We start from the raw sequence: 111,836 nt of genomic DNA on the forward strand, positions 1-111,836 counted from the left end.
GCCGCCAGCAGCGTTTGCCAATGGCGGCTGCGCGGCGCCGGCCAGTTGGCGACGTACAGCGCCAGATCGTAATCCTGCTGATAGCGCGCCCAGACCGGGAAACGCAGGTCGTAGCAGATCTGCGGCAGGATGCGCCAGCCGCGCCACTCGAAGATTTCACGCCGGTTGCCGGCCTGGTAGTGCAGGTGTTCGCCGGCCATGCGGAACAGATGGCGTTTATCATAGGCATGCACCTGGCCGCTCGGCTCCACCAGCAGGAAGCGGTTGACCGCGCCCTCGTCAGTTTTCAGCGCCACGCTGCCGCCGATTAACGCATGGCTTTTCACCGCCCAACCGTGCAGCCAGTCGATCACCTGCTGTTCGGGCAGGGCGCTCTCGCCGGCATCCATGGCGAAACCGGTGGTGAACATTTCCGGCAAGACGATGAGATCACGCCCGGCGATCGGCGCCAGCAACGCGTCGAAGGCGGCCAGGTTAGCGAGGCCGTCGCGCCAGACCAGCGGTTGCTGCAACAGGGTAATTTTTAAAGTCGACATAACCGCTCCGCAGCTGCATCCAGCGTGGCGTCCTGTTTCGCGAAGCACAGCCGGATCAATTTATGAGGGAAAGGATCGGCACAGAAGACCGACAGCGGAATGGCCGCCACGCCCACGTGCTCGGTTAACCAATGGCAGAACGCTACATCGTCCAGATCGGAGATGGCGCTGTAGTCCGCCAGCAAGAAGTATGTACCGGCGCAGGGTAAAATTTCCAGTCGGCTGCTCGCCAGCGCCTGCACAAAGCGATCTCGCTTGGCGCGATAGAACGCCGGCAGCTGTCGCCAGTGCTCCGGCTCGGCGCGCAGGCTATCCGCCAGCGCCAGCTGCGCCGGAGTATTGACCGAAAAGGTCAGGTATTGATGCACCTTGCGCACCTCAGCGCTCAGCGCGGCGGGCGCCACGCAGTAACCCACTTTCCAGCCGGTCATGTGGAAGGTTTTTCCGAAAGAGGAGACCGCGATCGCCCGTTGGCGCAGCTGCGGGTGGGCCAACACGCTGGCGTGGCCGCCTTTGGCGAAGCAGATGTGTTCGTAAACCTCGTCGCTGAGCACGTAGATTTCGCGTTCGGCGATGGCGTGCCACAGCTGTTGCATGTCTTCCGCCTGCCAGGCGGTGGCGGACGGGTTGTGCGGCGTGTTGACGATCACCAGGCGGGTGCGCGGCGACAGCGCGGCGGCGAACCGTTGCCAATCCACGGCAAACGCGGGCGGCTGCAGGGCGAGGCGTTTGAGTACGCCGCCCGCCAGCGTCACCGCCGGCGCGTAGCTGTCGTAGCTCGGATCGAAACAGACCACCTCATCGCCGGGGCGCACCAGCGCGGTGATGGCGGCGAACAGCGCTTCGGTGGCGCCGGCGGTGACGGTCACTTCGCCGCCGGCGTCCGGCTGCCAGCCATACAGCTCGGCGGTTTTGTCGGCGATGGCTTCGCGCAGCGCCGCCACGCCGGTCATCGGCGCATATTGGTTGGCGCCCTGGGCGACGTGCCAGGCCAGGCGTTCTTTCAGGTAGTCCGGCCCGTCGAAATCAGGGAAGCCCTGCGACAGGTTGATCGCCTGATGCTGCTGCGCCAGCGCGCTCATTTGGGTGAAGATGGTGGTGCCCAGGGCAGGCAGTTTACTTTCGGGAATCAATGCGGAAGTGCTCATAGCAGGTGAATACTCCAGGCGCTTATATTGCCGTCAATATAACACGATGCTAGTATTTGGCAATCAAGACGCTTAGATGGCTAAATGCGAAAAAGTGCTTAGCCCGCCACGCGGCAGGCAACGTTTCATCTGCCGGCCGCCTTACCGAACGGGAAACGATAACAATGACGGAGAATCCGCAACTTACCGCATTACTGGCGGCCTGCCACTGGATTGGCGACAAAGGCTGGTGTCCGGCGACCGGCGGCAACATGTCGCTGCGCCTCGACGAACGCCAGTGCCTGGTCACCGAATCCGGCAAAGACAAAGGCAGCCTGAGCGCCGCCGATTTTCTGCAGGTGGATATCGCCGACAATCATGTGCCGAGCGGCCGTACGCCGTCGGCGGAAACCGGGCTGCATACGCTGCTCTATCGCTTGTACCCGCACCTTGGCGCGGTGTTGCATACCCATTCCGTCAACGCCACCGTGTTGTCGCGGGTGGAACGCGGCGATGCGTTGGTGCTGCAGGGGTACGAAATGCAAAAGTCGCTCGCCGGTCAGCGCAGCCACCTGGACAGCGTGGCGATCCCCATTTTCGATAACGATCAGGACATTCCCCGGCTGGCGTCGCGCGTCGCGGCCTATGCCGAGGTCACGCCGCTGCAGTACGGTTTTCTGGTGCGCGGCCACGGTCTCTATTGCTGGGGAAGTCAGGTGGCGGAAGCCCGCCGCCATCTCGAAGGGCTGGAATTCCTGTTCCAGTGTGAACTGCAACGTCGCTTGCTGGAGGCGAAATGATCCGCGCTATCGTGACCGATATTGAAGGCACCACCAGCGATATTCGCTTCGTGCACCAGGTATTGTTTCCCTATGCCCGCGAACGGCTGGCGGATTTTGTACGCCGTCACGCCACGGAGAGCGAAGTCGCCGCGCCGCTGGCGGCGCTGCGCGCTGAAATTGACCAGCCGCAGGCGGATCTCGACGCGCTGATCGCCGCGCTGTACCGCTTTATGGATGAAGACCGCAAATCCACCGCGCTCAAGGCGCTGCAGGGCATCATCTGGCGCAGCGGCTATCGCGAAGGGGATTTCCGCGGGCATCTGTACCCGGAGGTTGCGGGGCAGTTGGCCGCCTGGCAGCGTCAGGGGCTGAAGCTTTACGTCTATTCCTCCGGTTCGGTGGAAGCGCAGAAGCTGCTGTTCGGCCACAGCAGCGCCGGCGATCTGCAGCCGCTGTTCAGCGGCTATTTCGACACGCACGTCGGCGCCAAGCGTGAAACCGCGTCGTACCGCAACATTGCGCAGGCTATCGGCATCGCGCCCGACGAACTGTTGTTCCTGTCCGATATCCACCAGGAACTGGACGCCGCGCAGGCCGCCGGCTGGCATACCTGCCAGCTGATCCGCGATGAGGCGGATGCACAGAGCCGGCATCCGCAGGTCAGCCGTTTTGATCATATCGATTTAGGGGAGTTTGTCTCATGAGTGGATTGACCATTTTCAGTGATACAGCGCCGCAGCAGCCGCTGTGGCAGAGCCGCGACGCGCAGGAAATCCAGCGGCAGCTGGCGCAGATCGGCGTGCGCTTTGAGCGTTGGCAGGCGGATCGCGAACTGGGCGACAATCCGCAGCCGCAGGCGGTGATCGCCGCCTACCAGCATGAGATCGACCGGCTGGTGGCGGAAAAGGGCTACCAGAGCTGGGACGTGATCAGCATGCGGCCGGACCACGAACAGCGTCAGGCGCTGCGCGAAAAATTCCTGTCCGAACACACGCACGGTGAGGATGAAGTGCGCTTTTTCGTTGAAGGGGCGGGGCTGTTTTGCCTGCATCTGGACGGCAAGATCTTCCAGATCCTGTGCGAAAAGAACGATCTGATCTCAGTGCCGGCCAACACCCGTCACTGGTTCGATATGGGCTCGGCGCCGCACTTTACCGCGATCCGGGTATTTGACAACCCGGAGGGCTGGGTGGCGCATTTCACCGGCGACACGATCGCCGATGCCTATCCGCGTCTGGACTGATCGTCAACCGGCGGGCGTTAACCCAGTGTCCGCCGGAAAATCCCCGCTTCAACCTGCTGCGGCGTGATCACGCCGCTGTCGAACACCCACCCGCTGATGAGTTTTGCCGGCGTGACGTCGAACGCCGGATTGTAGACCGGCGCCTTGGCCGGCGCCCACTGGCAGGTGCCGAAGCTGCCTGAAACGCCGGTGACTTCGGCCGCCGCGCGTTGCTCGATCGGGATGGCGGCGCCGTCCGGACAGTGCGGATCGTGGGTGGTGTGCGGGGCGGCCACGTAGAACGGGATGCCGTGATAGTGCGCCAGCACCGCCAGGCTGTAGGTGCCAATCTTGTTGGCGACGTCGCCGTTGGCGGCGATGCGATCCGCGCCGACCCATACCGCATCGACCTGGCCTTGCGCCATCAGGCTGGCGGCCATTGAATCGCAGATCAGACGATAGGGAATGCCCAGCTCGCCCAGTTCCCAGGCGGTCAGGCGGCCGCCCTGCAGCAGCGGCCGGGTTTCATCGACCCATACTTGTTGCACCTTGCCCTGCTGGTGGGCGCGCAGCAGCACCCCGATAGCGGTGCCGACGCCGGCGGTGGCCAATCCGCCGGTATTGCAGTGGGTCAGCAGGCGGCTGCCGGGCTTGACCAGCCCTGCGCCGCGATCGGCGATGCGATCGCACAGCAGGCGATCCTCCTCCACCAACCGCAGCGCTTCGTCCACCATCGCCGGCGCCCAGTCAGGTTCCGCCAGCGCCAACTTCATGCGATCCAGATTGTTCATCAGGTTAACCGCCGTCGGGCGGGCGGCGCGCAGCGTGTGCAGCGCCTGCTCCAGCTCGGCGCGCGGCAGACCGCGTTCCGCGAGCAGCGCCAACAGCAGGCTGGCGGACAGCCCGATCAGCGGAGCGCCGCGCACCCGCAGGCTGTGAATGTGCCCGACCAACTCTTCCACGCTGTCGCAAGCGCGCCACCGCTTTTCCTGCGGCAGGGCTTGCTGATCGAGGATCCAAAGGCGGTTATCTCGCAGGGTCAAACTGGTGGTGTTAAGCGCTTGCATCGGCGGTTAATTCCTTGTTGCGTGGTTATTGCATCTGAAACGCTATTCTGCCAACATGACTTCCAGATGTATAGACGTCCAAATGCTTTTACGTCTAAATAATCAGAGTTGCTGGGTCAGTGAGAGAGAACAGAGGGGTTGGGGAATGTCGCTTTATCGTACGTTTACGGCTGCCGATGCCGTTGAATATGCCCGCCAATACGGGCAGGTGGCCGAACCGCAGGCGCTGGTGAGCGCCGACGAGATCGGTGACGGCAACCTGAACCTGGTGTTCAAGATCCGCGATCGTGAAGGTGTGAGCCGGGTGATCGTCAAACAGGCGCTGCCCTACGTGCGCTGCGTGGGCGAATCCTGGCCGCTGACGTTGGATCGGGTGCGCATCGAAGCGGAAACGCTGCTGGTCCACGGCGGTTTCTGCCCGCGGCATACGGTAAAAGTCTTGCATCACGATCCCGAGTTGGCGGTGATGGTGCAGGAAGATCTCTCCGATCATCGCATCTGGCGCAGTGAACTGGTGCAGGGGAACTATCATCCGCTGGCGGCCGGGCAACTGGCGGAATACCTGGCGCAGACGCTGTTTCACACCTCCGATTTTTATCAGTCGGCGCAGCAGAAAAAGGCGGAAGTCAGCCGTTTCACCAACCCCGAACTGTGTCAGATCACCGAAGATCTGTTCTTTACCGATCCCTATATCGACCATGAGCGCAATCAGTTCGAGGCGGCGCTGTTGCCGCAGGTGCAGGCGCTGCGCGAGGATGCGCCGCTGAAGTTGGCGGTCGCCGGCCTGAAACATCGCTTCCTCAGCAAGGCGGAGGCGCTGTTGCACGGGGATATCCACAGCGGTTCGATCTTCGTGGCGGAAGGGCGATTGAAAGCGATCGACGCCGAATTCGGTTTCTACGGCCCGATCGGTTTCGATGTCGGCACTGCGTTAGGCAACCTGCTGCTCAACTATTGCGGCCAGCCGGGGCTGTTCGGGCCGCGCGACGCCGCCGCCGGGCGCGAGCAGCGGCTGCAGGATGTGCGCGAGCTGTGGCTGATCTTTGCCGATCGCTTTCTGGCGCTGTGCCATCAGCAAAGCCGCGATGCGGCGCTGGCGACGCCGGGTTACGCCGAGCAGTTCCTGCAGCAGGTCTGGATTGATGCGGTAGGGTACTGCGGCACCGAGCTGATTCGGCGCACTATCGGCCTGGCGCACGTCGCCGATCTGGACAGCATCGCCGACGCCGACATGCGCCTCGACTGTCAGCGTCACGCCCTGGGATTGGGGCGCACGCTGATCGTCAATGCGCCGCAGATCGAGCATATCGACGCGCTGTTGGCGCGCATTCGTCAGCAGGGCTGAAAAGGCGGGTGCTCGTGGATCCTGCCTGACACCATCAGCCAACGGGCGGGGCGAACCCCGCCGTTGGGTTGCCTTACCGTCCGGATTCGTAAGCCAAAGTGGCCGCAACCTCCGAGTCTCCCAACCTGATGCGCAGTTCGCACAGCGAACCGCGGGTTAGCCAGATGAACGCGAGCAGCGTCATACAGACGATCACCAGTTTAAGTACGACCCGTTTTTGCTGCATTTTTGACCTCCCTATCCTTGCCTTGCGGCGGGTAAGAGGCTAACCTGATGTTGCTAGGCATCAGAGTGGCCTCGGGTTGATAATATCGACTCGGGGCCTTTCTCTTTCTCTCCTTTGCCAAGGCTCCGGACAGAAAGATCCAGAGCACCCGCCGCGCGGTCTACCCGAACTTCCTTCCTGTGAAATCCGCCGTTGCGCCAACCTGCGGCGTGGTGCGCAGTTTGTCCTGAAAGCAAAAGAAAAAAGGGGCGATGATGATCGCCCCTTGGATGCGTGGAGTGGGAATTGGCGTTAAGCCGCTTCGGTCTGCTGCTGGCGCTTAGACTGCGCCGCCGGCTTTTCCGGCTTGGCGGCCGCCAGCGCATCCGGCGCAAAGTCGTCCACGTTGATGGAGCGCAGGCGGCTCTCTTCGGCTTTCACCAGGATCTTCGCTTCGTCGGCGCTGATCTTGCCTTCTTCCAGCGCGCGCTCCGCCAAACGATCCAGACGGGTGAACGGCAGGTTTTTGCCGGCCGCCTTGCACAGACGTTCGTGAATCGGCTCGGCGGCCATCACGTCGGCCAGCGCCGCTTCCAGCAGGCCGATTGGGTTATGCTCGCTCGGCGTCAGGTACTGGCCGCGCCCCAGACGGCTGCGGGTGGCGGAAGGCACCTGCAGGATCTTGGCCAACTGATGATCCAGGCGATCGGACGGCGCAGTATGCACGCGGCCGAACGGGAAGACCACGAAGCGCAGCGCGCCGGCGATAAAGCGGTTCGGGAAGTTGCGCAGCAGATCATCCAGCGCCTGTTCGGCTTTATGCAGGCTGTCTTGCACGCCCCAATGCACCAGCGGCAGATCTTCTTTCTGACGGCCTTCGTCGTCAAAGCGTTTCAGCACGGCGGAAGCCAAATACATCTGGCTGAGGATATCCCCCAGGCGAGCGGAGATGCGCTCACGGCGCTTCAGGCTGCCGCCCAGCACGCCCATGGAAACGTCCGACAGCAGCGCCAGGTTGGCGCTCAGGCGGTTCAGCTGCTGATAGTAACGACGGGTCGCGTCCTTGGTTGGCGTGGCGCTGGTGCGGCCGTTGGTCAGGCCCAGCCAGAAGCTGCGTACCTTGTTGCTGCCGACGTGACCCAGGTGGCCGAACAGCGATTTATCGAAGGCGTTCAGATCGTTGTTCTGCGCCGCCGCCATTTCATCCAGCACATAAGGATGGCAGCGGATCGCGCCCTGACCGAAGATCATCATGGTGCGGGTCAGGATGTTCGCGCCTTCCACCGTGATGGCGATCGGTGCCCCCTGATAAGCGCGAGCCAGGAAGTTGGATTCGCCCAGCATGATGCCTTTACCGCCGGCGATATCCATGGCGTCAACGATCGACTGCTGGCCGCGGTGCGTGCAGTGGTATTTGACGATGGCCGACAGCACGGCCGGCTTCTCGCCCTGCACCAGCGCATAGGTGATCAGCGAAGCGGCGGCGTCCATCACATAGGTGTTGCCGGCGATGCGCGCCAACGGTTCCTCGATCCCTTCCATCTTGCCGATGGAGATCTTGAACTGACGGCGAATGTGCGCGTAGGCGCCGGTCGCCAGGGCGATGGATTTCAGGCTGCCGGTAGAGTTGGACGGCAGGGTGATGCCGCGACCGACCGACAGGCACTCAACCAGCATGCGCCAGCCCTGGCCGGCCATTTTCGGCCCGCCGATGATGTAATCGATCGGCACGAACACGTCGGTGCCGCGGGTCGGGCCGTTCTGGAACGGCACGTTCAGCGGAAAGTGACGGTTGCCGATTTCCACGCCCGGGGTGCTGGTCGGGATCAGCGCACAGGTGATGCCCGGTGATTCGTTGTCGCTCAGCAGGCGGTTCGGGTCATGCAGTTTGAACGCCAGGCCCAGTACGGTGGCGACCGGCGCCAACGTGATGTAGCGCTTGTTCCAGGTCAGGCGCATGCCCAGCACCTGCTTGCCTTGCCATTCGCCCATGCACACGGTGCCGACGTCCGGGATCGCGCCGGCATCGGAACCCGCTTCCGGGCTGGTCAGCGCGAAGCATGGGATTTCGTCGCCGCGCGCCAGGCCCGGCAGATAGTGGTTTTTCTGTTCTTCGGTGCCGTAGTGCTGCAGCAGTTCGCCCGGGCCGAGGGAGTTCGGCACGCCGACGGTGATCGCCAGGATGCCGGAAACGCCGGCCAGTTTTTGCAGCACCATCGCCTGAGCGTAAGGGGAGAATTCCAGACCGCCGTACTCTTTCTTGATGATCATCGCGAAGAAACGGTGTTCTTTCAGGTACGCCCAGAGTTCTGGCGGCAGATCGGCCAGTTCGTGGGTGATCTGGAAGTCGTTGGCCATGCGGCAGGCTTCTTCCACCGGGCCGTCGATAAACGCCTGCTCTTCTTCCGTCAGGCGCGGTTTCGGGTAGCTGTGCAGCTTGTTCCAGTCCGGCGCACCGCGGAACAGATCGCCTTCCCACCAAGTGGTGCCGGCGTCGATCGCTTCCTTCTCGGTGGTGGACATCGGCGGCATCACCTTGCGGAAGGCGCGCAGCGCCGGCGCGGAGAGCAGGGAACGGCGCACAGAGGAAAGGTTCAGCGGCAGCAGCACGATCGCCAGCGGCAGCAACAGCCAGAAGCTCCACAGGCCGATAGCGCCCATGACGGCGGTGTACGCCACCAGGATCAGGCTGCTGAGGGTAAGGTTCACTCGGTGGTAGAACACCACGCCGAGGAGAGCCAGGAAAACGACGATACTAAGAACTATCATAAGAAGCTCCGAAGTAGTAAGAGGTCTGACCTGTTGTGTGTATGTAATAGGTTTTAGTACAAGGCAGAATTTTTATCAATGCGTTTACAGTTTAATTACAACTCAGGTCACAAACTGACAGCACCAATCATCAAAAACCTCTCCGCTTCCTTAACCGGCGCGCTGTTTGGCCGAGAATGCTTCTCGCTGTTTCCGCGATCCGGTACACTGCGGAGCGGAAGATTTGACGATAACAAGAGGTTCCTCATGTACCACGACCTTATTCGCAGTGAACTGAACGAAGCGGCTGATACCCTGGCGAAATTTATCAATGACGACGCCAACATCGACGCCATCCAACGCGCGGCGGTGCTGCTGGCGGATTCCTTCAAAGCCGGCGGTAAAGTGATTTCCTGCGGCAACGGCGGTTCCCATTGCGACGCGATGCATTTCGCCGAAGAGCTGACCGGCCGCTACCGCGAAAACCGCCCGGGCTACCCGGCGATTGCCATCTCGGACGTGAGCCACCTGTCCTGCGTCAGCAACGACTTCGGCTATGAGTATGTGTTCTCGCGCTATGTGGAAGCGGTGGGCCGCGAAGGCGACGTGCTGCTGGGCATTTCCACCTCCGGCAACTCCGGCAACATCATCAAGGCTATCGATGCGGCGCGTGCCAAGGGGATGAAAGTGATCACCCTGACCGGCAAGGACGGCGGCAAGATGGCGGGTTCCGCCGATGTGGAAATTCGCGTGCCGCACTTCGGCTACGCCGACCGCATTCAGGAAATCCACATCAAAGCGATTCACATCTTGATTCAGCTGATCGAAAAAGAGATGGTTAAGGCTTAATAGCCTTCGGGGAGCTGCGGCTCCCCATGAATAAGACGGCGGGCGCCGCATGTATGCCGTGCCCGCACAGTCTGTGTCAGTGTGGTTAAGGAGTGCTGGCGATGTGTGAACTGCTCGGGATGAGCGCAAACGTACCGACCGATATCTGCTTCAGCTTTACCGGCCTGGTACAGCGCGGCGGCCGCACCGGGCCGCATAAGGATGGCTGGGGCATTACCTTCTATGAAGGGAACGGCTGCCGCACATTCAAGGATCCGCAGCCGAGCTTCAACTCGCCGATCGCCCGCCTGGTGCAGGACTACCCGATCAAGTCTTGCGCGGTGGTGTCCCATATTCGCCAGGCCAACCGCGGCGAAGTGGCGTTGGAAAACACCCATCCGTTCACCCGCGAACTGTGGGGCCGCAACTGGACCTACGCGCACAACGGCCAATTGAAAGGCTATCGTCAGTTGGATACCGGCACGTTCCGCCCGGTCGGCCAGACTGACAGCGAATATGCCTTCTGCTGGCTGCTGCACCAGCTGGCGCTGAAATATCCGCGCACCCCGAGCCAGTGGCCGGCGGTGTTCCGCTATATCGGCCTGTTGGCGAGCCAGCTGCGCAAGAAAGGGGTATTTAACATGCTGTTGTCGGACGGGCGCTTCGTGATGGCCTATTGCTCCACCAACCTGTATTGGATCACGCGCCGCGCGCCGTTCGGCAAGGCGACGCTACTGGATCAGGACGTGGAGATCGATTTTCAGCAGCAGACCACACCGAACGATGTGGTCACGGTGATCGCCACCCAACCGCTGACCGCCAACGAAACCTGGCACAAGATTGAGCCAGGCGAGTTCGCGTTATTTCACTTCGGTGAGCGGCTTGTTCTGAGCGAAGGGGTTGGTGTTGGGCGTCGGGCTGGCTGACGCGTACTGCGTCATCATGCCGCCGCTGCTCATCAGCGGTTGACCCAAGACGTACTGGCCATTGACCACGCCCATTGTCGGCGGTTGGCGGTTCTTCGCGAAGTAATCATAGCCCGGCTTCAGCTGGCGCCAGAAGGCGATATAGCTGGATGACGCATGGCGTTTCAGGTTCTGTTCGGTCATGCGGAACGGGTAGATGCTGATGTCGACGCGGCTTTGGCCATAGGCGAAGGCGGCTTCGACGTAGCGATAGATCTCATCCATATAGGTGTTGGTCATCGCGTAACAGCCGATCGATTTACATTCGCCGTGGATCATCAGATAAGCGCCGGAATAGCCCTGCGACTTATCGTAATCGTTAGGGAAACCGATATTGATCGCCCGATAATACTTGCTGTCGGGTTTCAGATGGCGCGCGTCAACGCTATAAAAGCCTTCAGGACTTTTAAAGTCGCCTTCACGACGTTTAGGACCCAGCCCGCCGGAGAAATTACAGATCGGGAACGTGTTGACCAGGCGGAATTCATTGCCCATTCTGGCATACAATTCCAGCTTGCGTTCCTCTTTGAAGATCTGAATATAGACCGGCGAACCCAATAATTGCTGTTTAACTACCGGCGCTTCGGGTACCTGCTCGCTGGCGCTGCAGGCCGTGATCATCGGCATAGAAACAAGCATCGCAAACAACAGCGCGATTTTGCTCATTATAATTCCTGCTTATATTTATCTGCCGGCGTAATCAACCTGGCCAGCATGCCACTGATTATTGTTTTTACTGCTGCAAAACACCGCCAGATTACCAGCGCGTTTATTTTTAGCAATACGTGATATGTATAAAAAAACGACAAAGCTCGATAAAAGTGAAATGACCGGCAGATTTTAACGATAAGTAGTGAAAAACAGGCGAAATTTAATTGCGTTTGCTTGACCCAAGTCACGACGGAACGCAGAACAATGTTGCGAACAATGTTAATATTCTCTCTTCAATTTAACGCGCGGTGGCGATTGAAGCGGCGGGGGTTATGGCATATAACCCGGCCGTTTCGGTGGTTATTTGGCTACAGGCCGTTAACACATCGATTGTCACGCAAATAACGGAGAGGGGGGAATCAAGGGAATGCGCGTTACCCCATATATTCACTGCGAGAAAGTTCATGTTGGGCGTGCCGTCGTGTGCACTGCCCGGCAATCCTGGCATCGTCCGCACCCGCCTCTGGGGCCGGGCAGACGTGTAAACCAAACTACATCGTATAAATCCTATGATTAAGATCAGAAAAGGGTTAGATCTGCCGATAGCCGGGGTTCCGGTTCAGGCGATCCAAGATGGCCCGAACATTCAGCATGTCGCCCTGCTTGGGGAAGAGTATGTCGGAATGCGCCCCTCCATGCTGGTGCAGGAAGGCGATACCGTTAAGAAAGGCCAGGCGTTGTTCGAAGACAAGAAAAACCCCGGGGTTTTCTTCACGGCACCCGCCAGCGGCCGCATCGCCGCGATTAACCGCGGCGAGCGGCGCGTCTTGCAATCGGTGGTGATTGCGCTGGAAAACGGCGGCGACGATCAGCTCGAGTTCGCGCACTACCCGCTGGGTGAACTGAGCCAGCTACCGCGCGAACAGGTCGAAAGCGAACTGATCGCCAGCGGCCTGTGGACCGCGCTGCGCACCCGCCCGTTCAGCAAGACGCCGGCTCCCGGCAGCGAACCGCGCGCCATTTTCGTCACCGCGATGGACACCCAACCGTTGGCCGCCGATCCGCAGGTGATCATCGCCGAGCAGCAGGCGGCGTTCAACGCCGGGCTGGTGGTGCTGGCGCGCCTGACGGCGGGCAAGGTGCACGTGTGCCATGCCGCCGGCGCTTCGGTTGGCCAGCAGAGCGGCCCGCAGATCGCCTACAGCGAATTTGCCGGCCCGCATCCCGCCGGGCTGGCGGGCACCCACATTCACTTCCTTGAACCGGTCAGCCTGAAGAAAACCGTTTGGCACATCGGTTACCAGGATGTCATCGCCATCGGCACGCTGTTCACCACCGGCAAGCTCGATACCCGCCGTGTGGTGGCGCTGGCCGGGCCGCAGGTGGCGCAGCCGGCGCTGCTGCGCACCCGTCTGGGGGCCAGCCTCGATGAGCTGACCGCCGGCCGCCTGAAAGGCGGCGAGAATCGGGTGATCTCCGGTTCGGTGCTGAACGGCATGCACGCCGCCGGGCCGAACGCCTGGCTCGGCCGCTTCCACTCGCAGGTGTCGGTGTTGGAGGAAGGGCGCGACAAAGAGCTGTTCGGTTGGATCGTGCCCTCACCGAACAAATTCTCCATTACCCGCACCACGCTGGGCCACTTCCTGAAGAACAAACTGTTCGCTTTCTCAACCACCACTAACGGCGGCGAGCGCGCCATGGTGCCGATCGGCAACTATGAGCGGGTGATGCCGCTGGATATTTTGCCGACGCTGCTGCTGCGCGATTTGCTGGCGGGCGACAGCGACAGCGCGCAAGCGCTGGGCTGCCTGGAACTGGATGAGGAAGATCTGGCGCTGTGCACCTTCGTTTGCCCCGGCAAGTATGAGTACGCGCCGGTGCTGCGCGAGGTGCTGACCAAGATTGAGCAGGAAGGATAACCGATGGGCCTGAAGAATTATTTCGAGAAGATAGAGCATCACTTCACGCCGGGCGGCAAACTGGAAAAGTGGTACCCGCTGTATGAAGCGACCACCACGGTGTTTTACACCCCCGGCACGGTGACGCGCGGCGCTTCGCACGTGCGCGACGCCATCGATTTGAAACGCATGATGATCCTGGTGTGGCTGGCGGTGTTCCCGGCGATGTTCTGGGGCATGTACAACGTCGGCCAGCAGGCAATCCCGGCGCTGCACCATCTGTACAGCGGCGACGCGCTGCAACAGGTGCTGGCGGGCGACTGGCATTATCGCCTGGCGCAGTGGCTCGGCGCCTCGCTGGCGGCCGACGCCGGCTGGGTCAGCAAGATGGTGCTGGGCGCCTGTTACTTCCTGCCGATCTACGCCGTGGTATTCGTCGTCGGCGGCTTCTGGGAAGTGCTGTTCGCCATTATCCGCAAGCATGAGGTCAACGAAGGCTTCTTCGTCACGTCCATCCTGTTCGCGCTGATCGTGCCGCCGACCCTGCCGCTGTGGCAGGCCGCGCTGGGCATCACCTTCGGCGTGGTGGTGGCCAAAGAGATCTTCGGCGGCACCGGGCGCAACTTCCTCAACCCGGCGCTGGCCGGCCGCGCCTTCCTGTTCTTCGCCTATCCGGCGCAGATCTCCGGCGATTTGGTGTGGACCTCCGCGGACGGTTTCTCCGGCGCGACGCCGCTGGCGCAGTGGAGCGCGGGCGGGGCGCACAGCCTGAGCAACGTGGCCACCGGCCAGTCCATCAGCTGGCTGGACGCTTTCCTCGGCAACATTCCCGGCTCGATCGGTGAGGTGTCCACGCTGATGATCCTGATCGGCGGGGCGATTATCCTGTTCGGCCGCGTGGCCTCCTGGCGCATCGTCGCCGGCGTAATGCTCGGCATGGTGGCTTCCGCCCTGTTGTTCAACGCCATCGGTTCGGACACCAACCCGATGTTCGCCATGCCGTGGTACTGGCATCTGGTGCTGGGCGGCTTCGCCTTCGGCATGATCTTTATGGCGACCGACCCGGTTTCCGCCTCCTTCACCAATAAGGGGAAATGGTGGTACGGCATTCTGATTGGCGTGATGTGCGTGCTGATTAGGGTAGTCAACCCCGCCTATCCGGAAGGCATGATGCTGGCGATCCTGTTCGCCAACCTGTTCGCGCCGCTGTTCGATTATCTGGTGGTGCAGGCCAACATCAAGCGGAGAAAAGCCCGTGGCGAATGAAGCGAAAAACGACGGCATCGGTAAAACGCTGCTGGTAGTGCTGCTGCTGTGTCTGGTGTGTTCAGTGGTGGTGGCGGGCTCCGCCGTCGGCCTGAAGTCCAAACAGCAGGAGCAAAAGCTGCTCGACAAGCAGCGCAATATTCTCGACGTAGCCGGCCTGTTGCAGCCGAAAATGGAGAGCGAGCAGGTCAAGCGCCTGTACAGCGAGCGCATCGAACCGCGCCTGGTGGATCTGAACAGCGGCGAGTTTGTCGCCGGCAAGGCGGCGGCGTTCGATCTGGGCGCCGCGCTGCGCGACGACGCCAAAAGCGTGGCGCTGGCGGCGGGCGACGATCCGGCCGGCATCAAGCGCCGCAGCAACCAGGCGGAAATCTACCTGGTGCGCGATGAAAGCGGCCAGGTGAACAAGATTGTGCTGCCGGTATACGGCACCGGTCTGTGGTCGATGATGTACGCCTTCGTGGCGCTGGATAATGACGGCAACACGGTCAAGGGCATCACCTACTACGACCAGGGGGAAACCCCGGGGCTGGGCGGGGAGGTCGAGAACCCGTCCTGGCGCCAGCAGTGGGTCGGCAAGCAGCTGTTCGACGACAATGGCCAGCCGGCGATCCGCGTGGTGAAAGGCGGCGCGCGTCAGGGGGATGTGCATGGTGTGGACGGCCTGTCCGGCGCCACGCTGACCTCCAACGGCGTACAGCATACGTTTGATTTCTGGTTGGGCGAGCACGGCTTCGGCCCGTTCCTGAAAAAAGTTCGTGAAGGAGCGCTGAAAAATGGCTGATTCCAAAGAGATAAAGCGGGTCCTGCTGGGGCCGCTGTTCGACAATAACCCGATCGCCCTGCAGGTGCTGGGCGTCTGTTCGGCGCTGGCGGTGACCACCAAGCTGGAGACGGCGGTGGTGATGACCATTGCGGTGACGCTGGTGACCGCGTTCTCCAGCTTCTTCATCTCGCTGATCCGTCATCATATTCCCAACAGCGTGCGCATCATCGTGCAGATGGCGATCATCGCCTCGCTGGTGATCGTGGTCGATCAGCTGCTGCGCGCTTATGCGTTCGAGATCTCCAAACAGCTGTCGGTGTTCGTCGGCCTGATCATCACCAACTGTATCGTGATGGGGCGCGCCGAGGCCTACGCCATGAAGTCGCCGCCGATCGAGAGCTTTATGGACGGCATCGGCAACGGGCTGGGCTACGGGGTGATCCTGGTGCTGGTCGGTTTCCTGCGCGAGCTGATCGGCTCCGGCAAGCTGTTCGGCGTGCCGGTGCTGGAAACGGTGCAGAACGGCGGCTGGTATCAGCCGAACGGCCTGTTCCTGCTGGCGCCGAGCGCGTTCTTCATCATCGGCCTGCTGATCTGGGTGCTGCGCACCCTGAAGCCGGCGCAGATCGAAAAGGAGTAAAGGCCGATGGAACACTATATCAGCCTGTTTGTGCGCGCGGTGTTCGTTGAGAACATGGCGCTGGCGTTCTTCCTCGGGATGTGTACCTTCCTGGCGGTGTCGAAGAAGGTCTCGACCGCCTTTGGCCTGGGCATCGCGGTGACCATCGTGCTCGGCATTTCGGTGCCGGTGAACAACCTGGTCTACAACCTGATCCTGCGCGACGGCGCGCTGGTGGAAGGCGTCGATCTGAGCTTCCTCAACTTCATCACCTTCATCGGCGTGATTGCGGCGCTGGTGCAGATTCTGGAGATGATCCTCGATCGTTTCTTCCCGTCGCTGTATAACGCGCTCGGCATCTTCCTGCCGCTCATCACCGTGAACTGCGCCATCTTCGGCGGCGTGTCCTTCATGGTGCAGCGCGACTACAACTTCGCCGAATCGGTGGTGTACGGCTTTGGTTCCGGCACCGGCTGGATGCTGGCGATCGTCGCCATGGCGGGGATCCGCGAAAAACTCAAGTATGCCAACGTGCCGGCAGGGCTGCGCGGCCTGGGCATTACCTTTATCACCACCGGACTGATGGCGCTGGGCTTCATGTCCTTCTCCGGTGTTCAGTTGTAAAGGCGGGAAGAATTTATGGAAATTATTTTAGGCGTAGCAATGTTCACCGCCATCGTGATGGTGCTGGTGTTGCTGATCCTGTTCGCCAAGTCGAAGCTGGTGAATACCGGCGACATCGCGGTGGAAATCAACGGCGATCTGGATAAGAGCTTCCATGCGCCGGCGGGCGACAAGCTGCTCAACGTGCTCTCCAGCCAGGGGATCTTCGTCTCCTCGGCCTGTGGCGGCGGCGGTTCCTGCGGCCAGTGCCGGGTGGTGATCAAAGAGGGCGGCGGCGATATCCTGCCGACCGAGCTCTCGCACATCAACAAGCGCGAAGCGAAAGAGGGTTGCCGCCTGGCGTGCCAGGTGAACGTGAAGCAGAACCTGAAGATCGAACTGCCGGAAGAGATCTTCGGCGTGAAGAAATGGGAGTGCGAGGTTATCTCCAACGATAACAAAGCGACCTTTATCAAAGAGCTGAAGCTGAAGATCCCCGATGGCGAAGACGTGCCGTTCCGCGCGGGCGGCTTCATCCAGATCGAAGCGCCGGCGCACGACATCAGCTACGCCGACTTCGACGTGCCGCAGGAGTATCGCGGCGACTGGGACAAGTTCAACCTGTTCCGCTACCGCTCGACGGTGAACGACACCACGGTGCGCGCCTACTCGATGGCCAACTACCCGGAAGAAAAGGGCATCATCATGCTCAACGTGCGTATCGCCACGCCGCCGCCGAACAATCCGGACGTGCCGCCGGGCATCATGTCTTCCTATATCTGGTCGCTGAAGCCGGGCGACAAGGTGACCATCTCCGGGCCGTTCGGCGAGTTCTTCGCCAAGGACACCGACGCCGAAATGATCTTCATCGGCGGCGGCGCAGGCATGGCGCCGATGCGCTCGCACATCTTCGATCAGCTCAAGCGTCTGAACTCGAAGCGCAAGATCACTTTCTGGTACGGCGCGCGTTCGCTGCGCGAGATGTTCTATGAAGACGATTTCAACCAGCTGCAGGCGGAGAACGAAAACTTCACCTGGCACGTGGCGCTGTCGGATCCGCAGCCGGAAGATAACTGGACCGGCTACACCGGCTTTATCCATAATGTTCTGCTGGAGAACTACCTGAAGAACCACCCGGCGCCGGAAGACTGCGAGTTTTACATGTGCGGGCCGCCGATGATGAACGCCGCGGTGATCAAGATGCTCAAAGATCTGGGCGTCGAAGACGAAAACATCATGCTGGATGACTTTGGTGGCTAAATTGCGCGCATTGGCGACGAAGAACTGGCTGGCGGGCGTGGCGCTGAGCGCCACCCTGCTGCTGACCGGCTGCGGGCCGGAACAGGTGGATCTGACGGGTAAAACCATGGGCACCTCGTATTCGATCCGTTACGTGGCCGGCGACAATACGCCGTCGGCGCGCGAGATGCAGGCGGAGATCGACAAACGACTGGAACAGGTGAACGATCAGATGTCCACCTACCGGCCGGATTCCGAGCTCAGCCGCTTCAACGCCAGCCGCGACATTGACCGGCCGTTCCCGGTTTCGCCGGCCACCGCCGAAGTGGTGCGCGAAGCGCTGCGCATCAATCGCGTCACCGATGGCGCGCTGGACGTGACCGTCGGGCCGCTGGTCAACCTGTGGGGCTTCGGCCCGGAAGGGCGGCCGGATAAGGTGCCGAGCGAGGCGGAGCTGGAGCATCGTCGCGCCTGGACCGGCGCCGACAAACTGGCGGTGCAGGGCAGCGCGCTGGTGAAAAGCATCCCCGAGCTGTACGTCGATCTGTCGTCGATCGCCAAAGGGTATGGCGTGGACGTGGTGGCGGAGTATCTGCAATCGCAACACGTGAAAGACTACATGGTGGATATCGGCGGCGAGGTGCGCACGCGCGGACATAACGGCGAGCAAAAGCCGTGGCGCATCGCCATCGAGCGCCCGACCACCGGCGCGCAGCAGCAGGCGCAGCTGGTGATCCAACCGGGGGAGATGTCGATCGCCACCTCGGGTGACTATCGCAACTACTTCGAGCAGGACGGGGTGCGCTATTCGCACACCATCGATCCGATCACCGGGCGCCCGATCCATCATCGGCTGATGTCGATCACCGTGCTGAGCCCGACCTGCATGACCGCCGACGGCCTGTCCACCGGCCTGAACGTGATGGGGCCGGAGCGCGGCATGGCGCTGGCCAACCTGCTCGGCATTCCGGTGTTCATGATCGTGAAAACCGCCGACGGGTTTGAGGAGCGTTATTCAGACGCGTTCAAGCCCTATCTGAAAAAGCGTTCGTGAGGTTGCTATGTTGACGGTATTCGCCGCTACCTTCGTGTTGTTTCTGCTGATCGTCGGCGGCATGTCGCTGGGCTATGTGTTCAAGCGCAAAAGCCTGCAGGGCAGCTGCGGCGGCATCACCGCGCTGGGCATGGAGAAAGTCTGCGACTGCCCGGAGCCGTGCGATGCGCGCAAAAAACGCGAAGCCAAAGCGGCGCAGCGGCGCGAGCAGTTGGACAAGCACCGCATTCTGTAGCGAAGCGAAAACCCGGCCTTGGCCGGGTTTTTTATTTGATAGGAAAAATGTACATCCTCTATTTTGTTCTTATCAAGCTTTAGGTCTTAAGGTTGATACAGCTCTCATTTTAAAAACATCCGGATTTTTCTGTTGTTTATCAGTTGGTTAGCTTGTTTACTTGATTGGTTAAAATGTCGTCTCATTAGGTTTCTTTTGGATTTAGGGAGTTCTAGGATGGGACAACAACAAGAAGGGATAAAACGGGGGTTAACGGTGGGTGAAATTAATTTGGCCCGTTCCGTGTTTGGCAGGTCAGTTTTCTATGAAAAAGTGTTTGTTCACTGCGATAGCTATCTGCCGTTTGGGCTGCAAGCCAACAGAACGGCGATGGCACCCAACGGAGAAGTCTGGTTTAGACAAGCCTTATATAAGGCTGATTTTTCCACGGCCGCTGCAGGTTTCCAGCATGTATTTATCCACGAAATGAGCCATGTCTGGCAGCACCAAAAAGGCATGTGGGTGAGAACCCGAGGGTTATTGAGTTGGGCTGCTGAATACAAATATCGACTCGATGGTAAACAGCTGTTGCATAACTACTCCATGGAACAGCAGGCTTCAATCATCGCTGATTATTGGTTCCTGAAGAAGTATGGTTACACTATCTGGCTGGGTGCGATTAACAATGGCGTGAATTTTCAGGGCGTAACGGATAAAACGATCGCCAGAAAATACGAATATGCGCTTTCTCAGTTTCTTAAGCAGAGGTAACAGGATGAACCGCATTATTTTGGCTGGAACGCTAACTTTGTTGCTCGTCGGCTGCATGCACATGAACGATCCGAGGCCAAAAAACTACGCGGCCAACGTCACTGTCGTTGATAACCACGTTTGTGTGCGGGTTCAACCTGAAGGGGACGAACGCTTGGCCGGCGTCATTATCGAAGAAATCGGCAACGCCAATGCTATCTTCGGCAAGCACTTCGCGGATAACGAGATGCCTGCGGTCACCGCGGCTACGTGCATTCCCGACGATAACTATAAATTCGAAGGCGGGAAGTCTTACGGGATATCGGTGACGCTGTTGTCGCGGGATAAACGAAGTAAAGGTCTTGAGCCTGCCGCCCGGCTATTCGGTGCTGGGTTTAGTGTTCGCTATGAAAATAGCACCATCCAGGTGGTTCCTGCTCGCTAACGGATATTGAAAGCCATACGGGCATAAGGCGGGATGACGAACCGCCTTATGCCGTAACCGGTGATTTATTTCGCCTTGCGGAAACTTTTCGCCTCGGCCGGCGAGTTGACCATCACGCCGTCGGTGCCCAGTGCCAGCGCCTGCTGATACGCCTGCGGCGTGTTGACGCCGAACAGAATGATGTGCGCCGGGCCCTGCGAGCGGAAACAATCCATCGACTCTTTATCCCAGGTCAGAAACGCCTTCGACCGCCCTTCGCCGAGGGTGTACTTCTCCACCACTTCCACCTCGCGCTTCAGCTCCAGCCCGTACCAGCGCGGCTGCCGGTTGTCCGGTTTGACATCGCACTGGTGCGCCATGGTGACGTTGGCCAGCAGCGTGCGGGTTTCGTCGCGGCTTTCGAAGCGCGGGATGGCCGGCGGCAGCGCCTGCAGGTATTTGGCGTCGGTAGAGTAGACGCGGGTGCGATTCAGGCTGTCGGTGCTTTCCAGCGTCGCCAGCAGCGCCTGGCCAAACTGCGCCGGATCGGCGTCCGGGGATTTGATGTCCAGATAAAAGGTGACGTGCGGAAACGCTTTAAGCACGTCGTCGAGCCGCGGAATGCCGATGCCCTGGCCGCGGAACGGATGCGCATCGCCTTTGGCGAACGCCCAGCCGGCATCGGTCTCGGCCAACTGCGCGGCAGTATAGGCAGAGACCGGGCCCTGCCGGTTGGTCAGCGCCTTCAGATCTGAGGGGCGATACAGCACGATGACGCCGTCTTTGGATGCTTGCAGGGTGATCCAAACGGCGTCGGCGCCGTTTTTCAGCGCGGTTTCGATGGCGATGCGGGTGTTCTCCGGCGCATCGGCGGTGCCGCCGCGGTGGGCGACGATCGCCGGCGCGTGACCGGCAGCGCTGGCCGCCAGCGCGCTCAGCGACAGCGCGGAAGCCAGCAGCCAATGAGAAAATCTGATCATGTAGAGTACCTTGTCGTTATCGTTGTGGTGAGCCGCACGGGATGGCGGAAATCATACTATTGAAAAATTAAGCTTTTTTAACAACGCGGAAATATCTGGCGGAAACGGCGCTTTCATCGAAGCCTGCGGCCTTGAGCTTTCGGTATCTGACTGTATACTTATACAGTGTTACTGGAGGATGCGATGCGTAAAATCATTCATGTCGATATGGACTGCTTCTTCGCGGCGGTGGAAATGCGCGACGATCCCAGCCTGCGCGATATCCCGCTGGCGATTGGCGGCAGCGCCGATCGGCGCGGGGTGATCAGCACCGCCAACTACCCGGCGCGGCGCTACGGCGTGCATAGCGCCATGTCCACGGCGATGGCGCTCAAGCTGTGCCCGCATCTCACCCTGCTGCCGGGGCGCATGGCGGCCTACAAAGAGGCTTCGCAACACATCCGTGAAATCTTCGCCCGCTACACCCCGTTGATCGAGCCGCTGTCGCTCGATGAAGCCTATCTCGACGTGACCGACAGCCCGCAATGCAACGGTTCGGCGACGCTGATCGCCCAGGAGATCCGTCAGGCGATCGCCGACGAGCTGAACCTCACCGCGTCGGCCGGCATCGCGCCAATCAAGTTTCTCGCTAAAATCGCCTCCGAGATGAACAAGCCGAACGGGCAATACGTGATCACGCCGGCGCAGGTACCGGCGTTTTTGCAGCAGCTGCCGCTTAGCAAGATCCCCGGTGTCGGCAAGGTGACCGCCAAGCGGCTGGAAGAGGTGGGGCTCATCACCTGCGCCGACGTGCAGCAATACGATTTGGCGCAGTTGCTCAAGCGTTTCGGCAAGTTCGGCCGGGTGCTGTGGGAGCGGTGTCAGGGCATCGATCGGCGCGAAATCTCGGCGGAGCGGCTGCGTAAATCGGTGGGCGTGGAGCGCACGTTGGCGGAAGACATTCACGACTGGGAAGACTGCGAAACGCTGATTATCGACAAACTCTACCCCGAGCTGGAGATGCGGCTGCGCAAGGTGAAGCCGGATCTGCACATCGCCCGGCAAGGCGTGAAGCTGAAGTTTCAGGATTTTCAGCAAACCACTCAGGAACACGTGTTCCCGGTGCTGAACCGGCAGGATTTGCTGGCGGTGGCGCGGCAGGCGTGGCGCGAGCGGCGAGAAGGGCGCGGCGTGCGGCTGGTGGGGCTGCATGTGACGCTGCTCGATCCGCAGCTGGAGCGGCAGCTGGCGCTGCCTTGGGAATAAAAAAAGCCGGCAAGTCGCCGGCTTTTTGCGTTAAGCGCGCAGATTACGCGCGCTCAGGGATCGCTTTCAGCAACGAGGTCAGCAGCTTCCAGTACAGACCGACGCTTTCGATATGCACCTGCTCATCCGGCGAGTGCGGGCCGGTGATGGTTGGCCCGATCGATACCATGTCCATGTTTGGATACGGCTTTTTGAACAGACCGCATTCCAGGCCGGCGTGGATCACCATGATGTTCGGCGTCTTGTTGAACAGATCCTGATACAGCTCGCGCACCAGGTGCATCACCGGTGAGTCGGCGTCCGGCTGCCAGCCCGGGTAGCCGCCCTTCGGCGCCACTTTGGCGCCGGCCAGCTGGCCCAGCGCGGTCAGCATCTCGACCACGTAGTCTTTGCCGCTGTCGATCAGGGAGCGGATCAGGCAGATGATTTCCGCTTCGTTTTCGCTGGTGGTGACCACCCCGACGTTCAGCGAGGTTTCCACCACGCCTTTCACCGCGTCGCTCATGCGGATCACGCCGTTCGGCGTGCCGTTCAGCAGAGCCAGGAAGCGTTGCTGGCTGTCGGCGCTCAGCGCCTGCGAAGCGCTGGTGGCCGGCTCCAGCAGCACGGTGATGTTCTTCTCTTTGGCAGAGAGTTCGTTCTGCAGCACGGCCAGGAACTCCTGGCTCAGCGCTTTCAGCGCGTCGGCTTTGTCCGCCGGCACCGCTACCACCGCGGAGGCTTCACGCGGGATGGCGTTGCGCAGGGTGCCGCCGTTCAGGTCCAGCACGCGCAGGTTCAGCGCCGCCGCATGGGCGAACAGGAAGCGCGCCAGCAGTTTGTTGGCGTTGCCCAGCCCGACGTGGATCTCGGCGCCGGAATGGCCGCCTTTCAGGCCCTTGAGGGTCAGCTTCAGGGTTTGGTAACCGGCCGGCACCGCTTCGCGCTGCAGCGGCAGGGTGGTGATGAAGTCGATGCCGCCGGCGCAACCCATGTAGATTTCGCCTTCTTCTTCGGAATCGGTATTGATCAGGATGTCCGCCTGCAGCCAGTCCGGCTGCAGCCCGAAGGCGCCGTCCATGCCGGCTTCTTCGGTCATGGTCAGCAGCACTTCCAGCGGGCCGTGCTCAACGCTGTCGTCGGCCAGCACCGCCAGGGCGGAGGCCATGCCGATGCCGTTGTCGGCGCCCAGCGTGGTGCCGCGCGCTTTCACCCACTCGCCGGCGATATAAGGCTGGATCGGATCCTTGGCGAAGTCGTGCACGGTGTCGTTATTCTTTTGCGGCACCATGTCCAGGTGCGCCTGCAGCGCGACCGGCTTGCGGTTTTCCATGCCTTTGGTGGCCGGCTTGCGCAGCAGGATATTGCCGACCCGATCGCGCTCGGCGTGCAGATTCTTTTCTTTGGCCCAGGTGAGGATGTGCTGCGCCAGCGCTTCTTCATGATAAGAAGGGTGCGGGATAGAACAGATCTTGGCGAAAATATCCCACAGCGGCTGTGGCGAAAGCTGAGACAATTCAGACACTATAAGTCTCCTGTGACGGCAGGCTCCGACAGGACGGGCGTGCCGCGCGGTTAAGGTGAGCGGGTATCTGTGCGTCGTGGCACGATCGTCAGAGAATATCACTTTATTTCCGGCGGTGCGCCCCCCGTATTGTGCGGTTTAAGCGCTTGATCACACGGCTTCGCGGCGGGAACGCTCGCTTTTTCAGCATCAATCACCGAAAAGCCGTCCGGCGGAAATCGCGAGGTTTTCCTCGGTACAGCTGGAATTCAACGCGGCCAGTCTCTATAATCTCGCGCAACCTTTTTTCCCCTGAACTATAAAGTAAGCCGCTTCACCAACCGGCTGGGACACGATTCTATGAGCGAAAAATACGTTGTTACCTGGGATATGCTGCAAATACATGCACGCAAGCTGGCGCACCGCCTGCTGCCTGCCGACAAATGGACCGGCATCATTGCCGTCAGCCGCGGCGGCCTGGTGCCGGCGGGCCTGCTGGCGCGCGAGCTGGGCATCCGCTATGTGGATACCGTCTGCATTTCCAGCTATGACCATGACAACCAGCGCGAAATGAAAGTGCTCAAGCGCGCCGAAGGCGACGGTGAAGGCTTCATCGTGGTGGACGATCTGGTGGATACCGGCGGCACCGCAAAAGCGATTCGCGACATGTACCCGAAAGCGCATTTCGTCACCATCTTCGCCAAGCCGGCGGGCCGTCCGCTGGTGGACGACTACGTGATCGACATCCCACAGGACACCTGGATTGAGCAGCCGTGGGACATGGGCGTCAGCTTCGTTCCCCCTATCGGCGGTCGCTAAGCCCAGCCAGTTCCAAGTCAACGCCCGGTTATGCCGGGCGTTTGTTTAATGATAAACGTGATGGCGTTGTCAGGCTTACCGAAGGCAAGATATAAAAAATAAGGAAAATCAATTTATTGATTTTCGGCCGTTGACCACAAAGGAGGAAAAACCACGCTTTTTCCTCCTTTGTCAGCCGCCTGACGCCCGGTTATGCCGGGCGTTTGCGTTATCTTGGTTTATCCCGCCAGAGTTAGGTACACTACCTCCAGTTAAGTAGGCCTGTTGCGGCCTATCGCCAGATTTACGGAGGCTGTTGTTACCATGGCACAGGCCAACCTTTCTGAAATTCTTTTCAAGCCCAAATTCAAACACCCTGAAACCTCGACGCTGGTGCTGCGCGCGCGCAACAAAGTGAGCGCCGCCATGCATTCCGCGTTGGAAGGCGACACCACCGGCAGCTGGTACCGCATGCTGAATCCGCTGCTGTGGGCCTGGCGCGGCGTCAGCCCGATCGAAATCCACGAAGTGCTGGCGCGCATCGCCGCCTCGGACGCCGAGCGCAGCAATCCGCAGCGGCTGGATACCGTGGTGGGCTACCGCAACGGCAACTGGATCTACGAATGGATCCATCAGGGCATGCAGTGGCAACAGCGGGCGACGGAGCAGCAGGATCCGCTGCTCGGCGGCGAATACTGGCTGAAGGCCGCGAGCCTGTACAGCATCGCCGGCTACCCGCACCTGAAGGGCGACGAACTGGCCGAACAGGCGGAGATGCTGGCTAACCGTGCGTACGAAGAGGCGGCGCTGCTGCTGCCGTATCAGCTGAAAGAGCTGGAGTTTCGCATCGAAGGCGGCGGCAGCGTCACCGGTTTCCTGCACATGCCCGAGAAGGGCGAAGCGCCGTTCCCGACGGTGCTGATGTGCGGCAGTCTCGATACGCTGCAGACTGACTATCATCGCCTGTTCCGCGACTACCTGGCGCCGCACGGCATCGCCATGCTGACGCTCGACATGCCGTCGATAGGTTCCTCCTGCAAATGGAAGCTGACGCAGGACTCCAGCTACCTGCACCAACAAGTGTTGATCCAGCTGGCCTCGGTGCCGTGGGTGGATCATCAGCGGGTGAGCGCCTTCGGCTTCCGCTTCGGCGCCAACGTGGCGGTGCGGCTGGCCTATCTGGAGCCGCAGCGGCTGCGCGGCGTGGCCTGCCTGGGGCCGGTGGTGCATCGCCTGCTGTGCGACAGCAGCACCCAGTTGAACGTGCCGGACATGTATATGGACGTGCTGGCCAGCCGCATGGGCATGGCCAATGCCTCCGACAACGTGCTGAAGGTGGAGCTGAACAGCTACTCGCTGAAAATGCAGGGGTTGCTGGGGCGCCGTTGCCCGACGCCGATGATCTCCGGCTACTGGGAGCGCGATACGCTCAGCCCGAAAGAAGAGTCGCAGCTGATCGTCACCTCCTCGGTGAGCGGCAAGCTGGTCGCCATCCCGCGCACCCCGGTTTACGACAGCTTCCACCGGGCGTTGCTGCAGATGTCCGGTTGGCTGAGGGACAAAATGCGTTAATTAGTTGCTAAATTTTAACAGTTTGTTAAAAAGAGTGGTCTACATTGAGGAGGTTAGAGAATGACGTTACCGAGTGGTCACCCTAAAAGCCGACTAATGAAACGTTTTGCCAGCTTGGGGCCGTACCTGCGTGAAGGGCAATGTGAAAACGACCGTTTTTTCTTTGATTGTTTGGCCGTCTGCGTCAATGTAAAGCCCGCTCCGGAGAAGCGTGAGTTCTGGGGCTGGTGGATGGAGCTGCAGGCGGAAGAGGCGCGCTTCACCTATTCGTACCAATTCGGCCTGTTCGACAAGGAAGGCGACTGGACGGCGCAAAACATTAAGGATGATGAAGTGAACGCCAAGCTGGAAGACACCCTGCGCGACTTCCATCGCCGCCTCGGCGAGCTGCTGGCGACCATGGAGCTGGGGCTGGAACCCGCCGACGATTTCAAAGAAAAACTGATCAAACTCTCCGCCTGACCCCGTTTGACCACGTATTGTGCTGATTTCGCGTTGTGCCTGTTGGCATAACGCGTCTCTCCTGTTACAAAGACCTTTGCACTCTTATTCTCATCATACCCTATAGCTTTCGAGTTGCGGCTAGGCGGCAAGCGCAGGAATCCCCAGGAGCTTACTGAGGTAAGTGACTGGGGTGAGTGCGTGCAGCCAACAACGCTGCAGCTTGAAAGATGACGGGTATATTACACGGCAGAAATACTATGAACGGCAGCCAGACATTGGTTGTGAAATTGGGCACCAGCGTGTTGACCGGCGGATCGCTGCGTCTGAACCGCGCCCACATCGTCGAATTGGTGCGCCAGTGCGCGCAGCAACACGCCGCGGGCCACCGCATCGTCATCGTCACCTCCGGCGCCATCGCCGCCGGGCGCGAACACCTGGGCTACCCCGAGCTGCCCGCCACCATCGCCTCCAAGCAGCTGCTGGCGGCGGTGGGGCAGAGCCGGCTGATCCAGCTGTGGGAACAGCTGTTCTCCATTTACGGCATCCACGTCGGGCAGATGCTGCTGACGCGCGCCGATCTGGAAGACCGCGAGCGCTTCCTCAACGCGCGCGACACCATGACGGCGCTGCTGGACAACCGCATCGTGCCGGTAATCAATGAGAACGACGCCGTCGCCACCGCCGAAATCAAGGTGGGCGACAACGATAACCTGTCGGCGCTGGCGGCCATTCTGGCCGGGGCCGACAAACTGCTGCTGCTGACCGATCAGCAGGGCCTCTACACCGCGGATCCGCGCAACAACCCGCAGGCCGAACTGATCCGTGAAGTGCACGGCATCGACGACGCGCTGCGCGCCATCGCCGGCGACAGCGTCTCCGGTCTGGGCACCGGCGGCATGGGCACCAAGCTGCAGGCGGCCGACGTGGCCTGCCGTGCCGGCATCGACGTGGTGATCGCCGCCGGCAGCAAGCCGGGCGTGGTGGCGGACGTGATCGAAGGCAAACCGGTGGGCACCCGTTTCCACGCGCTGGAAACCCCGCTGGAAAATCGCAAGCGCTGGATCTTCGGCGCGCCGCCGGCCGGTGAGATCACCGTCGATGACGGTGCGGTGGAAGCGATGATGGCGCGCGGCAGCTCGCTGCTGCCGAAAGGCATCCGCGAAGTGAAGGGCGACTTCTCGCGCGGCGAAGTGATCCGCATCCGCAACCTGGCGGGGCGCGATCTGGCGCACGGCGTCAGCCGCTATAACAGCGATGCGATGCGCATGATCGCCGGGCACCACTCGCAGGAAATCAGCGAGATCCTCGGTTACGAATACGGTCCGGTGGCAGTGCACCGCGACGATATGATTGTCAGTTAAGGAGTGAGCATGCTGGAGCAGATGGGGAAGGCCGCCAAGCAGGCCTCCTGGCAGCTGGCGGTGCTGAGCACGGCGAAGAAGAATCAGGTGCTGTCGGTGATGGCCGACATGCTGGAAGCCAACAGCGAAGCGATCCTGCTGGCGAACGAACAAGACATGGCGCAGGCGCGCGCCACCGGCATGAGCGAAGCGTTGCTCGATCGCCTGTTGCTGACCCCGGCGCGGCTGGCGGCGATCGCCAACGACGTGCGCCAGGTATGCCGCCTGAACGATCCGGTCGGCCACGTGCTGGACGGCAACCTGCTGGACAGCGGGCTGAAGCTGGAGCGCCGCCGGGTGCCGCTCGGCGTGATCGGCGTGATTTACGAGGCGCGGCCGAACGTCACCATCGACGTCGCCAGCCTGTGCCTGAAAACCGGCAACGCAGTGATCCTGCGCGGCGGTAAAGAGACGCACAACACCAACCAGGCAACGGTGAAAGTGATCCAGCAGGCGCTGGAACAGTGCGGCCTGCCGGCGGCGGCGGTGCAGGCGATCGACAGCCCGGATCGCGCGCTGGTGAACGAACTGCTGCGCCTGGATCGCTATGTCGACATGCTGATCCCGCGCGGCGGCGCCGGCCTGCACAAGCTGTGCCGCGAGCAATCGACCATTCCGGTGATCACCGGCGGCATCGGCGTGTGCCATACCTACGTGGATGCCAATGTCGATTTCGACAAGGCGCTGACGGTGATTGAAAACGCCAAGATCCAGCGCCCGAGCGCCTGTAACTCGCTGGAGACGCTGCTGGTGAACCGCAGCATCGCCGCTGAGTTCCTGCCGGCGCTGAGCGCCAAAATGGCGGCGGCGGGCGTGACGCTGCACGCGGCGGAAAACGCGCTGCCGCTGCTGCAGGGCGGCCCGGCGACGGTGGTGCCGGTGAATACGGAGGATTACGACGACGAATGGCTGTCGCTGGATCTGAACGTGCTGCTGGTGGACGATATCGATCAGGCCATCGATCACATCCGCACCCACGGCACTAACCATTCCGACGCGATCCTCACCCGTTCGCTCAGCAGCGCCGAGCACTTCGTGCGCGCGGTGGACTCCTCGGCGGTGTACGTTAACGCCAGCACTCGCTTCACCGACGGCGGCCAGTTCGGCCTGGGCGCAGAAGTGGCGGTGAGCACCCAGAAACTGCACGCCCGCGGTCCGATGGGCCTGGACGCGCTGACCACCTACAAGTGGATCGGCTACGGCGACGATCTGGTGCGCAGCTAAGGCCGCATTGCGGTCATAAAGAGGTCAGGGCGCAGCATGCTGCGCCCTGATTGTTTTTGGAAAAGGGAGATTGCACGACAGTCTGGTTGCTTGCAAAACAACCAAACGCCCCGGCGGCTATTGACTCATTTCGTGCACGGGTCTACCTTGTTCAACGCACTTCCGGCTTGCCCTGCAGGCCCGGCTCGATGCCGATATAGCTCAGTTGGTAGAGCAGCGCATTCGTAATGCGAAGGTCGTAGGTTCGACTCCTATTATCGGCACCATCCTCTCTTCCTGTAAAGTCCGTATTTATCCATAAACACTCTGTTTTAAAAAGACATTATGATTTTTTTATCCGTATTAGTCCGTAATGTTCCAGTGGAATCCGGTCTCTAATGTGTATAGGATTGCGTATATGTTCCTGTTCTGTCTTGGATTCCTATACACATGCCTTTAAACGATATGCAGATTATGGTGAGGATATTCCTTCCTTAAATAATTAGTGCTCATTGCCGATTTTAGTTAAACCAACACGCTTGCAAGGCATTGATTGCGTGTGAAATTAATCGCGGTAGTGATTTTTATATCTATTAGAGGCCACATAAACAGAGTGTTTTGTAAATCTCGAAAATATAAGGCGGTCTGATGCTATACTGTGTGATTTAGCTGATAATTCATTTATAAACAGAAAGCTCTCCTTCAGGCCGAGTCTTAAACCTACGATGCATCCATAGATATTGTTCGGGGGCTCGGCAGATTTCCTTTTCGATAATTTTATTTATGTAGTTTGCTGCTATAATCTCATCACCTTTGGGATAATCTAAAAGCGGAGAGCTGATAAACATACGATAGCCCTTTTTATTACTAAGTCGGATCATGCTCAAAGTAATCAAGTCCGCTCTTGCGAGTTTCGATAGAACAAAAGTTCCGTTCGTAGTGGCTGCATTTTTAACGCAGAAGAAAGGCGCAAAAACACTACCCTCGGGCCCATAATCCTGATCAGGTGCAAACCAAACAGCCTCGCCGGCTTTCAGTGCCCGGACAAACCCAAGTAGATTGCGTCGATTAATCATTGCTTTGTTTGAGCGCATTCGACCTTTAGTTTGTATCCATTCCATAAGCAGATTATTGTGTGGACGGTAAGTAGCCATCATTGGATGGCATACCCCCATAACTCTTCCGCATAATTCAAGGGACATGAAGTGAACGCCTAAAACCATTACGCCTCGGGTAGCTTTCGTTAGATTTTCAATACCTTCAACCTCAAACCATTTCCTCACCCTGGCATCACTCCAAAACCAAGCCATACCAGTTTCCATCAACCCTAACCCCAAGGAAACAAAATTTTTTCTGACCAGCTGATCCCGTGCTTTTGTTGTCATTTCCGGGAAGCAGAGCTCTATATTTTTGTCGGCAATGCGCCCGCGCCTTTTAAGAAAAGGTCTAGATGACCTCCCCAGAGTAGAACCTAATAAATGCAGTGCCGGATAGGGAAGTTGGACGATAATCCAGAGCAAACCTAGCCCAAACCAGGTAATCCAGTAACGGGGATGGAGTAAAGCCTTTGTAAAATGTTGTGACATGTTTTTCCTTAACTCGACCCGAAAATTAAATATATAGTTTGTAATGTATAAATAAAACTATGTCTTTAGCATTACATACTACTTAGACAATGGTGTTGTGTTTAGATTCAAAATATAAATTAGTCGGCGCATAGTGGTTGCAATCATCCTTGTCATTATTCTTCTGGATGTTTCATTAGCCTGATTTCGTTTTTTACAACTCGAAATGCATTAATCACATTCATAAACTCAGCAGGGAGTCATTGGCTTTAACTATCCATATAGTATACGGTTTCTCTTTATTCTTGAGCTATGAGAGCAGAACCAAGCAACAAAGTAATATTTTGTGATATAATACCCTTCCATGAGAAATTTATAATGAAATCAGAAGACACCCTTGACTGGTACCCTGCACAGTTACCCCCAGTGAAAATTATCCTTGGTGAGGCGGTGCTGGCCGTGGGAAAACAAGGCAGGCCGATTAACACCCGAACGTTGCTTGAATACCTCCAGGTAATGCAACTCAAACAGAAAAGACGAGATGATAAAGTCGTAATGCAAACCGCAATCGAAGTTCTCAGGGACAATCAGCGCATTAACGGCAGGCTTTAATGTGCCTTTTAAGGCAGTATCAGTTTTGAATAATTTCAACCGTATGATTTTTCCCATCATCCCGCAAAGGAATGTTGTCGCCAGGCAGTACGATGCTATCCAGTGTGACACGATACTCTCCCTCTCCGCGTGAAACCATAATCTGATACTGGCTTTCACCATATTGATATGACATCGAAAAAGAGGACCACTCATCTGGCAATCTGGCATGGACAGTAAAGGTAGCACCGGAGCGTTTTATACCCAGTAATTCCTCGGTAAGTAAACGGTAGGCCCAGCCTGCGGAACCGGTATACCAGCTCCATCCCGCTCGTCCGGTATGGGGAGCGACACTATAGACATCAGCACTCATGACATAAGGCTCAGCCTTATAAATCCCGACCGAGCCTGCATTAAGGGTATGATTTATCGGGTTGATCATTGACCAGAGTTGCCAGGCGCGTTCTGCATTTCCCATCCGTGCAAATGCCATAACGGCCCAGATGGCGCCATGTGTATACTGCCCCCCATTTTCCCGCACGCCGGGCAGATAACCCTGGATGTAACCCGGGTTAGGTCCATGACCATCGAATGGTGGTGTTAACAGCCTTATCAACCCGCCATCGTTATCTACCAGGTGCTTATCCAGCGCCTGCATGGCCTGTTCACATCGTCCCGCGCTGGCGGCCCCGGACAATACAGACCAGCTCTGCGCAATCGCATCTATCCGGCAGTCCTGCGAGGCTTTCGATCCCAGGGGAGTACCATCGTCAAAATAACCGCGCCGGTACCATTCGCCATCCCAGGCGTGAGTTTCGAGATTGTTTTGCAGGTGCAAGGCCTGCGAACGACACATCGAGGCGACACTGTCATCCTGCTTGCGCTCTGCCAGTGCGGTAAACCGCTGCAAAATGTCATACAGGAAGAAACCCAGCCAGACGCTTTCACCACTGCCTTCGATACCAACCCGGTTCATCCCGTCATTCCAGTCACCTGCCCCCATCAGCGGCAGGCCATGCTCACCGAACCTCAGTCCATGTTGAATCGCTTTGACGCAGTGTAACCACAATGTCTCTTCGGTGCCGCTGACGACCGGCGTGTCATAGATAGACTCTTCACCGGGCTGGAGCAGGCGACCTTCCAGATACGGTATGCGCATCTCCAGCACATCCATATCCCCCGTCGTTTCCACATAGTGGCAAACGGCAAGCGGAAGCCACAGGTAGTCATCAGAACAGCGGGTACGAACCCCGCTGCCGTGTGGAGGGTGCCACCAGTGTTGCACATCTCCTTCGATAAATTGCCGTGATGCGCACAGCATTATCTGTTCGCGCATTCGGTTCGGATCGGCATGACTCAGTGCCAGCGTATCCTGCAACTGATCGCGAAAACCAAATGCACCGCCGGACTGGTAGTAACCACTGCGAGCCATAAGGCGACAGGCTACGGTCTGGTATAACAGCCAGCCGTTGACCAGCAAATTCACAGATGTATCAGGCGTATTAACCACGATTTTATCGAGCACATGGTGCCAGTAGTGGTGAACGCGGTTCAGCTCCAGGCGGGCCGCATCCTCATTGAGATAGTGGGTAAGCATCTCCTGAGCCTGGGCATGATTATCTGCCGCGCCAAGGACAAAAATAAACGTTCTCTGGTCCCCGTCAATAAATGTAGCCGCTGACTGGACGGCTCCACAGGGATCGAGGCCGGCGCCGGTTTTACCCGAGAGTCTGCGCAGTTTCATGGTGGATGGGCTGCGCAACGAACCGTTACGGCCAATAAACTCCCGGCGATCTCCCATCAACGAACAATAATTACCGCTGACGGCAAAAAATGCAGTGCGCTCGCCACCGTTGTCACCGTAAAAGTTATTTGCCATCACACCGCAACCGCCAGGGATACTGGCAGCATGTGTCACGATATGAGGGGCGGAGCGGATTCGTGACTCTCCGAGCGTCCACTCCACGTAGCCCGTGACGGACAGTTTACGAGTGCGTCCCGAATTGTTACTGAGCGTCAGGATTGCAAGTTTAACCGGGGCCTCTTCGGCAACAAATACCGTCAGCTCACTGTCTATACCACTCTCCCGATGGGCAAATACGCTGTAGCCAAAACCATGGCGTGTCAGATAATCCCCTTGTCCGCGCGTAGGTAAAATCGTCGGTGACCAGCACTCACCACTCTCTTCATCACGCAGGTAATACGCCTCACCGCTACGATCGCTCACAGGATCGTTCTCCCACGGCGTTAACCTGAATTCATGGGCATTCTCATACCAGCTATAGGCCTGCCCCGCATCCGAAATCACACTGCCAAAACGGGCATTCGCCAGTACATTTGCCCAAGGGGCGGGCGTTGACTCATTTTCCCGGAGCACAATCTGATATTCCCGGCCGTCATGAGAAAATCCGCCGTACCCATTGAAATGGCGCAACTGGCTGGTATCGGGGGCCCAATCGGTATGTTGGTTACTCTCCGAAACAATATGCGGAATCAACGGTCTGGCCGGAGGTTTTGGGGTGTGAATACGCTGGTTAAGCTGTTCATTAATTCCACCCGCACGGTCATCGAGGTAAAGACAAGCCACGCTCATCAGCAGCAGCTTATCCTCAGTGGTGAGGTGCTCGCCATTACGCACAAAAAGGCCGCCCGTTTTATCCAGCAGACTGGCTTCTGACCCGGCATAAATTAAATCCATAATCTGATTTTGCAATCCCTGCTGGTATCCCCCTGGGCTGTTATTCAAGATCACCAAGTCCACCTCCAGCCCTTTCAGCCGCCAGTATCGGTGTGCCTGAATCAGGGTGGTGACGGAGGCGACGCCTTCCTCGCTGGAAATGCTGAGCAGCACTATCGGCAGATCACCTGAGATTGCCCAGCCCCACAGGCCGGACTGACCACGCCGATTATGGCTGATGGTTTGGCCCTCGGCACGCAACTCCTGACTGGGATAAAGTACTGCGCTGGCAAGACGATTAAACAAGGTGGCATCATCTTCACTGGCGTTCATCTGACGTAATACCACCAGACTATGCGACCACGCCAGTTCAAACACGCGGTCAGCGATAGGATAGTCGCGATATTTTTCGAGCAATGCCAGGCTTTGCTGGCGGCTTTCACTAATGCCATAAACGATATCAATCGTAACCGGTTGCCCAGGCTGCAGGATGATGGCGTGACGTATCGCCAGTATAGGATCCAACACTGAGCCCGATGTGTTGCTGAGCGCTCCGCCTTGCTCGATGGCCCGAGCATCGGCTGGGCTTCTGCCTCGTCCAAGGAACTCTGCCCTGTCTGTTTCAAACGAGACGCTCTTATGGTGACCGCCATGCACCACCATCATGTGAAACAGGCAAGGGCTCGACTCATCCGGCGAGCGCGGGCGCCGGTGGCAGAGGATAGCATCACGTTCAGGATCAAGCTCGGTCTGGATAAACAAATTGCTGAACGCTGGATGTGCCAGATCGCTGGCATCAGACGCCAGTACCACTTCGGCGTAGGTTGTCAGTTCCAGGGAGCGCGGCTGGCGGCCCCGGTGCACCAGGGTGATCCGTCGTAGTTCAATATCATCCTCCGGGGAGACAACAACCTGGGTTTTGACGCTGAGCGTCCCGAAGGTGCGCCTGAATTCCGCCCCCGCATCGGTAAATATCACTTCTTCGTCGAGCCCGATAGCGTTGCCTGTCGGTTGCCAGGTATTGCTCCATATCTCACCCGTCTGCATATCGCGGATATAGCAGAACGTTCCCCAGTTATCCCGGGTGGTATCACTTCGCCAGCGCGTTAGGGCAATATTATTCCAGCGACTGTAGCCTCCCCCGCCAGCCGTCAACATCAGATGATAATGGCTGTTGGACAACAGCTGAATTTCCGGAACCGGGGTGTCCACCCCGTTGAAAATACGAGGTTCATAGCGAACGGGTTTGACCCTTCCTTCATGAGATTCAAAATGACGACGCGGGCTGTAGAGATCGACCGCATCCGGCACGCGCTCCTGTAACAACAAACTCGCTGACTGGAAGAGCGTGCTGGACATAAATCGCTCAGTCATGGGGGCGTCAAGCAGCACGTGGGCGAGCGCCTGAAATGCCATGCCTTGATGATGTGCCATCCAGGACTGCACTACCGCATACAGTTGACCGGTTGCAAGGCGTGAAGGGGTATAATCCAGCGCTTCATAGAAGCCATACTCACCCTGTGCGCCATTTTTTTGCAATCGGAACAGGTTTTCACACGCTTTTTGCGGTGAGACCATCAGCGCCAGCAGGGTGGCGTAAGGGGCAACCACCATATCATCGGAAAGTCCCCGACGCAGACCGAGCCCTGGCACGCCAAATGCCTGATACTGATAGTTTTGCTGAACATCAAAAGCATGATAGCCAGACTCTGATACTCCCCAAGGCACCCCACGCTCTTTACCCCAGTGTATCTGGCGCATCACCGCCGACTGGCTCATCTCATCAAGCAGACTGCCTGGCCACGTGGGCATCACCAGATTAGGCATCAGGTATTCAAACATCGAACCGCTCCATGACATCAGGGCTGTTTCATTGTCTATGGTGGTGAACAACCTCCCCAGCGCGTACCAGCTTTTGAGTGGCAACTGATTCGCCGCAATGGCGAGGAAACTGGTCAGTCGGATTTCAGATGGGAAAAGATCGTAATGGCTTTTGTCTGACGTATTCGTGTCACATTTGTAACCGACACTGAGCAGACTGGTTGCCTCACTGTACAGAAAGGCGAAATCCATCCGAGCATGGTCATTCAGCCGTTGTTCAAGCTCGGCGATAATTTTCAGCCGCATTTGAGCTTGCGCCGTCACGGACGCCGGAGGCGTTCCTTCTCCGGTAAATGTCGCACGGGCCAACCAGTTCAGCGTCGGCAGCGTCTGTTTGTTCCAGGACGCTGGCAACCAGTCGAGTAGTAGCGACCATTCATGACCAAGCTGCACCAGCTGATTTTCCAGATGTTTTGTCCAGCGTACCTGAAGGTGGGAGTCTTGATGACATTGCGTTGTAAGGTGGTTGCACTGAGTGCGCATTTTTTTCAGTTCGCTGAAAAGCGCTGGCGGAGACAGTGACACCGCACTTTGGCAGTGTTTGCGCAGTAGCCGCAAAGCGGTAGGCGCGCTTGAGCCCCAATGTTTCTCCAGAATCTCCAGCGTATCGTTCAGCCCGGCCAGCATCTGTTCGATGTTTAAAACAGGCTGATGGCGCATGGCAGATAGCCCTTCACGCAATGTCAGTAAATGACCCGCCATATTGCCACTGTCGACACTTGAAACGTAGCGTGGGCTGAGCGGTGCCAGCGTACGGGTGTCGTACCAGTTATAGAGATGTCCCCGGTAGTGTTCCATTTTGTCCAGCGTATCAAGCGTTAGCGAGACGCGCTGCAATACCTCCCCGCCGGAAAGATAACCAAAGTCCCAGGCCGTCAGATTGGCCAGCAGGGAAAGGCCAATATTGGTAGGAGAGGTACGGTGAGCCACTGTCGGTTGCGGTATTTCCTGATAGTTGTCAGGCGGAAGCCAGTTCTCTTGCGCCGTGGCAAAGGTCTCAAAAAATGCCCAGATTTCACGGCTTGTCTGGCGTAGCAGCCGTTTTTGCTCTCGGTTCGGCGAAAAGGCCTTACGAACGGGTTGGCGGCTCAACCCTTTCATCAGCAGGGGAGCCAGGCACCATAACACACTGACCGGCAAAGCGATCGCCAGCAGCTGCGGCGCAATATGTACGGTCAGAATGGTGAGTGCCACTCCGCCAGCGACGTTCAGCCACATAGCTTGGTAGAAACGGCCAACCGAAGTTCTGGCCTGATTGTCGTCCGGACGATGGCTGACCCACTGGCTGAGATTGCGCTGGCTAACGCCCAGACGCCATAGCGTCACGATAATCGCATACAATGAATATCCGGCTTCGTGCGGCAGTATCGCAAAATTAAGCCCGATGCCTGACAGACGCTTCAGCGCCCCTGAAGCTACCAGCAACAAATGCGGTTTCAGGTGGCGGCGAAGGGGCTTATGCAGCAGATCATAGAGGATGCTCAGCATCGCAGGTAACAGCCATATCAGCGCCAGCACGCCAAGCCAATAAACCGGATTAGGCACCCAAAGCAGTGTCAAGAACAGCAATACCAGTAAAGAGGGGGCGACGAGACTGCGGCGCAAATTATCAAACAGTTTCCAGTAAGAGAGTGCGGATAGAGGATTCTTATCCCGGCTTCCATCCGCTTTTCTGACGCGCAGTTTCAACCAGTTCAGCAGTTGCCAGTCACCCCGGATCCAGCGTGAGCGGCGTGCCACATCCGAAAGGTAATTATTGGGGTACTGTTCGTAGAGTAAAACTTCACTCAGCAGCCCCGAACGCGCGTAGCACCCTTCCAGTAAATCATGGCTGAGAACCAGATTTTCAGGACAAACGTTGGCCGTGGCTTGAACAAAGGTATCGACATCATAAATCCCCTTGCCCACGAACGATCCTTCCCCAAAGAGATCCTGGTAGATATCGGAAGACATCATGGAATAGGGGTTATTGCCAGGTGCGCTGCTGCGCATGGCCGCGTATCGCCCCTGGCCATTATGCGGCATCGCCTCCGCCAGTCCGGGCTGTAGAATGCCGAATCCTTTGACCACCCTCTGGCGTACCGGATCATACTCTGGCTTATTCAGCGGATGCGCCATCGTCGCGACCAGCTTGTGTACCGTATCGCGCGGCAGCACCGTGTCGCTGTCCAGCGTAATGACATATTTTATATAGCCCGGTAAAAGATGAGCAGGCATGTCTGCAACGCTGACAAATTGTGCCGCAGGATGGCGTAGCCAGTCGTTTAACAACGCCAGTTTGCCCCGCTTGCGTTCATAACCCATCCAGGTCCGCTGAGAAGGGTTCCATTCAGGCTGCCGGTGCAGCAGATAAAAACGAGGGTGTCGGGATGGATAGCGGCGGTTAAGCGCCTGCATATCGGTGATCGCCTGTCTGAGGAGGGCTTTGTCTGCAGGCGCTTGTTTATTTTCTGCATCGGCAAAATCGGTGAGCAGAGCGAAACAGATGTTTTCGTTTTGATTCCCCAGCCAACATACTTCGAGACTGGTGAGGAGTTTGCTGAAGCTTTCGTGACTTGTCAGCATGCAAGGGATGACGATCATGGCTGCACTATCTACGGGAATACCGGCTGAAAAGTCCATCCTCGGTAATGGGCGGGGGATTCGAAAACGAGTGGTGGCATCGCTGAGCAGATCACTTGCTAATTGGCTAACAGCAATGACAAGAGGCAATGCCACAACGATCGGCAGCCAATACGTTCCTTGCTGCGCAGTTTCATGCAATACCCCGGCCACCGTTGCTGTGGTCAACAAACTCAGGCTGCCAAGCCATGACAGCAGGGATATTCTGTTGAAACTGTGCCGCAGGCGTATAAACGTTGAGGTGTCAGCCAGCAGATGAATTTCCAACTTCTCTCGACCTTCGCCTACCAGATAATAGCCAATGTGGGACTTCGATGTGTCGGGAGCGTTCTCCCTGGTAAGAGCCAGTAACCGGCTGGCTACCTCAGGCTCACTGAGGCCGCTATCTCTGGCCAAAATCTCAATGACGTGGCGATAATGATCCCGAGTATCAAAGTGCATTTGGGGATAAATACCGGCAGGATCACCGCGTAATACCTGTTCAACGGTGCTTATCGCCTCAGCGAAATCAGCCCAGTTCGTTTCGCTCAGTAAACGCAACCCAGCGATGCTGTTACTGACTGAAAGCTGACTGGCAGCGAGCTGTTGATTGAAGCGATGAATCAGTGCCTCGGTTGTGATCCCCTGTTCCGCCAGGCACTGGTCAACCCAGGTCAAAGGCAACGACACCGCATTGCCATGCCCCTGCAGACGCCGTACTAACTCCGCGACAAATGCACTGCTCAACGGAGGACGTGAGCGCGCCATATCGGCGACTACCATGATTAAGTCAGCGGGAGCATTCTCTGCACATTCGAAAATTCTTGTTATCCACGCATCTGCCAGGTTTCGTTCCCGCTGAGCCTTTACGACTTCCATGCTGATGCGGCGAAGATTTTCAATCAGAGCCAGGCGCAGCATGCCCGGTAGGGCCCAAACTTCGCCCAACGTCAGTGGGGTGACCTGTTGGTAGGCCGTGATATAGCTGGTCAGGCTGGCAGTGTCCCAGCGGCCATCGCCGTGCGCAATGGCTTCCGATGCAATATCATAAATTCGCGGACAATTCTGAGGCGATATTAGGGATGGGAGACCTTTGCCGAAGCTTTTCGGCAAGTGTTGGCGAACGATGCGAATTTGCTCCTCAATAAGGTAGTAATTATCCAACAACCACTCCCCGGCAGGCATAATGCTCGCTTTTATACCTGAGTTAAGCTCGTAGCAGTTCTGCGTGATAGCGGCCTCATTGTTGCCGAGCCTTTTGAGAAGGTAGTAGGGAAGCTTATTTGGAGATAATTTATGGGCACGTGCCAACTTTTGGCCGTAACGTTCCATCTGAGATGTTGAAAACAACTCTGATCGTACCGCCCCCTCACCTGCAGGATCGTTAGCGGCAAGCGGCGATCGTTCGGTTTTTTTTGCCAGAATTCGGGAGTGGCTAAACCATTCCCTGGGGTTCATTTTCATAGAGTTGCTCAGTTGCGACGTTAATGCGCAGGAGCAGTTGCGAAATCAGTTCAGAAGCGTTCTCTCAGGATGGATGTAAGCCATCCGGGATTTAACAGCTGCTTGAATATGTCTTAGGCGTACTCACAAAATTTAGCATCACCATGTATCAGAGTTTAGCGTGACTTGACAAATAGCGCTTTACATTCAGGGCAAAGCATTGCTTGTTTCAGTCGAAGCTTGCTAACCGCCTGAGATGACTTGAATCCACAAACAGGGCAAATTACAGCAGATCTAGATATGCCGCCGATGTACTTCATTGCGTAATCGATAAAAGACATATGGATTAACCTTTCAATGAATGAGATTTATCATATCATTGATGGTCGTTTTTTGTACTGGTAATATTTTTCTTTTATTATAGTGCATAGTTATCATATGCTTATGCTAAGCATTAGCCCGAAATTATATAATATACGATGTCAATCAAGTCAGGTTGCAAGAAAAAATTGTATTTTACTGATTTTTACTTCCTTGAACGTTTTACAGCAACTTTTCAGCAGCAGCAAAAATCTCGTCGGATGTTAAATCACGATCAGAGGCGACATGAACAATTGTGTGGTCACCTGTCCGAGAAGCTAATCCCGCCGTCATTATAGGTAATTGTACTTTCTCTCCATTCGGATAAGAGCGTGAAATTGTTTTTACGCCGTCCTGAAGCTCAGTGATACAAGATGGCGCAGAATTAAAAAAAATAATGACTTTTATCATGACGTTACCTTGTTGATGGATGCGTATTTATTACAAAATATTTAGTGGGGTATTAATCGTCCAAAAACAAAAGTTATAGCCTCCTTATCAACATAAAAAGCTATTTCAATGTGATATATATTATTAAATTCCTACTTGGGTGTGAGAAGTCAGAATAGTACACTAATCAAAAAAGGTAGATTGAAACATTAGCTATAGGGGCTGACTATATGACTCATTTAAACCGACATTTTCTGCGGTTTACTTTTAATAACTTAGTCTTACACCCTTATTAAAGAGATAGCAATGTTTATTTTTAGCCGTCTAAAAGGCCAGGGTGAATGTGTAAGATTGAGATGGTTTTTTTATTCATTTAATGTATAATTAAGGCTGTTTTCATCTTATAAGGTTGTTCTTTGTTCCAAAAAATGACAGGCATCATCAAAATATTTGATAATAAAACAGGTAAAGGATTAATTATCCCCTCTGATGGAAGAAAAGACGTACGAGTACACATTTCAGCATTATCATCACGTGAAACTCAAACAATCACCCCTGGAATTCGAGTGGAATTTAGAAGAGTGAATGGGCTTAATGGGCCTACGGCAGCAAATGTCTATCTTTCCTAACATCATTAGAATTATCTTCATTAACAGTAACATGATTAAAAATCCACATCCAATACTTGGTTAATAATTAAGTCTATAGAGAGACTCACTCCACCTTTTTAATTTTTCAGGCCAATATGAGTTAAGGTGGTTAATAAAAATAATTTGCTCATCATCCGTCCACCTTCCCTCGAAATATTTGTCTCAAGAGTGATTCAGAATGCTATTGGACCTCCTGGTAGCCCTGCCACAGTTGGCTGTATGTGGAAAATGTGGATTGGCGATCGATGCGACTGCGAGCAGTCGGAGACATTGAACAGCGCCATATCTGATTGATAGAAGGCAAAGCAACCAAACGCACCACCGTTGAAATAGTCTGCGTAGTTTTGAACATTAACAATTACGACAAAAACGATACTAGTCAGGCCCTGTCTATAAGACTTTGGCATTAACCGGTGCATTGGTAGGAAAAGGGCTATGCACTAAACATATGGTGCCTGATATATCCCTACTACCACAACTATTGGGCCTGTGAGGCTGCCGCACTGTGACAGGAGTTGATAGAATCTTAACGTCGTAGGTATCAACCGCATGAGCGTGATGGCGACTATCGCCCGGTGGCTGGCCAGTGCCGTTAATACCCCGCCGCCACTATCGACAAACTGGAGTCGGCGCGCAAATGTGCCTAGGTCGTCGGTTACTCGCTGATTATCCTGCCCGACCAGGAAAAGTGGAGTGGTGACGAGGCGGGTATCAAGGCCATCACCGGCGGCGATGCGGTCGCCATCGATCCGAAATACCGCGACGCCTACGCGGTCTACATCCCTGCAGTTATACTGGCGGTGAATAACAACCCGATGCAGTTCAGCGAGCGCAGCGGCGGCATCTCGCGCCGCCGGGTGATCCTGACGTTCCCGGAGGCTATCGCCTCTGAAGAGCGTGACCCGCTGCTGCTAGCGAAGATCACCGAAAAGCTGGCGGTCATCGTGCGTCACCTGATGCAACGCTTTGCCAACCCGAACGAGCCCCGCGCACTGCTCCAGGCGCAGCAGATTTCGGCAGAAGCCCTGGAAATCAAACGGCATGCCGATCCGCTTATTGATTTTGTGGTTACCTGACGGTGCTGGGCACCCCGGAAGGGGGGATGATCGGTAATGCCAACATCACCCCGCCGAATCCGCGCCGCTACCTGTACCACGCCTACCTGTCGTTTATGGCCGCAAGAGGCTATCAGCACGTGATGAACCTGACGGCGTTCGGCCAGGCGGTGCCGCAGACGCTGAAAGAGTATGAGCATACGCTGCTGAAACGCCGCACCAAGTAGAGAATACAAACCAACCTGATATTGAGTGAAGAATGTGAAGCGGACTGGCTGCCGAAGTGCGGGGCGGTGTGACGATGAGTGGGTCGATCGGCCGGGCCGATCAATAGGCCATTATTGATCTGCCGAACCCATTGGACGCTCAATCGCCGCGACGCCTATAGTGGCAGTGACCCGAATACACGCAGCAACACCAGGGCATCCTATCGGCCGCTGAACGGCCAATATCATAACGACAAGCGCTCCCCAAACCGGCTCAGGCCGGTTTTTTTGTGCCTGCGATTCAGACTTTTCACCCTGTAGGTGAACAGGAGTGTACACCGAGAAGGTAGCTATACACCCATCAATGCATTGAAATAAAAAGATAAAATCAAAAGGTGTATAGGGTGAACAGTTTTCCTATAAATCTTTTTTTAATATGATGAGCACTGGGCGAGTGCTAATTGATTATAATTTATTCTATGTATTGTGCATCATTTTATTATGTATAGATATATGTATAGCTTTCTGTTTTTGTTTATAAAATTAGTTTTAAAACAGTGTGTTGTTTGGTATGTTTCGCTCCTATTATGGCACCACCTCCTCTCCAGACTCACTTTGCTTACCCTTTCGCCGGTTAAACAACCGTTTAATTAATCACTGTTATAATTACCCCTGTTGAGTCTTGATGGGTGAATGTTTTCACCTCAAGCATTGCGATGCGGCGCTCTGCGTAGCGGCATCCGTTTTTTGGACATGCCGGTGGTTCGGTGAGAAGTAAGGAGAAGTGCACTATGAGCAGAAAAGACAAGCTCGCGGCGGCCCTGCTGGCCATCTTCCTGGGTGGGCTGGGTATTCACAAGTTTTACCTGGGGATGAAGTGGTGGGGGCTGTTCTACCTGCTGTTCTGCTGGACGGGGATCCCGGCGATTGTCGGCTTTATCGAAGGCATTATTTATCTGTTCCAGTCGGAAGAGAAGTTCAACCAGAAATACAATCCTGGTCTGATTTAAGGCTTTGCTGGCGGCGCTTCCTGCTAAGGGAAGCGCCGTTTTTCATTCCGTTATTGTTTCTTCATCATCTTGCCGCGCATTTCTTCACTCATCATTTTATTCGAGCTGGAAATTACGCAGTTATATTGCTTGCCTTGGTTAATGATCATAAAGGTGCTGACCGGATTTTTAAAATCCTTGTCGATGGTGAAATAAATATAGGCCTGCGGCAATGCGGCCGGTTTAAAGGCGCCGAAGGCATACACATCCGCCAGGCCCAGCGCGGAGAGATCGACCGTCAGTTCCATGGGCTTCATGGAATCCGGCGATGGGAACATCGATTTGGCCGACATCATCATGCTGCTGCTGTTGATGGTGTAATCGGTTTTAACCTTCATGCCCATATATTTCGATTCCGGCATGGAAAGTTCTTTTTTGCAGGCGGCGTCATGCTGCGGCGCCGGGCTGCCGTTTTCCATCACGGCGTGCACGTGTTCCAGCGTCACTTCTGCGTTGCCGGTGGTAGGTTGCGCATCGGCCGCGTAAGCCGCGCCGCTGAAGGCGGCCACAGAGGTAAGGATAATGCCCGTAACGATTTTCATTGTCGATCTCCGGAAAGCTAATAATGATATTAATTGCGGTGTGTAGCCTATTGGCCTGATAAAACGCAAAGTGACCCGTTCCGTGGAGATAAAATAGCCTCGGAATTTTTATAATAAATAGCGTGTCACCCACGCGGTGCGCGAGGGTTGTTTAATTATATTGAGAGTCTTTATCTTTTGTTTTTCAGTCTGTTTACCTGCATATAAAGAGTATGTATAAACATAGTCAATGTTTAGAATATGCACAAATTATTGCGGTTTTTTTCACTTTCATTTTTCTATTTTTAACAGGGTTATAAATATTGCATTGAGAAACAGGGAGTTGTCTTTTCTACGTTAAAATCACGCAGTGAAGCATTATTTATGTAATCTTCATAGTCACAGAAATAACGCTGAAATTATTATCTTTCTATTTAACGGCTAATTATTCATGGCATAGGCTTCAACCCCTTGCGTTTCCTGCGCTAGAATCAGGCGGTTTTCTTGTGGAAAAGGATATCGTCATGGCCGCCTGGGCGCTTTTGATCGTCGGTTGGGTGTTGATTTGGCAGGATCACCCGGTTTGGGGTGTGCTGTGCATCGCGCTGTTTGCCGTGCTGCAATGGGCGAAGTACGCCGCTAAAAGCGAGCAAGAACCCGAAGAGGCGGCAGAGTGGCGCAAGACCGACTGGCATTCGCAGCCGATTGAAATGGCGCACGCCGGCGACAGCGACCGGCAGATTGGCGGCGTGGGGGAACTGGGCATGGGCGGCCCCAGCTTTTGGACGCTGCTGCTGCGCGACGGGGCGATTGTGCATGGCGCCTATGCCGCGCCGCAGGACGTGGACGACGGCAAGCTGCGCCTGATCCCGACCCGCGGCCGCGAGGGGGAGGGGCTGACGGTCTATGAGCCTGCTGCCCGGGTGATGTACGCGCTGCTGGCATTGACCGATCGCGAGCAGGACGCGTTGGCCGCCGGTTCCGCTGAGGCGCTGGCGCGGCTGCGGGCGACGTGTCGGCAGGTGGAGGCCACGCCGTTGCACCTTGTACGCGGTTTGTGGGTGCCGCAGTGGGTAGCGGATCCGGCGGATCGGCTGGAGATCGCCTTACCCAACGGCCGGATGCTGGCGGCGCGCTCGATGTTGCCGGCGGATCTGCGCCAGGCGGACGATCCTGCCGCGCTGCTGCACACGCCGCCTTATGAGCTGCTGCTGGATAACCGGCCGACCGATCGCTTCGTACGCGATCTCGAACGCGTGGCGGGATCCCCGTCGGGTGACGGCTTGAGCGTCGGCGGCTGCCAGTTCCACGGCGAGCATATCGTCGATGGTCTGTATCATCTGTACTTCGCCGGCGAGTGGTTCAGCCTGCTCTCTTACGCGCATAAACCGGCGGGCGGGCGCGGTTCGGACACCACCTTTTTCGTCGAGCGGGTCGAGCCGCAAGACGGCGGGGTTTTTGTGATTGAATGGGATGCTTACAGCGTGGGGCCCGACGGGCGTGAGCCGCGCGTGCCGGCCCCGCCGGTATTGGTTATCGCGGTGAGTTGGCAGGAAACGCCGCTGCAGTTGCCAACGGCCAACAACCGCGTGACCGTGCGCTTGCCCAACGCCACGGCGTAAGGCTTAAGGCAACACCCTGACTTCGCCGTTGTGCAAGGTCAGCACCGCGATTGGGCTGCCGGAGAAGCACTCCTTAAAGATCCAGTCGCTGGGCCGAAACGCCGCCGCAGGCAGGCCGGCTTGCCACTCCTCCCACTGCGGGGCCGGCTTATCCGGCGGTAAAGAGAAAGAGACCAGCCAACCGGCTTCGCAGTGCGCCATTTGACCGGTTGGGCGGGTGAAAGTATGCGCATCTGCCAGCTCCATCACCGGCGGTAAAACCTCGAAGGCGATGATCGGCACGCCGGCCACGCTCTGCGGCTGAGGAAAGCGCACGGCGGTCACGCCGTTCATCGTGATGGGGCTGTCTTCGGTGCCGGGCTGGCGCGGCTCCTGCCGGTTTACCCAGCTGCCTTTTGGCAGGGTGATTTCACCGAACGGTTTTGCCGCCTCGAGCGTCAGGTAACTGCGCCGATTCCAGCGTTCTTCCGCCCGCTGGCTCTTGAGATCCTGAAGGGCAATGTCGATCAGCATCAGCGCGAACGCCACCGGGTAGATCGCCAGCGCCGAGGCTAACAGATAGCCGCCCCAGGAAAGCGGCGGGCGCGGGCGGCCGCAGCGGGCGGCGGCGTATCGCCAGCCCCACCAGGCGAGCAGGATGCCGGCGAGCAGCAGGGCCAATAACAGCGCCAGTAGGCCGGCGGCGCCGGCGCCATAACCTAACAGCATGGCAAGTTCCTTATGTTCACGGCGTGGTGGAGCGATAGCGAACGAAGTAGGGCAGCGCCGGGGTCTCCCCGTCATCGTCATAGTGGCTTTCCGGTTCGATCACGGTTTGGCGCGTGTCGTCGCGCCCGTTGTACCGGTACTCCAACGGCTGTCGGTAGCGCACTTCGGATGAGCGCAGATCGAAAATCAGCGAAAGACGCGCATCGCCGTTATCCGTTTGGGCGACCAGCTTATCGTTGCCCGCCCAGAGCTGATACAGCGATTTATCGCCGGTCTCCAGCAGCACCTTCAACTGCCCGTCGGATTGATAACGCAGAAGCTGATACAGTCCTCTGTCCAGCGTTTGCGCGATCAGGTAGATGCCGCCGTCCGGGGCCTGCGCGCTTTCCTTGACGCGCACCAGCAGCCAATGCAGTTCAGTCACCTCGCCGGTTTTACCGTTAACGGCGATGTGTAACGCGCCGGATCCGAGTACCGGGTTCATCCAGAAATGCACGCGATCGCCATCAACGGCGGTGAAGATCTCGGGTACGGATTTGCGCTTACCGGAGGCGTAAGCCGTCGGTGAGTCCTCCTCGCCGCGCTCAAAGCCCAGCAGTTGCCGCGCGTCCAGCAGCGCCGGCAGATCCAGCGTCTGCCGCCAATGGGCGCCGAAGTCCGGGCTGTAGAATACGCCTTCGGTGCTGATGAGATACAGCGCGCGTTTTCCCGGTTGCGCCACCAGTTTGCCGCCGACAAAGGAAGGCCGGTTGTCGTCGCCCTCCGGCCAGGGGATCAGCGCCCCGATGGTGCCCCGTTGCACATCAACCAGCCTGCGGCCCTTAGAGAGAAAAAGCACGCACTCCTGCTCGCCGCAAACCGCATCATGGATCAAGTCGTCGAGTTCCCCCAGCATCTGTAACCCTTTGGGGCCAGCAAACAGCACCTGGCTGAGGTAGTTGGCCGCCCAGCCGTAAAAGCTATTGTACGCGCGGTCTTCACTTCTTTTGCTGGTGAGCAGCAGGGCGCCGTCCTGCGCCGGGTAGCTGTGGATGAGATCGTAACGGGCTATCGTCGGCAACGCCTGGTCGCCCTGAGTCCATTGCCACTGCTCATAGCGTTGCTCAGGGGCGAGCAAATAGACGCCCAGCGCGCTGGCCAAAAACAGCGTCAGGATAATAAGGGGTCTTTTATAAAGCGCTAACGTCATCATTTCAGCTCCGTCACCTGAGCCTGCCGCCATAAACTGCGGCGCAGATTTCTCAGGTATTTAAACGTTTTAAACGTGCGGTGCTGGTCAAAAGAGTACAGGCGGCAGATCTGGGCGAACCCCTCGATTAACAGCGCCAGGCCGCTGACCATCAGCATCAGCAGCAGAATAATCGGCGGCAATTCGCTGCCGAGACGCTTCAGGGTCCAGGCATCCAGGTGAAAGCCGGCCGGGGTATCGGCGTTATCCACCACCATCATGCCGAGCACAAAACACGCCACGATTGCCCCAAAAATGAAGACAACGCGCGCGCACCGGTTAAGGCCGGCTTCGGTGAAGTAGCGGCTGCCGCCGATGAGATAGGTTTGGCGATCGCGATGATTGATGATCCCACGCACTTTGGGCAACTCGGGAATGACGTCGTTCTCGCAATACAGCACCTGCAGCGGATCGCCTTTGGCGATGAAAAGCGGATGTTGCCGACGAAATACCGGATGCAGTTTGGTATTGGGGACATTGAGCGCGCGGGTCGTCAGCGCGAAGTGCGTCTCCTTCTGACGCCACGCATACGTATCCAAATACTGCACCTGCCGCGGGATCTCATATTGGCAGAGTTCGTAGTTCAGGGCGTTGACCGTCTCGATGCCGGAGGTCTCGACGCCGTCCGGGAGGGGGGGCGCGGTCTGCAGCGGTGCGGTCGCCGGCACAGCGTCTGCCCGGACAGCCCGGTATTTGATGCCGGGGATTTTCAGGCTGAGCGAGCCGGGTGGCGTGACGTCTTGCCCCTGCAGCACGCGATCCAGCGCCCGGAGCAGGCGCCTGCGGCCGCGGTGCCCGATCAGCAGGAGCTCCGAACCGACGAACAGCACTATGCCGATGCCGATAAGGCCGGCGATGATGGCGATAAAGAACAGGACGATGGTCAGCCAGGAATCTTCCCCGTCCATGATGAAAAAGGCCGCCGGGAAACCGCCGGCCAGCACCGCGCCCAGCAGCAGCAGGGCGAAGTATTTCAGCTTGTATTTCAGCGTCCTGTCAGGCTCCAGCCGGCCTTTCGTGCCGTGCAGCAGCCAGTGCAGCCAGTAGCTGCCGTCTTGCAGGCGGTGGGCACCGATCTTCACTCGATCGCCGGCGGCGAGCCTGGCCAGCAGATTTTCGCTGTCGCTGAAGTCGTCGCGGTAAAAAAAGAACGTCTGGCCGGAGGCGATGATCCTCACCAGATTGTCGGGCGCCGTCTGCTGGCAGGCGCATTGTTCGACGGTCACATTAAAAAATTGGGTTTGCATGTCATTCCCTGTCAGTGGGCGTGGCCCGAAAATTCATCCCTGGCGCCGGGTATTCAGCGTTTTTTCATCAGCGGCAGCATGCGCACCAGCGCATTGTCCTTGACGATATAGTGATGGAACAGCGCGGCGGTGGCATGCAGGCCGATCAGCCAGTAGCCGAATGAGGCCAGCGTTTTGTGCCAGCCGATAATCGTCCGCGCCTGCGGCCGATCGGCCACGTCGGCGAACGGCATCGGCAGGCCGAACAGAAACCACTCCTTGCCGCCCAGATAGCGCGAATACACCCCCAGCACCGGCAGTGTCAGCAGCAGCAGGTAAATCAGGGTGTGCGTCAGGTGCGCCAGGCCGGTTTGCCACTTCGGCGGTTTGGGCGCGATGGCGGGCGAGGGGCGGCGCCAGCGCAGGAACAGGCGGGCGATCATCAGCGCAAACACCGTTACGCCGCAGCTGAAGTGGGTGACAACCAGCACGTACCAGGGGGCGCTGCCCGGTTCGGCAAAGCCCCGCAGCTCGATGGTGACGCAGGTGATGACCAGCAGGATCGCCACCAGCCAGTGCAGGCGAATTTGCCACGGCATGTAGGTGTTCTGCACCGGGTTACCTTTTGATGTTAAAGGGTCTGTGCGCCGATGGTAACGAAATGTTACATCGGAGGAAAGCGCGTGCGCGCAATTTAGGCAAAACGCCAGCTTCAACTCACTTATTAAGCTATTGGCTTAGTGGGATATGCGCCTGGCGATAGGTGAGCGTCGCAAGTTATGAAGCTAATAAACGATAGGTTCAGAGGCTGGCAGCTTATTAAGCGATGAAGCGGATTACGCCGCAGCCCTCGCTGCGGCGCCTGAGATCAGTTCAATTTGGCCTTGGCGAAATCGCTGCCGTTCACGTCCACCACGTAGCCGCTCAGGTTGCTGCGGGTGGCGTAGAACACTTTGCCGGTGGCCAGCGGCAGCCACGGCGCCTGTTTGGCGAAGATCACCTGCGCCTGTTGATACAGCTTGGCGCGCGCCTGTGGCTGGTTCTCCTGGATCGCCTGCTGGATCAGCCGGTCGTAATCCTTATCGCACCAGCGCGCCACATTGGCGCCGCTCTGCACGCCGGCGCAGCCGAGCAGGGTGGCGAAGTTGTCCGGATCGCCATTGTCCGATACCCAGCCGTACAGCGCGCTCTGTTGCTCGCCTTTGCGCAGCCCGGCCAGATACTGGCCCCACTCCCAGGTGACGATCTTGGCCTTCACGCCCACCTTCGCCCAGTCGCTCTGGATCATCTCGGCGATGCGTTTCGAGTTCGGGTTGTAAGGGCGCTGTACCGGCATCGACCAAATGTCGGTTTCAAAGCCCTGTTCCAGCCCGGCCTGCTTCAGCAGCTCGCGCGCCTTCTGCGGATCGTAGGCGTACTCCGGCAGTGTGTCGTTGTAGCCCAGCATGCCCGGCGGCAGCAGCGAATTGGCCGGCGTGCCGCTGTCTTTGAACACCGCGGCGACGATCGCTTTCTTGTCTACCGCGTAGCTCAGCGCCTGGCGCACCAGCAGGTTGTCGAACGGTTTTTTCTGGGTGTTGAACGCCAGATAGCCGACGTTCAGCCCGGTAATGTCGTGCAGCTGCAGGTTGCCGTCGGCCTTGATGGCGGCGAACTGTTCCGGCAGCGGCGCGGGGATGATCTGGCATTCGTTGGTTTTCAGCTTGGCCAGCCGGGTTTGCGGATCCGGCGTAATCGAGAAGATCAGGTGCTTGCTGGCCACTTCGCCCTGCCAGTAGTGCGGGTTGGCGGTGTAGCGGATCAGCGAATCCTGCTTGTACTGCTGCAGCGCAAACGGCCCGGTGCCGATCGGCCAGTTGTCGACGTATTCCGGCGTGCCCTTTTTCAGCATCGCGTCGGCGTATTCGGCGGACAGGATCGAGGCGAAATCCATCGCCCAGTCGGCGACGAAGGCGGCGTTGGGCTGGCTCAGCGTGAAGCGCACGTGGTGCTCGTCCACCGCTTCCACCTTGGTGATCAGCTTATCCAGGCCCATGTCGGTGAAGTATTCATAGTTGCCGCCGGAGACCTTGTGATACGGGTTGGCGGGATCCTTCTGCCGCATCACGGTGAACACCACGTCTTCGGCGTTGAAGTCGCGCGTTGGGGTGAAGTATTTGTTGCTGTTGAATTTCACGCCCTGGCGCAGGGTGAAGGTGTAGGTCTTGCCGTCCGGGCTGACGCTCCACTCGGTGGCCAGCGAAGGGGCGGGCGTTTTATCGCTTTCGCGCAGCGTCACCAGGCGGTTGTACAGCACCTGCGAGGTGGCGATAAAGGTCGGCCCGGAGCTGGAGAGCTGCGGGTTGAACGATTCCGGCGAGGCGACGGTGCAGTACACCAGCGCATCGGAAGCGGCCAGCGCGCCGCCCGCCGACAACAGGCCGCAGCCGGCCAGCACCAATCCGGCGATAGGGTGTTTTAAAAACGTCAAGGCAAGATCCTCAGGTGGAATGAGCCGTTACCGGCGAATTGATCTAACTATAGATAACGGATGGCGAGATCGGGAACAAGCGCCTCATCGGTGCATTCTGTGCGCCCCGCGTTGCTTGCCTTTACGGCGCAGATCTACACTGCTGGGAAAACAGTCACTCGCAAGGATTTCCCGATGAGCCACTTTCGTCCTGTCGCCCTCGAACACGCCAGCCGCCTGCTGAACCACGGCCCGACGGTATTGATCACCAGCCGCAGCCGCGACGGCGCCAAACGCAACGTGATGGCCGCCGCCTGGTCGATGCCGGTGGAGTTCAGCCCGCCGCGCATCGCCATTGTGGTGGACAAAGGGGCGCACAGCCGGCAAATGATCGAGGAGAGCGGCGCATTCGGCATTTGCGTGCCGGCGGCCATGTTCATCGACGCCACCTACGCGGTCGGCAGCGTGTCCGGGCTGGATGACGACAAGTTCGCCCGCTTTCACATCGCCGCTGCGCCGAGCGCTACGCTGCAGGTGCCGCTGATCGAACAGGGTTGCGTGGCGTGGCTGGAGTGCCGATTATTGCCGGAAAGCGGCGCGCAGGAAAAATACGACACCTGCTTCGGCGAGGTGTTGAGCGCGGCGGCGGACGAGCGGGTGTTCCAGCAAGGGCGCTGGAACTTCACCGCCGCCAATGCGGATCTGCACACCATTCATCATCTGGGGGCCGGCAACTTCGTGCGCAGCGGCGAGACGCTGCGGGCCAAACCGCTTTAATCGGCTTCGCGCCCGCGGTCGGCATCATAGCGCTCGCGGGCGGCGTCCAGCTCGGGGAAATGGTATTCCGCCCATCGGTCCAGCGCCGTCAGCGTCTCGACCAGCGAGCGGGCGACGGCGCTGAGCCGGTATTCCACATGCGCCTGATTCTTTTCACTGAAATCCAGCCGTTCGAGCAGCCCGTTGCGTTCCAGCTGGCGCAGCGTTTGCGTCAGCACCTTCTGCGAAATGCCGTCGATGCGGCGCAGCAGCTCGCCGTTGCGCATCGGGCGCTGCGCCAGCGCAGGCAGGATCAGCATCACCCACTTGCCGGAAATCAGCGCCAGCGCATCGCGCGCGGAACACTTGCTCGAATAGACGTCGCCGGGATAAGCCATTGGGGGTTACCTTCAGGTGCGTAATTGCCAAGGGGGCGATAAAACCACAGCATAACAGCACCACCTTACAACGGGAGACACAGGATGAACGTGCTGATTGTGCTGGCTCACCCCGAGCCGCATTCTTTCAATGCCCATTTGGCCGAACAGGCGCGGCAGGCCTGGCTGGCGCAGGGGCATCAGGTGAAAACGGTCGATCTGTATCAGGAGGGGTTTGATCCGCGCGAGGGCGCCGGCCACTACCCCAGCAGAAAGCAGGCGGACAGGTTCGATGCGATGCAGGAACAGCGCCATCACTGGACGATCCAGGCGCTGCCGGTGGAGATCCGGCGGCATATTGAGCTGCTGCGCTGGGCGGATACGCTGGTGCTGCAGTTCCCTTTCTGGTGGTTCGGCGCGCCGGCTATCATCAAGGGCTGGATGGATCGGGTGTTCGTTTACGGCGGGATCTACGACAGCCGCCACCGCCATGAGAACGGCGTAATGCGCGGCAAACGGGCGCTGCTGACCGTCACCGCCGGCGCTTCCGCACAGGCCTGCGCGCCGAATGGGCGCGACGGCGACATGCGGCTGATGCTGTGGCCAATCATGCATGCGCTGCACTATATCGGCTTTAGCGTGCTGGAGCCGTTCCTGGTCTATGGCGTGCGCGGCGGGTTGGCGGGTGAAGCTCTGCAGGCGCAAAACGCCGCGTTGGCGCAGGTGACACAGGCGTACCGGGACGGTTTGAACGCGTTTTCCGCCTGGCCGGCGGTGCCGTTCAACCGCAATGAAGATTTTGACGCCGATCTGGCGCTGAAGCCCGGCGCGCCGGTGTACAGCCCGTTCGTGCGGCACTGCGATCCGGCTTAGAACCCGGCCTTCAGCAGTTCCTCGCGCAAATCGTCGATAATCGCCGGTTCGATGTCGGGGAACTGCTGCTGAATATCGGCGATGGCTTCGGCTACGCTGGGGCCGGCGAAAGTGCCGGAGAAGGGCACCAGCGGCAGATTCGCGTCGCTGTCCGGCAGTTCACCGCGGATGGTGCCGGTGATCATGCCCGCTTTTTTTTCCGCCGTGAGGTCGTACTCCCCCACGTTTTTGTCGATCGGTTTCATTGGCCGCCTCGCTGTCGGTGAGTGTTTACCCTGTCTGTTAAAGCATAGTGTTTCAGGCAATGAATACCAATCAATGTATATAATATTAATATAAAACAAAGTGATGCGCGATTTGTCGTTTGACGTTCACCGGGGGCCGGCGCTATGCTCGTGGCGCTAAAGGAACCTTCCTCACTGACAGGGACAGACGACATGAAAAGACTGAAAAGCGCGGCGCTGTTGTTGCCGCTGTTGGCGCTCAGCGCCTGCACTCATCACCTCAGCAGCGCCGAGCAGCATGCCAAACACTACGTTTATCAAACCCGCGACGACTTCGATCCGCAATTCCGCACCGATGTGAACGGCAGCATTAAAAACGCCGTGCCGATGTTCGAACAGTTCTACCAGCAGGGGAAAAAGGATCGCGCGGCGGGCGTGGCGCGCAGCGAGGCGCAGAAAAAGGCCGATTACCTGGCCAGCGCGGAGTTCCAGCAGAACATGGAACACAAAACCATTTTCATCAATCGCGCCTACAGCAGCGCCGACAATCCTAAGCGCCGCCAGGTGCTCTCGCAGGAAGCGGTGGGTGCCTATTGGGACGGCTACGAAGGACGCTGACTTAATCCCTCACAAATAGAAGGTAATAAAAACTGGTCTTCTGGCGGTTATTTGATTATAAAAACCGCCGCTAAGGACGATGTTCATAGATGAAACCAGGAGTGTTTATGTTGGCAAAAGTTAAGCGTTCGTTCGCCGCCGCCGTCGTATTGATGTTGGCGCTGCCCGCGGTTCAGGCCGCGGATTACCGTGCGGGCGAGCAATATACCCGGCTGGATAAGCCGGTGGCCGCCGCGCCGGCGGTGGTGGAGTTCTTCTCCTTCTACTGCGGCCCTTGCTATCAGTTCGCCGAAACCTACCGCGTAGGCGGCACCGTGGCGCAGGCGCTGCCCGCCGGTGAGAAAGTCACCAAATATCACGTCAGCCTGATGGGCAAACTGGGCAATGCGCTGACCGAAGCCTGGGCGGTGGCGACGGTGCTGGGCGTGGAAGACAAGATTGAAGGCGCGATGTTCGACGCGGTGCAGAAACAGCGCGCCGTCAACGGCGCCGACGATATTCAGCGGGTGTTTACGGCGGCCGGCATCGATGCCGCCACCTATGAAAACGCGCGCCACAGCCTGCTGGTCAAAGGATTGATCGCCAAGCAGAACGAAGCGGTGAAAGCGTTCGACGTGCGCGGTACTCCGTCGTTCTACGTGGCAGGCAAATACAAGATAGACAATGCCGGCATGGCCAGCACCAGCGTTGAAGGCTACGCCAAAGAGTACGCGGCGGTGGTGCGCTATCTGTTGGATACGCAGCCTTAAGGCGATGCCTCCCGGCGCCCGATGATCTGTGATCGCGGCGCCAAATCCCCCGCTCGCCATTGATTGTGTGTTAACGGATTGTTATGGTGTTTTTCTGTTCAACGGCGCAGCACCGCTGCTGTTTGAAGGGAGAGATCATGACGGCATTGGCAACGCTCCGGGACGTCGGCTTCGAAGAGTGGCTGGGGAAAATCAACACCGCCTGCGGCCGATTCTGCGCGAAAACGTTGGGGCCCGGCTTCAGCGGGGCGATGCAGGAGTTTCGCGCCCATGCCCTGCGCCTGAGCGTGGTCGACGTGTCTCAGGCCCGGCTGTACCGCACGCCGCGTGAGATCGCCCGCAGCGACGGCGCGCACTTTTTCACCGTCATCCAGCTGCGCGGCAGCGCGTTGATGGAGCAGGGCGATCGCCAAACGCCGCTCTCTCCCGGCGACATGACGCTGATCGATGCCTCACGGCCCAGCAGCTTCACCTTCCAGCGCGATTCGCGCCAAATCTCCCTGTTGTTGCCGCGCGGCTGCCTGCCGCTGCCGCCGCCCTGCGCCCAGCGTCTGGGGGCCGAGCTCAGCGCGGTGCGCCTTAGCCGCCAGCTGGTGCTGAGCAGCATGCAGGATCCTCAGCTCGCCGCGGCGGAAAGCGAGGCGGTGCTGAATGCGCTGGCGGCGCTGCTGCGCCCGGCGTTGGCGCTCGAACAGGCGCGCCCAGAGGGACAACAATCGGTCTTCGACAAGGCGCTGGCGTTGATCGACAGGCATATTCAGTCGGCGCAGCTGCGCCCTGAGTGGGTGGCGGCCGAGTTGGGGGTGTCGTTACGCAGCCTGTATCGGCTGTTCGCCCGTCAGGGGCTGGTGGTGGCGCAGTACATCAGGAACCGCAGGCTGGATCTGTGCGCGCAGGCGCTGCGCAGCGCCGCCGGGCAGGAAAAGCTGGCCGGGGTCGGCCTCGACTGGGGCTTCGCCGATCACAGCCATTTCTCGACTGCTTTCAAGCAGCGTTTCGGCATGTCGCCGAGCGAATACCGTCGGCAGTATCAGTAAGTCAGGGCGCGGGCCAGGCCCGCGCCGCTTCACTCAATAGCGGATGCAGACCGATTTCGACTCGGTGTAGGCATCCAGCCAATCCGGGCCGAAATCGCGGCCGCTGCCCGACTGTTTGAACCCGCCGAACGGCATGTTCGGGTCGATCAGCGTATGGGTGTTGACCCACACGGTGCCGGCCTGAATGCGCGGCGTCAGCGCCATCGCCTGCTGCAGGCTGGTGGTCCACAGGCTGGCGGTCAGCCCGAAGTCGGTGTCATTGGCCTTGCTCAGCGCCTCTTCGGCGCTCGCCACACGGATCAGGTTGACCACCGGGCCGAACACTTCCTCGCGCGTCAGGTTCAGCCGATCGTCCGGGTTGATCACCAGCGTCGGCGGAATGTAGAAGCCGTTGGCGTCCGGCCCGGCCGCGCCGCCGATAAGCTCGGCGTTTTTCGCCCGGGCGTCGTCCAGGTAGGCCGCCACCTTGTTGCGGTGCGCGAGCGACACCAGCGGGTTGATTTGCGCGCCGGTATCCATCCCCGGCCCGACCGACAGCGATTTCACCGCCTGTTCGAATCCGGCTACCAGCCGATCATAAATCGGCGCTTCAATATAAATTCGCGAGCTGGCGGCGCACACCTGCCCTTGGTTGAGGAAACTGCCGAGCATCAGGCCTTCGATCACCTGCTGCGGATCGGCATCTTTCAGCACGATGGCCGGGTTTTTGCCGCCCAGCTCCAGCGTCACGCGGGTCAGGCGATCCGCCGCCGCGCGCGCGATGCTTTTGCCCACCGGGGTGGAGCCGGTAAAGCTGACTTTGGCGATCAGCGGATGTTCGGTCAGCGCCTTGCCGCACACGGTGCCGCGGCCGGTGACCACGTTGAACACGCCCGGCGGCACGCCGGCTTCGCTCGCCAGTTCGGCGATGCGCAGCAGGGTGAGCGGGGTGGTTTCCGACGGCTTGATGACGATGGAGCAGCCCGCCGCCAGCGCCGGCATCACTTTCCACATGCCGATCATCAGCGGGAAGTTCCAGGGCACGATGCCGGCGACCACGCCGATCGGCTCTTTGCGGGTATAAACCTGATATTTGGCGCCCGGCGGCATCGGAATGGAGACGTCCAGCGTCTGGCCGGTGATTTTGGTCGCCAGCCCGGCGGTGTAACGCATCCAGTTCAGGGTGCTGCCGACTTCGAAAGCGCGGGCGATGTTGATGGATTTGCCCTGCTCCAGGGTTTCGAGCTGCGCCAGCTCTTCGGCGTGCTGCTCCACCAGATCGGCGAAGCGCAGCAGGATGCGTTCGCGCTCTACCGGCAGACGCTGCGCCCAGACGCCTTCGCTGAAGGCTTTGTGGGCGGACTGCACCGCCAGCGCGACGTCGTGTTCGTTGGCGTCGGCGGTGGTGGCGATCTGCTGCCCATTGGCGGGGTTATACACCGCCAGGCGGCCTTCCGCGGCGGACGCGCGCCACTGGCCGTCGATATACAGCCCATGCTGACGATCGAGAAAACGCGACACGCTATCCAGCACGGCTACGGTATTGTCAGACATACATCCTCCGATCAGGCTCATCAGGTTATCGTTAACCCTGAGAGTCTAGATCAGCGGTAAAGCGGCGGCTTTGCTCTGCCTGACATTCGGTTTGTCCTGCGTGTCATTTTGCCGTGACGGAACAGTAAACCGCGGCCGGCGGGCGCCGGCCGGGAGGGATCACGAGCTCAGGGTCGCCAGACGGGTGGCGAAACCGAGGAACAGCAGGCCGATCAGGCCGTTGCCGAGCTTCGCCAGGCCTTTCTTGTGATTGAAGAAATGCGCCAGCATCGCGCCGGAGAAGATCAGCGTGCTCATGTAGATAAAGCTGACGGCTTCGAGGATCAGCGCCAGAATGGTGAACGACAGCCCGGTGTGCGCATAGTTGAAGTCGATGAACTGGACGAAGAACGACACGTAAAACAGAATAGCTTTCGGGTTGGTCAGGCTCAGCGTCAGCGACTTGCGCAGAATGCTGTGGCCGCCTTCAATTTGCTGCTGTTGCGCTTGCGCCTGCTGCACGAAGGTGGCGTAGAGGATTTTTGCGCCGAGGAACAGCAGGTAAATCGCGCCGAGAAAACGTACCAGGGTAAACAGGAACGGCGTGGTGCGGATCAGCGAAGCCACGCCGATATAGGCGCAGAAGATCAGGATCGCATCGCCGATAAACACGCCCAGCGCCGCGGTATAGCCGGCGCGCACGCCGCGCGATACGCCGGTTTTCAGCACGTACAGCGTATTCGGCCCCGGCAGAATGATGATGAAGACCACCCCGGCCAAATAGGTCCATAAATTCAGGACGCCAAAACTCTCTAACACAATAACCTCTCCATGCGCGCAACTAACAGGCAGAAACACTGGCCACGCCCGTGGCCGGCCGCGATCCTAACGCCGTGCAACCGGGTTGGCAACGTAATAAACTTCATGTTGTTGGTTAAAAATTGTCGAAACATTGTTGAAAACGTTGGCATCGAATTAAAAAGCAAGAGTCGGCGTGTTTCGCCAATGGCCCGTCACTATGCTGGTTAACATCGAAACCGCAGTGAGGAACGGATGATGAAAAACGTAATCGACAGCGCCGATCCGCGTTGGCTGGCGATCGTCAGCCGCGACAAGCACGCCGACGGCCGCTTTATCTACGCGGTGAAAACCACCGGCGTGTATTGCTCGCCTTCCTGCCCGTCACGCCAGCCGAATCGGCAAAACGTGGAGCTGTTCGACGATGCGGAGCAGGCGGAGGCGGCGGGTTATCGGCCCTGCAAACGCTGCCGGCAAGGGCTGACGCCGCTGACGGAACAGCATGCGCGGCAGATAGCCGCGGCCTGCCGCTATATCGAACGGGCGGAAAAAGCGCCGTCGCTGCAGACGCTGGCGCGCCACGTCGGGTTGAGCCAATACCATTTCCACCGGCTGTTCAAAGCGATCACCGGCCTGACGCCGAAAGGCTACGCCGATGCGCAGCGCAGCCAGCGCTTGCGCGCCGGTCTTACACAGCGGGAAACGGTGACCGACGCGATCTTCGACGCCGGCTATGGCGCCAATGGCCGCTTCTACCAGCAGGCCAACGCCGCGCTGGGCATGACGCCGAAGGCCTATCGGGCGGGCGGCAAAGGCATGCGCATCCATTTCGCCGTCGGGCGCTGTTCGCTGGGCGAGATCCTGGCGGCGCAGAGCGAGGTGGGCATCTGCGCTATTCTGCTGGGGGACGATGCGCAGCAGCTGGTGCAGGATCTGCAGGACAAATTCCCCAACGCCGAGCTGATCGGCGGCGATGCGCAGTATGAAGCGCTGATGGCGCAGGTGGTGGGCCTGATTGAAGCGCCGGAGAACGGGCTGGCGCTGCCGCTGGATATTCGCGGCACCGCGTTTCAACAGCGAGTCTGGCGGGCGCTGCAGGCGATACCGGTCGGCGAAACCGTCAGCTATGCCGATATCGCCCGGCGCATTGGGGCGCCCAAAGCGGTGCGCGCGGTGGCCGGCGCCTGCGCCGCCAACATGCTGGCGGTGGCGATCCCCTGCCACCGGGTGGTGCGCAACGACGGCGCCTTATCCGGCTATCGCTGGGGCGTCGAGCGCAAGAAAGCCTTGCTGGAAAAAGAGGCGCAGCGATGAGCGGCGCGCTGGCGGCCCGGCTGGCCGAATTGGACTGGGCGGCGATCGAGCGCGAACTCGATGCGCAGGGCTGCGCGCGGCTGCCCGGCGTGCTCAGCCAAGAGCTGTGCCGCGAGCTGACAGCGCTCTACCCGCAGGATGCGCACTTCCGCAGCCGCATCGTAATGGCGAAGCACGGTTTTGGCCGCGGCGAGTACCGCTATTTCGCCTATCCGCTGCCGCCGCCGGTGGCCGAGGCGCGCAGCCTGATGTATGCACGGCTGGCGCCGGTGGCCAACCGCTGGAACGCCTTGTTGGGCCTGGCGGCGCGCTATCCCGCCGAACACGAAGCCTACCTGGCCGAATGCCACCGGGCCGGCCAACGGCGGCCGACGCCGCTGCTGTTGCGCTACGAAACAGGGGATTACAACTGCCTGCATCAGGATCTGTACGGCGAGCGGGTGTTTCCGCTGCAGGTGGCGTTTTTGCTCTCCGTCCCCGAACGGGATTTCACCGGCGGCGAATTTGTGCTGACCGAACAGCGGCCGCGGATGCAGAGCCGGCCGGAGGTGGTGCCACTGCAGCAGGGCGACGCGGTGGTGTTCGCCGTGCATCACCGGCCGGTGGCGGGAATGAAAGGTTACTATCGGGTCAATCTGCGCCACGGCGTCAGCCGGATACGCACCGGCCAACGCCATACGCTAGGGGTGATCTTTCACGACGCGCTATAGCTTGCGCGCCAGCAGGGTGGCGAAGCGCAGCGAGATGCGGTTGCCGTTGGCGTCGGTCTTATGCAGTTGGCCGACGTCTTCGTTGTATTTGAGGATTTCCCAGTCGCGATAATAATGCTTCAGCTCACCCGGGCTGAAGGTGAACGGGAACGGCAGCGGGCAGGGATAATCTTCGGTATCCATCGCCGCCACGATCAGGTTATGGCCGCCGCGCACGGTGCTGTCCTGCATGTTTTGCACGATATGCGGGATTTGCTGCCGCTCGAGGAACATCAACACCACGGTGGACAGGATGAAGTCATATTCGCCGCTGAAGCGGTGAGTATTGAGATCCTGCACCCCGGCGCGCAGGCGGGTCAGCTGCTCGGCGTCGACGATCTGGTTGAGGCGAGCTATCGACGGCGCGTGCTTGTCCCAGGCGGTGACGTCGAAACCTTTCAGATTGAGATAGAGCGAATTGCGGCCGCCGCCGCAGCCCAGATCCAGCGCCTTGCCCGGCGCGATGCGCGCCGCCGCCTCGATCACTTCGGAGTGGGTGCGCGTCAGTTCGTATTTCTTGTGGTAGTAATCTTCCGGCGTGCAGTAAAACGCCAGCCGGCAGGTCATGTCGTCCGAGAAGGAAACGATGCGATGCCACTGCTGCGGCGCGATAAACGGCGGCTGGCTTTCGGGGCTGAACTGCCAGGTTTCGGTGGTGGCGCCGTCTTCGGTCATCATGGCGAACGTCAGGTTGCCGCTCAGCACGGTGAGCTTCGCCCAGGTGCCGCTCTGGGTGTTGTGGCGCTGGCGGAAGGCTTCCGGCAGCGTATCGCTGTTCCATTCCGGCAGGGTTTTATAGCAAAGCAGCTGCTGCTCCATAGGGGGCTCCTCTGGCTGGGTGAGCAAAGTGATTTATATGATGTATATAAAATACATCTTTATGCGTCATTTGAAAATCCCGAGCTTCGATAACCTATTGCTACAAACGGCGGCGCATACGGGTGGTGACCGCATCGAAACCTAACTTGGAATACAGGCGTGCGGCCGTCGGATTATCGTTGAACACCGTCAGTTCGGCATATTCCGCCCCCTGTGCTCTCGCCGCGTCCAGCACCGCGTTTAGTACCCGTTCGCCATAACCTTTGCCACGCCAGGCGTGTGTCACTTCAAAATCATAGATAAACAGCTGCTTACCGAAGGTTCGTTGCTCAATGGCGTACCAGACGGTGGCGATGCTGTCCTCGACATTCGGCAGTCTCGCGCATACCAACCGTTGATCGGGCATCGCCAGCCCTCGTTTGAAATTGGCTTCGGCCTCGATCAACGCGTGTTCCTGGCTGAGCTGAAACGAACGCGCCAAATCGTCTGCGTAAGCCTTTACCCCGTATTTACGGTAGTGATCCAGTTCCTGCGTCGTCATTTCTTTGAGTTCGATCATTTTGTTCTCCCTGCGTTGTTGGGTATTTCCCGGCCCACCTGTGCGGCGGAACGGGTATATTTATACTGGATTGTGCGCGGCGGCTGGGCTAATTTCAGTGCTGTTCATGTCATCACGTTCAGGGAAAAGATGCCGATACCTCGTTTATTCCACCCGATGCCCTTCCGTTTGCTGAGCCTGGCCGCGCTGCTGGCGCTGGCGGGCTGTACCAGCAAGACCACCACCACGGCGCCGGCGGCGCGTCCCGCCGACGTCAAAGCCCGACTGATGACGCTGATCCCGGCCAACGCCGGCGATCGTCAGGGCTGGGCCACCGATATTACCGCCGCCTTTGCCGCGCAGGGCATCGAACCGAGCGATGAGAACCTGTGTTCGGTGCTGGCGGTGACCGAACAAGAGTCGACGTTCCAGGCTAACCCGCAGGTGCCGGGGCTGCCGAAGATCGCCTGGAAAGAGATCGACCGCCGCGCCGATCAGATGCACATCCCGAACTTTTTGGTGCATACCGCGTTGAAGATCTCGTCGTCGAACGGCCAGAGCTACAGCGAGCGTCTGGATAAGGTGCGCACGGAGAAGGATCTGAGCGATATCTTCGATGACATGATCGACCGCGTGCCGATGGGACAGAAACTGTTCGGCCATTTGAACCCGGTACATACCGGCGGCCCGATGCAGGTGAGCATCGCCTTCGCCGAGGCGCACGCCAAAGGGTATCCTTATCCGGTCGACGGCTCGATTCGCCGCGAAGTTTTCAGCCGGCGCGGCGGTATGTACTTCGGCATTATGCATTTGCTGGGGTACCCGGCCGATTACAGCCGGCCGATTTACCGCTTTGCCGACTTCAACGCCGGCTGGTACGCCAGCCGCAACGCGGCGTTCCAAAACGCGGTCAGCCGGGCGAGCGCCATTCCGCTGGCGCTGGACGGCGATCTGATCGACTTCAGCAGCGACAAGCCCGGCTCGACCGAGCTGGCGGTGCGCACGCTCGGCAAGCGCCTGAACATGAGCGACAGCGCCATTCGCCGGGCGCTTGAGAAAGGCGATACGGCTGACTTTGCCGATACCGACCTGTATAAGAAGGTCTTTGCGTTGGCGGGCGGCAAGCTGCCGCGTGAGATGCTGCCGGGCATTCAGCTGGAAAGCCCGAAAATCACCCGCAAGCTGACCACCGCCTGGTTCGCCAAGCGGGTGGATGAACGCCGCCAGCGTTGCATGGCGCGCGCCGGCGGGTAACGGCATGAAAAACGCCGCCGGCAGCCTGAACCACCGGCGGCGCGATCATCGCGTCTCAGGCGCTGCGGCGCGGGTTGGTCAGGCCGAAGTTAAAGCTGTTGCAGCGGTTACAGAACTCTTTCATCACTGGCGGCGTGTCCATCATCGGCACTTTCACCTCGATAAACGCCAGCCGATCCTGCCGCGAGGCGTGTTCCAGGGCCATTTCCAACTGTTGTGTGGTTTCCACCGCCACGCTGAACGGCTGCGCCTGGGTATTCAATACCGCCGGCAGTTTGGCGTAGTCCCACGGGCTGATGTCGTTGTAGGACGAGTTTTCGCCGAGGATATAGCGTTCGATGGTGTAACCGTCATTGTTGATCAGGAAGATGATCGGTTTTTGTTCACAGCGCAGCAGGGTGGACACTTCCTGCGCGGTAAGCTGGAAGGAGCCGTCGCCGATGAACAGCAGGTGACGGCGTTCAGGAGCCGCCATCAGGGTGCCGAGCAGCGCCGGCAGGGTATAACCGATCGAGCCCCAAATCGGTTGGTTGACCACCTTGACGCCGCCCGGCATGCGCATGCCGCCGATGGCCGCGCCCGAGGTGCCGTTTTCCACCACCACCACATCATCCGCCTGAATGAAGCGTTGGATCCGCCGCCACAGATAGGCCTGGTCGAGAGGCGCGTCGCTCGGCGTCGCCAGCTTGTCACGCGGATCGGCCAGCGGTGATAAAGGCTGCGCCGGCGCGTCTTCGCTCAGATCCAACAGCGCCTGCAGCAGATCCGCCGTCGACACCGCCGGGTAGGAAGTCTTGTCCAGCGTCATCGAGAACGGCTGAATATCTACCTGAGCGGCGGCGGGAATTTGCTGCGAGAAATAGCCGGTGGTGGAGTCCACCAGACGCACGCCGAAACTCAGCACGCAGTCCGAGTGGGCCATGCGTTCATAGAGTTCGGGGCGCGATAGGTTGCCGCTGTAGCCGCCCATCCAACCGGCGGTATCTTCCGGAATAATGCATTTGGCGGTTGGCATATTGGTCAGCGGAATGGCAAAGCGGTGAGCGACGGCGATAACCTGCTGCTGCAACCGATAACGATCCACCATTTGGTCGACCAATATGATCGGGCGCTGTGCGCGTTTTATTTTGGTTAACAGCGCCATCGCCGCTAATTGCACATTGTATTTATCGCTCGCCGGCAACTGCGGCGGTGCTGCGGCTGCGGCAACTTCAATTTCGACATCGCAAATATCAGACGGCAGCTGTAAATATACCGGTTTCTTCTCTATCCAGGCGCGAGAAATAACGCGTGGAATTTCCTGAGCGGCATTTTCCGGCGTGATCAGAGCCTGAGCGACGGTGAATTGTTTAAAGCAGTTCATGACGTTGTCGAAATTGCCGTCGCCCAGGGTATGGTGCAATAGCTGATGATTCTTCATCGCGTGCAGCGGCGGCGTGCCGGCGATGCAGACCACAGGTGAAGATTCGGCATAGGCGCCGGCGATGCCGGACAACGCGGCCAGATCGCCGACGCCGTAGGTGACGATCAGCGCGCCGGCGCCTTTCATCCGTGCGTAGCCGTCAGCGGCGTAGGAGGCGTTCAATTCATTGCAGTTGCCGACAAATGTCAGCCGTTCGTCGCTTTCCAACAGCTCCAGCAGGCTGAGGTTATAGTCGCCGGGCACGCCGTAAATACGATCGACGCTCAGGGCATGAAGCTGTTGCAGAATGAATGACCCGATAGTTATTTTCATTGATTGCTCCGGATTATTTATCTTTATTTTGTCAGGCGAAAATCAGCAAAAATAAATTGCTGGCGATGTTGTGTCGTTAGCATTAACAGTTATTTAAAGTCTCGGCTTGTTCAAGATAAGGAGGGCGGCCGGTGAATAGGCGGTTTGTATTCGGCGCTTTACGCGATTGAGTAATACATAAAAAGTAGGGTTATTGGATATTGGGAAGAGACGGTATTTTTCATTGACGGTATATCGGCAGAGAAGCGGCGGCGCATTGGCATTTATCGTGATGCAGGGCGAGACATCCGGTACTTTTGACGCCGCGTTAAATCCCATCGGGTGGCGTAACGCTTTTTGCCTGAGAAAGAAAAGCAGAGCCTGGCATAAAGGGGCATTTTGGTGATCCGCCGCACGCTTATTTCACGAAACCATCCCGTAACCAATAAAAAACAAAAAATTAACAACAGGGTTTTTTTATTCGGTCATGGTTGTCAGTTTTGCTTTACAGATGCCGCAATGCGCGCCGCGTCGGGCCGGTGTAAAAATGGGCCGTCACGGGCGTTAATATAACGTGGCGGTCATCACATTCTGTGGGAAGTGATACGTAAACTTTTCTCTACGTGTGCACGGATGGCGTATACCTACCAGAGGGGATCATATCCCATCAGTGCTGGCCTGAGAGGGGGAAGTGTGATGAAAGGCTATCGGCATATTTTGGTACTGATTCATAACGAGCGTGATGGGCTGCCGTTGCTGAGTCAAGCGGCGGCGATGGTGCGCGGGCAGCCAATCGCCCTCACTGTCGGCCATCTTAACGCCGACTATGCGGAGCTGGAGTACGGCAGCGATGCGTTAATCAAGGATCGCCAGGCGCAGGAAGTGATCGCCGCCAAGGCGATGCTGAGCCGGTTGGTGAGCGCCGTCGATGTGCCGGTCGCGGTCAAGGAGATTGTCACCATAAGGCGCTTTAAGGACGTGAGCGATTTTATTCACCAGGCCGGCATCGATCTGGTGGTGGTCGGGCACCAAAACCGCCTGTTCGGCCTCTATTCCTCTTATTCCCTGGCGTTTGTGAACCGTCTCGATGTCGATGTGTTGGTCAAGCATCTTGCTCGCGAGTCGCGTGCGACAAAGCGGATTTTTCCCACGGTTTTGCCGCCCGAAAGGCAATAGCATGCGGATACCGGTACGGTTTGTCCTGAATTATTGGGCATTTTCCGGTGCTAAACTTAACCAAAGCACAACGGGCGTTGGATAAATTAGATACGGCTTGATCTTGCCTGGGCTATCGGTAAAGATCTGCGGCCGTATTTTTACAGGAGCTTTACGATGTTTCTAAAACGGACCCTTTTGGCGTGTTCTCTGGCGTTGATATTTCCTGCACTGCCTTCTTATGCTGAGGTTGGTACAGAAAGTGGCAATGCCGCACAGGCTGAAAAACCGGGTTTATGGCAGCGTTTTACCGATAACGTGGCGGAGACCTGGAACAACTCGCCTAACCACGATCTCTATATCCCGGCCATCACCTGGCACAACCGTTGGACTTATGATGATGAGCATATCGATAAGTACAACGAACGCCCGTGGGGCGCCGGTTACGGCATCTCCCGCTACGACAGCGACGGTGACTGGCACGGCATCTATATCATGGCGTTCAAGGACTCCTTCAACAAATGGGAGCCGATCGGCGGTTACGCCTACGAGAAGATCTGGCGCCCGCTGGATGACAAGGATTTTCGCCTGGGGCTGGGCTTCACCGCCAGCGTCACCGCGCGCGACAACTGGAATTACATCCCTATTCCGGCGCCGCTGCCGCTGGCCTCTATCGGCTATCAGCGGCTGACGTTCCAGGCGACCTACATTCCCGGCACCTATAACAACGGCAACGTGTTCTTCGCCTGGCTGCGCTGGCAGTTCTAAACTTCCTGAATTCCGAAAAACGGCGCGGCGGCGAGATAAAAGGAACTTGTCGCCGCCGACGGCGTCGGAAGGGTATCCCGGCGCGCTGCGCCGATTGCATGCCGTTATGACAGGAGTTTCACCACTATGATCACCAAACATCGTTTATTGCTGGCTTTAGCGCTGTCCGCTACCCTGGCCAGCGGTGCCTCCCAGGCCGCCGGGCTGATGGATTCCCTCAGCAGCGCAGCGGGCGAACTGAGCAAGTCGGGCGGCGACAGCAGCGGCGGCATGTCGCTCTCCTCGTTGACCGGCCTGCTGAACGGCGGCGACAAGGCGTTGAGCTCCAGCAGCATGACCAATGCCGCCGGTATCCTGCAGTACTGCGTGAAAAACAATGTGCTGTCGGCTAACGGCGCCGAAGGGGTGAAAGATCAGCTGCTCAGCAAGCTGGGCATCACCAGCACCGAAAACGCCAAGAGCCAGGATTATCAGCAGGGCCTGGGCGGCTTGCTGCAGACCGGCGAAGGCAAGAGTCTGGATCTGAACAGCCTGGGCACCTCGCAGATCACCGAGAAGGTGAAGCAAAAAGCCTGCGATCTGGTGCTGAAACAGGGCAAATCCTTTATTTCATGATGAGCGAACGGCGGAGCGCTCCGCCGTTCGTTTTTGCATAAGCTGAAAAAATGAAAAAAACGTTGATGCTTTCCCTGCTGGCAGGGATGACGATGTTGCAGGGGTGTTCCGTGAAATCCAATGAGGCGCCGCCACCGCCGCAGGTGAAACCGATCGGCATGGCGAACCCGGCCGACGTGTACTGCACCCAAATCGGCGGCAAGTTGAACGCCAAAGAGAATGCGGCAGGCCAGTATTCCACCTGTACCTTGCCGAGTGGGCAGGAAATTGAAAGCTGGGAACTGTTCCGCCGCGATCATCCGGTGAAAAAGTAACCCTATGCGGCGCCGGCTCTTCCGCCCGGCGCCCGATCAGAATTGGCGATCGCCTATCGGCTGCAGCTGCAGGCTGCCATCCTTCTGTGGCGTCAGCGGCATGCGCCAATCGCGCTGTTCATCCAGGTTGAACGGCCGGGAGCGGAACATGCAGCCGGTCTTGATGTTCTTGATTTTCATCACGTGTTCCGCGTCCGCATTGATTTTTACCTCGAAGCTGCCGGCGGGCGGAATAAAGACTTCCGCCAGCTGTTGCGGCGCCGCCGGCGTTTCCAGTTTGACCAGCACCGCGAAATCGTTGCCCTGATTATCCAGCGTCAGCCGATGCAGGCCGGATGCGGGCAGCCGCGTCGGCTGATGCAGATAACCGGCTGAGGCGGGCCACGGCTGGCCGGCATTGTCGTGCAACGGCCCACCGCACTGTTCGCGCGCCTCTCGCAGCGGCATTTCGCGCTTGATTGCGCGATTGTAATCGGCGGGGGCGGCGAGGCTGAATTCGTCGTCATATTGGTGGGCGTGCAGATAGCGCTTGGCGCCGAGCACCCCAACGGCGACCAGCATGAAGAACAAAAATATCCTCAGGCGATTTTTGAAAATCAGTCCGAACAGCTTCCCGGGGAGTTGAAACAGCCACCTTGCGATCGTCAATAACATTGTTTTCCCTTAGCGCCCAAGCCGTTACGTCTGCGGTAACTTCGCTTGCCTCAGTATAGCCAACATCCCGCAGGCGAAAATCCTGCCCGGCGATTTTTCTTCCGCCCTGGATTGTACGTTTTTGTTTGTTTGTGTACATTTATGATCACTTTTAGCGTCACCGGATTGACATGATGTCCAAACTGTTACCGAATGAGCGTCACCAGGCCATTCTTGACACGCTCCGTCAACAGGGGCGGGTGCTGGCCCTGGAGATGGCGCAGCGGCTGAACACCACCGAAGCGACCATCCGCCGCGATCTGCGCCAGCTGGCGGCGCAGAACCTGTGCAAACGCATCTATGGCGGCGCGCTGGCGCCGACGCCGGCCGAGGGGCCCGTTGCGACGCGCATTGCGCTCAGCGGTGACGAGAAGCTGGCGCTGGCGCAAACCGCGCTGGGGGTGATCGGTGAAGAACAGCTGATCTTCCTCGACGCCGGCAGCACCCACCTGTATCTGGCGGATCTGTTGCCGCGCGATCGGCGTTTAACGGTGGTGACCAATGCATTGAGCATCGCCGGCAAAATGCTGGAGCGGCCGGGGATCCGCACCATCCTGATCGGTGGCGAGTTGGATGCGCAGGTCGGCGGCTGCGTGGACGCCAAGGCCGCGGAAGAAATCGACGGTTTCCATTTCGATTTGGTGTTCACCGGCATTTGCGCCTACGACCCGGCCGGCGGCTTCTCCGCGTTGAGCTACCAGGACGCCACCTTCAAAAAGCGGCTGTTGACGCGCGCCGGCAGCGTGGCGGTGCTGTGCACCCGCGACAAGCTCAATACCTACGCCCCTTACCCCTTCCTGCCCGCCGGGCGGGTGGATCATCTGGTGACGGCGCGCGGCGCGCACCCGCAGCTTGAGCTGCAGGTGGCGCAGGGCGGCGGCCAGGTTTGGCACAGCGATTTACCGACCGGAGAATGATGATGAAAATAGCCCATGTTGCTCTGTGGACCCGTGACATCGACGCGCAGCTGGCGTTCTGGCAGCGCTATTTCAACGGTGCAGCGGGGGAGGAGTACGTCAGCCGCAATCGGCCGGGGTTCGTTTCCCGTTTCGTCAGCCTGGCGGCCGGGCCGACGCTGGAGATCATGCGCGTGCCGACGTTGCTGCCGGCGCAGGCGCAGGAGGAGCGGGTCGGTTGGGCGCACATCGCGCTGTCGCTGGGGGATGAACGGCAGGTCGATCGGTTGGCGCAGCGCGCGCAGCAGGAGGGCATTTTGCTGTCCGCGCCGCGCTGGACCGGCGACGGTTTCTACGAGGCCGTCATTCGCGATCCAGACGGCAATGCGATCGAAATCACCGCCTGATCACTCTTCTTCAATGCTGGCGAACTGCTCGCCCAGATAGTCGAGCAGCAGCCGCACCGCCGGCAGCAGGCCGCGGCGCGACGGGTAAACCGCATGCACCACGCCGCCCTGCGGCTGCCAGCCCGGCAACAGTTGCACCAGCTCGCCGCGCAGCATGTCGTCGCGCATCATCATCGCCGGCAACTGAACGATGCCGGCGCCGGCGATGGCGGCGGTGCGCAGCATCAGCATGTCGTCGGTGACCAGCCGCGGCGTGTGCTCCCACTCCACCCGTTCACCCTGCGGGCCGGTCAGCCGCCATTGGTGCTGACCGCGCGCCGGGCCGAGATCGAGCGTCGGGTATTTACGCAGGTCTTCCGGCGTGTGCGCCGGCCCGAGGGTGCGCACCAGCGCCGGGCTGGCGGCGACGCACCAGGTGCGCTGCGCCAGGATTTTCAGCACCAGATCGCTGTCCTCCAGCGGCGGCGGCCGCACGCGGATCGCCAGATCCAATCCTTCCCCCACCACGTCCACCCGGCGGTTGGTGGCCTCCAGATGCACCGTCACCTTGGGATAATCGGCCATAAAGGCCGCCACCATGCTGCCGACGCGAGTGTGCAGGATCGCCACCGGGCAGGACATGCGCACCGTGCCGCAGGGCTCGGCGCGCGTCTGTTCGATCGCCTGCTGCGCCGCTTCCGCTTCCACCAGCATCGCCTTGCAGTGCGCGTAATAGGTTTGGCCGACCTCAGTCACCGAGAAGCGCCGCGTCGAACGCTGGATCAGGCGCACGCCCAACCGCTCCTCCAGCAGCGCCACGCGGCGGCTGAGCTTGGATTTGGGAATGCCCAGCGCCCGGCCGGCGGGGGCGAATCCCTGGTGATCGACCACGCTGGCGAAGAAAAACAGATCGTTCAGATCGGTCAGCATCGTATCCCTTATCGTTCTATCAGTAGAACGCTGAGTGTACATCTTGCCTACTACTGCAGCAAACTCCGGCGGATTAAACTTCTGACATCAACTTAAGGCCGTGAGGTCTGAAACGGGAGTTCAAGATGAAAAAAATCCTCGGTATTCACAACAGCCCGGAAGCACATTGGGTCGGTAACGGTTTCCTGGTGAATTCGCTGTTCTCTTATAACGATTTGGGGGCGGAAATGAGCCCGTTCCTGCTGCTGGATCACGCGGCGCCAACCAAATTCCGCTCCGCCTCCGGCACCCGTGGCGTGGGTCAGCACCCGCATCGCGGGTTTGAAACGGTGACCATCGTCTATCAGGGCGAAGTGGAACACCGCGACTCGACCGGCAGCGGCGGGGTGATTGGCCCCGGCGACGTCCAGTGGATGACCGCCGCCTCCGGCATCCTGCACGAAGAGTTCCATTCGCGGGACTTCTCGCGCAAGGGCGGCACCATGGAAATGGTGCAGCTGTGGGTCAACCTGCCGGCCAAGGACAAAATGGCCGAGCCGGGTTACCAGACGCTGTTGAACGCCGATATTCCGGTGGTTCCGCTGGCGGACGGCGCAGGGCAGGTGCGGGTGATCGCCGGTGATTTTGGCGGCCACGCCGGCCCGGCACGCACTTTCAGCCCGCTCAACGTGTGGGACATGAAGCTGAATGCCGGCCATACCACCACGCTGACGGTGAAAGAAGGCCATACGCTGGCGCTGGTGATGCTGCACGGCGCGATCCTGGTCAACGGCGAAGACGTGGTACGTGAAACCCAAATGGTGCGTTTCGACCGGGCGGGGGATTCGATCACCATCGAAGCCAACAACGACGTCGCGCTGCTGGTGCTGAGCGGCGAACCGATCGATGAGCCTATCGTCGGCTACGGCCCGTTCGTCATGAACAGCGACGCGGAAATCCAGCAGGCGTTCCGCGATTTCAACAGCGGCAAGTTCGGCAGCATGAACGCCGAAGCGAGCGCCGGTTGAACTTTGGCGCCTGGGGCGGGCCGTGTTTCCCGGCTCAGGCGCTACACTTAAACCTCAACGCCCCGCCGCAAGGCGGGGCGTTCCATCCGCAACATCAACCCCACAGGAGTAAAACCATGACTGCAAACTACAAGCGCCTCGACAAAGACCAGGCCGCCGTATTGCTGGTGGATCATCAGGCAGGGCTGCTTTCGCTGGTGCGTGATATCGATCCCGATCGGTTTAAAAACAACGTGCTGGCGCTGGGTGATTTAGCGAAGTACTTCAACCTGCCGACCATTCTCACCACCAGTTTCGAAAACGGCCCCAATGGCCCGCTGGTGCCGGAACTGAAAGCCCAATTTCCCGATGCTCCCTTTATTCCGCGCCCCGGCCAGATCAACGCCTGGGACAACGATGACTTCGTCAAAGCGGTAAAAGCCACCGGCCGCAAGCAGCTGATCATCGCCGGCGTAGTGACCGAAGTGTGCGTGGCATTCCCGGCGCTGTCGGCGCTCAATGAAGGTTTCGAGGTCTTTGTGGTGACCGACGCCTCCGGCACCTTCAATGAGCTGACGCGTCAGTCGGCCTGGAGCCGCATGGAAGCCGCCGGTGCGCAGCTGATGACCTGGTTCGGCGTCGCCTGCGAGCTGCACCGTGACTGGCGTAACGATATCGAAGGGCTGGGCACGCTGTTCTCCAACCATATCCCGGACTACCGCAACCTGATGACCAGCTATAACACGCTGACGAACGGTAAGTAACGCGACGACCCTTTACCCAACCTTTCGCCTTTCATCACGTTAGACACGGGATGTAAGCAAAACGCAGTGAGGCGAAAAGGTAGCGAAAAGCGGCTTTCTCATGGGCCGGGGGCGGGGTAGCGTAATCCCGAACCCGGCAAATGAGGCTAATTCAATGAAACAAGCAATCAAGATCCTGGCGCTGCCCTGCATGGGCATGGCGCTATTGTTCAGCGCGAGCGCGATGTCGGCGCCTGAGAAGCCTGCGGCCAACGCGTTGCCGCCTTTGATGGATGCGCCGATGCGCATGCCGCCTTTCCCGGGCGGGCACCCGCCCAAGCCGGGATTCTGCCACGGCGGCGAGCTGTTCTGCGCCACCTCGGCCAGCGACAATCCGGTGGAAACCATCAACAAACTGACGGCGGTAATCCCGGCGGGCAGCGCCAAACATTACGAAGTGCGCGTCGCGGTGGTGGCCGTGCCTGACGCGCCGCCTGCGTCTTAACGAGCCCTGTCATCCCGTCCTGGCCTGGGCGCGCCAGGCGCGTTAGGCTAAGGAGAGCGGTTCTCGGGAGGCGGGATGACCCTTTTATCACAGCTGCCTTATCTCCAGCCCGGCGATCGCGCGCTGTTGTTCGACGGCGAATGCAATCTGTGTCACGGGCTGGTGAGATACCTTATTCGCGCCGATCGGCAGCGGCGCATTCTGTTGGCGACGGTGCAATCCGTCGAAGGGCAGGCGATCCTGCAGGCGCTGGGATTGCCGACCGATCGATTCGATTCCGTGGTCTATGTTGAGCAGGGGCGCTGTTGGCTACGTTCGGCGGCGTTGTTTCAGGCGCTGCGCCAATTGGGATGGCCGTACCGCGCGCTGGCGCTGGCGCGTTACCTGCCGCCGCGACTGGCGGACAAGGTCTATGATGCGGTCGCCGGCAATCGCTACCGGCTGTTTGGCCGCAACGACGGCAGCGGCCTGCCGGGCGCCGATCAGCCCGGGCGTTATCTGTCTCGGCGGCGGGAGCCGCCGGCCTGAGCTTTACGCTTCTTTACCATCCAATCGCTTGAAATATCAGCACTCCAACTCCATATAATGGAACGTTCAACCAACAAGGAGCGCGTATGGGAATCAGTGAAGAAGAGCGCATTCGCCGTTTGACCCAGGAGAAAAACGACATGGGCAATACGGCGAAATGGGTGGCGATCGTTTCCGCCGTGTACTTTGCCTTGATGGTGTTTTACGGCCACCCGACCGGCGTGTTGGCGATGTCGGGCGCGGTGTTCATCGTGTCGACCACGACCTGGCTAAAGAAGCGTCAGAAGGTCAAATCTTATCGCATGGCATTGGCCAAAATCAGCGACGATCAGCCCTGATAGTCGCCGCGCTTTAGTGTGTACACCAGGCTCGGCGCGGCGCCGGGCACGTCATCCAGCGTATCCACCCGCCGCATGCCGATCTTTTCCAGCACTCGCCACGACGCCTGATTCTCCGCTCGCACAATGGCGGAAATTTCCTCCATCGCCAATCCGACAAAACCATATCGCAGCGAAGCCCGCGCCATCTCGGTGGCCAACCCCATGCCCCAGACGCGTGTATCGAATCGATAGCCGAGGTTCACGGTGCGCTGCGCGCCGAGCGGTTTCCAGGACAATCCGCCAAAGCCGATAATCCAATCCGGCCGTTCGCGCAGGGCGATCGCCCAGGAACCGTAACCGTGTTGTTGCCACCCGGAAATCCTCTCTTGCAGCGCCGAGGCGGCCTGCGCTTCGCTGGTGAGCGGGCCGGCGGGATTGAAACGCTGGGTTTGCGGATCGCCGAAGATGGCGTAGAAACGTGCGAGATCCGCCATCACCGGCGGGCGCATCTGCAGGCGTTCGCTGAAAAAAGGGTCTGAAGGAGTAAGGCTCATCATCGTTTCTCCCGGCTGGATAAATGAACAGTGTTCACTGTAGACCAGATTGGTGAAACGGGAAATCCCCCTCTGCGGGTGAGAGGGGGCGAAGGGAATTACAGGAAGGAGTCGTCGTCGTCGCTGTAATCGTCGTCGGCGTAATCCGTGTCGTCCTGATAGCTGGCGTTCTGGAAGCCGTTGTCCTGGTTCAGGAAGCTGCCACCATCGCCGTTGTTGAAGGTATCGAGGTTGTTGGAGGCGTCGAAATTGCGCATTGCGCTGTCGTCCAGCGGCGCCGGGGTTTCCTCGATAATATTTACGATTTCCTGTGGTTGCGAATGGCGGAACATGCCGGTCAGCATGTCGGCCAACACCACGCCGCCAGCGACGCCCGCCGCCGTTTGCAAGGCGCCTCCCAGGAAGCCGCCGGCGCGTGAAGGCGCCGCCTGCTGCGGTTGGGCATAGGCAGGCTGCTGCTGCTGCGCGTAGCCCCCCTGCTGCGCGTTGTTCCAGGCCGCCGTATTTTGCTGCTGTGCCTGATACTGTTCGCGCGGGCTTGGCGTGCGGCTGCCGCCGCCGAACAGACCGGCCAGGAAGCCGCCGCTGCTCTGCTGGCCGTTGGCGGTTTGCTGCAGCTGTGCCACCTGAGCCTCCAGCTCTTTGACCCGCTGATCCATCTGCTTGAGCGCCGCCTCCTGAATAATCATCGCCTGCGCCATGTAATAAGGGGCGGAAGGCTGCTCGCGAATATGCTGGTTGATTTGCTGCTCTGCCTGGAGATCCCGTGGGCCCGTCTTGGTCTCGGCGTCTTTCAGGCGGCCAAACAGACCATCGATAAGGCGTTGTTCTTCGGATTGCATAGGAGTACCTCAGGAGATAAATAACGGTGCTGGATGATCATTATCATCGGTATTAATCACCCTAGCGCGTTTACATGAACCAATAAATAAATGGCGGGTAAACTTGCCTATGAATTTGTTACCAATTGCGGCAGCGGGATGAGCATCACCAGCTTCAAACCGGCGTGTTCTGCCGGGTGGAAGGTCAGTTGGCGATAGCGCAGTGCGCCTTGCCGAGAATGTTCGAACGCTCTTTCGCCGCCTTCGCGCGCCATGACGTCATGTTGCTTCCACCAGTGATTAAAGTCCGCGCTGTTGTGCGTCATGTTGCGCACGAAGGCGCGCATCTCTTCGGTATTTTGATGATGGCTGGTCTCGGCGCGAAACTCGGCCACCACGCGGCGAGCGCGTTCCTCCCAATCGCTGACCAGCGTTTTCGCCAACGGGTGGAAGAACATGAAGTGCAGCAGGTTGGGGCTGTTGGCCACATCCAGCCAGCCGCTGAACAGCGCCGCCGCCTGCGGGTTCCAGGCGACGACGTTCCAGGTCACGTCCAGCAGGTAGCAGGGCACCGTCATCTGGTGCACGCTTTGCAGCACCGCGTCGTTGGCGGTTTCGCGGTGTGTTTCCTGCTCGGGGTCGGCGACGCGCGCGAGGGTAAACAGGTAGTGGCGTTCGGCCGGGCCGAGTCGCAGCGCCTTGGCGATGCGTGCCAGCGTATAGGGGGAAATGGATACCTCGCGGCCCTGTTCGATCCAGGTATACCAGGTGGCGCTGATGCCGCTGATTTGCGCCAGCTCTTCGCGCCGCAGGCCGCTGGTGCGACGGCGCGAGGAGCTGGGCAGGCCGAGCATTTCCGGCGTGATGCGTTCGCGGTGCGCCCGCAGGAACGCGCCGAGGGCCTTTGGCCCGGATAAGGCTTCTGATGTCATAGCGTGGTACCTATTTATACCAGGATAACTGCTCATATTGTACCCGTATAGTAGCCTGATTATAGTAGCCGAAAGCCTTCAGGCACAGGCGCAAGCCGGATAATAACGGGAGCAAACATGAGCATCAGCAACAGCCATAAAAACGCGGTAGACCGGCAGTTCGGCGAGCAGGCCAACGCCTACTTAACCAGCGCGGTACACGCGCAGGGCAAGGATTTGCAACGCCTTGCACAGTTACTGGAGCCGCACGCCGACGCGCGCCTGCTCGATCTGGGCTGCGGCGCCGGGCACGCCAGCTTCACGGCGGCGGCCAGGGTGGCGCAGGTGGTGGCCTACGATCTGTCGGCGCAAATGTTGGCGGTGGTGAAGCAGGCGGCGGCGGAAAAAGGCCTGAATAACATTCAGCTGCAGCAGGGCGTGGCCGAGTCTTTACCGTTTGAAGACGCCAGCTTCGATCTGGTCATCAGCCGCTATTCGGCGCACCACTGGCACGACGTCGGCCAGGCGCTGCGCGAGGTCAGGCGGGTACTCAAACCGGGCGGCAGAGCGATCTTTATGGACGTGGTCTCGCCGGGGCATCCGCTGCTGGATATCTACCTGCAAACCGTGGAAGTGCTGCGCGACACCTCGCACGTGCGCAATTATGCGCCGGGCGAGTGGCTGACGTTATTGACCGAAGCCGGGTTGGTGGTGCGTGAGGTGACGTCGGATCGCTTGATGCTGGAGTTCGGCAGCTGGGTGGCGCGCATGCGCACGCCGGCGCATTTCGTTACCGCGATCCGCGCGCTGCAGCAAAGCGTGTCGCAGGAGGTGGCGGCGCATTTCGCCATTCAGCCGGACGGCTCCTTTACCAGCGATATCATGATGTTTGCAGTGACGAAGGGCTGAAAGCAACGGGGCAGCCGATGAAGGCTGCCCCGTGAAACGCGATCGACTGCGATACGCTTATTTTTTGTCTTCCAGCAGGCAGCGGTAGATCAGGCCGCCGATAATGCCGCCGACCAGCGGCACCAGCCAGAACACCCACAGCTGCTGCAGCGCCCAGGTGCCCTGGAAGATCGCTACGCCGGTGCTGCGCGCCGGGTTGACGGAGGTGTTGGTCACCGGGATGCTGATCAGGTGGATCAGCGTCAGCGTCAGGCCGATCGCCAGCGGGGCAAAGCCTGCCGGCGCGCGCTTGTCGGTCACGCCGTGAATAACGATCAGGAAGAAGGCCGTCAGCACCAGCTCAATCACGATCGCGGCTTGCAGAGAATAACCGCCCGGTGAGTGTTCGCCGTAACCGTTGGAAGCGAAGCCGCCTGCGGTGGCGTCGAAACCGGCTTTGCCGCTGGCGATCAAATACAGCACCGCCGCTGCGGCGATACCGCCGATGACCTGAGCGATAACGTAAGGAATCACGTCTTTCGCCGCGAAACGGCCGCCGGCGAATAAGCCGACGGTGACCGCCGGGTTAAAATGCCCGCCGGAAATATGGCCGACGGCATAGGCCATCGTCACCACGGTCAAACCGAAAGCGAGCGCGACGCCGAGGAAACCAATACCCAGCTGTGGGAATGCCGCTGCCAATACTGCGCTACCACAACCACCAAACACCAACCAAAATGTGCCAAAAAATTCAGCAAAAAGTCGCTTTGACATAGATTCCATCCTGCGGAATAGACTAACGGGCGTTAGCACTAAAAACTATAGAACAGCTTTTTGAGTTCATGCAGATATTCTATAGAATTTTCTTAATGCACCTTGAATAACGGCGGTATTAAATCCCTGGTATTTTATTTTGTCTATGAGAAAAACACCGTTTTTCCCCGTGCCGACGTGCGTTTGCCGTTTTTTTTATCTTTACTATAAGAATTTACCCTAAGCAAAATGGCGGGCTATTTTCGGGCGGTTTTTTCCAGCGGTTTTCTCCATTCAATACGCTCAGGTTAATTGCTAATTTCTATTTGCCAGCCAACCTTATTGCTTGTTTTACATTTGACGCAGCGCCTGTTGTCATCTAAGTGTCATGCTAAATTAATATCTTCTTCTGCCTGATAACGCTTCATTCAACCTCGGGTAAAAACATGAGAATAAAATCGCTCTCCCTGCTGTTGGCTTCGCTGTTTCCTGTATTCACCTACGCTGCAGATATTGAGGTGGCGCGTTATGTGGTCGGCTTCCCCGGCGGGGAGCGCGTCGCCTATCAGGGGGCGTTTGCCAAGCATTTCCCGCAGGGGCTGCCGGTGGGGATCGGCTCAGGGCTGTCGTTCAATCGCAAGCAGGGCGACGATCTGGTGCTGACGACGCTGACCGATCGCGGCCCGAATGCTGATGCCCCTGCGGTGGGCAAGCAAGAAGCCAAGATTTTCGCCAATCCGCAATTCACGCCTCTGTTGATGGATATTCGCATCGGCGGCGGCAAGGCCGTGGCCGAGAATGCGCGGCCCTTGCATGACGAAAAAGGGCCGATTAGCGGGCTGCCGCTGCCGAGCGAGCTGATTGGTTCCACGAACGAAGTGGCGTTGAACGACGCGCTGCAACCGCTGTCCGGCGATCGCCGCGGGTTGGATACCGAAGGCATCATCGGTGATGGCAACGGCGGCTATTGGCTGTGTGACGAGTATGGCCCGTTTCTGATCCACGTCGACGACAAAGGCAAAATTCTCGCCAAATATGGCCCAACGCCGCAGGCCGGCGAGCAGGCGGTGGCGAGCGGTTTGCCGAACATCCTGAAGTGGCGCCAGCCTAACCGCGGTTTTGAGGGGCTGACTCGGATGCCGGATGGGCGCATTCTGGCGGCGGTGCAGAGCACGCTGGATGTCGATGGTAAAGGCAAAAACAAGGCGCAGTTTACCCGGCTGGTGAGCTTCGATCCGCGCAGTGGCAAAACTGCGATGTATGGCTATCCCATCGATATCGACCGCTATAAAAAAGCCAAAGACGCCAAGATTGGCGATGTCGTGGCGTTGGACAACCAGCGCATCCTGTTGATTGAACAGGGAACCGGTAAAGATAAGACGATGATCAACAAGATCTATCTGGTGGATCTCGCGCAGGCCAGCGATCTGAGTACGTTTGATGGCCAGGATAAAGCGCTGGAGTTCGACGACGCGCAAGATCTGGCTAAACGCGGCGTGAAGCTGGCGCAGAAACGGGAAGTGGCGGATCTGCGCCAGTTGGGCTGGCGCCAGGAGAAAGCGGAAGGGCTGGCGCTGATCGACGATCGCACGCTGGCGGTGATCAATGACAACGATTTCGGCTTGCAGGCGAAGCTGGTGGATGCGTCGCCAAAGAGCAAAAAAATCGGCGACTACCAGTTGGAGAAAGAAGGGCGGTTGAGCCTCGACGGCGACAAGACCGACGCCCGTATCGAATTGCGCCCTCTGGAGCAGCCGGAGTCGCTGAGCGAGCTCTGGGTGCTCACCTTGCCGCAACCCTTGAAGTGATCGAGAGGGGGCGACAGCGCCCCCGTTCGCTTCAGGCTTCCGCGTGCCGCTGCGGCGCTCTGCCGCGCGAGATGCTCTCCCACACCGCCACCACCACCATGATCAGCGTCGTCAGGCCATTGACCATCAGCAGATCGGTTAAATAGGCGACAGGGGCCAATACCGCCAACGCCAGCAGCCCAACCAGGTGCGACAGCGGGAAGCGGCGATACACCAGCCGTTTATACAGCGCGTTGGCGAACAGGTAGAGCGCCGGGCCGAGCAGTAGCACCGCCGCCGTGGCGTGTTGGATGCGGCCATCGGGATGGGCGATCACCAGCTCGTTGGCCACGGCGCAGACGATGATGGCACCCACCAGCGCGACGTGCACGTAGTGGAAATAAGCGCCCAGCTGGCCGGGGTTTTCCGCCTGGCTGATGGCGTGGCTGCCTGCTTTGCTGCTGGTGTCGAAGTAAACCCACCACATCGCCAGGCTGCCGAGAAAGGCCACCAGCGAGGCGATGAGCACCGGCAGACTCCAGCTTTCCATCTCGCTCAGGGTGGCGCCGGTGATCAGAATGGTTTCCCCCAGCGCCACGATAACGAACAGCTGGCAGCGCTCCGCCAGATGGTGGCCTTCGATGGTCCATTCGCTGCTGCTGTCCGAGCGCCCCAGCACCGGCAGACGGAAGCCGAACATCGGCGAGACGTATTCGCACAAGACGGCGATCGCCCACAGCGCCAGGCGGGCGTTGCCTTCCTCCAGCCCACCGGCGATCCAGAAGACGGCGGAGATGCACAGCCAGCCGAGGATGCGGCGAAAGTTCTGTTTCAACGGGTGACCAGGCGCCAGCAGGCGCAGCACCGTGACAGAGCGGCCGACCTGAATGGCGACATAGAACAGCGCGAAGATCAGGCCGCGCTCGCCAAACGCCTGTGGCAGCGCGGCGGCGGCGAACAGCCCCAGCAGCATGATCGCGAACAGCAGCAGGCGGATCTGACGGGTATCCGGATTGAACCAGTTGGTGACCCAGGCGGTGTATTGCCAGGCCAGCCAGACGGCGAACCACAGCAGCAGGGTTTCCAGCGCGCCGGTCAGCGTCAGATGATGCAACAGATAGTGGGAGAGTTGGGTCACGGCGAAAACGTAGATCAGATCGAACAGCAGCTCGGAAAATGACACCGAAGCGCCCTGACCGTCACGCACGCGCAGCAGGTTTTGCGACATAAGCGTTCTTCCTTAAAAGGGTAAGCCACAAAATCAGCGTAGCTCAGCGCGCTCCGGTGGGTAAAAAATCTTAAATAGACGCAGCGCGCGTTCTTTCTTTCACCCTGCCTTTAATTGTTCATCAAATAGGGGTAAGGTGAAGCCTATAAAGCCACTCTCGCCTGAAAATACACACCTGCTCTCACTTCCTCCTTATTCTCCTCACAATGATTGATGTTCTTTACGTTGCATGACGTCCGTTTTCATTGGCTGGCGGATAATTAACATCACTGACAACGAGCTAATAAACAAGAACACCTGGAGTCAATCATGAAACTCATCCCAAGCATCGCAGCCGTATTGATCGCCGCCGCTTCCTTCTCCACTTTCGCCGCGCCGCTGTCGTCGGTGAAACAGGTCAACAGCGAGCAGGCCGCCAATCTGCAAAGCATCGGCGTCGTGTCGGTTTCCGGCATTAGCGGCTCACCGCATGATGCCATCACCGCCCTTAAAGAAAAAGCCGCGGCGGACGGCGCCAGCCATTATCGCATTATCGGTCTGGACACCCCCGGGGATTCCAGCAACTGGCGCGGCAATGCGGAAATTTATCGCTAAGCATTGGTTTTTTTACGCTCTGGCCGCGGCAACGCGGCCAATAAAATAAACGGTCGCAATAATTATCTGAATAGTCGGTGTATAAAAGACTTATTCTCAGGTCATTATTACGGCCGTTTTTCTTTGCGTGCCGTTGATGAGGTTGCATTTTATTACAACTGTGTCTGCCGCTTTCGGAATCATGTTAATGATTACTTAAGAAATTCGGCTCACATTGAGGGCTTAACCCAAGGAGGCCTCAATGTTAAATGCGACCCGGCTGCAACTGATGAATCACTTCGCTTACCTGCAGCAATTTATGGCTTCACCGCGCACCGTCGGTACGCTGGCACCTTCTTCCCCGTGGCTGTGTCAGGCGATGCTGAACCAGATTGAATGGACCCGGGCGCTGTCGATCGCGGAACTGGGGGCGGCCGACGGGGTGTTGACCAAACGCATTTTGGGGCGGATGCGCGCCGATGCGGCGCTGGAGGCTTTCGAAATCCAGCCCCATTTCGTGCATCGGCTGCGCGGGATAGACGATCGGCGGCTGCAGGTGATGGGCCATTCGGCGACCCGGATGGCCACGGATTACGACGTGGTGTTTTCCTGCCTGCCTCTGCTGTCGATCCCGGTCAGGATCAGCGTGCGCATTCTTCAGCAGGCCCGGCAGCGGCTGCTGGCGCGCAACGGCACGCTGGTGCTGTTCCAATACAGCCACCTGTCGGAAAAATTGCTGTCCCGCTATTTTCACTGGAGGCGCCTGCGGGTGGTGCGCAACTTCCCGCCGGCGCTGGTGTATGTCTGTACGCCGCGTTAGCTACAGCGTTTTCGCCATCACCACCACGTCTTCGTCATGCTGCCGCCGGCGTTCCAGAGGTTGCCAACCCCAGCCGGCGTACAGCGCTTCCGATTTGTCGGTGATGAGATGCAGAACCGAGTGATGGCGCTGCCGTGCCGCCTCGACGATGGCCATTTCAAGACGGTGGGCGATGCCCTTGCGGCGGTGATCGGGATGCACGAAGACGCCGGCCAGCCACGGGGTGAGATCCTGGCGCTGATGGTCGTCGCTGGGCCACAGGCTGGCCATGCCCACCGGACGATCGCCGTCGATCATCATCAGCGTCAGGTGGTCGTCGCTTGGCCGGCTGCATTGGGCGAAACGCAGCTGGGTGCGCGCCAGCGAACCGCCGCGCTGTGAGCCCCATTGGCCGAAAGCCCAGGCGGCGCACACATCGGCAAACTGCGGGCACTCCGACAGCGGAATGATGCGTTGAGTCATGGCGGTCTCCCGGTTTTTTTGCTGTTTCCCCCTCCTATTTAACCGATTTTTCCGCCATTTTTTTAACTTTTTAAAGCCGCTATTTTAGCGGTTTCACGGTGTTTCACCGCGTGCCCGGCACCGTTTCCCGGATTTCTTTTGGCAATCGCGGCGTGGGATTGCAAGTGCTAATGAGAGTGATTATCATGCGCACACTATTTCCCCCGTTTCGGCTCAATCATGCGCAATTCCCTCATTTTACTGCTGCTTTCCCGGTGGTTCGGCGTGTTCTCCGCCCAGGCGAAGACGGTGACCGATATCACCGGCCGCCAGGTCGCGGTGCCGGACAACCCGCAGCGCATCGTGGTGGGGGAGAGCCGCATGCTGTATACGCTGGCGCTGCTGGAGCCGGGCAACCCGGCGCAGCGCATCATCGGCTGGCCGGCGGATCTGGCGCGCTTTGATGCGCAAAGCTGGCAGCTTTATACGCAGAAGTTTCCCCAGATAGCCCAGATCCCCGTCATCAGCGGCAATAACTTTCGCCAGGTCAACATCGAAAGCCTGCTGCAGCTGAAGCCGGATCTGGTGATCCTGGCGCGCTACGCGCGTGAAGACGGCGACAACGATCGGCTGGTTTCCGCACTGAGCAAGGCCGGCGTGGCGGTGATCTACGTCGATTTGCGCATCGATCTGCTGAACAACACCGTGCCGAGCGTGCGGCTGCTGGGCGAAGTGCTCAACCGCCAGCAGCGCGCCGAGCAATTCATCACGTTTTATCAGCAGCATATGGCGGTGGTTCAGCAACGGCTGGCGGGCTATCAGGGACCGAAGCCCAAAGTGATGCTGCACCTGCATCTGGGGCGGCGCGACACCTGCTGCACCACCGCCGCGCACGGCAATCTCGGCGATCTGCTGACCTTCGCCGGCGGCGACAACATCGCCAACGCCAGCGTCAAAGGGGTGTATGGCGAACTGAACCCGGAAACCATTCTGAGCGCCAATCCTGACGTGTACCTCGCCACCGGCATGGCCGGCCCGCAGGGCAAACGGCTGTCCGATCTGCGCCTCGGGCCGCAGGTCAGCCCACAGGAGGCCGCCGACAGCTTCCGCCGGCTGATCGCCAAACAGCCGATGCTGACCAACCTGCAGGCGGTGAAAAACCACCGCGCCTGGAGCGTCTGGCACAATTTTTACCTCAGCCCGTACCATGTCGTGCTGGTCGAGATGTTCGCCAAAGCGTTTTACCCGGATCTGTTCGCCGACATCAACCCGCAGCAGACCTTCCAACAGTTGTATCAGCAGTTTTTGCCGTTACCTTTTTCAGGGACCTATTGGAGTCAGTTAGATAATGAATAACAACAAGCGCGGCTGGTGGTGCGCATTGCCTTTGGCGGCCTGCGCGACATCGCCGGCGTGGGCGGCGGAAAAAGCCGCGCCGCAGGAAGAGAACCTGGTGGTGGTCGGCCGCAAAGACGCCGACGGCGTGCAGAGCTATCAGCCGTTGACCAGCGTCACCGGCACCCGCAGCGAAACCAACCTGCTGAATGTGCCGCAAGCGATCGACGTGGTGCCGCAACAGGTGATTGCCGATCAGGCTGTCAGCAGCCTGGACGAAGCGCTGTACAACGTCAGCGGCATTACCCAGGCCAACACGCTGGGGGGCACCCAGGACGCGGTAATGAAACGCGGCTTCGGCGACAACCGCGACGGCTCCATTCTGCGCGACGGCGTGCGTTCGGTGCAGGCGCGCAACTTTACGCCGACCACCGAGCGGGTGGAGGTGCTTAAGGGGCCTGCCTCGATGCTGTACGGCATGGGCGAGCCGGGCGGGATGATCAATATGATCACCAAAAAACCCCAGCTGCAGCAGCACACCCACGTGGAAGGTTGGGGCAGCAGCTTCAACGGCGGCGGCGGCCAGCTTGACGTTACCGGGCCGCTCGGCACGTCGGGATTTGCCTATCGGATGATCGTCGATCACGATGAAACCGACTACTGGCGCAACTTTGGCCGCAATCGCCAGACGGTGATCGCGCCCTCGCTGATGTGGTACGGCGAGAACACCACCGTGCGGTTGGCCTATGAACATATGGAATATCTGGTGCCGTTCGATCGCGGCACCATTATCGATTCGCGCACCGGCAAACCGGTGAATACGCCGCGCGATCGCCGTTTCGACGAAGCCTATAACGCCACCCGCGGCGATCAGGACAGCGTCACTCTGCAGATCGATCAAACGCTCAATGAGCGCTGGAAAAGCTCGCTGACCTACGCCTACAGCCGCAACAGCTACAGCGACAACCAGGCGCGCGCTACGGCGCTGAACCCGGAGAGCGGCGCATTGAGCCGCCAGGCCGACTCGACCGCCCATGCCGTCAGCCACGCCAACGCGGTGCAGCTGACGCTCAATGGCGACGTGGACTGGGGCAGCATCAACCACCAGATGCTGTTCGGCTTTGATTTTGAAGATAACCGTACCTACCGCGGCGACATGATCCGCGGTAAAAAGAACAGCGATTTCAATATCTATCATCCGGTATACGGCCTGATGCCGCCGTCGACCGCGGTCAGCGCCAAAGACAGCGACCAGCGGGAAAATCTCACCAGCTACGGCTGGTTTATGCAGGACTCCATCCAACTGACAGATAAATGGCTGGTGATGGGCGGGCTGCGTTACGACGCTTTCGACGTCTATGCCGGCAAGGGGCGGCCGTTCCAGACCAACACCGACAGCTCGGACGGCAAGCTGGTGCCGCGCGCCGGTGTGGTCTACAAGCTGACGCCTTACGTGTCGCTGTACAGCAGCTATACCGAGTCGTTCAAGCCGAACTCTTCCATCGCTACCCAAATTGATTCGCTGCCGCCGGAACAGGGCAAGTCATGGGAAGTCGGCGGCAAGCTGGCGCTGCCGAACGGCGTCACCGGCACGCTGGCGCTGTTCGACATCACCAAACGCAACGTGATGGTCAATGAGCTGGTGGAGGGCGAAACCGTGACGCGCACCGCCGGGCGCGTGCGTTCGCAGGGCGTGGAGCTGGACGTGGCCGGTAATCTTACCGACTCGCTGAGCCTGATCGGTTCCTATGCGTATACCGACGCCCGCGTGGTGGACGATCCGGACAACAAGGGCAAAGAGATGACCAACGTGGCGCGCCATACCGCCTCGCTGTTCCTGACCCAGAACCTCGGCAGCCTGGGCCTGTACAGCGGTGATGAGGTGCGCATTGGCGCCGGTGCGCGCTACGTAGGGCGCCGCCCGGGCGACGCCGCCAACAGCTTCTACCTGGATAACTACACCGTTGCCGATGCGTTCGCCGCTTACACCATGCCGATCAACGGCTATCGGGTGAAATGGCAGCTGAACGTGAAGAACCTGTTCGATAAAACCTACTATCCGTCCAGCGGCGGCAATCTGCGCGTGGCGGTGGGGGAACCGCGTGAGGTGGTGCTGCGCGGCAGTATCGATTTCTGAGCCACGGGCGGTGAAATTTGCTTAAATAACCGCCCCAACGTTAAGGAGAACCCATGAGCCTGCAGATCCGTTTGGCGCAGCAGCGGGATATCGCGCATCTGATGGCGGTTGAGCGCTCGGCGGCGCAATTGTTTCGCCAACAGCCGGAATGGCGCTTTATCGCCGAAGGCGAGGTGATGGCCCCGCAGCAGCATGCCGCGTTTATCGCCGAGCGCCGTGAATGGCTGGCGGAAAGCGACAACGGCGAGTGCGCCGGTTTTATCGCCGTGCTGGCTCAGGGGAAAGACTGGCATATCGCCGAATTATCGGTCGCCGGTGCCTGGCAACGGCAGGGCGTCGGCCGCCGCCTGATCGGCGCGGTGGCTGAAGAGGCCAAACGGCAGGGGGCCGACCGCCTGACGCTCACCACCTTCATTGAGGTGCCGTGGAATGCGCCTTACTACCGGCGGCTGGGATTCCGGCCGCTTGACGATGCGCGGCTCACGGTCGCCCTGCGGCGGCACCTGGATGAAGATCTGGCGCACGGCTTTGCCGTCGGCAGTCGCTGTGCCATGGAATTTACACTATCGTAAATATTGAAATACAGAGCGGGCAGGGTATGATGCTGCCACCACGCCATCGCACCCGCTCGGTATTTTGGTATGCAATGCACTCAAGTCACCGCATAAGGGACAACCCGTAATGACACAAACCCTGTTCATGATAGGCGCTCGCGGAGCCGGCAAGACCACGGTAGGCAGCGCATTGGCGCTGGCGTTGGGCTATCAGTTCGTCGATACCGATCTGTTTATGCAGCAGGCGGCGCAGATGAGCGTAGCGGAAATGGTCGAGCGCGAGGGCTGGTTGGGGTTCCGCCGCCGCGAGACCATCGCGTTGCAAACCGTGACCAAGCCGTCAACTATAGTTGCCACTGGCGGCGGCGCGATCCTGGCGGAGGAGAACCGTCAGTTTATGCGCCAGCATGGCACCGTTATCTACCTGCGCGCGCCGGCCAGCGTGTTGGCGCAGCGGTTGGAAGAGTACCCGGAAGATGCGCAGCGCCCGACGCTCACCGGCAGGCCGATCGCCGAGGAGATGCGCGAGGTGCTGGCCGCGCGCGAAGCGTTGTATCAGGAGGCCGCGCATTACGTGATGGATGGCGCCGCCGATCCGCAGCGGGTGGTGGAACAAATCCTCGCGGTGCTGCCGCGTGAGACGGTGAAGTAACCCTTTCTTCTCTTCGGGCGCTGGGCGCCCGTTTTCTTATTCCGCTTGCCGAGCCGGCGCAAAGTACGCCCCGGGCGTGACGCCGAAGCGGCGGCGAAAGGCGGCGATATAGGCGCTGACGTTGTCATAGCCACGGGCGTCGGCCACCTCGCCAACCGCTTTGCCGCGTGATAATCCCTCCAGTGAACGCAACACCCGCGCCTGCTGGCGCCACAGCGCGAAGCTGATGCCGGTTTCCTGCAGAAAACGGCGGCTCAGGGTGCGCGGGCTGAGCCCGGCCCAGACGGCCCAGTCGCGTTGGCTGCGCGGGCTGGCGGGATCGTTCAGCAGCGCACGGGCGATGTTCAGCAACCGGGCGTCCTGCGGCAGCGGCAATTGCAGCGGCGCGCGGCTTGCCGCGTGCATTTCGTCCAGCAGCACCTGCAGCAGCCGCCGTTGCGGCGCACTCAGCGGGCCGACGGGGAACTGCGCGATGCGCTCCACCAGAGCCTGCAACAGCGTAGAGGCCGTGAACAGCTGCGGCAGCGGCGGCATCTCCAGCACGCTTTCCCTCGGCAGATACAGACTCCAGCCCGCCACGTCGCCGCAGGCCAGCGCCTGATGGGCGCATCCCGGCGGCAGCCAGCCCAGCGTGCCGCCGGTGATCGCCCATTGCCGGCCCGGGAGTTCCATTGCCAGCATGCCGCGCGTCAAGAGATAGATCTGGCCGCCTTCGTGCCGGTGCCAGGGCGTCAGGTGCTTTTTTTCATGCTGAAGGCGTTGGCTGCGGATCTGCGTCATGTTGGCCGTTTAACGTTATTGAAAGTCTTGATGTGGTTATTATGCCATCGCCTGGCCGGGATAGGATCGCCTTTCACCCTATTTCGGAGAAATGTGATGACTCAACTTACCCCGCTGAATCTGGTGCTCGATACGCTGCAGCAGGTGATCGCCAGCCCGGAGCATCGGCCGACGCAGCTCGCTGCCCGTTTCAGCGCAGGCTACCGCCAGCAGGTGGATGGCAAGGTGCTGAACTTCGAGCAGTTTGAGCAGCATATGGCGCTGCTGAAGCGGCAAACCCGCCGCATGACGCTGAGCGTGATCGCGGCGGCGGAGCAGGGCGAGGCGGTGCTGACCCACCATCTGGTCGAGGTGGAAAAGCGCGACGGTTCCCGCAGCCGCGTGCGGGTGCTGGCGCACTTCACCGTGCGTGAAGGGCGTATTTGCGCCTGCGACGAATTGACCGAGCTGTTGACGGGCGCCCCCGGCGATCGCGATCTTGGCTCGCGCGTGTCGGAATGAGGGCGACTGATATACTTGCTACTGTGTGAAACACACGGGAGAACGGCATGCGCGAAAATGATCAACCTGCTTATCCGCGGAGCGCCCGCGTCGTAGAGGTGTTTCGGGGTGACCCGAACCTGCATCTGCGCCGTTTTGAAGTGCGCACCGACGACATTGAGCCGAATACGCTGCTCAGTGAACATGAAACCGAGCAGGAAGCGCTCGACGCCAAGCACCGCTATGAAGACGAGGCGCTAGAGCACTGACCTGCAGCCCAGCGGAAACCGGCGTCAGGCCGGTTTCCTGTTTATCCCCGCCGTAGCACATATTTCCCAGAACAATATTGATAATGATAATCATTTATGTGATTTTTATCGCCCCTATTGGGTGTTTCACTTCTGGGAAAAGAGATGTCCAATTCCGAGTTGCAGGCGCTGTTTCTGCGCCATATGCGGCCGCTGCAAGCCTATTTGAACGCCAAACTGCGCGACCCTCAGCTGGCCGCGGATTTGGCGCAGGAAAGTTTTACCCGCCTTACCGAGCAGTATCCGCAGGGTAACATTCTCGATATTGAGGCCTACCTGTATAAAACCGCCAAGAATCTGATGCTCGACCATCTGCGCCAGCAGCAGCGGCGGCAGACCGAAGCGGTCGAAGACGACATTCTGGCGCAGTATCCTTCGGGTGAACCGGCGCTTGAACAACGGGCGATCGATAGCCAACTGCTGCAGTTGTTACAGCAGGCGCTGGCGGACATGCCGCCGCGCACGCAGCAGATTTTCCGCCTTAACCGGCTCGATGGCCTGACCCAGGCGCAGGTGGCGGCGCAGCTGGGCGTGTCGCTCAGCACGGTGGAAAAACACCTGGCCAGCGCGCTGGAGCGGCTGATGGCGCGGATGGAAGAACAATAATGGCAATTTTTTTACGGGTTTATCCGCGCTCAGACGTCTTAACCTATAACCAGAAAAAACAGAGGTCTATGCCATTATGAAACCGCTAACCGCACAGGCGCGACAGCAGGCGGCCGCCTGGGCCGTGAGTCTGGCCGAAGGGGCGCTGCCGGCCGATCGGCGGCGAGCGTTGGACGCCTGGCTGGCCGCCGATCCGCAGCATCCGGCGGCGCTGCGTCAGGCTCGCCTGCTATGGACGACGCTTGGGCAACTGCCGCCTGAGCAGCGGCAGGCGTTACAACCGCAGGTGGCGGCGCTGAAAACGCCATCTCGCCATCGATGGCCCCGCTGGGCGGTGGCAGCGGCGGTGGCGCTCGCCGTTTCATTCGGCGTTTATCGCGGGCCGGATCTGTGGATCGGCCTGCAGGCCGATTATCAAACCGTTCGCGGTGAGGTGCGCGAAGTTGCGTTGCCGGACGGCAGCCGGGTGGCGTTGGACAGCGGCAGCGCGATCGCGCTGGCGTATTCCGCAGACGAGCGCAAGGTGCGGCTGCTGAGCGGCGCCGCCTATTTTATCGTCGCGCCGTTGGGCGGGGCGGAACGTCGCCCTTTCAGGGTGGAGGCGAAAAACGGCGTCACCCAGGCGCTGGGCACCGAGTTCAGCGTGGCGCGCACTGAACAGGGCGTCGACGTCAGCGTGCATCAGCACAGCGTGCGGGTGACGCTTGAGCGCGGCGAGCGCTCGCTGGTGGTCGCGCAACGCCAGGCGGCGCATTACCGCAACGGGCAGCTGCAGCTGACGCGGCAAACGGCCGGTGATGACGCCTGGCGACGCGGCTGGCTGGTGATCGACCGCCAACCGCTGACGCAGGCGCTCGCGCAGCTCAACCGCTATCGCGAGACCCGCATCGTGGCGGTCAATCCCACGCTAAGAACGCGCACGGTCAGCGGCGTGTTCGCGCTCAATAAACTCGACGACGGCGTCGGCGCCATTCGTCAGGAACTCTCCGCCCGCCAACTGAATCTCCCCGGCATCACATTGCTTTACTGAGCGGCCAAGGCGGGCCGGGATGCCCGTTTCGCCGCTATTTTCACTTTCTGTAAAAAATCTTTACGGGTTTTTGCCTCCCGGAACGTCCTTATGTTTAAACGAGATTGATTTCCATTATCACTTGGTTTGGCATTCTTTCGGGTGGAACACACACGCATGTTTATTCACAAGGGAACCACGCCGGCCGGCCGATTGGCCACGGCGGTACGCGCCGCGCTGGCGGCGATGATGTTGACTCAGCCGGCGGTAGCGCTCGCCGCCCAGGCTGAGGCGAGCAGCGCGCAGGCCGCGCAGCAAAAGAATTTCAACATTGCGGCGCAGCCGCTGCAGAGCGCCATGTTGCGCTTCGCCGAGCAGGCCGGCATGCAGGTGTTTTTTGACGAGGTGAAACTCGATGGCATGCAGGCGGCGGCGCTGAACGGCAGCATGAGCGTAGAACAGGGCCTGCGGCGCTTGATCGGCGGCAATCCGGTGGCTTTCCGCCTGCAGCCGCAGGGGCAGATCGTATTGAGCCGGCTGCCGACGGCGAACGGCGACGGTGGCGCGCTGGCGTTGGACAGCCTGACGGTGCTGGGCGCCGGCGGCATCAACGCCAACGATTGGGTTTACGACGAACCGCGCTCGGTCAGCGTCATCAGCCGCGAACAGATGGACAACCGCCCGGCGCGACACGCGGCCGATATTCTGGAGCAGACTACGGGAGCCTATTCCAGCGTCAGCCAGCAAGATCCTGCGCTGTCGGTCAACATCCGCGGCATACAAGACTATGGCCGGGTGAACATGAATATCGACGGCATGCGGCAGAATTTTCAAAAGAGCGGCCATGGCCAGCGTAATGGCACCATGTACATCGATTCCGAACTGCTGTCCGGCGTGACCATCGACAAGGGCACCACCGGCGGCATGGGCAGCGCCGGCACGCTCGGCGGCATCGCCACCTTCAATACCGTCAGCGCGAGCGATTTCCTGGCGCCGGGCAAAGAGCTGGGCGGCAAGCTGCACGCCAGCACCGGCGATAACGGCACCCACTTCATCGGCAGCGGCATACTGGCATTGGGCAACGAAACCGGCGATATCCTGCTGGCCGCCAGCGAACGCCACCTCGGCGACTATTGGCCCGGCAACAAGGGTGACATCGGCAACATTCGCATCAATAACGACACCGGCAATTACGATCGCTACGCCGAGAGCATCAAGAACAACAAAATCCCCGACACCCATTACCGCATGCACTCGCGGCTGGCCAAGGTGGGCTGGAATCTGCCCGCCAACCAGCGCCTGCAGCTGAGTTATCTGCAGACCCAGACCGCATCGCCGATCGCCGGCACCTTGACTAACCTGGGCACTCGCCCGCCCTATGAACTGGGCTGGAAACGCACCGGCTACACCGACGTGATGGCGCGCAACGCGGCGTTCGACTACAGCCTGGCGCCGGAAGACGTCGACTGGCTCGATTTTCAGGCCAAGCTGTATTACGTCGATACTCAGGACGACAGCGACACCTACAGCACCAGTTCGCTGCTGGACAACGGCTACGCGACGCGCACCCGCCTGCGTACCTATGGCGCACCGGCGCAAAACACCTCGCGCTTCAGCCTGGCGCCGGGGCATGACTTCCGCGCCAATTACGGGCTGGAGTTCTATTACGACAAAGCGACCAGCGACTCTTCTCGCCAAGGCATGGAAGGGGTGACGCCGGCCGGCAACCGTTCGGTAGCCAGCCTATTCGCCAATCTGACCTACGACTACGACGGCTGGCTGACGTTGGAAGGCGGGCTGCGTTACGACCGCTATCGCCTGCGCGGCCAGACCGGCCTGAGCTATCCGGATTTGGCCAAGGATGGGCAACGCTACACGATTGACAATCCTTGCAAAGCGTTGCGTCTGACCGGCTGTTCAACCACCACCCGCGAAGATTGGGACGTGGATCGCGATCAGGGCAAGCTGTCGCCGACGCTGGCGGTGGCGGTGCGCCCCGGCGTGGAGTGGCTGGAGCTGTATACCACCTACGGCAAATCCTGGCGGCCGCCGGCGATCACTGAAACGCTGACCAACGGCAGCGCGCACAGTTCTTCCACGCAATACCCCAATCCGTTCTTGCAGCCCGAGCGTTCGCGCGCCTGGGAAGTCGGGTTCAACGTGCAGCAGCCGGATCTGTGGTTTGAGGGCGATCGGTTGGTGGCCAAGGTGGCCTACTTCGACACCAAAGTGGATAACTACATCAACCTGGCGATAGATCGCAATAAACCGGGGCTGGTGCAGCCGAGCATCGGCAATGCCGCTTACGTCAACAATCTGTCGAAAACCCGCTTCCGCGGGCTGGAGTACCAGCTCAACTATGACGCCGGGGTGTTCTACGCCGACCTGACCTACACCCACATGATCGGCAAAAACGAGTTCTGCTCGAACAAGGCCTGGTTGGGAGGGCGTCTGCGCTACGGCGACGGCTCGCGCCGCGGGAACTTCTATGTTGAGCCTGATGCCGCTTCCAATGACTTCGTCACGTGTGATGGGGGGACGCAGTTCGGCTCCGCCGCCTACCTGCCGGGCGATCGCGGTTCGGTGACGCTGGGCGGGCGTGCCTTCGATCGCAAGCTGGACGCCGGGGTGACCGTACGCTTTGCGCCGGGTTATCAGGACAGCTCGGTACCGTCCAACTACCCGTACCTGGCCGACTGGCCGAAGTACACCCTGTTCGATCTGTACGCCAGCTACAAGCTGACCGACAGCCTGACGCTGCGCGGCTCGGTGGAAAACCTGACCAACCGCGCCTATGTCGTCAGCTACGGCGAGACGTTGGCCAATACCCTGGGGCGCGGCCGCACCGTGCAGGGCGGGGTGGAATACCGTTTTTAAGCAGTAAAAGGGCGTTGCTCATCCTTGAGCACAAGGGCCGCCTCGCAAGGGGCGCCGTTCATCAATGGAGATAGAGAAATGGCATTTTCAGTCAATTATGACAGCAGCTTCGGCGGTTACAGCATTCATGACTATCTGGGCCAGTGGGCTTCGACATTCGGTGATGTCAATCACACCAACGGCAATGTCACCGACGCCAACAGCGGCGGCTTCTATGGCGGCAGCCTGTCCGGTAGTCAGTATGCCATCAGCAGCACGGCAAACCAGGTGACCGCCTTCGTGGCGGGCGGCAACCTGACCTACACGTTGTTCAACGAACCGGCGCATACCTTGTACGGCCAGCTGGATTCCCTGTCCTTCGGCGACGGTTTGAGCGGTGGCGATACATCGCCGTACAGCATCCAGGTGCCTGACGTCAGCTTTGGCGGCCTGAACCTCAGCAGCCTGCAGGCGCAGGGTCATGATGGCGTGGTGCACCAGGTGGTGTACGGCCTGATGTCCGGCGATACCGGCGCGCTGGAGACCGCGCTGAACGGCATCCTCGACGACTACGGCCTGAGCGTCAACTCCACCTTCGATCAGGTGGCGGCGGCGACGGCGGTGGGCGTGCAGCACGCCGACAGCCCGGAACTGCTGGCGGCCTGATCGCGGCCGTTTGCCCGCCGGCGCCGTGCGCCCCGGCGGGCGTTTTCTCGTTTTTAGCCGATGGAAAACGCCATGAAAAACGCCGTCAGGCGCGGAGAAGTGATGAGCGTGCTGGCCGCATACCGGCGCGGATTTTGGGGCATCGCGCTGTTTACCGCGGTGATCAACCTGCTGATGCTGGCACCGGCGCTGTACATGCTGCAGGTCTACGATCGCGTGTTGCCGTCGGGCAACCGCATGACGCTGGCGATGCTGACCCTGATGGTGGTCGGTCTTTACCTGTTTATGGGGCTGCTGGAGTGGGTGCGCAGCCAGGTGGTGATCCGCCTCGGAGCCCAGATGGATATGCGCCTCAATCAGCGAGTCTACGACGCCGCCTTCGAAACCAATCTGAAAACCGGCAACCCGCTGGCGGGGCAGGCGCTGAACGATCTGACCAACCTGCGCCAGTTCGCCACCGGTAATGCGCTGTTCGCCTTTTTCGATGCCCCCTGGTTCCCGGTTTATCTGCTGGTGGTTTTTCTGCTCCACCCCTGGCTTGGCGCGTTGGCCAGCGCCGGAGTGATCGTGCTGGTGCTGCTGGCCTGGCTCAATCAGCGGGTGTCGCAAGCGCCTCTGGCGGAGGCCGGCCGGGTCGCGCTGAGCGCCACACAGCAGGCCAACGGCAATCTGCGCAACGCCGAAGCCATCGCCGCCATGGGGATGCTGACCGACTTGCGCCTGCGTTGGCTGCGGCAGCATCAGCAGTTCCTGCTGTTGCAGAACCGCGCCAGCGAGAAAATCGCCGCCGTCACCGCCTGGTCGAAAACCGTGCGGCTGGCGCTGCAGTCGCTGATGTTGGGCTGCGGCGCGCTGTTGGCGGTCAGCGGTGACATTACGCCGGGCATGATGATCGCCGGATCGATCTTGATCGGCAGGGTGCTGGGGCCGATCGATCAGCTGATCGGCGCCTGGAAGCAGTGGTCATCGGCGCGCCAGTCCCTGCAGCGTCTGGAGGTGATGCTGGCCGCTAACCCGCCACGAATACCGAGTCTGCCGCTGCCGGCGCCCGGCGGCGCATTGACCGTGAGCCAGTTGACCGCCAGTGCGCCCGGCGGCACGGCGCCGGTGTTGCACGGCGTCAGTTTTCGTCTGGAAGCCGGCGAGGTGCTGGGCGTGATTGGCGCGTCCGGCTCCGGCAAAACGTTGCTGATGCGCCAACTGGTCGGCGCGCTGACGCCGATCAGCGGCGACGTGCGGCTGGACGGTGCAGACATTCAACAGTGGGACAAGCAACAACTCGGGCCGCATATCGGCTACTTGCCGCAGGATATCCAGCTGTTCGCCGGTACCCTGACGGATAACATCGCCCGCTTTGGGCAGGTCGACGCCGAGAAGGTGGTGGCGGCGGCGGCGCTGGCCGGCGTGCATCAGCTGATCCTGCATTTACCGAAAGGCTATGAGACCGAGCTGGGTGAAGGCGGCAGCGGCCTGTCCGGCGGCCAACGTCAGCGGGTGGCGCTGGCGCGCGCGCTGTATGGATCTCCGGCGCTGGTGGTGTTGGACGAACCGAATGCCAACCTCGATCGCGAAGGGGAAGAGGCGCTGCAGCGGGCGATCGAAGCGCTGAAGGCGCGCGGCAACACTATCGTATTGGTGACCCACAAACCGGCGATCCTGGCGACCACCGACAAATTACTGGTGCTGACCGCCGGCCAGGTGCAGCACTTCGGCCCCAGCGACGCCATCCTGAAAAAACTGCCTGGTTTTGCGCCCGCCGCTGCCGCCGCTCCGGCCAATACCGGGCGCAGCAACGGCGGCTTCAACGTCAATTACGCCAACTTCGCCAAAACGGCCAGCGGTGAACGAAAAGTATGAGCAATCAGAGTGTGATCCCCGGCGATATCGACGCCCTTTCCCGGCAGTTCGACGAAGGCCGTTATCTGCGGCTGGGAGGCTGGCTGGTGCTGTTGGGGTTTGGCGGTTTCCTGCTGTGGGGGCTGTTGGCGCCGCTGGACAAAGGCGTGCCGGTTTCCGGCAGCGTGGTGGTGGCCGGCAACCGCAAGGCGGTGCAGCACCCGAGCGGCGGGGTGGTGTCGCAGATTCAGGTGCATGAGGGCGACCGGGTCAGCGCCGGGCAGGTGCTGTTGTTGATGGATACCGTCGACAGCCGCACCCAGCGCGATGCGCTGCGCAGCCAGCAGTTGAGCAACGCCGCGCAGCAGGCGCGGCTGCAAGCCGAGCGCGACGGTCTGCAAGCGATCGCTTTCCCGCCATCGCTGCAAACGCGGCGAGAAGAGCCGGAGGTGATGTCGCTGATGCTGCTGCAGCAACAGCTGTTCACCAGCCGCCGTGCGGCGCTGCAGAGCGAGCTGGCGGCGATCGCGGAAAGCATCGCCGGATCGCAGGCGATGTTGGAAGGGGTTCGGCAGTCTTACGCCAGCAAGCAACGGCAAAAGGCCATGCTGCAGGAGCAACTGGGCGGCATGCGCAAGCTGGCGGCGCAAGGGTATGTGGCGCGCAATCGGCTGCTGGATCTGGAGGGGCAGCATGCGCAGATCGACGGCCAGGCATCCGAGGACAGCGGCAATATCGGCCGTCTGGGGCGCCAGATCCTGGAGCTGAAACTGCGGGCGATCCAGCGGCGGGAGGAGTATCAAAAAGAGGTCAGCAGCCAATTGGCCGAGGTACGGATGAAGCTGGACGAGCTGGATAACCGCCTGGCCAAGGCGGAGGCCGATCTGGGGCATACGCAGGTGAAAGCGCCGGTGGCGGGCACCGTGGTGGGGTTGAGCGTGTTCACCGAAGGCGGCGTGATCGGCGCCGGTCAGCAACTGATGGAGATCGTGCCCAGCGATCGCGGGCTGCAGGTGGAGGCGCGTATTCCGGTCGAACTGATCGACAAGGTGCAGGTGGGACTGCCGGTCGAACTGTTGTTCTCGGCGTTCAACCAAAGCACCACGCCGCGCGTCGAGGGCGAAGTGACGCTGGTCGGGGCCGATCGCCTGACCGACGAGAAAAGCGGCGCGCCTTATTACAGCGTGCGCGCCAAGGTCAGCGAAGAAGGATTGCAACGTTTGAACGGGTTGGAGATCCGCCCGGGGATGCCGGTTGAAGGGTTCATCCGCACCGGCGAGCGTTCGATGATGAACTATCTGTTCAAACCGCTGACCGATCGCCTTCATTTGGCGCTGACGGAAGAGTGAGCATGTCGGTTTCGCCGCTGCCTTTCGCCGCGCCCGGCGCCGCCATGCCCTGGCGCCGTTGTCTGGTGTTGGTGCTGGCGCTGCATCTGCTGGTTGCCGCGCTGCTTTGGCCCTGGCGAGACAAGGCCGTGCCGCCGTGGGTGCCGCCGCCGGCGGTGATGGTGCTGATGGCCGCCGCGCCGCAGGCCCCGGCCGAGGCGAAACAACCGCCGGGACAAAGGACGCCGCCGCCTCAGGTTGAACCGCCGGCGCCGCCGGAGCCGTTGCCGCTAGTGAAAGCGCCTGACGCCGCGCAGCCGAACATCGCCGTGCCGCTGAAACAGAAAAAACCACCTAAGCCGGTGAAGAAAAACAACCTGCCCCGCACGCCGCCGCACGAGAGAATCATCGCGCCGCCGAAGGTTCAGGAACAAAGCGTCGGCGCGCCGCCGCCGGGCCGCGCGGATAAAACGGCCGCGCCGCAAACCCGCCTGACGCCCTATGCTCAGGCGGGGGAGGACAACTGGCGCAGCCGCATCAGCGGCCGCCTGAATCGCTTTAAGCGTTACCCCAAAGACGCACTGCGGCTGAAGCGCCAGGGCGTCGGGCAGGTGCGTTTCACGTTGGACAGACAGGGCCACGTGCTGGCGGTGACGCTGGTCAGCAGCGCCGGGCTGCCGTCGCTGGATCGTGAAATCCAGGCGCTGGTCAAACGCGCTTCGCCGCTGCCCACGCCGCCGGCGGACGCCTACGTCAACGGCACGGTGGAATTGACGTTGCCGATCGATTTCAGTTTGCGCGGCGCGGGTTTTTGACGCGGTTGTTTCATGGCGATGGCCTGAGCGTGGCGCACGGAAACCTTTGCCTCTGCGCCGCGATCGCATTTCGCGCGAAAAACCAGTGACAGATCAACCGCAATCCCCCAATATGGATTTTCCATCAAGATGATTACGCGGGTGCCAGTCTATGCTGAAAGTGAATGAGTATTTTGCCGGAAAAGTGAAGTCTATCGGTTTTGACAGTAGCAGCATCGGTCTTACCAGCGTGGGCGTGATGGAAGAGGGCGAATACACCTTCTCCACCGCGCAGCCGGAAGAAATGACGGTGATCACCGGGGCGCTGAAAGTGCTGCTGCCGGGGGCGCCGGACTGGCAGGTGTTTACGCCGGGCGAGAAGTTCTTCGTGCCGGGGCACAGCGAGTTCAACCTGCAGGTGGCCGACGCCACCGCCTATCTGTGCCGCTACCTGAGCAAATAAACGTTGCTCGTTAGGGGAACTCAGGGCTCAGCGAAGGCTGGGCCCTGGTCGTTTCTGAGGCGGGATTAACGCTGGGCTTCGCCGCCGAGCGCTTCGATGGTGTTTTTGATCAACGCCGCCAGCTCGCTGGTCATCAGGATAAAGTCGGCGTCAAAGCGCTGGGCGAAGTCATCGCGATCGATATCGTCGTTCTGCTCGCGCAGCGTGTCGGCGAACTTCAGGCGCTTGAGCGAGCCGTCGTCCGACAGCATCAGCTGGATGCGCTCCTGCCAGTCCACCGCCAGCTTGGTCACCAGCTTGCCGGCTTCGATGTGCACCGCGATTTCGTCGCTGATCAGATTCTGCTTCTTGCAGCGGATCACGCCGCCTTCTTCCAGAATCGCTTTCAGTTCCGCTTCATCCTGAATGGCGAAGCCGGCCGGCATCTCGCCGGAACGCACCCATTCGGTCAGCGTCAGTTCGATCGGGCTTTCCATGGTCAGCGGCACTACCGGCAGCGAGCCGAGGCTTTTGCGCAGCAGCGCCAGCGTGTCTTCGGCGCGTTTGGCGCTGGCGGCGTCGACCATGATCAGATCGTTGACGGTGTCGATCCACATGAAGGTCTGGTTGAAGCGGCTGAACGCGCGCGGCAGCAGGCTGTGCAGCACTTCATCTTTCAGCGCGTCCTTCTCGGTTTTCTTCAGTTTGCGGTGTTGCTCCGCCTCCAGGCGCTCAATCTTGGCCTGCAGCTCTTGCTTGATCACCGGCGACGGCAGGATTTTCTCTTCCTTGCGCGCGCAGATGACGATTTGGCCGTTGACCGCGTGCGTCAGCGCATCGCTGTGCGAGCCCATCGGGGAGACCCAGCCGGTCTTCGCCATGTCCTGGCTGCCGCACGGCGTGAAGGCGAACGCGCTGAGTTGTTTTTCCATTTCATCCGCGTTTAACGCCACTTCGCGGCTCAAACGGTAAACCATCAAATTCTTAAACCACAGCATAATGTTATCCCTGGCTGGGCGTGCGTTCGGCACGCTGATTCGTCAAAAGCAGGGCGGCATGATAACGAATTGACGCTGAAAAATCGCCCCATTCTCTCCGAATTGCGTCGCTTTGCGCACCGGGGAAGGACGGGACGGAGAATGGGAAACAGGTGATTCATTCGCGCGCTTACATTAGGCTGTGACAACGCTGCGTGGCATCGAGGAGAAAAAATACGTGCGCATTGGCATCGACTTGGGTGGAACAAAAATTGAAGTGATCGCGTTGGCGAATGACGGGCGGGAGCTGTTTCGCCATCGCATCGCCACGCCGCGCCATGACTACCGGCAAACCCTGGCGGCGATCGCCGGACTGGTGAAATTGGCGGAGGATCATACCGGCGAACGAGGATCGGTCGGGATCGGCATTCCCGGCACGCTGTCGCCGTTTACCGGGCGGGTGAAGAACGCCAACTCGGTGTGGCTCAACGGCCAGCCGCTGGATAAGGATCTGTCGGCGCTGCTGGCGCGCGAGGTGCGCATCGCCAACGACGCCAACTGCCTGGCGGTGTCGGAAGCCACCGATGGCGCCGGCGCCGGCGCGAAAACCGTGTTTGCTGTCATCATCGGCACCGGCTGCGGCGCCGGCGTGGCGCTGAACGGCCAGGCGCATTCCGGCGGCAACGGCATTGCCGGCGAATGGGGCCACAACCCGCTGCCGTGGCAGGATGACGATGAGCTGCGTTACGCCCGCGAAGTGCCGTGCTACTGCGGCAAACCGGGCTGCATCGAAACCTTTATTTCCGGCACCGGTTTCGCCATCGACTATGCGCGCCTGAGCGGCAACGCGCTGCAAGGGCATGAGATCATGGCGCTGAGCGAGCGGGGCGATGCGCTGGCGGAGCAGGCGATCGTACGTTACGAAATGCGATTGGCGAAATCGCTGGCGCATGTGATCAACATGCTGGATCCGGACGTGGTGGTGCTCGGCGGCGGCATGAGCAACGTGGATCGCCTGTACCGCACGGTGCCGCAGCGAGTGAAAGACTGGGTGTTCGGCGGCGAGTGTGAAACGCCGATCCGCAAGGCGGTTCACGGCGACTCCAGCGGCGTGCGCGGCGCGGCCTGGCTGTGGCCGCAACAGCAGCGCTAAGCGTTGCAACAAAGCGCGAGGCTGCTCGCGCTTTAAACCCTTCACTGTACAAAAACTGGACGGCGTTTTATGCTTTAGCTAACTTAGCTAAGGAGAACGCGTATGCCGATTCAGGCCAATATGCACGAAGCCAAATCCAATCTGAGTCAGTTGGCGGACAGAGCCGCGGAGGGAGAAACCGTGATTATTGCAAAAGCAGGGAAGCCCTATGTACAGCTGGTCGCCATCAAGGGGGAAGCGCGCCGCCCTGGCGCCGCCAAGGGCAAGTTCACCGTGCCGGCGGATTTCAACGCGGGGGATGCGGCCATTGCGGCGTTGTTTGAGGGCGATGAATGAAGCGCCTGTTGCTGGATACCCACGCGTTGCTGTGGTGGTTGATTGATGACGCCTGCCTGGGCGCGAACGCCAAAAGGCAGATCGCCGATCCGGGCAATGCGGTGTACGTCAGCGCGGCCAGCATTTGGGAGATCTCGATCAAGCAGGCGCAGGGCAAACTGGCGCTGCCGGAAGACATCTTTGCGATCATCGAGGCCGAAGATTTTCTGTCGTTGCCGATGGACGCCTTTCACTGCCAACAGGCCGGGCAGCTGCCGCCCTATCATCAGGATCCTTTCGATCGCATGCTGAACGAACAGGCGCAGGCCGAGGGGCTGACGCTGATCTCCGCCGACGCGGTGTTTCCGCAGTACGGCGTGCGGGTGGCGGACGCCCGCCGTTAAGCCGGCTTTTCCTCGCTTTCGCTGCGCACCCGTTCGATATGAATGGTCAGAAACATCATCTCTTCCGTGGTGAGCTGATGCTGATAGTGCTTTTCGATGTGGCGGTTGATCTTGCCGGCGCAGGCGAAAGACTCGCGGTATTTCTCTTTCACCACCTGATACAGCGAGTCGTCGTCGCTGTCGACGTAGTTTTTCCCCAGCAGGCGCTGGGCGAAGAACTTCAAATGGGTGACGAAGCGGTGGTAGCTAAGGGATTCCTCATTGTAATCAAAGCGGAAATGGTATTTGACCAGGTTGAGGATCTCTTGCATCACGCGGGTGATGTGCAGCGTGTTATGCATCTCGTCGTTAAGCTGAGCGTTGACCAGGTGCAGGGCGATAAATCCGGCTTCGTCTTCCGGCAGCGCGGTATCCAGCCGCTGGGCGATCAGGGCCAGCGCCTCCAGCCCGACGGCGAATTCGGCCGGATAGAGTTTTTTAATCTCCCACAGCAGCGCATTTTTGATATCCAGCCCTTGCGCATAGCGCTGCAGGGCGAAGTGGATGTGATCGGTCAGCGTGATGTAGACGATGTTATGCAGCTTGCCCGGCAGGCGTTCGCGGGCGAGGGTGATGATTCTGTCGGCGGTGGTGACGCAGGCCAATGGGATCTCGGCGAGCAGCTCTTTATAGCGCTCGGCGATTTCTCCGCCGTTATGGGTGAAGACCTTTTCGATCAGGCTTTCGTCCAGCGTATCGCCGGGCTTCTTTTTAAAGCCGATTCCTTTTCCCATCACCACCGTCTCTGCCTGACGGTCGTCCAGCGTAATCACCACGTTATTATTGAGTATTTTAGCGATTTTCATGGTTTTTCCCGGTGTTTCAGCATCCTGAAAACGAAAAAACCTGACGCCCGGAAGCGATCCCGGGCGTCAGGTTTTGCCTGTATTTTATCTTTCTGCCCTGCGGCCTGAGCGGCGGAGGGGATACAGTAACAATCCTGTTATGCTGGCATAATAACCCGTGCCCGCCGCGGCTCAACGCTTTTCACCGCGGAGTGCCGCCGCGGTCACACTTCTGCGCCGCGAGCCGCGGGATCATTCCAGCCTGAAGTGCGCCTCCAGCCGGCTGACGCCGAGCCCGTTGACCTTTTTCACCTTGATCTGCACCGGAATGCGTTCTTTCATCGCCTCGACGTGGCTGATCACGCCGATGGTTTTGCCGGAGGCGTTCAGGCTGTCCAGCGCGTCCAGCGCGGTATCGAGGGTTTCGGCATCCAGCGTGCCGAAACCTTCGTCGAGGAACAGCGAGTCAATGCTGGTTTTGTGGCTGACCAAATCGGACAACGCCAGCGCCAGCGCCAGGCTGACCAGGAAGCTCTCGCCGCCGGACAGGGTGCGGGTATCGCGCAGCGCGTCGGCCTGCCAGGTGTCCACCACCTGCAGCTCCAGCGCGTCGCTGGTCTTACGCTGCAGCAGGTAGCGCCCGTGCAGCCGGCCGAGTTGAAGGTTGGCCAGATACACCAGATGATCGAGCGTCAGCCCCTGAGCGAAGCGGCGGAATTTGTCGCCCTCTTTTGAGCCGATCAGCTGGTTGAGACAGCTCCAGTCGTCGTAGTCTTGCTGGCTGCGGGCGATCTGTTCGAACAGCGCCTGTTGATTGAGACGGCGTTCGGCGTCGCTTTCCAGCTGGTTGCGCAGTTCGCCCTGGCGCAGCTGCAGCGCCTTCAACTGCTGTGCCAGTTCGGCCAGCGATTGGGTGAGCGCATCGAGATCCGCGTTGGCTTCATCCACCCCTTCAGGGCGGTTTTGCCGGTGCTGCTCCAGCGTTTGCGTCGCCTGCGTCAGCAGGGCGGCGGCCTCCACCTGCCGCTGTTGCAGCTGTTCTTTGCGCTGTTGCAATTCGCGGCGCAGGACATCGTCCAGCAGCGCGGCGGTGAAGGCGGTTTCATCGGCGAATTCGCTGTCGGCCAGCGCCTGCTGCCACTGCTGCTGCGCCTGCTGCAGCCGCTCCTGCATCTGAGTGTGTTGATGTTGCAGCCCGGCCTGCTGGCCGGCCAGGCGTTCGCGCAGTTCCTGCGCCTTTTGCCACTGCTCGGCGGCCTGAACGCTGGCCTGTTCGCAGGCGGTTTGTTTGGCGCGCAGCTGTTCGCGCACCTCGGCGACCTGCTGTTCGCCGAACAGCGCCAGCCGCTGCGTGCGTCGTTCGGCAAGGGTCTTCTCGCCTTCTTGCCAGCGTTGATGCAGCTCTTGCTGCTGTTGCAGGCTGTCGGCGTGGGCTTTCTGCAGCAGCGTAAAGCGTTCTTCGAGCAACGCCAGCTGTTGCTGCGTCTGCTGCTGCTGCGTTTGCAGAGCGATGAGCGCATCCTTCGCCTGCTGTACCGCCTGCGCCGCCTGTTCATGCTGTTGCAGCGCGTGTTGCCCGCGCCGTTCTTCGTCGTCGCAGCCGTTCAGCCAGGCGCTGAGTTGCTCGCCATCCGCCAGCGTAAAGTCGAACGCCAACGGCGCGCTGAGCTGCCGCCACTGCTGCTGTTGGCCGGCCAGCTGTTGTTCATCCTGCGCGATGGTTTGCTGCTGACGCTGCAATTGCTGTTGCAGGTTGTCGTAACGGGCTCGCAGCTCGACGCCTTGTTTTTGCAATGCTTCGGTCTGGACTTTCATTTGCTCCAGACGTTGCGCGGTTTCTGACAGTTTTACCTCTTGGTATTGTTCTACCGCCGGGTGCTCGCATGAGCCGCACAGCGGGCAGGGGGCGCCGGGTTGCAAACGGGCGCGCTCGGCCTCCAGACCCACGATCCGTTGTTCCAGCGCATAGGTTTTTTCAACATCGGCCTGGTGGGCTTTCTGCTGCTTAAATTGCTGACGGATGAGTTCTAGCTGTGGTTCCAACTGGGTAAGTTCATGTTGGCCGCTGTTTAGCTCTTGCCGCTGTTGTTCCAGCCGTTTAACGATTTGCTGCGATAAAGAAGCGAGAGCAAATAACTGCCGGCGCGTCGGGCGCAGATCCGCCAGGGCGCTCAGGCGTTGGCGCAGCGGGGCCAACGGCGTTTGCGCCTCCAGCGCCTGTTGCTGCTGTTGTTGAACGGCCAGCGCTTCGGTCAGCGCGTTCAACTGCTGCTGATGCTGTGCGGCCTGCGTCGTCAGTTGGCTGCGCTGGGCGGTGAGCTGCTCCAGCGCGGTCTGCTGCTGGGCGCATTGCTGCGCGGCGGCATCGCCGGCCTGTCGCCGCTCGGCCTGTGTCGACTGCAGTTGGGCTATTTGATGGTCGAGCGGGGCCACCTGGTCATCGATCAACTGTTGCTGTTGCCGCATATGCTCGGCATGGGTTTGCTGCGCCAGACGGGTTTTTTCCACCGCCTGCTGCAGCGGCGCCAGCTGCGCCGAGTGCTGTTCCTGTTGTTGCGTCAGCTGGGCTGCCTGCTGTTGTATCGTCTGCAGCTCGGCGCGGCAACGATCGCGTTCGCCGCGCAGCGGCCGCAATTTCTCGGCCGGCTCGCTGCGCGCCAGCCGCTGCAGCTGCGGGGCGGCCTCCGCCTGCTCGCGCTGGGCGGTGTCCAGCCGCAATTGCCCCTCGCTTTGCTGTTGCCGGAGGCGTTGCCATTGCTGCAGCCAGCTCAGCGCCTGTTGCTGCCGCTGGGTTTGCTCGCCGAGGGCGATTTCCTGCGCGCTCAGCGCCGTCAGCTGTTCGGTCAGAGACTGGCGCTGCTCGTCGTTCAGCAGTTCGATGCCGCTGGCGCGTTGATGCAACGCATCCAGGTCGGTTTTGGCCTGCTTGTGCGACTCGAACACCTGTTCGGACAACCGCCCGTAGATTTCGGTGCCGGTCAGCTCTTCCAGCAGTTCGGCGCGATCGTTGGCATCGGCGTTGAGGAACGCGGCGAACTGCCCCTGAGACAGCATCATCGATTTGGTGAAGCGGCCAAAGTCCAGCCCGGTGATGGCGGCGGTAAGCTCCAGCTTGTCGCGCACCTTGTCCGCCAGGATCTTGCCGTCCTCGCGGCGCGCCAGTTCGACCTTCGGCGCCTGCAGATTGCCGTCCGGCGCATTTTTGGCGCGGCGCTGGCTCCAGAAGGCGCGATAGCCGACGCCCTTGACCTCGAACTCGACCTCCGCCAGCGATTCGGCGGTGTGGCGGGTCATCAGTTCATTCTGGCTTGGCGTGACGTTGAGGCGCGGCGTCTGGTGGTACAGCGCCAGGCAGATGGCGTCCAGCAGGGTGGTTTTGCCCGCGCCGGTCGGGCCGGTAATGGCGAACAGGCCGTTGCTGGCGAACGGCTCGGCGGTGAAGTCAATCTTCCATTCGCCCTGCAGCGAGTTGAGGTTTTTTAACCGCAGGCTGAGGATTTTCATGGGTTGCTCTCTTCAGGGTTGTGCTGCACCGCCTCGACCACCTGGCGGAACAGTTGATGCATCCGCCGTTGGCGCGCTTCGGGCATGTCGACCTCCTGCGCCAGGCGCCGTTCGAACACCTCGTTGACGCTCAGCTCGTTGAGCGTTTCCTTATCCTGCTGCGCGATCGCCTGGCGGCGCTGCTCTTTACTGCGCCGCAGCAGCACCACTTCCACCGGCAGCTCATCCGCCATCAGCTGGATGCGGCGCTGGATGTCGCTGAGGTAGTCCTGCGTCGCCACTTCGATATCCAGCCACACCGGCAGCTCGCCGGCATGGTCGGCAAATTGCCGCAGCTGCCGTTCGATCTCGGCCAGATCGCCTTTGATCAGTTGCATGGGCTGAAACTGCGGGATCGTTAACGCGTCTACCCGCTGCAAAGCGCCGTCGGCGAAATCGACCAGGAAGACGCTTTTGGCTTTGCCCAGCTCATCGAAGCTGAGCGGGATCGGTGAGCCGCTATAGCGAATATGCTCCGATTTGGCGACGTTCTGCGCGCGGTGAATGTGGCCGAGCGCGATATAGTCGGCGGGCGGGAAGGCCTGCGCCGGGAAAGCGTCGAGGGTGCCGATATAGATGTCGCGCACCGAGTCGGAGGTGGTGACGCCGACGGTGGTCAGGTGGCCGGTGGCGACGATCGGCAGCGGTAGGCCCAGCTGGTCGCGGCGCTCGCAGGCCGCCTGATACAGCGCTTGGTAATGTTCGGCGATGGCTTCCTGCAGCGCCTGCTGTTTCTGCGCGCCGGATTCGCCGGCGCGGCTGGTGAGCAGATCGCGCGGCCGCAGGAACGGGATGGCGCACAGCACCGCGCCCGGCTGGCCGTCGCGTTGGTTAAGCACCACGATCTGCTGTTCCGGGGCGCCCTGCGCGCTGGCGATCACCGTGGTGTTCAGGCAGGAGAGCAGTTCACGCGATTCGTTCAGCGTTGCGACCGAATCGTGGTTGCCGCCCAGCACTACCAATTGGCAGCCGGTGCGCTGCAGTTCCACCACGAAGCGGTTGTACAGCTCGCGGGCATAGCTGGGCGGCGAGCCGGTATCGAACAGATCCCCGGCGACGATCAGCGCATCCACCTGCTGCTGTTCGATCTGTTCGATCAGCCAGTTCAGAAAAGCCTGGTGCTCGGCGGCGCGGCTTTTGGTGAAAAAGTACTGGCCAAGGTGCCAGTCAGAGGTGTGGATCAGGCGCATGACACTCCCGGATGCAAAGATAATGGCGATGATTATAAAGGCCGCGGCGGCGGCTGTCCCGGCGCAATGATGATGACAACCGGATGATTTTTCTTTACTGCGGGAAATAATCGCTATGCTTACTGCCTATAACAGCCGGTTTTTTTCATAAAAGTGTCACAAAACTGACGCATAATGGCGCCCGAAAAGTCGCTAACACATTGGCAGGATTGACGATGGCAAGACGCATACTGGTGGTGGAAGACGAAGCGCCGATCCGTGAGATGGTGTGCTTTGTGTTGGAACAGAATGGTTACCAACCGTTGGAAGCCGAGGATTATGACAGCGCCGTGACGCGTCTGTCTGAGCCGTTCCCTGATTTGGTGTTGCTTGACTGGATGTTGCCCGGGGGTTCCGGCATTCAGTTTATCAAACATATGAAGCGCGAAGCGCTGACCCGCGATATCCCGGTGATGATGTTGACCGCGCGCGGCGAAGAAGAAGACCGGGTGCGCGGCCTGGAAGTGGGGGCGGATGATTACATCACCAAGCCGTTCTCGCCGAAGGAGCTGGTGGCGCGCATCAAGGCGGTCATGCGCCGCATTTCGCCGATGGCGGTGGAGGAGGTGATTGAAATGCAAGGGCTGAGCCTGGACCCGTCCTCCCACCGCGTGATGGCGAACGATCAGGCGCTGGACATGGGGCCGACCGAGTTCAAGCTGCTGCACTTCTTTATGACCCACCCGGAGCGGGTTTATAGCCGTGAGCAGTTGCTTAATCACGTCTGGGGCACTAACGTTTATGTGGAAGACCGTACCGTTGACGTGCATATCCGTCGGCTCCGCAAAGCGTTAGAAACCAGTGGGCATGATAAAATGGTTCAAACCGTTCGGGGCACCGGCTACCGGTTCTCAACGCGCTACTGATCGCGCCGCGCTGGAGAATATGCCGTGTTAGAACGTCTGTCGTGGAAGAGGCTGGCTCTGGAGCTGGCTCTTTTCTGTCTGCCCGCCTTACTGCTGGGGCTGATTTTCGGTTATCTGCCCTGGTTCCTGCTGGCCTCCGCGCTGGCTGCGCTGGTGTGGAATTTCTACAACCAGCTCAAACTCTCCCATTGGCTGTGGATCGACCGCAGCATGACGCCGCCGCCCGGCCGCTGGAGCTGGGAGCCGCTGTTCTATGGCCTGTATCAGATGCAGCAGCGCAACCGCCGCCGCCGGCGCGAGCTGGCGCTGCTGATCAAGCGCTTTCGCAGCGGGGCCGAATCGTTGCCTGACGCGGTGGTGATGACCACTGTCGAAGGCAATATCTTCTGGTGCAACGGGCTGGCGCAGCATCTGCTCGGCTTTCGCTGGCCGGAAGACAACGGCCAGCACATCCTTAACCTGCTGCGTTATCCGGAATTCAGCCACTATCTGCAACAGCAGGAGTTTTCGCGCCCGCTGACGCTGCAGCTGAACAACGAACACTACGTCGAATTCCGCGTGATGCCGTATTCTGAAGGGCAACTGCTGATGGTGGCGCGCGACGTCACCCAGATGCGCCAGCTGGAGGGCGCACGGCGCAACTTCTTCGCCAACGTCAGTCATGAACTGCGCACGCCGCTGACGGTGCTGCAGGGCTATCTGGAGATGATGGGCGACGAAGAGCAGGATGGCTCGCTGCGCAGCAAGGCGCTTAGCACCATGCAAGAGCAGACCCGCCGGATGGACGGGCTGGTCAAGCAGCTGCTGACGCTGTCGCGCATCGAGGCGGCGCCCAATGTCGACATGAACGAGCGGGTGGATATTCCGCTGATGCTGCGGGTGTTGCAGCGCGAGGCGCAATCGCTGAGCGGCGGCAATCACGAGATCACCTTCCGGGTGAACGAACAGCTCAACGTGTTCGGCAATGAAGATCAGTTGCGCAGCGCGGTGTCTAACCTGGTGTACAACGCGGTCAACCACACGCCGAAGGGCACCCATATCGAAGTCAGCTGGCAGCAGACGGCGCACGGCGCGCAATTCCAGGTCAGCGACAACGGGCCGGGCATCGCCGCCGAGCATCTGCCGCGCCTGACAGAGCGTTTTTATCGCGTCGACAAGGCCCGTTCGCGCCAGACCGGCGGCAGCGGGCTGGGGCTGGCGATCGTCAAGCACGCGCTCAGCCATCACGACGCGCGGCTGGAGATCCTCAGCGAACCGGGGATCGGCACCCGCTTTATCTTTACCTTGCCCAATCGGTTGATTGTTCCCGCCGCTTTATCAGAGAATGCGGTGAAAAATTAACGCGAGACACCGGTATGACCCGAATTACCCGAGGGCTGTTGCTTTGCCTGGCGCTGCTGGCCGGACGCGGCGCGCTGGCGCAGCCTGACGGCATGTTGGCGGGCAACCTGTCCAGCGTCGGCTCCGACACGCTGGCGAATTTGATGGCGCTGTGGGCGCAGGATTTCAGCCAGCATTATCCCAACGTCAACCTGCAGATCCAGGCCGCCGGTTCGTCGACCGCGCCGACCGCGTTGGCGGCGGGCGCCGCGCAGCTGGGCCCGATGAGCCGGCCGATGAAGGCGGCCGAGGTTTCGGCGTTCGAACACCGTTACGGTTATGCGCCGCTGGCGGTGCCGGTAGCGGTGGATGCGCTGGTGGTGTTGGTGCATCAGGACAATCCGCTGCGCGGCCTTAACCTGCAGCAGCTCGATCGCATTTTCTCCGCCACCCGGCGCTGCGGTGAAAGCCAGCCGCTGACGCGCTGGGGCGAGCTGGGGCTGCGCGGCGACTGGGCGACACGCTCGCTGCAACGCTTCGGCCGCAACTCGGCGTCCGGCACCTACGGCTATTTCAAACTGCGCGCGTTGTGCGGCGGCGATTTCATGCCGCGCGTCAATGAGCTGCCTGGTTCGGCTTCGGTGGTGCAGGCGGTGGCCGGTTCGCTCAACGGCATCGGCTACGCCAGCATCGGTTTTCGCGCCAGCGGCGTGCGGCTGCTGCCGCTGGCGGAGTCGGGAGAAGACTATGTCGCGCCTACCGCCGCCAACGTGCGTAACGATCGCTACCCGCTGTCGCGCTATCTGTATATCTACATCAACAAAGCCCCCAATCAACCGCTGGAGCCGCTGACCGCCGCGTTCCTCGATCGCGTGCTGTCGACACCAGGGCAAAGCCTGGTCAACCACGACGGCTATCTGCCGCTGCCGCCGGCCGCCCTGCAGAAGACTCGTCAGGCGCTCGGGTTGCCACCGCTCGCGCTGGCCACGGCGCAATAAGCGACAAAAATCGGCGTGATTTTCGCCTTTTTTCACGGCAAAACGGAGCTTATACCACGCGAAAACCGGGCATTTATTGGCGTTTTCGCGCGGTAATGCGATATATGCTTCACGTTTCGTGAATTCATTGTTCAAAAATGATACAAATCATGTAGTGTATATTTATTGATAGCCAATATGATCGACTGGTGGCTAAAGTTTATATGGTCGATAGCTCTGCTTTTCGCCGTGCGTCTTGCCTTGAAGCGCTATAAACGTTTACCTTAGCCTTCGTTGTCGGATTAAACCTCCATTTTTATAACTCCTAAAATTTTGCCCATCTTCATGAGCGGCCACTTTCGAATAGGGACATAAACGCCGGATCGACTGCGTTTAGGGTGCTTATTTGGCGCTGCGACGATCGGGCATGCCGGCAACCGGGTGGGGCGTTTCGCCACCACGCTATCGGACAATTTTTTTTCATTTGAACAGGCAACACGACATCGTATGAGTCATCGTTTAACGTCAAAAGATATCCTGGCACTGGGCTTCATGACCTTTGCCTTATTCGTTGGGGCCGGGAACATCATCTTCCCGCCGATGGTCGGCTTGCAGTCCGGTGAACACGTCTGGATCGCTGCGCTGGGCTTCCTGCTCACCGCCGTGGGCCTGCCGGTCATCACCGTCATCGCGCTGGCGCGCGTCGGCGGCGGCATCGACGCCCTCAGTTCGCCGATCGGCCGCGGCGCCGGCCTGCTGCTGGCGACCGTCTGCTACCTGGCCGTCGGCCCGCTGTTCGCCACGCCGCGCACCGCCACCGTGTCCTTTGAGGTGGGCATCGCCCCGCTGACCGGCGACGGCGCCATGCCGCTGTTCATCTACAGTCTGGTGTATTTCGCGCTGGTGATCGGCATCTCCCTGTATCCGGGCCGTCTGCTCGATACTGTCGGCCACGTGCTGGCGCCGCTGAAGATCGTCGCGCTGGCCGTACTGGGTATCGCCGCGCTGCTGTGGCCTGCCGGCGCGCCTATCCCGGCGACGGCGGCTTATCAGAGCGTGCCTTTCTCCTCCGGCTTCGTTAACGGCTATCTGACCATGGATACGCTGGGCGCGCTGGTATTCGGCATCGTTATCGTCAACGCGGCGCGCTCGCGCGGCGTGAAAGACGCCGGTCTGTTGACCCGTTACACCATTCTGGCCGGTTTGATCGCCGGCGTGGGTCTGACGCTGGTTTATCTGAGCCTGTTCAAGCTGGGCTCCGGCAGCGGCGCGCTGGTGCCTGACGCCACCAACGGCGCGGTGATCCTGCACGCTTACGTTCAGAACACCTTCGGCGGCCTCGGCAGCTTCTTCCTGGCGGCGCTGATCTTCATCGCCTGCATGGTGACCGCGGTAGGCTTGACCTGCGCCTGCGCCGAGTTCTTCGCGCAATACCTGCCGTTCTCTTACAAGACGCTGGTGTTTATCCTGGGCCTGTTCTCGATGGTGGTGTCCAACCTCGGCCTGAGCCACCTGATCCAGATCTCCATTCCGGTGCTGACCGCGATTTATCCGCCGTGCATCGTGCTGGTGGTGCTGAGCTTCACCCTGCGTTGGTGGCACAGCGCGCCGCGCATCATTGCGCCGGTGATGCTTGTCAGCCTGTTGTTTGGTATTCTTGACGCGGTGAAAGCGTCCAGTTTCCAGCAACTGTTGCCGGCCTGGTCCACTCACCTGCCGCTGGCGGAGCAGGGGTTGGCATGGTTGCCGCCTTCGCTGCTGATGTTGGCGCTGGTCGCGATTTATGATCGGGTGTGCACGCGTTCCCAAGTGACCGCGCACTGATAATCCCCCGGCTAAATC

General features: G+C 59.7%; 109 protein-coding genes, 1 tRNA gene and 1 pseudogene (1 of these 111 only partly in view). 72 read left to right on the forward strand and 39 right to left on the reverse strand.

Going from position 1 to position 111,836, the window contains the following annotated elements; genetic code table 11:
• Both IT763_RS03975 and IT763_RS03980 read right to left on the reverse strand, forming a co-directional pair.
• A protein-coding gene (locus IT763_RS03975) for an amidohydrolase (RefSeq protein WP_206195196.1) crosses the window boundary here: on the reverse strand, positions 1-536 show its 5' portion. Its footprint begins 238 nt before the window's first position; the window shows 536 of its 774 coding nt (coding positions 1-536); its start codon is at positions 534-536; its stop codon lies beyond the left edge, outside the window.
• A complete protein-coding gene (locus IT763_RS03980) occupies positions 524-1,684 on the reverse strand; it encodes a pyridoxal phosphate-dependent aminotransferase (protein ID WP_016929000.1) in 1,161 nt (386 codons plus the stop codon). The genes IT763_RS03975 and IT763_RS03980 overlap by 13 nt, the downstream gene beginning before the upstream one ends.
• A 164-nt stretch (positions 1,685-1,848) precedes the next feature.
• On the opposite strand from IT763_RS03980, the gene IT763_RS03985 reads away from it, so the two are divergent.
• The 3 genes from IT763_RS03985 to IT763_RS03995 are packed head-to-tail and all read left to right on the forward strand — an operon-like array spanning position 1,849 to position 3,688.
• Positions 1,849-2,463, forward strand: coding sequence for a methylthioribulose 1-phosphate dehydratase (locus IT763_RS03985; RefSeq protein WP_016928999.1), 615 nt, complete (start codon positions 1,849-1,851; stop codon positions 2,461-2,463).
• Entirely contained in the window at positions 2,460-3,149 is a 690-nt protein-coding gene (gene mtnC, locus IT763_RS03990; protein WP_016928998.1) for an acireductone synthase, read from the forward strand. The genes IT763_RS03985 and mtnC overlap by 4 nt, the downstream gene beginning before the upstream one ends.
• A complete protein-coding gene (locus IT763_RS03995) occupies positions 3,146-3,688 on the forward strand; it encodes an acireductone dioxygenase (RefSeq protein WP_028127829.1) in 543 nt (180 codons plus the stop codon). The genes mtnC and IT763_RS03995 overlap by 4 nt, the downstream gene beginning before the upstream one ends.
• Positions 3,689-3,705: 17 nt before the next feature.
• On the opposite strand, the gene mtnA is transcribed toward IT763_RS03995, so the two are convergent.
• Complete coding sequence (gene mtnA, locus IT763_RS04000) at positions 3,706-4,734, reverse strand: S-methyl-5-thioribose-1-phosphate isomerase (protein ID WP_049299727.1); 1,029 nt, start codon at positions 4,732-4,734, stop codon at positions 3,706-3,708.
• A gap of 145 nt (positions 4,735-4,879) precedes the next feature.
• Here mtnA and mtnK point away from each other — a divergent pair, with 145 nt between their 5' ends.
• Positions 4,880-6,079, forward strand: a complete 1,200-nt coding sequence (mtnK, locus tag IT763_RS04005; protein ID WP_206195197.1) for an S-methyl-5-thioribose kinase — start codon at positions 4,880-4,882, stop codon at positions 6,077-6,079.
• A 73-nt stretch (positions 6,080-6,152) separates the two neighbouring features.
• On the opposite strand, the gene IT763_RS04010 is transcribed toward mtnK, so the two are convergent.
• Both IT763_RS04010 and fadE read right to left on the reverse strand, forming a co-directional pair.
• On the reverse strand, positions 6,153-6,305 hold the full coding sequence (locus IT763_RS04010) for a type I toxin-antitoxin system Hok family toxin (protein ID WP_016928994.1): 153 nt from the start codon (positions 6,303-6,305) through the stop codon (positions 6,153-6,155).
• A gap of 291 nt (positions 6,306-6,596) precedes the next feature.
• The gene (gene fadE / locus IT763_RS04015) at positions 6,597-9,053 is read right to left on the reverse strand and encodes an acyl-CoA dehydrogenase FadE (protein WP_206195198.1); all 2,457 of its coding nucleotides are present in this window, start codon (positions 9,051-9,053) and stop codon (positions 6,597-6,599) included.
• Positions 9,054-9,299: 246 nt separating this feature from the next.
• On the opposite strand from fadE, the gene lpcA reads away from it, so the two are divergent.
• Both lpcA and IT763_RS04025 read left to right on the forward strand, forming a co-directional pair.
• Entirely contained in the window at positions 9,300-9,881 is a 582-nt protein-coding gene (gene lpcA, locus IT763_RS04020) for a D-sedoheptulose 7-phosphate isomerase (protein WP_004930220.1), read from the forward strand.
• 101 nt (positions 9,882-9,982) lie between these two features.
• Positions 9,983-10,786, forward strand: coding sequence for a class II glutamine amidotransferase (locus IT763_RS04025; protein ID WP_004930222.1), 804 nt, complete (start codon positions 9,983-9,985; stop codon positions 10,784-10,786).
• On the opposite strand, the gene dpaA is transcribed toward IT763_RS04025, so the two are convergent.
• Positions 10,721-11,491, reverse strand: coding sequence for a peptidoglycan meso-diaminopimelic acid protein amidase (dpaA, locus tag IT763_RS04030; protein WP_004930225.1), 771 nt, complete (start codon positions 11,489-11,491; stop codon positions 10,721-10,723). The two genes, IT763_RS04025 and dpaA, sit on opposite strands and share 66 nt — an antisense overlap.
• 554 nt (positions 11,492-12,045) lie before the next feature.
• Between dpaA and IT763_RS04035 the strand changes: the two genes are divergently transcribed.
• The 10 genes from IT763_RS04035 to IT763_RS04080 all read left to right on the forward strand — a co-directional run bounded on the left by IT763_RS04035 (position 12,046) and on the right by IT763_RS04080 (position 20,330).
• The gene (locus tag IT763_RS04035; RefSeq protein ID WP_160126039.1) at positions 12,046-13,395 is read left to right on the forward strand and encodes a Na(+)-translocating NADH-quinone reductase subunit A; all 1,350 of its coding nucleotides are present in this window, start codon (positions 12,046-12,048) and stop codon (positions 13,393-13,395) included.
• A gap of 3 nt (positions 13,396-13,398) precedes the next feature.
• Positions 13,399-14,640: an NADH:ubiquinone reductase (Na(+)-transporting) subunit B gene (locus IT763_RS04040; RefSeq protein WP_016928991.1), complete on the forward strand. Its 1,242-nt coding sequence runs from the start codon at positions 13,399-13,401 to the stop codon at positions 14,638-14,640.
• Positions 14,630-15,424, forward strand: coding sequence for a Na(+)-translocating NADH-quinone reductase subunit C (locus tag IT763_RS04045; protein WP_015376731.1), 795 nt, complete (start codon positions 14,630-14,632; stop codon positions 15,422-15,424). The genes IT763_RS04040 and IT763_RS04045 overlap by 11 nt, the downstream gene beginning before the upstream one ends.
• The gene (locus IT763_RS04050) at positions 15,417-16,046 is read left to right on the forward strand and encodes an NADH:ubiquinone reductase (Na(+)-transporting) subunit D (RefSeq protein WP_004930232.1); all 630 of its coding nucleotides are present in this window, start codon (positions 15,417-15,419) and stop codon (positions 16,044-16,046) included. The genes IT763_RS04045 and IT763_RS04050 overlap by 8 nt, the downstream gene beginning before the upstream one ends.
• A 6-nt stretch (positions 16,047-16,052) precedes the next feature.
• Positions 16,053-16,649, forward strand: a complete 597-nt coding sequence (nqrE, locus tag IT763_RS04055; RefSeq protein WP_004930235.1) for an NADH:ubiquinone reductase (Na(+)-transporting) subunit E — start codon at positions 16,053-16,055, stop codon at positions 16,647-16,649.
• Between the two features lie 15 nt (positions 16,650-16,664).
• Positions 16,665-17,888 carry an NADH:ubiquinone reductase (Na(+)-transporting) subunit F gene (gene nqrF, locus IT763_RS04060; RefSeq protein ID WP_033634097.1) on the forward strand — a complete coding sequence of 408 codons (1,224 nt, stop codon included), beginning with the start codon at positions 16,665-16,667 and terminating at the stop codon, positions 17,886-17,888.
• Positions 17,872-18,921 (forward strand): FAD:protein FMN transferase, encoded by a 1,050-nt coding sequence (locus IT763_RS04065; protein WP_206195199.1) that lies wholly within the window; start codon positions 17,872-17,874, stop codon positions 18,919-18,921. The genes nqrF and IT763_RS04065 overlap by 17 nt, the downstream gene beginning before the upstream one ends.
• Positions 18,922-18,928: 7 nt before the next feature.
• Positions 18,929-19,156 carry a (Na+)-NQR maturation NqrM gene (gene nqrM, locus IT763_RS04070; RefSeq protein WP_004930244.1) on the forward strand — a complete coding sequence of 76 codons (228 nt, stop codon included), beginning with the start codon at positions 18,929-18,931 and terminating at the stop codon, positions 19,154-19,156.
• A 216-nt stretch (positions 19,157-19,372) separates the two neighbouring features.
• Positions 19,373-19,906, forward strand: a complete 534-nt coding sequence (locus tag IT763_RS04075) for a hypothetical protein (protein ID WP_016928984.1) — start codon at positions 19,373-19,375, stop codon at positions 19,904-19,906.
• 4 nt (positions 19,907-19,910) lie between these two features.
• Positions 19,911-20,330, forward strand: a complete 420-nt coding sequence (locus tag IT763_RS04080) for a putative T6SS immunity periplasmic lipoprotein (RefSeq protein ID WP_016928983.1) — start codon at positions 19,911-19,913, stop codon at positions 20,328-20,330.
• 65 nt (positions 20,331-20,395) lie between these two features.
• Here the strand turns inward: IT763_RS04080 and IT763_RS04085 are convergent, their stop codons facing one another.
• The gene (locus tag IT763_RS04085) at positions 20,396-21,289 is read right to left on the reverse strand and encodes a glycerophosphodiester phosphodiesterase family protein (RefSeq protein ID WP_206195200.1); all 894 of its coding nucleotides are present in this window, start codon (positions 21,287-21,289) and stop codon (positions 20,396-20,398) included.
• A 183-nt stretch (positions 21,290-21,472) separates the two neighbouring features.
• Between IT763_RS04085 and dinB the strand changes: the two genes are divergently transcribed.
• Positions 21,473-22,534: a DNA polymerase IV gene (gene dinB, locus IT763_RS04090; protein ID WP_079449642.1), complete on the forward strand. Its 1,062-nt coding sequence runs from the start codon at positions 21,473-21,475 to the stop codon at positions 22,532-22,534.
• 43 nt (positions 22,535-22,577) lie between these two features.
• Here the strand turns inward: dinB and pepD are convergent, their stop codons facing one another.
• Entirely contained in the window at positions 22,578-24,038 is a 1,461-nt protein-coding gene (pepD, locus tag IT763_RS04095) for a beta-Ala-His dipeptidase (protein WP_049299722.1), read from the reverse strand.
• A 339-nt stretch (positions 24,039-24,377) separates the two neighbouring features.
• Here pepD and gpt point away from each other — a divergent pair, with 339 nt between their 5' ends.
• The 6 genes from gpt to IT763_RS04125 all read left to right on the forward strand — a co-directional run bounded on the left by gpt (position 24,378) and on the right by IT763_RS04125 (position 29,721).
• Positions 24,378-24,836, forward strand: a complete 459-nt coding sequence (gene gpt / locus IT763_RS04100; RefSeq protein ID WP_004930253.1) for a xanthine phosphoribosyltransferase — start codon at positions 24,378-24,380, stop codon at positions 24,834-24,836.
• A 303-nt stretch (positions 24,837-25,139) separates the two neighbouring features.
• Positions 25,140-26,387, forward strand: coding sequence for an esterase FrsA (gene frsA / locus IT763_RS04105; protein ID WP_021504999.1), 1,248 nt, complete (start codon positions 25,140-25,142; stop codon positions 26,385-26,387).
• A gap of 60 nt (positions 26,388-26,447) precedes the next feature.
• A complete protein-coding gene (gene crl, locus IT763_RS04110; protein ID WP_004930258.1) occupies positions 26,448-26,849 on the forward strand; it encodes a sigma factor-binding protein Crl in 402 nt (133 codons plus the stop codon).
• A 239-nt stretch (positions 26,850-27,088) separates the two neighbouring features.
• Positions 27,089-28,192: a glutamate 5-kinase gene (gene proB, locus IT763_RS04115; RefSeq protein WP_015376738.1), complete on the forward strand. Its 1,104-nt coding sequence runs from the start codon at positions 27,089-27,091 to the stop codon at positions 28,190-28,192.
• A 9-nt stretch (positions 28,193-28,201) separates the two neighbouring features.
• On the forward strand, positions 28,202-29,455 hold the full coding sequence (proA, locus tag IT763_RS04120) for a glutamate-5-semialdehyde dehydrogenase (protein WP_164053711.1): 1,254 nt from the start codon (positions 28,202-28,204) through the stop codon (positions 29,453-29,455).
• A gap of 190 nt (positions 29,456-29,645) precedes the next feature.
• A tRNA-Thr gene (locus IT763_RS04125) sits at positions 29,646-29,721 on the forward strand.
• A 390-nt stretch (positions 29,722-30,111) separates the two neighbouring features.
• Here the strand turns inward: IT763_RS04125 and lpxP are convergent.
• Complete coding sequence (gene lpxP / locus IT763_RS04130) at positions 30,112-31,020, reverse strand: kdo(2)-lipid IV(A) palmitoleoyltransferase (protein ID WP_075205901.1); 909 nt, start codon at positions 31,018-31,020, stop codon at positions 30,112-30,114.
• 357 nt (positions 31,021-31,377) lie between these two features.
• On the opposite strand from lpxP, the gene IT763_RS04135 reads away from it, so the two are divergent.
• Positions 31,378-31,611: a hypothetical protein gene (locus tag IT763_RS04135; protein ID WP_016929262.1), complete on the forward strand. Its 234-nt coding sequence runs from the start codon at positions 31,378-31,380 to the stop codon at positions 31,609-31,611.
• 19 nt (positions 31,612-31,630) lie between these two features.
• On the opposite strand, the gene IT763_RS04140 is transcribed toward IT763_RS04135, so the two are convergent.
• From IT763_RS04140 to IT763_RS04145, 3 genes are all read right to left on the reverse strand, one after another.
• Positions 31,631-40,213 carry a glycoside hydrolase family 94 protein gene (locus IT763_RS04140; RefSeq protein ID WP_206195201.1) on the reverse strand — a complete coding sequence of 2,861 codons (8,583 nt, stop codon included), beginning with the start codon at positions 40,211-40,213 and terminating at the stop codon, positions 31,631-31,633.
• Between the two features lie 155 nt (positions 40,214-40,368).
• Entirely contained in the window at positions 40,369-40,533 is a 165-nt protein-coding gene (locus IT763_RS23325; protein WP_216606217.1) for a YnfU family zinc-binding protein, read from the reverse strand.
• Positions 40,534-40,735: 202 nt separating this feature from the next.
• Positions 40,736-40,963: a hypothetical protein gene (locus IT763_RS04145; RefSeq protein ID WP_128868729.1), complete on the reverse strand. Its 228-nt coding sequence runs from the start codon at positions 40,961-40,963 to the stop codon at positions 40,736-40,738.
• A gap of 395 nt (positions 40,964-41,358) precedes the next feature.
• Between IT763_RS04145 and cspF the strand changes: the two genes are divergently transcribed.
• From cspF to IT763_RS04160, 3 genes and pseudogenes are all read left to right on the forward strand, one after another.
• Entirely contained in the window at positions 41,359-41,571 is a 213-nt protein-coding gene (cspF, locus tag IT763_RS04150) for a cold shock-like protein CspF (protein ID WP_072022372.1), read from the forward strand.
• Positions 41,572-42,144: 573 nt separating this feature from the next.
• Positions 42,145-42,946 (forward strand): annotated as a pseudogene (locus tag IT763_RS04155) (primase-like DNA-binding domain-containing protein); the annotation flags it as partial.
• Positions 42,947-43,644: 698 nt separating this feature from the next.
• Positions 43,645-43,863 (forward strand): TM2 domain-containing protein, encoded by a 219-nt coding sequence (locus IT763_RS04160; RefSeq protein WP_015376761.1) that lies wholly within the window; start codon positions 43,645-43,647, stop codon positions 43,861-43,863.
• A gap of 50 nt (positions 43,864-43,913) precedes the next feature.
• Here the strand turns inward: IT763_RS04160 and IT763_RS04165 are convergent, their stop codons facing one another.
• Complete coding sequence (locus IT763_RS04165) at positions 43,914-44,444, reverse strand: hypothetical protein (protein ID WP_206195202.1); 531 nt, start codon at positions 44,442-44,444, stop codon at positions 43,914-43,916.
• A 485-nt stretch (positions 44,445-44,929) separates the two neighbouring features.
• On the opposite strand from IT763_RS04165, the gene IT763_RS04170 reads away from it, so the two are divergent.
• A complete protein-coding gene (locus IT763_RS04170; protein ID WP_241005488.1) occupies positions 44,930-46,045 on the forward strand; it encodes a hypothetical protein in 1,116 nt (371 codons plus the stop codon).
• 3 nt (positions 46,046-46,048) lie between these two features.
• Here IT763_RS04170 and IT763_RS04175 read toward each other — a convergent pair whose 3' ends face one another.
• The 5 genes from IT763_RS04175 to IT763_RS04195 form a co-directional block, all read right to left on the reverse strand.
• Positions 46,049-46,753 (reverse strand): hypothetical protein, encoded by a 705-nt coding sequence (locus IT763_RS04175; protein WP_016928946.1) that lies wholly within the window; start codon positions 46,751-46,753, stop codon positions 46,049-46,051.
• A gap of 16 nt (positions 46,754-46,769) precedes the next feature.
• Positions 46,770-47,945, reverse strand: a complete 1,176-nt coding sequence (locus IT763_RS04180; protein ID WP_206195203.1) for a hypothetical protein — start codon at positions 47,943-47,945, stop codon at positions 46,770-46,772.
• Positions 47,942-49,228 carry a hypothetical protein gene (locus IT763_RS04185; RefSeq protein WP_206195204.1) on the reverse strand — a complete coding sequence of 429 codons (1,287 nt, stop codon included), beginning with the start codon at positions 49,226-49,228 and terminating at the stop codon, positions 47,942-47,944. The genes IT763_RS04180 and IT763_RS04185 overlap by 4 nt, the downstream gene beginning before the upstream one ends.
• Before the next feature lie 53 nt (positions 49,229-49,281).
• Complete coding sequence (gene cybB, locus IT763_RS04190; protein WP_079451037.1) at positions 49,282-49,806, reverse strand: cytochrome b561; 525 nt, start codon at positions 49,804-49,806, stop codon at positions 49,282-49,284.
• A gap of 269 nt (positions 49,807-50,075) precedes the next feature.
• On the reverse strand, positions 50,076-51,677 hold the full coding sequence (locus IT763_RS04195; protein ID WP_049299715.1) for an ABC transporter substrate-binding protein: 1,602 nt from the start codon (positions 51,675-51,677) through the stop codon (positions 50,076-50,078).
• A gap of 174 nt (positions 51,678-51,851) precedes the next feature.
• Here IT763_RS04195 and IT763_RS04200 point away from each other — a divergent pair, with 174 nt between their 5' ends.
• Positions 51,852-52,433 carry a flavin reductase family protein gene (locus IT763_RS04200; RefSeq protein WP_033641194.1) on the forward strand — a complete coding sequence of 194 codons (582 nt, stop codon included), beginning with the start codon at positions 51,852-51,854 and terminating at the stop codon, positions 52,431-52,433.
• On the opposite strand, the gene IT763_RS04205 is transcribed toward IT763_RS04200, so the two are convergent.
• Positions 52,430-52,810, reverse strand: a complete 381-nt coding sequence (locus IT763_RS04205; RefSeq protein WP_049299714.1) for a helix-turn-helix domain-containing protein — start codon at positions 52,808-52,810, stop codon at positions 52,430-52,432. The genes IT763_RS04200 and IT763_RS04205 overlap by 4 nt on opposite strands.
• 84 nt (positions 52,811-52,894) lie before the next feature.
• Here IT763_RS04205 and IT763_RS04210 point away from each other — a divergent pair, with 84 nt between their 5' ends.
• A complete protein-coding gene (locus IT763_RS04210) occupies positions 52,895-53,662 on the forward strand; it encodes an NAD(P)H-dependent oxidoreductase (RefSeq protein ID WP_049299713.1) in 768 nt (255 codons plus the stop codon).
• On the opposite strand, the gene IT763_RS04215 is transcribed toward IT763_RS04210, so the two are convergent.
• Positions 53,659-53,907: a hypothetical protein gene (locus IT763_RS04215; RefSeq protein WP_016928938.1), complete on the reverse strand. Its 249-nt coding sequence runs from the start codon at positions 53,905-53,907 to the stop codon at positions 53,659-53,661. The genes IT763_RS04210 and IT763_RS04215 overlap by 4 nt on opposite strands.
• Positions 53,908-54,099: 192 nt before the next feature.
• On the opposite strand from IT763_RS04215, the gene IT763_RS04220 reads away from it, so the two are divergent.
• The 3 genes from IT763_RS04220 to feaR all read left to right on the forward strand — a co-directional run bounded on the left by IT763_RS04220 (position 54,100) and on the right by feaR (position 56,290).
• On the forward strand, positions 54,100-54,504 hold the full coding sequence (locus tag IT763_RS04220; RefSeq protein ID WP_016928937.1) for an Exc2 family lipoprotein: 405 nt from the start codon (positions 54,100-54,102) through the stop codon (positions 54,502-54,504).
• 107 nt (positions 54,505-54,611) lie between these two features.
• Positions 54,612-55,253 carry a DsbA family protein gene (locus IT763_RS04225; protein WP_049299712.1) on the forward strand — a complete coding sequence of 214 codons (642 nt, stop codon included), beginning with the start codon at positions 54,612-54,614 and terminating at the stop codon, positions 55,251-55,253.
• A gap of 137 nt (positions 55,254-55,390) precedes the next feature.
• The gene (feaR, locus tag IT763_RS04230) at positions 55,391-56,290 is read left to right on the forward strand and encodes a transcriptional regulator FeaR (RefSeq protein WP_193843291.1); all 900 of its coding nucleotides are present in this window, start codon (positions 55,391-55,393) and stop codon (positions 56,288-56,290) included.
• 33 nt (positions 56,291-56,323) lie between these two features.
• Here feaR and IT763_RS04235 read toward each other — a convergent pair whose 3' ends face one another.
• A complete protein-coding gene (locus tag IT763_RS04235; protein WP_016928934.1) occupies positions 56,324-57,823 on the reverse strand; it encodes an aldehyde dehydrogenase family protein in 1,500 nt (499 codons plus the stop codon).
• A 159-nt stretch (positions 57,824-57,982) separates the two neighbouring features.
• The gene (gene leuE, locus IT763_RS04240) at positions 57,983-58,621 is read right to left on the reverse strand and encodes a leucine efflux protein LeuE (protein ID WP_049299711.1); all 639 of its coding nucleotides are present in this window, start codon (positions 58,619-58,621) and stop codon (positions 57,983-57,985) included.
• 237 nt (positions 58,622-58,858) lie between these two features.
• On the opposite strand from leuE, the gene ada reads away from it, so the two are divergent.
• Positions 58,859-59,914 (forward strand): bifunctional DNA-binding transcriptional regulator/O6-methylguanine-DNA methyltransferase Ada, encoded by a 1,056-nt coding sequence (gene ada, locus IT763_RS04245; protein ID WP_110146715.1) that lies wholly within the window; start codon positions 58,859-58,861, stop codon positions 59,912-59,914.
• A complete protein-coding gene (locus IT763_RS04250) occupies positions 59,911-60,624 on the forward strand; it encodes a 2OG-Fe(II) oxygenase (RefSeq protein ID WP_049299709.1) in 714 nt (237 codons plus the stop codon). Before ada ends, IT763_RS04250 begins: the two co-directional genes overlap by 4 nt.
• Here IT763_RS04250 and tehB read toward each other — a convergent pair.
• Positions 60,619-61,482: an SAM-dependent methyltransferase TehB gene (tehB, locus tag IT763_RS04255; RefSeq protein WP_016928930.1), complete on the reverse strand. Its 864-nt coding sequence runs from the start codon at positions 61,480-61,482 to the stop codon at positions 60,619-60,621. The two genes, IT763_RS04250 and tehB, sit on opposite strands and share 6 nt — an antisense overlap.
• Positions 61,483-61,582: 100 nt before the next feature.
• Positions 61,583-62,041: an N-acetyltransferase gene (locus tag IT763_RS04260; protein ID WP_049299708.1), complete on the reverse strand. Its 459-nt coding sequence runs from the start codon at positions 62,039-62,041 to the stop codon at positions 61,583-61,585.
• Between the two features lie 129 nt (positions 62,042-62,170).
• Between IT763_RS04260 and IT763_RS04265 the strand changes: the two genes are divergently transcribed.
• Entirely contained in the window at positions 62,171-63,274 is a 1,104-nt protein-coding gene (locus IT763_RS04265) for a DUF1615 domain-containing protein (protein ID WP_049299707.1), read from the forward strand.
• A gap of 55 nt (positions 63,275-63,329) precedes the next feature.
• Here IT763_RS04265 and IT763_RS04270 read toward each other — a convergent pair whose 3' ends face one another.
• A complete protein-coding gene (locus IT763_RS04270; protein ID WP_016928928.1) occupies positions 63,330-65,009 on the reverse strand; it encodes an alpha-keto acid decarboxylase family protein in 1,680 nt (559 codons plus the stop codon).
• Between the two features lie 675 nt (positions 65,010-65,684).
• Between IT763_RS04270 and IT763_RS04275 the strand changes: the two genes are divergently transcribed.
• The 4 genes from IT763_RS04275 (at position 65,685) to IT763_RS04290 (ending at position 67,840) form a co-directional block, all read left to right on the forward strand.
• On the forward strand, positions 65,685-66,164 hold the full coding sequence (locus IT763_RS04275; RefSeq protein WP_176063892.1) for a universal stress protein: 480 nt from the start codon (positions 65,685-65,687) through the stop codon (positions 66,162-66,164).
• 156 nt (positions 66,165-66,320) lie between these two features.
• Positions 66,321-66,911, forward strand: coding sequence for a lipid IV(A) palmitoyltransferase PagP (gene pagP / locus IT763_RS04280; protein WP_004940603.1), 591 nt, complete (start codon positions 66,321-66,323; stop codon positions 66,909-66,911).
• 126 nt (positions 66,912-67,037) lie between these two features.
• Positions 67,038-67,526 carry a DUF2501 domain-containing protein gene (locus IT763_RS04285; protein ID WP_033637239.1) on the forward strand — a complete coding sequence of 163 codons (489 nt, stop codon included), beginning with the start codon at positions 67,038-67,040 and terminating at the stop codon, positions 67,524-67,526.
• A gap of 50 nt (positions 67,527-67,576) precedes the next feature.
• The gene (locus tag IT763_RS04290) at positions 67,577-67,840 is read left to right on the forward strand and encodes a DUF333 domain-containing protein (protein ID WP_016928925.1); all 264 of its coding nucleotides are present in this window, start codon (positions 67,577-67,579) and stop codon (positions 67,838-67,840) included.
• A 36-nt stretch (positions 67,841-67,876) separates the two neighbouring features.
• Here IT763_RS04290 and IT763_RS04295 read toward each other — a convergent pair whose 3' ends face one another.
• Together IT763_RS04295 and IT763_RS23330 are read right to left on the reverse strand one after the other, a co-directional pair.
• Complete coding sequence (locus tag IT763_RS04295) at positions 67,877-68,401, reverse strand: hypothetical protein (protein ID WP_240430143.1); 525 nt, start codon at positions 68,399-68,401, stop codon at positions 67,877-67,879.
• Positions 68,343-68,633 (reverse strand): hypothetical protein, encoded by a 291-nt coding sequence (locus tag IT763_RS23330; protein WP_228009799.1) that lies wholly within the window; start codon positions 68,631-68,633, stop codon positions 68,343-68,345. The genes IT763_RS04295 and IT763_RS23330 overlap by 59 nt, the downstream gene beginning before the upstream one ends.
• A gap of 34 nt (positions 68,634-68,667) precedes the next feature.
• Between IT763_RS23330 and IT763_RS04300 the strand changes: the two genes are divergently transcribed.
• Positions 68,668-69,450: a DeoR/GlpR family DNA-binding transcription regulator gene (locus IT763_RS04300; protein ID WP_016928923.1), complete on the forward strand. Its 783-nt coding sequence runs from the start codon at positions 68,668-68,670 to the stop codon at positions 69,448-69,450.
• A gap of 2 nt (positions 69,451-69,452) precedes the next feature.
• Positions 69,453-69,836 (forward strand): VOC family protein, encoded by a 384-nt coding sequence (locus IT763_RS04305; RefSeq protein ID WP_049299704.1) that lies wholly within the window; start codon positions 69,453-69,455, stop codon positions 69,834-69,836.
• Here the strand turns inward: IT763_RS04305 and IT763_RS04310 are convergent, their stop codons facing one another.
• Positions 69,837-70,745, reverse strand: a complete 909-nt coding sequence (locus IT763_RS04310) for a LysR family transcriptional regulator (RefSeq protein WP_033634044.1) — start codon at positions 70,743-70,745, stop codon at positions 69,837-69,839.
• A gap of 125 nt (positions 70,746-70,870) precedes the next feature.
• On the opposite strand from IT763_RS04310, the gene IT763_RS04315 reads away from it, so the two are divergent.
• The 5 genes from IT763_RS04315 to IT763_RS04335 all read left to right on the forward strand — a co-directional run bounded on the left by IT763_RS04315 (position 70,871) and on the right by IT763_RS04335 (position 73,845).
• Entirely contained in the window at positions 70,871-71,752 is an 882-nt protein-coding gene (locus tag IT763_RS04315; protein WP_016928920.1) for a pirin family protein, read from the forward strand.
• Between the two features lie 116 nt (positions 71,753-71,868).
• On the forward strand, positions 71,869-72,495 hold the full coding sequence (gene ycaC / locus IT763_RS04320) for an isochorismate family cysteine hydrolase YcaC (RefSeq protein ID WP_004928476.1): 627 nt from the start codon (positions 71,869-71,871) through the stop codon (positions 72,493-72,495).
• Positions 72,496-72,649: 154 nt separating this feature from the next.
• On the forward strand, positions 72,650-72,979 hold the full coding sequence (locus IT763_RS04325) for a hypothetical protein (protein ID WP_049299703.1): 330 nt from the start codon (positions 72,650-72,652) through the stop codon (positions 72,977-72,979).
• Positions 72,980-73,054: 75 nt separating this feature from the next.
• Positions 73,055-73,507 (forward strand): thiol-disulfide oxidoreductase DCC family protein, encoded by a 453-nt coding sequence (locus IT763_RS04330; protein ID WP_049299702.1) that lies wholly within the window; start codon positions 73,055-73,057, stop codon positions 73,505-73,507.
• 86 nt (positions 73,508-73,593) lie between these two features.
• Complete coding sequence (locus IT763_RS04335; protein WP_016928917.1) at positions 73,594-73,845, forward strand: hypothetical protein; 252 nt, start codon at positions 73,594-73,596, stop codon at positions 73,843-73,845.
• Here IT763_RS04335 and IT763_RS04340 read toward each other — a convergent pair.
• From IT763_RS04340 to IT763_RS04350, 3 genes are all read right to left on the reverse strand, one after another.
• On the reverse strand, positions 73,836-74,384 hold the full coding sequence (locus IT763_RS04340) for a GNAT family N-acetyltransferase (RefSeq protein WP_016928916.1): 549 nt from the start codon (positions 74,382-74,384) through the stop codon (positions 73,836-73,838). The genes IT763_RS04335 and IT763_RS04340 overlap by 10 nt on opposite strands.
• Before the next feature lie 95 nt (positions 74,385-74,479).
• Positions 74,480-75,223 (reverse strand): DUF2076 domain-containing protein, encoded by a 744-nt coding sequence (locus IT763_RS04345; protein ID WP_049299701.1) that lies wholly within the window; start codon positions 75,221-75,223, stop codon positions 74,480-74,482.
• A gap of 107 nt (positions 75,224-75,330) precedes the next feature.
• Positions 75,331-76,134, reverse strand: coding sequence for a helix-turn-helix transcriptional regulator (locus tag IT763_RS04350; protein WP_016928914.1), 804 nt, complete (start codon positions 76,132-76,134; stop codon positions 75,331-75,333).
• A gap of 117 nt (positions 76,135-76,251) precedes the next feature.
• On the opposite strand from IT763_RS04350, the gene IT763_RS04355 reads away from it, so the two are divergent.
• Positions 76,252-77,022, forward strand: a complete 771-nt coding sequence (locus IT763_RS04355; RefSeq protein WP_049299700.1) for a class I SAM-dependent methyltransferase — start codon at positions 76,252-76,254, stop codon at positions 77,020-77,022.
• A 57-nt stretch (positions 77,023-77,079) separates the two neighbouring features.
• Here the strand turns inward: IT763_RS04355 and aqpZ are convergent, their stop codons facing one another.
• Entirely contained in the window at positions 77,080-77,775 is a 696-nt protein-coding gene (gene aqpZ / locus IT763_RS04360) for an aquaporin Z (RefSeq protein WP_004940529.1), read from the reverse strand.
• 425 nt (positions 77,776-78,200) lie between these two features.
• Here aqpZ and IT763_RS04365 point away from each other — a divergent pair, with 425 nt between their 5' ends.
• Positions 78,201-79,562 carry an esterase-like activity of phytase family protein gene (locus IT763_RS04365; protein ID WP_049299699.1) on the forward strand — a complete coding sequence of 454 codons (1,362 nt, stop codon included), beginning with the start codon at positions 78,201-78,203 and terminating at the stop codon, positions 79,560-79,562.
• 31 nt (positions 79,563-79,593) lie between these two features.
• Here IT763_RS04365 and IT763_RS04370 read toward each other — a convergent pair whose 3' ends face one another.
• Positions 79,594-80,769, reverse strand: coding sequence for a low temperature requirement protein A (locus tag IT763_RS04370; RefSeq protein ID WP_016928910.1), 1,176 nt, complete (start codon positions 80,767-80,769; stop codon positions 79,594-79,596).
• A 309-nt stretch (positions 80,770-81,078) separates the two neighbouring features.
• On the opposite strand from IT763_RS04370, the gene IT763_RS04375 reads away from it, so the two are divergent.
• Both IT763_RS04375 and IT763_RS04380 read left to right on the forward strand, forming a co-directional pair.
• A complete protein-coding gene (locus IT763_RS04375; protein WP_004940519.1) occupies positions 81,079-81,363 on the forward strand; it encodes a YdgH/BhsA/McbA-like domain containing protein in 285 nt (94 codons plus the stop codon).
• 241 nt (positions 81,364-81,604) lie between these two features.
• Positions 81,605-82,162, forward strand: a complete 558-nt coding sequence (locus IT763_RS04380) for a class I SAM-dependent methyltransferase (protein ID WP_016928909.1) — start codon at positions 81,605-81,607, stop codon at positions 82,160-82,162.
• On the opposite strand, the gene IT763_RS04385 is transcribed toward IT763_RS04380, so the two are convergent.
• On the reverse strand, positions 82,163-82,624 hold the full coding sequence (locus IT763_RS04385) for a GNAT family N-acetyltransferase (RefSeq protein WP_049299698.1): 462 nt from the start codon (positions 82,622-82,624) through the stop codon (positions 82,163-82,165).
• A 219-nt stretch (positions 82,625-82,843) separates the two neighbouring features.
• Between IT763_RS04385 and IT763_RS04390 the strand changes: the two genes are divergently transcribed.
• The 4 genes from IT763_RS04390 (at position 82,844) to aroL (ending at position 87,281) form a co-directional block, all read left to right on the forward strand.
• The gene (locus IT763_RS04390) at positions 82,844-83,959 is read left to right on the forward strand and encodes an ABC transporter substrate-binding protein (protein WP_206195205.1); all 1,116 of its coding nucleotides are present in this window, start codon (positions 82,844-82,846) and stop codon (positions 83,957-83,959) included.
• Positions 83,952-86,075 (forward strand): TonB-dependent siderophore receptor, encoded by a 2,124-nt coding sequence (locus IT763_RS04395; RefSeq protein WP_049191782.1) that lies wholly within the window; start codon positions 83,952-83,954, stop codon positions 86,073-86,075. Before IT763_RS04390 ends, IT763_RS04395 begins: the two co-directional genes overlap by 8 nt.
• A gap of 53 nt (positions 86,076-86,128) precedes the next feature.
• Positions 86,129-86,647: a GNAT family N-acetyltransferase gene (locus IT763_RS04400; protein WP_206195206.1), complete on the forward strand. Its 519-nt coding sequence runs from the start codon at positions 86,129-86,131 to the stop codon at positions 86,645-86,647.
• Positions 86,648-86,756: 109 nt separating this feature from the next.
• Complete coding sequence (gene aroL, locus IT763_RS04405; protein ID WP_016928904.1) at positions 86,757-87,281, forward strand: shikimate kinase AroL; 525 nt, start codon at positions 86,757-86,759, stop codon at positions 87,279-87,281.
• A gap of 36 nt (positions 87,282-87,317) precedes the next feature.
• Here aroL and IT763_RS04410 read toward each other — a convergent pair whose 3' ends face one another.
• Positions 87,318-88,061 carry an AraC family transcriptional regulator gene (locus IT763_RS04410; RefSeq protein WP_206195207.1) on the reverse strand — a complete coding sequence of 248 codons (744 nt, stop codon included), beginning with the start codon at positions 88,059-88,061 and terminating at the stop codon, positions 87,318-87,320.
• 96 nt (positions 88,062-88,157) lie between these two features.
• On the opposite strand from IT763_RS04410, the gene IT763_RS04415 reads away from it, so the two are divergent.
• The 10 genes from IT763_RS04415 (at position 88,158) to ppnP (ending at position 98,407) form a co-directional block, all read left to right on the forward strand.
• Complete coding sequence (locus IT763_RS04415; protein WP_033641170.1) at positions 88,158-88,562, forward strand: nuclear transport factor 2 family protein; 405 nt, start codon at positions 88,158-88,160, stop codon at positions 88,560-88,562.
• 47 nt (positions 88,563-88,609) lie between these two features.
• Positions 88,610-88,810: a YaiA family protein gene (locus IT763_RS04420; protein ID WP_015376810.1), complete on the forward strand. Its 201-nt coding sequence runs from the start codon at positions 88,610-88,612 to the stop codon at positions 88,808-88,810.
• A gap of 144 nt (positions 88,811-88,954) precedes the next feature.
• Complete coding sequence (locus IT763_RS04425) at positions 88,955-89,455, forward strand: RNA polymerase sigma factor (RefSeq protein ID WP_025301723.1); 501 nt, start codon at positions 88,955-88,957, stop codon at positions 89,453-89,455.
• 76 nt (positions 89,456-89,531) lie between these two features.
• The gene (locus IT763_RS04430) at positions 89,532-90,485 is read left to right on the forward strand and encodes a FecR domain-containing protein (protein ID WP_049299694.1); all 954 of its coding nucleotides are present in this window, start codon (positions 89,532-89,534) and stop codon (positions 90,483-90,485) included.
• Between the two features lie 156 nt (positions 90,486-90,641).
• Positions 90,642-93,341, forward strand: coding sequence for a TonB-dependent receptor (locus tag IT763_RS04435; RefSeq protein ID WP_206195208.1), 2,700 nt, complete (start codon positions 90,642-90,644; stop codon positions 93,339-93,341).
• Between the two features lie 78 nt (positions 93,342-93,419).
• Positions 93,420-93,986: a hemophore HasA gene (locus IT763_RS04440; protein ID WP_016928898.1), complete on the forward strand. Its 567-nt coding sequence runs from the start codon at positions 93,420-93,422 to the stop codon at positions 93,984-93,986.
• A 72-nt stretch (positions 93,987-94,058) separates the two neighbouring features.
• Positions 94,059-95,843: a type I secretion system permease/ATPase gene (locus tag IT763_RS04445; protein ID WP_176063621.1), complete on the forward strand. Its 1,785-nt coding sequence runs from the start codon at positions 94,059-94,061 to the stop codon at positions 95,841-95,843.
• On the forward strand, positions 95,840-97,171 hold the full coding sequence (locus IT763_RS04450; protein WP_176063619.1) for an HlyD family type I secretion periplasmic adaptor subunit: 1,332 nt from the start codon (positions 95,840-95,842) through the stop codon (positions 97,169-97,171). Before IT763_RS04445 ends, IT763_RS04450 begins: the two co-directional genes overlap by 4 nt.
• A gap of 2 nt (positions 97,172-97,173) precedes the next feature.
• On the forward strand, positions 97,174-97,965 hold the full coding sequence (locus tag IT763_RS04455) for an energy transducer TonB (protein WP_206195209.1): 792 nt from the start codon (positions 97,174-97,176) through the stop codon (positions 97,963-97,965).
• A gap of 151 nt (positions 97,966-98,116) precedes the next feature.
• The gene (gene ppnP / locus IT763_RS04460; protein WP_004940463.1) at positions 98,117-98,407 is read left to right on the forward strand and encodes a pyrimidine/purine nucleoside phosphorylase; all 291 of its coding nucleotides are present in this window, start codon (positions 98,117-98,119) and stop codon (positions 98,405-98,407) included.
• Positions 98,408-98,472: 65 nt separating this feature from the next.
• Here ppnP and rdgC read toward each other — a convergent pair whose 3' ends face one another.
• Positions 98,473-99,384, reverse strand: coding sequence for a recombination-associated protein RdgC (rdgC, locus tag IT763_RS04465; protein WP_004940461.1), 912 nt, complete (start codon positions 99,382-99,384; stop codon positions 98,473-98,475).
• 217 nt (positions 99,385-99,601) lie between these two features.
• Between rdgC and mak the strand changes: the two genes are divergently transcribed.
• The 3 genes from mak to IT763_RS04480 all read left to right on the forward strand — a co-directional run bounded on the left by mak (position 99,602) and on the right by IT763_RS04480 (position 101,235).
• Positions 99,602-100,516 carry a fructokinase gene (mak, locus tag IT763_RS04470; protein ID WP_143778597.1) on the forward strand — a complete coding sequence of 305 codons (915 nt, stop codon included), beginning with the start codon at positions 99,602-99,604 and terminating at the stop codon, positions 100,514-100,516.
• A 102-nt stretch (positions 100,517-100,618) separates the two neighbouring features.
• A complete protein-coding gene (locus IT763_RS04475) occupies positions 100,619-100,852 on the forward strand; it encodes a type II toxin-antitoxin system Phd/YefM family antitoxin (RefSeq protein ID WP_016928893.1) in 234 nt (77 codons plus the stop codon).
• Positions 100,849-101,235: a type II toxin-antitoxin system VapC family toxin gene (locus IT763_RS04480; RefSeq protein WP_206195210.1), complete on the forward strand. Its 387-nt coding sequence runs from the start codon at positions 100,849-100,851 to the stop codon at positions 101,233-101,235. Before IT763_RS04475 ends, IT763_RS04480 begins: the two co-directional genes overlap by 4 nt.
• On the opposite strand, the gene licT is transcribed toward IT763_RS04480, so the two are convergent.
• From licT to sbcD, 3 genes are all read right to left on the reverse strand, one after another.
• Positions 101,232-102,080: a BglG family transcription antiterminator LicT gene (licT, locus tag IT763_RS04485; protein WP_016928891.1), complete on the reverse strand. Its 849-nt coding sequence runs from the start codon at positions 102,078-102,080 to the stop codon at positions 101,232-101,234. The genes IT763_RS04480 and licT overlap by 4 nt on opposite strands.
• A gap of 231 nt (positions 102,081-102,311) precedes the next feature.
• On the reverse strand, positions 102,312-105,563 hold the full coding sequence (gene sbcC / locus IT763_RS04490) for an exonuclease subunit SbcC (protein ID WP_049299689.1): 3,252 nt from the start codon (positions 105,561-105,563) through the stop codon (positions 102,312-102,314).
• Positions 105,560-106,792: an exonuclease subunit SbcD gene (gene sbcD, locus IT763_RS04495; protein ID WP_206195211.1), complete on the reverse strand. Its 1,233-nt coding sequence runs from the start codon at positions 106,790-106,792 to the stop codon at positions 105,560-105,562. The genes sbcC and sbcD overlap by 4 nt, the downstream gene beginning before the upstream one ends.
• A 215-nt stretch (positions 106,793-107,007) precedes the next feature.
• Between sbcD and phoB the strand changes: the two genes are divergently transcribed.
• The 4 genes from phoB to brnQ all read left to right on the forward strand — a co-directional run bounded on the left by phoB (position 107,008) and on the right by brnQ (position 111,818).
• The gene (phoB, locus tag IT763_RS04500) at positions 107,008-107,697 is read left to right on the forward strand and encodes a phosphate response regulator transcription factor PhoB (RefSeq protein ID WP_004940438.1); all 690 of its coding nucleotides are present in this window, start codon (positions 107,008-107,010) and stop codon (positions 107,695-107,697) included.
• A 24-nt stretch (positions 107,698-107,721) separates the two neighbouring features.
• A complete protein-coding gene (phoR, locus tag IT763_RS04505; RefSeq protein ID WP_004940434.1) occupies positions 107,722-109,038 on the forward strand; it encodes a phosphate regulon sensor histidine kinase PhoR in 1,317 nt (438 codons plus the stop codon).
• A gap of 14 nt (positions 109,039-109,052) precedes the next feature.
• On the forward strand, positions 109,053-110,015 hold the full coding sequence (locus tag IT763_RS04510) for a PstS family phosphate ABC transporter substrate-binding protein (protein WP_016928888.1): 963 nt from the start codon (positions 109,053-109,055) through the stop codon (positions 110,013-110,015).
• Between the two features lie 486 nt (positions 110,016-110,501).
• Positions 110,502-111,818 carry a branched-chain amino acid transport system II carrier protein gene (gene brnQ / locus IT763_RS04515; RefSeq protein WP_016928887.1) on the forward strand — a complete coding sequence of 439 codons (1,317 nt, stop codon included), beginning with the start codon at positions 110,502-110,504 and terminating at the stop codon, positions 111,816-111,818.
• Positions 111,819-111,836 lie beyond the last annotated feature (18 nt).

It is taken from the genome of Serratia sp. CMO1 (assembly GCF_015689115.1).
GTDB lineage: Bacteria > Pseudomonadota > Gammaproteobacteria > Enterobacterales > Enterobacteriaceae > Serratia > Serratia marcescens.

What these genes read in the sequence shown, in the direction of transcription:
- IT763_RS04145 (WP_128868729.1), bottom strand. Translation starts at nt 40,963, where the DNA reads ATGATAAAAGTCATTATTTTTTTTAATTCTGCGCCATCTTGTATCACT.
- IT763_RS04375 (WP_004940519.1), top strand. Translation starts at nt 81,079, where the DNA reads ATGAAACTCATCCCAAGCATCGCAGCCGTATTGATCGCCGCCGCTTCC.
- IT763_RS04370 (WP_016928910.1), bottom strand. Translation starts at nt 80,769, where the DNA reads ATGTCGCAAAACCTGCTGCGCGTGCGTGACGGTCAGGGCGCTTCGGTG.
- nqrM (WP_004930244.1), top strand. Translation starts at nt 18,929, where the DNA reads ATGTTGACGGTATTCGCCGCTACCTTCGTGTTGTTTCTGCTGATCGTC.
- ycaC (WP_004928476.1), top strand. Translation starts at nt 71,869, where the DNA reads ATGACTGCAAACTACAAGCGCCTCGACAAAGACCAGGCCGCCGTATTG.
- sbcD (WP_206195211.1), bottom strand. Translation starts at nt 106,792, where the DNA reads ATGCGCCTGATCCACACCTCTGACTGGCACCTTGGCCAGTACTTTTTC.
- IT763_RS04430 (WP_049299694.1), top strand. Translation starts at nt 89,532, where the DNA reads ATGAAACCGCTAACCGCACAGGCGCGACAGCAGGCGGCCGCCTGGGCC.
- IT763_RS04225 (WP_049299712.1), top strand. Translation starts at nt 54,612, where the DNA reads ATGTTGGCAAAAGTTAAGCGTTCGTTCGCCGCCGCCGTCGTATTGATG.
- IT763_RS04260 (WP_049299708.1), bottom strand. Translation starts at nt 62,041, where the DNA reads ATGATCGAACTCAAAGAAATGACGACGCAGGAACTGGATCACTACCGT.
- IT763_RS04390 (WP_206195205.1), top strand. Translation starts at nt 82,844, where the DNA reads ATGCGCAATTCCCTCATTTTACTGCTGCTTTCCCGGTGGTTCGGCGTG.
- lpcA (WP_004930220.1), top strand. Translation starts at nt 9,300, where the DNA reads ATGTACCACGACCTTATTCGCAGTGAACTGAACGAAGCGGCTGATACC.
- IT763_RS04340 (WP_016928916.1), bottom strand. Translation starts at nt 74,384, where the DNA reads ATGATGAGCCTTACTCCTTCAGACCCTTTTTTCAGCGAACGCCTGCAG.
- IT763_RS04220 (WP_016928937.1), top strand. Translation starts at nt 54,100, where the DNA reads ATGAAAAGACTGAAAAGCGCGGCGCTGTTGTTGCCGCTGTTGGCGCTC.
- IT763_RS03980 (WP_016929000.1), bottom strand. Translation starts at nt 1,684, where the DNA reads ATGAGCACTTCCGCATTGATTCCCGAAAGTAAACTGCCTGCCCTGGGC.
- IT763_RS04365 (WP_049299699.1), top strand. Translation starts at nt 78,201, where the DNA reads ATGAGAATAAAATCGCTCTCCCTGCTGTTGGCTTCGCTGTTTCCTGTA.
- IT763_RS04415 (WP_033641170.1), top strand. Translation starts at nt 88,158, where the DNA reads ATGACTCAACTTACCCCGCTGAATCTGGTGCTCGATACGCTGCAGCAG.
- IT763_RS04300 (WP_016928923.1), top strand. Translation starts at nt 68,668, where the DNA reads ATGTCCAAACTGTTACCGAATGAGCGTCACCAGGCCATTCTTGACACG.
- tehB (WP_016928930.1), bottom strand. Translation starts at nt 61,482, where the DNA reads ATGGAGCAGCAGCTGCTTTGCTATAAAACCCTGCCGGAATGGAACAGC.
- mtnK (WP_206195197.1), top strand. Translation starts at nt 4,880, where the DNA reads ATGTCGCTTTATCGTACGTTTACGGCTGCCGATGCCGTTGAATATGCC.
- cybB (WP_079451037.1), bottom strand. Translation starts at nt 49,806, where the DNA reads ATGCCGTGGCAAATTCGCCTGCACTGGCTGGTGGCGATCCTGCTGGTC.
- IT763_RS04010 (WP_016928994.1), bottom strand. Translation starts at nt 6,305, where the DNA reads ATGCAGCAAAAACGGGTCGTACTTAAACTGGTGATCGTCTGTATGACG.
- IT763_RS04185 (WP_206195204.1), bottom strand. Translation starts at nt 49,228, where the DNA reads ATGCAAACCCAATTTTTTAATGTGACCGTCGAACAATGCGCCTGCCAG.
- IT763_RS03985 (WP_016928999.1), top strand. Translation starts at nt 1,849, where the DNA reads ATGACGGAGAATCCGCAACTTACCGCATTACTGGCGGCCTGCCACTGG.
- IT763_RS04065 (WP_206195199.1), top strand. Translation starts at nt 17,872, where the DNA reads ATGACTTTGGTGGCTAAATTGCGCGCATTGGCGACGAAGAACTGGCTG.
- IT763_RS23330 (WP_228009799.1), bottom strand. Translation starts at nt 68,633, where the DNA reads ATGTACACAAACAAACAAAAACGTACAATCCAGGGCGGAAGAAAAATC.
- IT763_RS04160 (WP_015376761.1), top strand. Translation starts at nt 43,645, where the DNA reads ATGAGCAGAAAAGACAAGCTCGCGGCGGCCCTGCTGGCCATCTTCCTG.
- mtnC (WP_016928998.1), top strand. Translation starts at nt 2,460, where the DNA reads ATGATCCGCGCTATCGTGACCGATATTGAAGGCACCACCAGCGATATT.
- IT763_RS04025 (WP_004930222.1), top strand. Translation starts at nt 9,983, where the DNA reads ATGTGTGAACTGCTCGGGATGAGCGCAAACGTACCGACCGATATCTGC.
- IT763_RS04235 (WP_016928934.1), bottom strand. Translation starts at nt 57,823, where the DNA reads ATGTCTGACAATACCGTAGCCGTGCTGGATAGCGTGTCGCGTTTTCTC.
- IT763_RS04215 (WP_016928938.1), bottom strand. Translation starts at nt 53,907, where the DNA reads ATGAAACCGATCGACAAAAACGTGGGGGAGTACGACCTCACGGCGGAA.
- IT763_RS04480 (WP_206195210.1), top strand. Translation starts at nt 100,849, where the DNA reads ATGAAGCGCCTGTTGCTGGATACCCACGCGTTGCTGTGGTGGTTGATT.
- sbcC (WP_049299689.1), bottom strand. Translation starts at nt 105,563, where the DNA reads ATGAAAATCCTCAGCCTGCGGTTAAAAAACCTCAACTCGCTGCAGGGC.
- IT763_RS04350 (WP_016928914.1), bottom strand. Translation starts at nt 76,134, where the DNA reads ATGACATCAGAAGCCTTATCCGGGCCAAAGGCCCTCGGCGCGTTCCTG.
- IT763_RS04380 (WP_016928909.1), top strand. Translation starts at nt 81,605, where the DNA reads ATGTTAAATGCGACCCGGCTGCAACTGATGAATCACTTCGCTTACCTG.
- dinB (WP_079449642.1), top strand. Translation starts at nt 21,473, where the DNA reads ATGCGTAAAATCATTCATGTCGATATGGACTGCTTCTTCGCGGCGGTG.
- crl (WP_004930258.1), top strand. Translation starts at nt 26,448, where the DNA reads ATGACGTTACCGAGTGGTCACCCTAAAAGCCGACTAATGAAACGTTTT.
- IT763_RS04135 (WP_016929262.1), top strand. Translation starts at nt 31,378, where the DNA reads ATGAAATCAGAAGACACCCTTGACTGGTACCCTGCACAGTTACCCCCA.
- IT763_RS04325 (WP_049299703.1), top strand. Translation starts at nt 72,650, where the DNA reads ATGAAACAAGCAATCAAGATCCTGGCGCTGCCCTGCATGGGCATGGCG.
- aroL (WP_016928904.1), top strand. Translation starts at nt 86,757, where the DNA reads ATGACACAAACCCTGTTCATGATAGGCGCTCGCGGAGCCGGCAAGACC.
- IT763_RS04165 (WP_206195202.1), bottom strand. Translation starts at nt 44,444, where the DNA reads ATGAAAATCGTTACGGGCATTATCCTTACCTCTGTGGCCGCCTTCAGC.
- IT763_RS03995 (WP_028127829.1), top strand. Translation starts at nt 3,146, where the DNA reads ATGAGTGGATTGACCATTTTCAGTGATACAGCGCCGCAGCAGCCGCTG.
- IT763_RS04410 (WP_206195207.1), bottom strand. Translation starts at nt 88,061, where the DNA reads ATGACGCAGATCCGCAGCCAACGCCTTCAGCATGAAAAAAAGCACCTG.
- phoB (WP_004940438.1), top strand. Translation starts at nt 107,008, where the DNA reads ATGGCAAGACGCATACTGGTGGTGGAAGACGAAGCGCCGATCCGTGAG.
- IT763_RS04395 (WP_049191782.1), top strand. Translation starts at nt 83,952, where the DNA reads ATGAATAACAACAAGCGCGGCTGGTGGTGCGCATTGCCTTTGGCGGCC.
- IT763_RS04275 (WP_176063892.1), top strand. Translation starts at nt 65,685, where the DNA reads ATGAAAGGCTATCGGCATATTTTGGTACTGATTCATAACGAGCGTGAT.
- lpxP (WP_075205901.1), bottom strand. Translation starts at nt 31,020, where the DNA reads ATGTCACAACATTTTACAAAGGCTTTACTCCATCCCCGTTACTGGATT.
- IT763_RS04050 (WP_004930232.1), top strand. Translation starts at nt 15,417, where the DNA reads ATGGCTGATTCCAAAGAGATAAAGCGGGTCCTGCTGGGGCCGCTGTTC.
- IT763_RS04425 (WP_025301723.1), top strand. Translation starts at nt 88,955, where the DNA reads ATGTCCAATTCCGAGTTGCAGGCGCTGTTTCTGCGCCATATGCGGCCG.
- IT763_RS04175 (WP_016928946.1), bottom strand. Translation starts at nt 46,753, where the DNA reads ATGCTGTTAGGTTATGGCGCCGGCGCCGCCGGCCTACTGGCGCTGTTA.
- gpt (WP_004930253.1), top strand. Translation starts at nt 24,378, where the DNA reads ATGAGCGAAAAATACGTTGTTACCTGGGATATGCTGCAAATACATGCA.
- ada (WP_110146715.1), top strand. Translation starts at nt 58,859, where the DNA reads ATGAAAAACGTAATCGACAGCGCCGATCCGCGTTGGCTGGCGATCGTC.
- IT763_RS04345 (WP_049299701.1), bottom strand. Translation starts at nt 75,223, where the DNA reads ATGCAATCCGAAGAACAACGCCTTATCGATGGTCTGTTTGGCCGCCTG.
- nqrE (WP_004930235.1), top strand. Translation starts at nt 16,053, where the DNA reads ATGGAACACTATATCAGCCTGTTTGTGCGCGCGGTGTTCGTTGAGAAC.
- aqpZ (WP_004940529.1), bottom strand. Translation starts at nt 77,775, where the DNA reads ATGTCAAAGCGACTTTTTGCTGAATTTTTTGGCACATTTTGGTTGGTG.
- ppnP (WP_004940463.1), top strand. Translation starts at nt 98,117, where the DNA reads ATGCTGAAAGTGAATGAGTATTTTGCCGGAAAAGTGAAGTCTATCGGT.
- licT (WP_016928891.1), bottom strand. Translation starts at nt 102,080, where the DNA reads ATGAAAATCGCTAAAATACTCAATAATAACGTGGTGATTACGCTGGAC.
- IT763_RS04290 (WP_016928925.1), top strand. Translation starts at nt 67,577, where the DNA reads ATGAAAAAAACGTTGATGCTTTCCCTGCTGGCAGGGATGACGATGTTG.
- IT763_RS04085 (WP_206195200.1), bottom strand. Translation starts at nt 21,289, where the DNA reads ATGATCAGATTTTCTCATTGGCTGCTGGCTTCCGCGCTGTCGCTGAGC.
- IT763_RS04210 (WP_049299713.1), top strand. Translation starts at nt 52,895, where the DNA reads ATGAACGTGCTGATTGTGCTGGCTCACCCCGAGCCGCATTCTTTCAAT.
- IT763_RS04440 (WP_016928898.1), top strand. Translation starts at nt 93,420, where the DNA reads ATGGCATTTTCAGTCAATTATGACAGCAGCTTCGGCGGTTACAGCATT.
- IT763_RS04510 (WP_016928888.1), top strand. Translation starts at nt 109,053, where the DNA reads ATGACCCGAATTACCCGAGGGCTGTTGCTTTGCCTGGCGCTGCTGGCC.
- IT763_RS04420 (WP_015376810.1), top strand. Translation starts at nt 88,610, where the DNA reads ATGCGCGAAAATGATCAACCTGCTTATCCGCGGAGCGCCCGCGTCGTA.
- IT763_RS04075 (WP_016928984.1), top strand. Translation starts at nt 19,373, where the DNA reads ATGGGACAACAACAAGAAGGGATAAAACGGGGGTTAACGGTGGGTGAA.
- IT763_RS04200 (WP_033641194.1), top strand. Translation starts at nt 51,852, where the DNA reads ATGAGCCACTTTCGTCCTGTCGCCCTCGAACACGCCAGCCGCCTGCTG.
- IT763_RS04295 (WP_240430143.1), bottom strand. Translation starts at nt 68,401, where the DNA reads ATGCTGGTCGCCGTTGGGGTGCTCGGCGCCAAGCGCTATCTGCACGCC.
- IT763_RS04310 (WP_033634044.1), bottom strand. Translation starts at nt 70,745, where the DNA reads ATGCTGACCGATCTGAACGATCTGTTTTTCTTCGCCAGCGTGGTCGAT.
- IT763_RS04385 (WP_049299698.1), bottom strand. Translation starts at nt 82,624, where the DNA reads ATGACTCAACGCATCATTCCGCTGTCGGAGTGCCCGCAGTTTGCCGAT.
- IT763_RS04450 (WP_176063619.1), top strand. Translation starts at nt 95,840, where the DNA reads ATGAGCAATCAGAGTGTGATCCCCGGCGATATCGACGCCCTTTCCCGG.
- brnQ (WP_016928887.1), top strand. Translation starts at nt 110,502, where the DNA reads ATGAGTCATCGTTTAACGTCAAAAGATATCCTGGCACTGGGCTTCATG.
- frsA (WP_021504999.1), top strand. Translation starts at nt 25,140, where the DNA reads ATGGCACAGGCCAACCTTTCTGAAATTCTTTTCAAGCCCAAATTCAAA.
- IT763_RS04035 (WP_160126039.1), top strand. Translation starts at nt 12,046, where the DNA reads ATGATTAAGATCAGAAAAGGGTTAGATCTGCCGATAGCCGGGGTTCCG.
- IT763_RS04400 (WP_206195206.1), top strand. Translation starts at nt 86,129, where the DNA reads ATGAGCCTGCAGATCCGTTTGGCGCAGCAGCGGGATATCGCGCATCTG.
- IT763_RS04455 (WP_206195209.1), top strand. Translation starts at nt 97,174, where the DNA reads ATGTCGGTTTCGCCGCTGCCTTTCGCCGCGCCCGGCGCCGCCATGCCC.
- pagP (WP_004940603.1), top strand. Translation starts at nt 66,321, where the DNA reads ATGTTTCTAAAACGGACCCTTTTGGCGTGTTCTCTGGCGTTGATATTT.
- proA (WP_164053711.1), top strand. Translation starts at nt 28,202, where the DNA reads ATGCTGGAGCAGATGGGGAAGGCCGCCAAGCAGGCCTCCTGGCAGCTG.
- IT763_RS04250 (WP_049299709.1), top strand. Translation starts at nt 59,911, where the DNA reads ATGAGCGGCGCGCTGGCGGCCCGGCTGGCCGAATTGGACTGGGCGGCG.
- IT763_RS04205 (WP_049299714.1), bottom strand. Translation starts at nt 52,810, where the DNA reads ATGGCTTATCCCGGCGACGTCTATTCGAGCAAGTGTTCCGCGCGCGAT.
- IT763_RS04265 (WP_049299707.1), top strand. Translation starts at nt 62,171, where the DNA reads ATGCCGATACCTCGTTTATTCCACCCGATGCCCTTCCGTTTGCTGAGC.
- IT763_RS04180 (WP_206195203.1), bottom strand. Translation starts at nt 47,945, where the DNA reads ATGATGACGTTAGCGCTTTATAAAAGACCCCTTATTATCCTGACGCTG.
- fadE (WP_206195198.1), bottom strand. Translation starts at nt 9,053, where the DNA reads ATGATAGTTCTTAGTATCGTCGTTTTCCTGGCTCTCCTCGGCGTGGTG.
- IT763_RS04315 (WP_016928920.1), top strand. Translation starts at nt 70,871, where the DNA reads ATGAAAAAAATCCTCGGTATTCACAACAGCCCGGAAGCACATTGGGTC.
- proB (WP_015376738.1), top strand. Translation starts at nt 27,089, where the DNA reads ATGAACGGCAGCCAGACATTGGTTGTGAAATTGGGCACCAGCGTGTTG.
- IT763_RS23325 (WP_216606217.1), bottom strand. Translation starts at nt 40,533, where the DNA reads ATGTCTTTTATCGATTACGCAATGAAGTACATCGGCGGCATATCTAGA.
- feaR (WP_193843291.1), top strand. Translation starts at nt 55,391, where the DNA reads ATGACGGCATTGGCAACGCTCCGGGACGTCGGCTTCGAAGAGTGGCTG.
- mtnA (WP_049299727.1), bottom strand. Translation starts at nt 4,734, where the DNA reads ATGCAAGCGCTTAACACCACCAGTTTGACCCTGCGAGATAACCGCCTT.
- IT763_RS04040 (WP_016928991.1), top strand. Translation starts at nt 13,399, where the DNA reads ATGGGCCTGAAGAATTATTTCGAGAAGATAGAGCATCACTTCACGCCG.
- IT763_RS04435 (WP_206195208.1), top strand. Translation starts at nt 90,642, where the DNA reads ATGTTTATTCACAAGGGAACCACGCCGGCCGGCCGATTGGCCACGGCG.
- IT763_RS04140 (WP_206195201.1), bottom strand. Translation starts at nt 40,213, where the DNA reads ATGAAAATGAACCCCAGGGAATGGTTTAGCCACTCCCGAATTCTGGCA.
- IT763_RS04080 (WP_016928983.1), top strand. Translation starts at nt 19,911, where the DNA reads ATGAACCGCATTATTTTGGCTGGAACGCTAACTTTGTTGCTCGTCGGC.
- IT763_RS04285 (WP_033637239.1), top strand. Translation starts at nt 67,038, where the DNA reads ATGATCACCAAACATCGTTTATTGCTGGCTTTAGCGCTGTCCGCTACC.
- IT763_RS04355 (WP_049299700.1), top strand. Translation starts at nt 76,252, where the DNA reads ATGAGCATCAGCAACAGCCATAAAAACGCGGTAGACCGGCAGTTCGGC.
- IT763_RS04330 (WP_049299702.1), top strand. Translation starts at nt 73,055, where the DNA reads ATGACCCTTTTATCACAGCTGCCTTATCTCCAGCCCGGCGATCGCGCG.
- nqrF (WP_033634097.1), top strand. Translation starts at nt 16,665, where the DNA reads ATGGAAATTATTTTAGGCGTAGCAATGTTCACCGCCATCGTGATGGTG.
- IT763_RS04270 (WP_016928928.1), bottom strand. Translation starts at nt 65,009, where the DNA reads ATGAAAATAACTATCGGGTCATTCATTCTGCAACAGCTTCATGCCCTG.
- dpaA (WP_004930225.1), bottom strand. Translation starts at nt 11,491, where the DNA reads ATGAGCAAAATCGCGCTGTTGTTTGCGATGCTTGTTTCTATGCCGATG.
- IT763_RS04335 (WP_016928917.1), top strand. Translation starts at nt 73,594, where the DNA reads ATGGGAATCAGTGAAGAAGAGCGCATTCGCCGTTTGACCCAGGAGAAA.
- IT763_RS04475 (WP_016928893.1), top strand. Translation starts at nt 100,619, where the DNA reads ATGCCGATTCAGGCCAATATGCACGAAGCCAAATCCAATCTGAGTCAG.
- IT763_RS04305 (WP_049299704.1), top strand. Translation starts at nt 69,453, where the DNA reads ATGAAAATAGCCCATGTTGCTCTGTGGACCCGTGACATCGACGCGCAG.
- IT763_RS04445 (WP_176063621.1), top strand. Translation starts at nt 94,059, where the DNA reads ATGAAAAACGCCGTCAGGCGCGGAGAAGTGATGAGCGTGCTGGCCGCA.
- rdgC (WP_004940461.1), bottom strand. Translation starts at nt 99,384, where the DNA reads ATGCTGTGGTTTAAGAATTTGATGGTTTACCGTTTGAGCCGCGAAGTG.